Source organism: Geodermatophilus bullaregiensis (genome assembly GCF_016907675.1).
Classification (GTDB): Bacteria; Actinomycetota; Actinomycetes; order Mycobacteriales; family Geodermatophilaceae; genus Geodermatophilus; species Geodermatophilus bullaregiensis.
In genome coordinates this window covers 2,289,657-2,402,088 of sequence record NZ_JAFBCJ010000001.1, presented here as the reverse complement: position 1 = coordinate 2,402,088, position 112,432 = coordinate 2,289,657, and the positions used below count along the sequence as shown (strand labels likewise).

Genomic DNA, 112,432 nt, shown 5'->3' with positions numbered 1-112,432 from the left:
GCGGCTGCTGCGCCTGGCGCCGCGGGCCCGCGACCTGCTCGCCGGCGGCCGGCTGACCGTCACCGACGCGGCGACGGCGGCGCTGGCGGCGCGGCTGCTCGACGCCGCGGCCGCCGTCCCCGAGCCGGCCGGACCCGCCCCCGGGCCGGACGACGTCACCGTCGTCGTCCCCGTGCGCGACCGGACCGCCGGCGTCGCGCGGCTGCTGGCCGCGCTGCGCGCCGACCCGGCCACCGCCGGCGTGCGGGTGCTCGTCGTCGACGACGGCTCGGCCGACCCCGCCGCCCTGGCCGCCGTCGCCGCGGCCGGCGGGGCGGAGGTGCTGCGCCACGGGCGGTCGGAGGGGCCGGCGGCCGCGCGCAACACCGGCCTGCGCGCCGCGACGACGGAGGCGGTGGCCCTTCTCGACTCCGACTGCGTGCCGGTCGCCGGCTGGCTGGCCGCGCTGCTCCCGCACCTGGCCGACCCCCGGCTGGCCGTCGTCGCCCCGCGGGTCACCGCCCTGCCGGCCGGCGACCCGGGCTGGGTGACGCCCTACGAGACGGCGGTCAGCGCGCTGGACATGGGCCCGTCCCCGGCGCCGGTCGCGCCGCTGACCGGCCTCTCCTACGTCCCGAGCGCCGCGCTGCTCGCCCGGCGGACGGCGCTGGGGGAGGGCTTCGACGCCGGCATGCGGGTGGCCGAGGACGTCGACCTGGTGTGGCGGCTGGCCGCGGCCGGCTGGCGGGTGCGCTACGAGCCGGCCGCGCGGGTGGCGCACGACCACCCCTCCTCCACGGCCGCCTGGCTGCGCCGCCGGGCGCTGTACGGCACCGGCGCCGCGCCCCTGGCCACCCGGCACGGCGACGCCGTCGCGCCCGTCGTCGTCTCCCCGTGGTCGGCCGCGGCGGTCGCGCTCGCCCTGGCGGGGGGCCGGCCCGGCCGGCTGGCCGCCGCCGGCACCCTCGGTGTCGCCGCGGCCCGGCTGGCCGGCCGGCTGGCCGCTCCGGACCGCACGGCGCCGTACGGGCTGGCGGCGGCCCTGGTGCTGCGCGGCACCGCCTCCGCCGGGCGCACGCTGGCCCGCTCGGCCACCCGGCACCACTGGCCGGTCGGCGTCGCGGCCGCCCTGGTGTCCGCCCGCGCCCGCCGCGGGCTCGCGGTGGTGGCCGCGGCCGACGCCGTCCTCGCCTGGTGGCCGCACCGGACCGAGGTCGGGCTCCTCCGCTTCGCCGCCGCCCGCCGGCTCGAGGACCTCGCCTACGGTGCCGGGCTGTGGGCCGGCGCCCTGCGCTCCCGCGACGCGCGGGCGCTGCTGCCGGCCCGCCCCCCACCCGGCTGACCAGGGCCGCGGCGTGCTGGCGCGGCCGTGCGATCGGGGTCACCATGGGCTGGTCATGAGCCAGAGCCCCGGGACCGCGCGGTGACCGGCGTCAGCCCCTGGCTCGCGTTGCCCGACGGGCGGCCGACGCCCGGCCTGACCCGCACCCTGCGGGCCGCCCACGAGACGTTCGTGACCCGCGGCGCGCCACCGCCGCAGGCCGGCGTGCGCGCGGTGGTCTGGGACTCCTGGCGGCGCAGCCTCGGCAGCGGGGTCGACCCCGACGGGGCGGGTCCCCCGGTCGACCTCCTCGACGACGACCTGGCCGCCTACCGCGCCGCCCACCCGCTCGCGCCGGTGCTGCCGGTGATCCGGCGGCTGCTGGTGGAGGACGCCGAGGCCGACCGGATGATCGTCGCGGTCACCGACGCCGACGGCCGGATGCTCTGGGTCGAGGGCGACCGCCGGCTGCGGTCGCTGGCCGAGGGCATGCACTTCGTGCCCGGTGCCCGCTGGTCGGAGGACGTCGCCGGGACCAACGCGCCCGGGACCGCGCTGGCGCTGGACCACCCGGTGCAGTTCTACGGCAGCGAGCACTACCGCCGGCCGGTGCAGCCGTGGAGCTGCTCGGCCGCACCGGTGCACCACCCGGTCACCGGCGTGCTGCTCGGCGCCATCGACGTCACCGGCGGCGACCACGTGGCCAGCCCGCACGTGCTCACCCTCGTCCGCGCCACCGTCGCCGCCGTCGAGTCGGAGCTGCGCTGGCTGCACCGCGAGGAGCGGCGCGACGGCGCGCGCCCCGTCCGCACCGCGCCCGTGCGCGAGACCGCGCCGCTGCTGGAGGTGCTCGGCCGGGAGCGGGCCCGCCTCACCCGGGCCGGCGGGCCGGTCGAGCTCTCCCTGCGCCACTCCGAGCTGCTCCTGCTGCTGGCCGAGGCCGCCGCCGCGGGGGAGGGCCGCAGCGCCGAGCGGCTGGCCGCGGAGTGCCACGCCGGCGAGGCCGCCGCGGTCACCGTGCGCGCCGAGCTGTCCCGGCTGCGCCGCCTGGTCGGTCCCGACCTCGTCGGCTCGCGGCCCTACCGGCTGCTCGGCCCGCTGGAGACCGACCTCGACGCCGTGCGCCGGCTGCTCGACCGCGGTGCGGTCACCGCGGCCCTCGACCGCTACCCGGGCCCCGTCCTGCCCCGCTCGAGCGCCCCGGGCGTGGCCGCCGCCCGGCGCCGGACCGCCGCCGGGCTGCGCGCCGCCGTCTTGGCCGCCCGGCGGCCCGAGCTGCTGCTGCGCTGGACCGCCCTGCCGGAGGCCCGCGACGACGCCGCCGCGTGGCAGGCGCTCCTCGAGGTCGTGCCGGCCGGCTCGCCGCACCGCGCCGCGGCCGCCGCCCACCTGCTCGCGCTGCGCCGTGCGGCGCGCGGCTGAGCGGCCCGACCCCCCGGGCGGGAATGCGCCCCGCCCCCGGTGCCTTGGCACGACCACGTGACCGTCCGCGCCGCCGCCCCGCCCGCTCCCCGGCCCACCTCCCTCGGGACGCCCCGGGTGGCGGTCGCCCTGGTCGCGCTGGCGCTGGGCGGCTTCGCGATCGGCACCACCGAGTTCGTGACCATGGGGCTGCTGCCCGACATCGCGGCCGGCGTCGGCGTCGACATCCCCACCGCGGGCCACGTCATCTCCGCCTACGCCCTCGGCGTCGTCGTCGGCGCCCCGGTCATCGCCGCGCTCGGGGCCCGCCTGCCGCGCCGCGGGCTGCTCGTCGGGCTCATGACCGCCTTCCTCGCCGGCAACGTGCTCAGCGCGCTCGCCCCCGGGTCGACGACGCTGCTGCTGGCCCGCTTCGTCAGCGGCCTGCCGCACGGCGCCTACTTCGGCGTCGCCTCGCTGGTCGCCGCCGCGCTGGTGCCCTCGGCGCTGCGCGGGCGGGCGGTCGGCTCGGTCATGCTCGGGCTGGCCGCGGCCACCCTCGCCGGCGTCCCCGCGGCCACCTGGCTGGGCCAGACCCTCGGCTGGCGGTCGGCCTACTGGGCCGTGGTCGTCCTCGCCGCGCTGACCGTCGCCGCGGTGCTCGCCGTCGTCCCGCGCGCGCCCGGGCACCCCGACGCCGGCATCCGCACCGAGCTCGGGGCGCTGCGCCGCCCGCAGGTGCTGCTCACGCTGGTGGTGGCCACCGTCGGGTTCGGCGGCATGTTCGCCGTCTACAGCTACATCGCGCCGATCACCACCGACGTCGCCGGGCTCTCGCGGGGCGCGGTGCCGTGGGTGCTGCTGGCCTTCGGTCTCGGCGGGTTCGCCGGCACCGCGCTGGGCGGCCGGCTGGCCGACCGCGCGCTGTTCCGGTCCCTGGTCGGGGCGATGGTCGCCGTCCTGGTCCTGCTCCTGCTGGTCGGCCCGGCGACGTCGGCCGGCCCCACGCTGTTCGCTGGGGTGTTCCTGCTGGCGATGAGCGCCTCGGTGCTCGTCGTCTGCCTGCAGCTGCGGCTCATGGAGGTGGCCGGGGACGCGCAGATGCTCGGCGCCGCACTCAACCACTCCGCGCTCAACGCGGCCAACGCGCTCGGTGCCTGGCTGGGCGGCGTGGTCATCGCCGCCGGGTACGGCTACACCGCCCCGAGCCTGGTCGGCGCCGTGCTGGCGGTCCTCGGGCTGCTCGCGCTGGCCGCCTCGGCGGCACTGCGGCGGCGGGAGCAGCGGGCGGTCCCGGCCGCCTGACCGCGCCGGGGCGCTGCAACGACGCTGCAACCTCGGGTCTGCGGCCCGGGACCCGAGTGACCGGCCCGCACCTGCGGGAGTCCGTCCCGATCACTGCCCGCACCTGCGGGTCCCGAGGTGGGGTCGTCAGAGGTAAGCGTGGCCTAAGTCACTCCCGCGTTGACAGACTCCGCCCGAGAGCGCCCGCACGCCGGGCGCGTCAGCCCCCTGCAACGGAGCGGAGGATCCATGACACAGGTCAGCATGCGGGTCGACGGCGTGACCTACACCGACGACGTCGAACCCCGGACGCTGCTGGTCCACCACCTGCGCGAGCAGCTGGGCAAGGTCGGCACCGTCGTCGGCTGCGACACCAGCAACTGCGGCGCCTGCACCGTCCACCTCGACGGGCAGGCCGTGAAGTCCTGCACCGTGCTGGCCGTCCAGGCCGACGGCGCGGAGGTCACCACCATCGAGGGCCTCGCCGGGCAGGGAGCTCCCGGCGCCGCGCTGCACCCGGTCCAGAAGGCCTTCCACGAGATGCACGGCCTGCAGTGCGGCTACTGCACGCCGGGGATGATCATGGCCTCGATCGACCTGCTCAACGAGAACCCGAACCCGAGCGAGAGCGAGATCCGCGAGGGCATCGAGGGCAACCTCTGCCGCTGCACCGGCTACCAGAACATCGTCCGGGCGGTCCAGCAGGCCGCCGGTGAGATGTCGGGCGCCGCCACCACGGACACGCTGGGAGCACAGGCATGACGGTCACCGAGGACCCGGCCACCCAGGCCACCGCGCCGGAGAAGGAGATCGGCAAGGCGCGCCGCCGCAAGGAGGACGCCCGCCTCATCACCGGGCGCACCACCTGGACCGACAACATGGTCCTGCCCGGGATGCTGCACCTGTCCGTCGTGCGCAGCCCCGTCGCGCACGCCCGCATCACCGCCATCGACGTCTCCGCGGCCGCCGAGGCCCCCGGCGTCGTCGCCGTCCTCACCGGTCGGGACCTCGCCGACGAGCAGGGCTCCATCCCCTGCGCCTGGCCGGTGACGCCGGACATGGTCAACCCCGGCCACCCGTCGATCGCCGTCGACCAGGTCAACCACGTGGGCGAGGCCGTGGCGGTCATCGTCGGCCGCTCGCGCACCGCCGCCGCCGACGCCGTCGAGCTCGTCGACGTCGACTACGACCTGCTGCCGCCGGTGCTCGACATGGAGGAGGCCGTCCGCGAGGGCGCCGACCTCGTGCACTCCTCGATCGGCACCAACACCAGCTACCACTTCGTCTTCGACGCGGGCGAGGCCGGGACCGGCACCGACACCGAGCAGGCCTTCGCCGACGCCGAGGTCGTGGTCAGCCGGCGGTTCGTCAACCAGCGGCTGATCCCGGCGTTCATGGAGCCGCGCTCGGTCGTCGTCCAGCCGCAGGGCGACAACTATACGATGTGGTCGGCCACCCAGGTGCCGCACATCCTGCGCGTCATGCTCGCCTCGGTCACCGGCGTGCCGGAGCACAAGCTGCGGGTCATCGCGCCCGACGTCGGCGGCGGCTTCGGCGGCAAGCTGCAGGTCAACCCCGAGGAGATCCTCGCCCTCCTGATCGCGCGCCGCCTCGGCAAGCCGGTCAAGTGGACCGAGACCCGCAGCGAGTCGCTCATGACCGCCCACCACGGCCGCGACCAGATCCAGTTCATCGACGTCGCCGCCGACCGCGAGGGCAACGTCAAGGGCCTGCGCGTGCGGCTGCTCGCCGACATGGGCGCCTACCTGCGGCTGATCACCCCCGGCGTCCCGGCCCTGGGTGCCTTCATGTTCCCGGGCATCTACAAGTTCCCGGCCTACCGCTTCGAGTGCGACGGCGTCTTCACCACCAAGGTGCCCACCGACGCCTACCGCGGCGCCGGCCGGCCCGAGGCGACCTTCGCCGTCGAGCGGATCATGGACGAGCTCGCCGTCGAGCTCGGTATGGACCCGCTCGAGCTGCGCCGGAAGAACTGGATCCAGTCCCAGGAGTTCCCCTTCACCACGGTGGCGGGCCTGGAGTACGACAGCGGCGACTACGACACCGCGACGCAGCAGGCCCTCGAGCTGGTGGGCTACGACGAGCTGCGCGAGGAGCAGCGCCGCCGGCGGGAGTCGGGCGATCCCGTGCAGCTGGGCATCGGCTTCTCCACCTTCACCGAGATGTGCGGCCTGGCCCCCTCCCGGGTGCTCGGCTCGCTGTCCTTCGGCGCCGGCGGCTGGGAGCACGCCTCCATCCGCATGCTGCCCACCGGCAAGGTCGAGGTCGTCACCGGCTCGACGCCGCACGGCCAGGGCCACGAGACGGCGTGGAGCCAGCTGGTCGCCGACTCGCTCGGCGTCCCCTTCGAGGACGTCGAGGTGCTGCACGGCGACACCGCGATCGCCACGCGGGGCCTGGACACCTACGGCTCGCGCTCGCTGGTCGTCGGCGGCACCGCGGTGGTCAAGGCCGCCGACAAGGTGATCGCCAAGGCCCGCAAGGTCGCCGCGCACCTGCTCGAGGCCAGCGAGGACGACCTCGACTTCACCGGCGGCCGCTTCAGCGTCCGCGGGACCCCGGGGACGGGCATGAGCATCCAGGAGGTCGCGCTCGCGGTCTTCGCCGCGCACGACTACCCGGAGGACGTCGAGCCCTCGATCGACGCCGACGCGACCTTCGACCCGGTGAACTTTTCCTTCCCCCACGGGACGCACGTCTGCGCCATGGAGGTCGACACCGACACCGGGTTCGTCAAGATCCGCAAGTACGCCTGCGTCGACGACGTCGGCACGATCGTCAACCCGCTCATCGTCGAGGGCCAGGTCCACGGCGGGCTGGCGCAGGGCATCGCGCAGGCGCTGTACGAGGAGGCGGTCTACGACGCCGACGGCAACCTCACCACCGGCACCTTCGTCGACTACCTGGTGCCCTCGGCCGCCGACCTGCCGCACTTCGACACGGGCAACACCGTGCACGTGGCACCGGGCAACCCGATCGGCGCCAAGGGCGTCGGGGAGGCCGGCTGCATCGCCAGCACGCCGGCGGTGGTGAACGCCGCGCTCGACGCCGTCCGGCACCTCGGGGTGCGCGACATCCGCATGCCGCTGACGCCCGAGCGGGTCTGGCGGGCGATCCACCAGGGCGGCGACGGCGGGGACCGGGCCACGGCCGGGTCCAACGCCTACGGCGGCGCCCAGACCGAGACCACCGCCGGTGTCTCGACCCCTGCTTCGTCCCTGGGAGGTGACCGGTGATCCCCGCACCGTTCGACTACGTCCGGCCGACCACGGTCGACGAGGCGCTGGCGGCGGTCGCCGCCGGCGGCGAGGACGTCAAGATCATGGCCGGTGGCCAGTCGCTGATCCCGGTCATGCGGCTGCGGCTGGCGGCGCCCGAGACGGTCGTCGACCTCGGCGGCATCGCCGAGCTCAAGGGCGTGCGGGAGGAGGGCGACCACCTGGTCATCGGCGCGATGACCACGCACGCCGAGGTGATCGCCGACCCGCTGATCGCGCAGTACGCCAGGCTCCTCGCCGAGGCGACCGAGACGGTGGCCGACCGGCAGACCCGCCGGCGCGGCACCTTCGGCGGGGCGCTCGCCCACGCCGACCCCGCCGGCGACCTGGCGGCGGTGGCCCTGGCGCTCGACGCCGAGATGGTCGTCGCGGGCCCGTCCGGGCGGCGCACGGTGCCCGCGTCGGAGTTCTTCGTCGACTACCTCACGACCTCCCTCGACGAGGGGGAGATCCTGGTCGAGATCCGGGTGCCCAAGCTCGCCGGCGACTGGGGGGTGCGCTACGAGAAGTTCAACCGCGTGGCGCAGGCCTGGTCGATCGTCGCCATCGCGGCCGCCGTCCGGCGGGAGGACGGGCACATCGCCGAGGCGCGGATCGGGCTGACCAACATGGGCCCGACGCCGCTGCGCGCATCGGCCACCGAGGCCGCCCTCGCCGGGGCTCCCGCGACGGCCGACGCGATCGCGGCCGCGGCGCGGTCGGCCGCGGAGGGCACCAGCCCGAGCAGCGACCTCAACGCCCAGGCCGACTACCGCGAGCACCTCGCGCAGGTGCTGACCCGCCGGGCGGTCAGCGCCGCCGCCGGGTTGTAGCTTGACGGAGGACCCCCTCGCCCCCCGACACCCGCGAGCCCGTGCTGGGGGGCGAGGGGGCCGTTCCAGTACGTCACCAGGCTCGGGGCGGTGTCCTGGACGGGGCCGCGCCCGGCACCGCCCGTCCCTCCCTCGGCCGGCCCGTCCCCCGGGGCAGACCGGCCGAGGCGCCATCCCACCCCGGAGGTCGCACCGTGCAGCTGGAGAACTCGTTCACCGTCCCCGTGCCCGTCGACGAGGCCTGGCGGGTGCTCCTCGACATCGAGCGGATCGCCCCGTGCATGCCCGGCGCGGCGCTGGACTCGGTCGAGGGTGACTCCTTCACCGGCCGGGTCAAGGTCAAGCTCGGCCCGATCAACCTGACCTACCAGGGCAAGGCGTCCTTCGTGGAGAAGGACGAGGCCGCCCACCGCGCCGTCATCGACGGCCGCGGCAAGGACCAGCGCGGCAACGGCACCGCGGCCGCGCTCATCACCGCGCAGCTCAAGGGCGAGGGGGACACCACGCGGGTCGACGTCCTCACCGACCTCAACATCACCGGCCGCCCGGCCCAGTTCGGCCGCGGCGTCATGACCGACGTGGGCAACAAGCTGCTCGGCCAGTTCGCCGACAAGCTCGCCGCCCAGCTGGGCGAGGGCGACGCGCAGGGCGACGCCGCGCGGGCCGACGCCGCGCGGGCCGACGCCCCCGGCTCGGTCACGGCGACCGCCACCGGCGTCGCCGAGGAGGTCGCCGCCTCCGTCGAGCAGACGCCGGGCGACAACGCCGCCGCCGAGGCCGTGCGCAGGGCCGGGACCGCGGCGAGGGAGGCCGCGGCGTCGGCGACCGACGAGGCCACGGGGAAGACGGCCGCCGCCGCGGCCGGGCCGACCGACACCGTCTCGATCGCTGCGGTGGGCGCCACCGACACCGCTCCGGTCCCGGCCGTGGGCGACGCCGCCCAGGCCGCCGCCGGCACCGCCCCGGCGGCGAGCGACACGACGCCGGTCACGCCCGTCGGTGGCGCGCCGAGCACCCCGCCGTCCGGGCCCTCGGCGCCGCCGACCCGCCCGGCCACGGGCGCGCCGCCGCGCAGCACCCCGCGGCCGGTGCAGCAGCCGGCCGAGGAGCCCGAGCCGATCGACCTGCTCGAGGTGGCCGGTGGTGCGGCGATGGCCCGCTTCGCCGCACCTGCGGCCGGGCTGGCCGCGCTGCTGCTGCTGATCACGCTGGTCGTCCGGCGGCGCCGCCGCTGAGGTCCTCCTGGAGTCGATCATCGGGTCGTGGCCGCTGACACGCGCCGACACGCCGTCAGGACCGGCGACGACCCGATGATCGACCCCGCCACGGCTCGGCCGCCAGCCACGACAGCGCCGCCGCGGCCACCAGCTCGGGGGCCCGCAGCAGCGAGTGGTCGCCCGGCACGGCGGAGACCGACGCCGTCGCCGTCCCGGCGAGCGCGGCGGCGACCTCCCCGGGCCGGCCGTGCCCGTCGGTCTGCCCCTGCACCACGACCAGCGGCACGCCGGCCCCGGTCAGCTCCGCGGCGCGGCTCTTCTCCGGGCGGCCCGGCGGGTGCAGCGGGAAGGCCAGCGCGAGGACGCCGTCGGCACCCTGGGCGGACGCCGTCCGGCAGGCCACCCGGGCCCCCGCGCTGCGGCCGCCGAGCACCAGCGGCCGGGACAGCCCGGGTCGCAGCGCGTCGAGCACCGCCGACCACGCGGTGTCCAGGCGCGGTGGTGCCGGGGCGATGCGCTTCCCGGCCACCCGCCAGGGCTGCTCGACGCGCAGCACCCGCCAGCCGGCCGCGGAGGCCGAGGCGGTGACGGCGGTCAGGTCGGCCGACGCCACGCCGCCACCGGCGCCGTGGCCGAGCACCAGCGTGCCGCGGGCGCCGTCGGCGGGCCCGTCCGCGTGCACGGCCGCCGGGCCGAGCGGGGTGTCGACGAGGGTCGGTCCCCTCACGCCGGGGGCAGCGCGAGCAGCGCCTCGACCGCCCCGGCCAGGTCGTCGGCGACCACGGCCGGCGCCGGGTAGGGCGGCGGGTACACCCGCTCGGCGCGGGGGAACCAGGCGCCGGTGAGGCCGGCCTGCTCCGCGCCGAGGACGTCCCAGCCGTGCGCGGCCACCAGCGCCATCCGCCCGGGCGCGACCCCGCAGGCGCCCGCCGCCCACAGGTAGGCGGCGCGGGAGGGCTTCCACGTCCGCACCGACTCGCTGGTCAGCGTGCGCTCGACCAGCGGCGTGATCCCGCCGCGCTCCAGGCCCGCCTCGGCCACCCCGGGCGAGCCGTGCGAGAGCGTCACCACGCGGACCCCGGCGGAGACCAGCCGGCGCAGGGCGGGCTCGACGTCGGGGTGCGGCGAGAGGTCGAGGAAGGCGTCGGCCACCCGGCCGCGGTCGCCGTCGTCGAGGTCGGTGAGCTGGGCCAGCGAGGACTCGAACGCGGCGCGGAAGGGCAGCCAGGTGCCGGCCACCGTGGCGGCGAACCCGGTCTGCAGCGTGCGGCCGAAGACGGTGGGCAGCAGGTGCGCGGGCCGGCCGAGCTCCACCAGCGCGGCGCGCACCGGCTCGAGGTCGAGCAGCGTCTCGTTGACGTCGAACGCGACGACGTCGGGGCGGGCGGCGCTCACGCCGTCGGCCGGTCGCTGCCGGTCTCCTCGGTCCGTCCGGCCGTGGTCCGGCGGCGGCGGTGGCGCACGTCCTTGGCCCGCTTGTAGACCAGGTAGCCCAGCCCCGCCGCGAACACCGCGACGACCAGGTAGTCGAAGTACTTGAGGTTGTCCTGGATGAAGTCCCCCGCCAGGACGCCGAGGCTGATCAGGACGGTGTTCCAGATCAGGCTGCCCGCGGCGGAGTAGAGGACGAACTGGCCGAAGGGCATCCGGACGACGCCGGCCGGCACCGAGATGAAGCTGCGCACGATCGGCACCATGCGGCCGAAGAAGACCGCCGAGCGGCCGTGGCGCTCGAACCAGGCGAAGGTGCGGTCGACGTCCTCGGTCTCCACCAGGGGCAGCCGGTCGAGGAAGGCGTGGGAGCGCCGCGGCCCCAGCGCCCGGCCGACGTAGTAGAAGAAGACCGCCCCGAGGATCGAGCCCAGGGTGGCGAAGAGGACGACCGGGACGACGTCCATGTCGCCGCTGCGGATCAGCACGCCGGCCAGGCCGAGCACCGCCTCGCTGGGGATGGGCGGGATGACCGTCTCCAGCAGGATGCTGAACCCCACGCCGACGGGTCCCAGCCTCTCGACGAGGTCGAGCAGGAAGCCGGTGATCCCGCCCTGGTCGGAGGCGGCCGCGGCGGCGAGGGAGGACATGGCCTCCACGGTAAGGGCGGCCCCTGGGGGGCGCCTGGACGCCGGCCGGACGCCCGGGGCCGCTGGGGCTAGCGTTCCGCCATGCGTCAGCGACTCACCGCCCGGGCCGTCGTCGTGGGGGACCGGGCGGGCACCGTCGTCCCCGACGCGGTCGTCGACGTCGACGAGGGTCACATCTCCTGGGTGGGGACGGCCGATGACGCCCCGCCGGCCGGGGACGCCGAGGTCGTGGCGCTGCCCGGCCTGCTCGTGCCGGGGCTGGTCAACACCCACTCGCACGCGCCGATGGTGCTGTTCCGCGGCCAGGGCGAGGGGCTGCCGCTGGACCGCTGGCTGCGCGAGGTGATGTGGCCGCGGGAGGCGCGGCTGACGCCGGACGACGTCGAGGTCGCCATGACCGCCGCGTCCGCGGAGCTGCTGCGCGGCGGGGTCACCACGAGCGTGGAGATGTACTTCTCGCCCGAGCGGATCGCCGCGGCGGTCGGCGCGACCGGCGCCCGCGCGGTGGTCGCCGCGCCGATGCTGCCGCTGCCGGGCATGCCGCCGCTGGAGGAGCAGATGGCCGCCGCCGTCGACCTGGCCTCCGGCGTCGCGGACGACGGACTGGTCGAGTACGGCCTGGGCCCGCACGCCGCCTACACCGTCCCGCTGCCCCTGCTGCGCCGGGCCGCCGAGCTCGCGCGGGAGCACGGGATGCTGCTGCACCTGCACGTGGCCGAGACAGCCACCGAGGGCGCCGACCTGCTGGCCACCCACGGGCTGTCGGTGCCGGCGCTGCTGGCCGCCCACGACGTCCTGGGCGGGCGGGTGCTCGCCGCGCACTGCGTGCACATGGACGACGGCGACCTCGAGCTGTTCGCGGAGTACGACGTCGCGGTCGCGCACTGCCCGGCCAGCAACGCCAGGCTGGCCAGCGGCGTCGCGCGGGTGCGGGACATGCTCGACCGCCGCATCCGGGTGGGCCTCGGCACCGACGGGCCGGCGTCCAACGACGGGCTGGACCTGCTCGCCGACGTCCGCCTCGCCGCGCAGCTGGCCCGCCTCACCGGGCGCGACGCCACCGCGCTGACCGCCGCCGAGGCGTTCTGGCTGGCCACCGGCGCGGCCGCCGACGCGGTCGGCCGCCCCGACCTCGGCCGGGTGGAGGCCGGGCGGCGGGCCGACGTGGTGCACGTCGACACACGGGACCTGGGCTTCGAGCCGGTCGGCGACGCCGCCGACTGGCTCACCCATCTGGTCTGGTCCGGTGTGTCCCGGCTGGTCAGCGACGTCTGGGTGGGCGGCCGGCAGGTGGTGGCCGGCGGCGCCTGCACCACCGTGGACGCCGTCGCGCTGCGGGCCGAGGTGGCCGCGCGTGCCGCCCGCCTGGCCGGCTGAGCGGTCGCCGCGATGACCAGGTGACCTGATCGTGGCGCGTCCTCCCCGACCGTGCACCGTGCGGGAGGACGCGCTGCGGTGCGGCAGGACGGGGTGCGGTGTGGGCCGGCGACCGCGTCGGCGTCGTCGCGGATCTCGCGCTCCCCGACCACCGGCCCGGCTCCCTGCGGCGTCCGAACCTCTTCAACCGATCGGTTGACAAGCAGGGACGTGACGTCCTACCGTCTTCATCAACCACTTGGTTGAGCGAGGAGGTCGAGGGTGGCGGCAGATCCGCTCTCGCGGGTGTTCTCGGCGCTGGCCGACCCGACCCGGCGCGACATCGTCGCCCGGCTTGCGGTCGGTGACGCGACCGTCGGGGAGCTGGCCGCCCCCTACGACGTGACCGTGCAGGCGGTCTCCAAGCACCTGCGGGTGCTGGAGGACGCCGGCCTGGTCAGTCGCAGCCGGGAGGCCCAGCGCCGCCCGGTGCACCTGGAGGCGGAGGTGTTCGACCTCATGACGAAGTGGATCGAGCGCTACCGGCGGCAGGCCGAGGAGCGCTACCGCCGCCTCGACGACGTCCTCCGGTCCATGCCCGAGGAGGACCCACCACCACAGGGAGGGAACCCGTCATGACCGCCAGCACCCGCGAGACGCAGATCGTCGCCGACCCCGACGTCCCGCTCGTCCGCATCACCCGCGAGTTCGACGCGCCGCCGAGCAAGGTGTTCCGCGCGCACACCGACCCCGACCTGCTCGTGCAGTGGCTCGGCCCGCGCGGGCTGGAGATGCGCATCGACCACTACGACTGCCGGCCCGGCGGGTCCTACCGCTACGTGCACAGCGACGCGAACGGCGAGTACGGCTTCCGCGGCTGCTTCCACGAGGTCCGGCCCGACGAGTTGATCGTGCAGACCTTCACCTTCGAGGGCGTGCCCGACGGCGTCGCCCTGGAGAAGCTCGTCCTCGAGGACCTCGGCGACGGCCGGACCCGGCTGACCGTCACCTCGCTGGTCGACTCCTTCGCCGACCGCGACGCCTTCCTGGCCAGCGGCATGGAGACCGGCGTCGTCCAGGGCTACGAGCGCCTCGACGAGGTGCTGGCCCGCTGACCGCCGTCCGCCCGCGGGTCACGCCCGCAGGGAGATCGTCTCCCCGCGGACGACGGTCCGCAGCTCCCCCGGAGCCCGCCGCTCGGCGACCTCGCGCACGAACTCGCCGAGCGGCGAGGTGAACCGGTCGTAGTCGTCGTAGTGCACCGGCACGGTGACCGGCGGCTTCAGCAGCTCCACCAGGTCGGCGCCCTGCCGGCCGTCCATGGTCACGGTGATGCCGAGCGCCTTCGTGCCGCCCAGGTGCGCGATCACGGTGTCGAGCGGCCCGCAGCGCTGCAGCACCTCGCCCAGCCACGGGCGGTAGAGCGTGTCCCCCGTGACGTACCCGCGCCAGGTCATCTGCCCGCCGCGGAACAGCTCCAGCACGCTGCCCATGACCGGCGGCAGCACCCTCGCCAGCGGGCCGGGGCCGTGGACGCCGGGCACCGAGGTGATCCGCAGGGTCTCGCCGTCCCCGCCGATCTCGTGCACCTGCCAGGGGCGCAGGTCCGCCGTCGCCCGGAACCCCCGCGACGCCAGCGTCCGGGCGGCCGCCTGCGTGGTGACGATCGGCGTCTCGCGGTCGATGGTCGCGTAGGCGATGCGGTCCCAGTGGTCACCGTGCAGGTGGGAGAGCAGGACGGCGTCGAGGTCGGGCAGGTCCCCGGGCAGCAGCGCCGGGTCGGTCAGCCGCTTGGCCCACAGCCCCTTGCCCAGGTACACCCGCTGCCCCCGGCCGATGAAGTTCGGGTCGGTGAGCAGCGTGAACCCGCCCAGCCGCAGCAGCGTGGTCGCGTTGCCGCCGAAGGTGAGGGTGACGTCATCGGACGCGGTCGAGGCCATGCCCGCGACTACCCGACCCGCCGACCCGTGCAACTCCGCGGGGTCGCGCGGTCAGCCGCGCCGGCGGAGGACGGCGACCAGCGCGCCGCCGACCTGCGGGAGGACCAGCGCCGCCGTCCCGGCGACGGCCGCGGACAGCGCGAGGACGGCGAGCACCCCGGCGAGGTCGCCGCGGCTCGCGCGGGCGCGGGTCGGGAGCACGCGGGGATCGTGGCAGCGAGACGCCCGGAGGGGATGCCCCCGGCCGTGCGCTCCCCCGAGTGGGCGGGGGCGGGGCGGGCGAGGCTGGTAGACAGGGGAGGTGGCGGCACCCCGGGACGTCGACGAGTCCTTCCTCGCCCTGCCCCTGTCCGCGCTCACCGAGGCGGCGCTGACCCGCGCGGTCGACCTCGGTTGCGAGCACGCGGACCTGCGGGTGGAGCGGATCCGCACCCAGGCGATCAGCCTGCGCGACGCCCGCCTCGAGGCGCTCACCGACGGCGAGGACCTCGGTCTCGCCGTCCGCGTGGTGCACGAGGGCACCTGGGGCTTCGCCGCGGGCGTGGTCCTCACCGCGGCCGAGGCGGTGCGGCTGGCCGAGCAGGCGGTCGCCGTCGCGAAGGTGTCCGCGGCCGTGGCCAGCGACCGGGTGGAGCTGGCGCCCGAGCCTCCCCACGAGGGGGCCTGGGTCTCGGCCTACGACGTCGACCCGTTCGGCGTGCCCGACGCCGAGAAGACCGCCCTGCTCACGGAGTGGTCCGAGCGGCTCATGGCCGCCGACGGCGTCGAGCACGTGCAGTCGGGCTGCACGCACGTCAAGGAGCAGAAGTACTACGCCGACACCGCCGGCACCCGCACCCGCCAGCAGCGGGTGCGCATCCACCCCGAGTTCACCGCGCTCACCGTGGACCGCACCACCGGCGCCTTCGAGAGCATGCGCACCCTGGCGCCGCCGGTGGGCCGCGGCTGGGAGTACCTCACCGACGGGCGCTGGGACTGGGGCGCCGAGCTGGCGCAGATCCCGGAGCTGCTGCGGGAGAAGACGAAGGCGCCCTCGGTCGAGCCGGGCCGCTACGACCTCGTCGTCGACCCGTCCAACCTGTGGCTGGTCGTCCACGAGTCGGTCGGGCACGCCACCGAGCTCGACCGGGCCCTCGGCTACGAGGCGGCCTACGCCGGGACGTCGTTCGCCACCGTCGACCAGCTCGGCAGCCTGCGGTACGGCTCGGAGCTCATGCACGTGACCGGCGACCGGGTGGTCGAGCAGGGGTTGTCGACCATCGGCTGGGACGACGAGGGCATCGAGGCCCAGCGGTGGGACATCGTCCGCGACGGCGTGCTGGTGGGCTACCAGGTCGACCGCAACACCGCCCGGCTCGGCGGCATGGCGCGCTCCAACGGCTGCGCCTTCGCCGACTCGCCGCGGCACGTGCCGGTGCAGCGGATGGCCAACGTCTCCCTGCAGCCGGCGCCCGACGGCCCCGACCTCGACGGGCTGATCGGCGGCGTGGAGCGCGGCGTCTACGTCGTCGGAGACAAGAGCTGGTCGATCGACATGCAGCGCTACAACTTCCAGTTCACCGGCCAGCGCTTCTACCGGATCGAGGGCGGCCGGCTGGCCGGGCAGCTGCGCGACGTGGCCTACCAGGCGACGACGACGGACTTCTGGGGCTCGATGCGTGCCGTCGGCGGGCCGTCCACCTACCGCCTCGGCGGGGCGTTCAACTGCGGCAAGGCACAGCCCGGCCAGGTCGCGCCGGTGAGCCACGGCTGCCCGGCGGCGGTCTTCGAGGGCGTCAGCATCCTCAACACGGTGCAGGAGGGCGGGCGATGAGCGCACTGACCGCGCAGCAGCTGGCCGAGAAGGCGCTGGCCGCCTCGACCGCCGACGGGTGCGTCGTCTACGTCGTCGAGAGCACCGAGGCCAACCTGCGGTGGGCGTCGAACAGCCTGACCACGAACGGGGCGATGCGCTCGCGCCAGGTCGTCGTCGTCTCGTTCGTCGACGGCGGGGCGGGGATGGCCGCCGGCACCGTCGCGCGGACCGGGACCCCGGACGTCGCCGAGCTGGTCGCGGCCAGCGAGCAGGCCGCCCGCGACGCCGGGCCGGCCGAGGACGCCGTCCCGCTGATCAGCGAGGAGCCGCCCGGCGCCGGGGAGTGGGACGCCGACCCCGCCGAGACGTCGATCGAGGTGTTCGCCGAGTTCGCGCCCGCGCTGGGGGAGGCGTTCGGCGCCGCCCGCGACCGCGGCGACCTGCTGTTCGGCTACGCCGAGCACGCCATGACGACGACGTACCTGGGCACCTCGACCGGGCTGCGGCTGCGGCACGACCAGCCCAGCGGCCGGGTCGAGCTCAACGGCAAGAGCACCGACTTCTCGCGCTCGGTGTGGGCCGGCGTGGGCACCCGCGACTTCCGCGACGTCTCGGTGCCCGGCCTCGCCGGCGAGGTGGAGCGCAAGCTCGGCTGGTCGAAGCGGCGGGTCGACCTGCCGGCCGGCCGCTACGAGACGCTGCTGCCGCCGTCGGCGGTCAGCGACCTGATGCTCTACGCCTACTGGACGATGGAGGCCCGCGACGCCGACGAGGGCCGCAACGTCTACGCGCGCACGGGCGGCGGCAACCGCATCGGCGACCGGCTGGCCGCCCTGCCGCTGACGCTGCGCAGCGACCCGGCCGCGCCCGGGCTGGAGGCCGCGCCGTTCCAGGTGGTGGGCGCCTCGTCCGGCTCGGCGAGCGTGTTCGACAACGGCATGGCGACGCCGGCGGTGGACTGGATCTCCGGCGGCGTCCTCACCAACCTCGTGCGGACGCGGGCGTGGGCGCTGAAGACCACCGCGCCCGCCGTCGCCGCCGTCGACAACCTGGTCCTCGAGGCGCCGGACGCGACGGCCACCCAGGACGAGATGGTCGCCGCCACCGACCGCGGCCTGCTGCTGACCACGCTCTGGTACATCCGCGAGGTCGACCCGCAGACGCTGCTGCTCACCGGCCTGACCCGCGACGGCGTGTTCCTCGTCGAGGGCGGCGAGGTCACCGGCGCGGTGAACAACTTCCGGTGGAACGAGTCGCCGGTGGACCTGCTGGGCCGGATCACCGAGGCCGGGCGCACCGAGCGGACGCTGCCGCGCGAGTGGAACGACTGGTTCACCCGCGCCGCGATGCCGCCGGTGCGGGTGCCGGACTTCAACATGAGCTCGGTGTCGCCGGCCAGCTAGAGCGGGCGCTCCGGCAGGTCGCGGACGGTGACGCCCTCGTCGTCCGCGTCGGGCACCGCGAGGTGTCGCGGGTTGGCCACCCGGAGCCGGTCGCGCACGCCCTCGCGGACGGCGGCGACCACCTCGTCCCAGCGGCCGTCGCGCGAGCCGTCGGCGACCGCCTCGGACAGCGCGGCGTCGTCGGCCAGGTCCAGGCCGCGCAGACGGGCCCGCCGCCGCGCGCGGGCGCCGTCGCCGAGCAACAGCTCGCGCCGCACGGTGGCGACGACGTTGGCGGCCACCTGCGCGTGGAAGGAGGTGCGCCCGCCGGTGCCCGCGCGCACCTCACCGGCCAGGAAGTCGCCGACCGCGGCGGCGAGCTCGGCGGCGGTGGGCCGGCCGAACAGCAGGTCGTCGTCCGGGGCGGCCTCGTCCGGGGTCGCGTCGTCCGGGGTCGCGTCGTCCGGGGGAGCGGCGTCGGGACGGTCGAGTCCCAGGGCGAGCAGGACGTCGAACTCCTGCTCGGCGGCGCGGCGGCCGATCGCGGCGAGCTCCACCGACGGCTCCGCCCCCGAGAGGTGGCGCTCGGTCATCGCCCGGCACATCAGGCCCCACTGGACGGTGCCGTAGAGCTCCCACCAGTGCAGCTCGGCCACCGTCGGCCGCCAGCCGGCGACCGCGGCGTAGCCGTCGAGCAGCTCCTCGCGGGTGCCGGTGCCGGCGGCGGGCAGCCGGGAGCCGAACCTCCAGACCTTGGCGCAGCACCAGCCGAGGTCCTCCAGCGGGTCTCCGCGGTGGACCAGCTCCCAGTCCAGGACGGCGCGCAGCCCCTCGGGGCCGACCATGAGGTTGCCGAGGCGGAAGTCGCCGTGCACGAGGACCGTCGGCCGCGCCGGCGGGCGGTGCCCGCGCAACCACCGCAGCCCCAGCGCCAGCCCGGGCGGCGGCGGCCCGCCGGTGAGGAAGGACGACGTCAGCCGGTCGAGCGGGTCGCCGGGGGCGGGCACCTGGGCCAGGTCGTCGAGGGGGACGGCGTGCAGCCGGGCGAGGACGGCGCCGAGCTCGTGGGCCAGCCCGGCCCGTGCGGTCGCGTAGGTCTCCTCCCGCAGCAGCCGGCGCGGGATCGTCTCGCCGTCGACCCGACCCATGAGCAGGTACTGGGCCGGCAGCCCCTCCCCGGCGTCGCCCGCACCGACGTCGACCAGGTCGGGCGCCGGCACCCCCGCCCGGGCGGCCGCGGCGACCGCGGCGGCCTCCACCGGCAGCGGTACCCCGCCGGTGCCGGCGCCACCGCGCAGGACCAGGTCGCGACGGGCCCGCGCGGTGTCGTCCACCGCGGTGAACGCCCAGGTCTCGCGGTTGGCCCCGCCGGTCAGGCGGGTCAGCCCCTCGACGGTCACCCGCCCGCCGGTGAGCCGCGACAGCCGCCGGGCGAGCGCTGGGGCCAGCTCCTCGGGAGACGTCCCGGACGCGGCGGGGCTGCCGGTCACCGCAGGAAGCCGAACAGCTGCCCGGCCACCCGCCGCATCTGGATCTCCTCGCTGCCCTCGGTGATCCGGTAGCGGCGGTGGTGCCGGTAGATGTGCTCGAAGGGCAGGTGCCGGGAGTAGCCCATGCCGCCGTGCACCTGCATCGCGCGGTCGGCGGCGTCGCAGACCAGCCGGTTGCCCCGGTAGTTGCACATCGACACCCGGTGGCCGATGGTCACCGCCGGCTCGCCGCGGGCGGTCAGCTCGTCGAGGTCGGCGGCGGTGGCGCGGATGAGCGTGCGCACCAGCTCCGCCTCGGTGTGCAGCTCGACCAGCGGCCACTGGATCGCCTGCCGCTCGGCCAGCGGCCTGCCGAACGTGCGGCGTTGCCGGGCGTGCTCCACCGAGCGGTCGATGCAGAACTGCGCGGCCCCGACGCCGGAGGCCGCCTGGCGGATGCGGTTCTCGTGCACGAAGGTCTGCGCGACCGCCAGCCCCTCGCCCTCGGCGCCGAGCACCGCCGAACCGGGCACCCGGACGCCGTCGAGCACGACCTCGCCGTGGTCGGTGGGCATGTTGAGCGTCCACCAGAACTGGGGCACCGACAGGCCCGGCGCGTCGGCGGGCACGAGCAGGGCGCTGATCCCGCGCGCCTCCCCCGTTCGGCCCGACGTGCGGGCGAAGACCAGCAGGTGGGTCCCGGTGTGGACGCCGGTGATCCAGCGCTTGCGGCCGGTGAGGACCCAGTCGCCGCCGTCCCGCTCCGCGCGGGTGTCCATCCAGGTGGCGTCGCTGCCGTGGTCGGGCTCGGTGAGCGCGAAGGACATCCGTCGCTCGCCGGTGATCAGCGCCTCGACGAACTCCTCGCGCTGCTCCGCGGTGCCGAACAGGTGGAGCAGGTGCGGCACCACCAGGTTGCCGACGACGCTGTGCTCGTTCTGCAGGTCGTTGTGCAGACCCAGCCCGCGGTGCGCCAGGTGCTCGCGGATCACGGCCATGTCCACGTTGCTGCCGTCGCGCCCGCCGAGCTCGGCCGGGAGGCCGTGGCGCAGCCAGCCGGCGGCGTCGGCGCGCCGGCGCACCTCGGCCAGCAGCTCCTCCCACTCCGCGCGGGGCACCCCGCCGGCCTCGACGTCGGTGCGGGCGAACTCGCGGCGGTGGTCGAAGAACCGGACGTTGTCGTCCTGCTGCTCCAGCGGGTCGATCTCCACGGCCACGAACGCGTCGAGCTCGGCGAGCAGGGCGGTCAGCCCGGGAGGCAGTGCCGAGCCGGCGACCTCGCCGCGCGGCGCGGGTGACGCGGGGGGCTGACCGGGCGTGGTCATGTGGCCTCCTGTCCGGCGGCGGTGCCGGTCCCCCGACCATGGCAGCGCCGACACCCGACGTCAAAGTCCCCCTGGTCACGGGCGTCGCCCGGTGCTCCTCGGGCGGCCGGCGCCGGTCGGCGACGCGCCGCGCGGGCGTTGACAGCGGGTCGCCCGCGTGGCTTGACTGCCCCGGGTCGACGTCGGTGTCAGGGCCCCGTCGTGCCGGGCGGCCGGCGCGCGACCGGACGACCTCACCGCCAGACCCACCGCGACGACGCAGAGGGGACGGCCGGCGATGCGCATCGGCATGCGCGTGCGGTACAGCGGGGGCTTCCGCGAGGCCGCCCGGGAGATCGGCGACCTGGAGCAGGCCGGCCTGGACCTGGTCTCGATCGCCGAGGCCTACAGCTTCGACGCGGTCAGCCAGCTCGGTTACCTGGCCGCGGTCACCGAGCGGATGGAACTGACCAGCGGGATCCTGCAGGCGTTCACCCGGACCCCCACCCTGACCGCGATGACGGCGGCCGGCCTCGACCTCGTCTCCGACGGCCGCTTCACCCTCGGCCTCGGCGCCAGCGGCCCGCAGGTGGTCGAGGGCTTCCACGGCGTCCGCTACGACGCACCGCTGGCCCGGCTGCGCGAGATCGTCGAGATCTGCCGGATGGTCTGGCGCCGGGAGCGCGTCGTGTACGAGGGCCGGCACTACCCGATCCCGCTCCCGGCCGACCAGGGCACCGGCCTGGGCAAGCCGCTCAAGCTGATCAACACGCCGGTCCGCGAGCGGATCCCGATCACGCTGGCCTCCATCGGCCCGAAGAACGTCGAGATGACCGCCGAGATCGCCGAGGGCTGGGAGCCGATCTTCTTCGTCCCCGAGCGAGCGGCCGACACCTGGGGGGCCTCCCTCCAGGCGGGCCGGGCCAGGCGGGACCCGGCGCTCGGGCCGCTCGACGTCCGGGTCGGCGTCCCGTGCGCGATCGGGGAGGGCCTGGAGGACCTGCGTGAGCGCTCGCGCGCGGACCTCGCGCTCTACATCGGGGGCATGGGCGCCCGCGGCAAGAACTTCTACAACGAGCTGACCGTCCGCTACGGCCACGCCGAGGCCGCGGCCACCGTCCAGGACCTCTACCTGTCCGGACGCAAGGAGGAGGCCGCCGCGGCGGTCCCGGCCGAGATGGTCGCGGCCACCTCGCTCGTCGGCCCCCGCGGCTGGGTGGCCGAGCGGCTGGCCGCCTTCCGCGACGCCGGCGTCACCACGCTGGTCACCTCCCTGGTCCAGCCGGAGCGTCGCGACCGGCTCCGGACGGTCGAGCAGCTCCGGGAGCTCGTCGGCGACCTCTGACGGCGGGCTAGCGTGCGGTCCCGGGTGCTCCGCCGGGGAGCGCCGGGATGGAGACCAGCCGTGACCGACGCCCAGCCGACGACCGCTCCGCAGCCGACCGTGCCCGAGGGGCTCACCGTGGCGGTGCTCGGCGGCACCGGGCCGCAGGGGCGCGGGCTGGCGCGGCGGTTCGCCGCGGCCGGCGTGCGCGTCGTCCTCGGCAGCCGCGACGCGGAGCGCGCGCAGGCGACCGCGTCCGACCTGGCCGCGGCCACCGGCGGGGACGTCACCGGGGCGGACAACCGCGGCGCCGCCCGCGCCGGGGACGTCGTCGTCGTCGCGGTGCCCTGGGACGGCCACGCCGACCTGCTCGCCGGCCTGCGCGAGGACCTCGCCGGCCGCGTCGTCGTCGACTGCGTCAACCCGCTGGGCTTCGACAAGCGGGGCGCCTTCGCCCTCGCCGTCCCGGAGGGCTCGGCCGCCGAGCAGGCCGCGGCGCTGCTGCCCGACAGCCGGGTCGTGGCCGCGTTCCACCACGTCAGCGCCGTCCTGCTCGAGGACCCCGAGGTGACGACGGTGGACACCGACGTCCTGGTCCTCGGCGAGGACCGTGAGGCCACCGACCTGGTGCAGGCCCTGGCCGGCCTGGTGCCGGGCATGCGCGGGGTCTACGCCGGGCGGCTGCGCAACGCCCACCAGGTGGAGGCGCTGACCGCCAACCTGATCAGCGTCAACCGCCGGTACAAGGCGCACGCCGGGCTGCGCGTGACCGACGTCTGAGCCGCGCCTGGCCGAGGACACGCGGATCGTCCTGTCGCCGGCCGGGCTGCTCTAGCCTGCCTCCGGCGGTCGCGGCCGCCGGGGGAGCAACGGGGGTGCGGTGGAGCTACCGGTCGGTGCGGACGTCGGGGGCTACGTGGTCCGGCGGAGGCTCGGCTCCGGCGCCACGGGCTCGGTCTACCTGGCCCGCCACCGGAGCCTGCCCAAGGACGTCGCCCTCAAGGTGCTCACCCCCGCGGTCGCGCACAGCGCCGAGATCCGCGCTCGCTTCGCGCGGGAGGCGGACCTGCTCAGCCGCCTCCACCACCCCGGGATCGCCGGCGTCGAGGACCGCGGGGAAGCCGACGGACTCCTCTGGATGACCATGCGCTACGTCCCGGGACCCGATCTGGAGACGGTCCTGAGCGAGCGGGGCGCCCTGCCGCCCGACGAGGCGGTCGCCGTCGTGGAGGCCGTGGCGGCGGCACTGGACCACGCGCACGAGAACGGCCTGGTCCACCGGGACGTCAAGCCGGCCAACATCCTCCTGCAGCGTGAGGCCGGCCGGGACCGGGCGGTGCTGGCCGACTTCGGGATCGCCAAGGACCTCGCCGGCCCTGCGACGCTCACGCGCACGGGGCAGCCCGTCGCCACGCTGCCCTATGGCTCACCGGAGCAGGTCGAGGGACGTCCCCTCGACCGGAGGTCGGACGTCTACTCGCTCGGGACGGTCCTCTTCGAGCTCCTGAGCGGGAGGCGGGCGATCCAGGCCGAAGAGCCGAACGCCATCCTGTACGCCGTCGCCCTCGGGCCCGTGCCCGACCTGCGCGCCGTTCGTCCCGATCTGCCGGAGGCCCTGGCCGAGGTCTGCGCGCGCGCCATGGCCAAGGACCCGGCCGACCGCTTCCCCACGTGCGGTGAGTTGGCTGCTGCCGCTCGTGCCGCCGTCTCCCCGCAGCCGCGCGCCCCCGAGACGACCATCGGCACACCGCCGGCGCCTCCGCCGCCTGGCGCGGTCGCCGGACCGCCCCTCCCCGACGGGACGGGCCCGCCCCGCTCCCGGGAGGTACCGACCCGGGACCCGGCCACGCCCACCGGCAGTCGGCCAGGGCGCCGGTCCCGGCGGCGTGCGGCCGCCCTCGTGGCGGCCGTGACGGTGGTGGTCGTGGGGGTGCTGGTCGCCGTGCTGACCGTCCGGGACACCCCTCCCCGGGACGACCCCCCGGCTGCCCAGCCGTCGACGACCGGCACCAGCACCTCCGTGGAGGACTCCGCTCCGACCTCCGGCGGTCCGACCTCGGGCTCCGGCGGTCCGACCTCGGGCACGGCGCCGGCGGTCGGGGCGTGCCTGGACGACGGGGGAGCGGTGACGTCCTGCGCCGTCGCCCATGCGGCGGAGGTCGTCGCCACGGGCGGGGACTGCGACGAGGCTGCTCTGCTGGCCTACCTCGGTGGGGTCCCGGGGCAGGACGTGCTCCGCGAGGTCGACCTCGGAGCCCGGGTCGTCGGTGACACCCCGGTGTGCGTCGTGGGCGTTCCAGCCGGGTCGCCCGCCGGCTCGGCGCAGGACGCGCTGCTCGACCGGGCGGGCGACGTGTGGCGGCTGTGCTACGACCAGGTGGGTCGTGAGGTCTCCTGCGCCGAGCCGCACGAGCAGGAGGTGGTCGCCGAGGGTGCGGCCGGGGAGACCCTCGACTGCCGGGCGAGGGCGAGCGCCTACCTGGACCGGCCGTTCGACCAGTTCGCCACGCAGCTACGGCTCCCGGAGGACGCCACCCGCTGTGTCGTCGAGGTCCGCGGGGACAACGTGCTGACCGCCTCGCTGCGACGGCTCGGTTCCACTGCTCTCCCGGTGGAGGCCGACTGACGCAGGGCGTGTCGCGTCCCGCCTGACGGCCGTGGGTCTCAGCGGACCTGCGCGTCGGTGACGACGGCGGTGACCGTGCCCCCGCACTCGGGGTTGCGGTCGTCCAGCACCAGATGGATCTTGAGCGCGTTGACGCCTGCGACCGTGATGCTGAACGTCTGCAGCTGGTTGAAGGGGACGCTGCGGATCTCGACCTGTTCGTTGTTCGCCAGGACCTGCACGCTGAGGTCCTGGTCGGAGTCGGCGGAGTCGTCGGCCTGCGCCACGGAGAACTCGAGGGTGTCGAAGTTGTTGCCCAGGCGCAGCTCCAGCTCGTTGGAGGCGGGGTCGTCGTACTGGCTGCACCCCGCCGACACGTCCGAGGCGATGCCCTGCACGTCCTGCTGCCCGGCGATGTCGTAGCGCTGCTCTTCCCAGTTCGGCGACGGGTTGAAGAAGTCGCTGAGGGTGAGCTTGCGGCCCGCGTCCCCGGTGTCCAGCGGCCCGCTCGAGGTGCTCGGCGCGCTGGGGTCGGTGGCGGTCGCGGTCGTCGTCGAGCTGGAGGACGTCGCCGAGCCGGAGGACGTCGCCGAGCCGGAGGACGTCGTCGAGCTGGAGGACGTCGTCGGTGATGCTTCGTCGGAGGACGGCGAGGCCGAGGAGGTGCTGGGCGCGGGCGAGGCCGATGAGGTGAAGGAGCCGCCCCCGCACCCCGCCAGTGCCAGCAGCGTGGCCACCACGGTCGTCGCTCCCGCGGCACGCGCCGCACCCGTCCGTCCCGCCATGTCAGCCCCCGTCAGCCGTGCTCCGCGGCTGGACCCTAGGGCAACTCCGGGCCCGCCAGGGCGGGTCGCGTCACGGTCCATCAACAGGAAGTGGTGCGTCGTCTGCTCTCTGTGACCAGAGTGACGGCAGATCCGAGAACAGCTGGTCATACCGCACGGCTGCCGTCCTCAAACACGGTTCCCCGCTTACCTTCACCGGCAACCGCAGCAGGCCCCCAGGACACGGGGGTGTCGAGGGGAGCCGGACATGACCCGCAGCCAGAAGCCCTCCGTCTTCCAGGTGGGCCGGATCTGGGACGACGGCAGCACGGTCGTCGTCTCGGGGTGGGGCATCGGGATGTGTGCCCCCGCCTGCCCCTGCCACCGCCACCCGATCGCGGGGCACCTCGCCATCGACGAGGACCAGGCCGGCGGCACGCTGGGTCTGCGCAGCTTCCGCGAGGACGGCTGCGACTGCTGCGAGCCGTGGACCGCCGACGAGCTCTCCGGTGTCCTCCGTGACCTGCAGCGACTGGCCGGCCTGGACGCCGAGGAGCCCCTCGCCGGCTGAGAGACCTCGTCCTCCCCGCCCGCGCGGGGCCGGGACGGGGTCGCCGTCCCCGCCTTTCGCGCGCGGACGGCGGGGTAGAGCCCAGGCATGCTGGGACGAGCGGCTCTGCGCGGTGCCCTGGCCGGACTGGCCGGCACCGCGGCGATGACCCTGGCCGAGAAGGCCGAGCAGCAGGTGACGGGGCGGCCGGACAGCTACGTGCCGGGGCGCACCCTCATCGCCCTCACCACCCGCCGGCGGCTGCCCGGGTCGGCGCGCCCGCCGGTGGTCAACCACCTCATGCACTGGGGCACCGGCGCCACCGTCGGCGCCCTGCGGGGCGTCTGGGCGGCCAGCGGGCTGCGCGGCTGGCGCGCCTCGGCCTGGCACACCTCGGTCCGGCTGGCCACCGACCAGACCCTGGAGAACGCGACCGGCGTCGGCGACCCGCCGTGGACGTGGTCGCGCCGCGACCAGGTCGTCGACGTCGCCGGCAAGGCCCTCTACTCGTTCGTCACCGGCGCGGTCGCCGACCGGTTGGTGCCCCTCGCCCCCGACCGCCGCCGGAGCACCGACTCCTGACCGGACCGGGCCGTCGCGGGACGGCTGACGCCTCCCGGGGCGGGTGTGACGGGTGTGCCCCGCCGACGTGCGGGGACCGCGCGCCGCGCTCACCCTGCGCTGTCCCACTCCCTACCGTCCGTACGGACCGACAGGGAGCCGCCACCGGCGGCAGGGGGGACGGGGAACGTGCAGCGCAACCGGACGACGGGCCGCCGCTGGTCGGGTGCGGTCGTCGCCGCCACCGCCCTGCTCGCCCTGGTGCTCGCCCCCGCCACCGCGTCGGCCGCCCCCTCGACCGTCGAGGAGGCCGCGCAGCTCGTCGAGGAGACCGGCCGGCAGCTCACCGCGCTCGACGAGCAGGTGCACCAGGCCGAGCTCACCGTGCAGGCGCAGCAGCAGGTCGCTGCCGACGCCGAGCGGGCCGCCGAGGAGGCCGAGTCGACGCTGGCGCAGTACGAGCCGCGGATCCGTGCCATCGCGCAGAGCGGCTACACCGGCGGCACCCGGTCGCGCGTGGCCGCCTTCCTCGGCAGCGAGTCCGCCGACGACCTGGTCGACCAGATGACCACCCTGGACCTCATCGCCGACCACACCGAGGGCGTCCTCACCGAGGTCGCCGCCGCCCAGGCCGCGGCCGAGGAGGCCCGCGCGTCCGCCGACGCCGCCGGCGCCGAGGCCGCCGCGGCCCTGGCCGCCCTCCACGACCAGCAGGCGCAGGTGCAGGAGCAGGTCGACGCCTACGAGGCCGACTTCGCGCGGCTGTCGGCCGCCGAGCAGACGGCGGTCACCACCGCGCTCGCCGGGCCGACGCTGACCGCGCCGTCGGCCGCCGCCGCCGTGGCCGCCGCCCCCGGGCCGGCCGCCGCCGTCGCCGTGCAGACCGCGCTCGCCCAGCTCGGCGACCCGTACGTGTGGGGGTCCTCCGGCCCGGACGGCTTCGACTGCTCGGGGCTGACGCAGTACGCCTACGCCGCGGCCGGCATCTCGCTGCCGCACTCCAGCGGCGCCCAGTCGCAGCTGGGGACCCCGGTGGCCCGCGCCGACCTGGCGCCCGGCGACATCGTCTACCTCTACTCGCCGGTCAGCCACGTCGGCATCTACGTCGGCGACGGCAAGATGGTCCACGCCCGCACCTTCGGCCAGCCGGTCGCGGTGACCAGCGTCGACCAGTCCGGTTACCGGGGCGCGGTCCGCGTCGCCTGAGGAGCAGGTCGTAGCGTGCCCGCGTGACCCGGGCACCGCAGCGACCGCAGCCGGCTCTGCGGCCCGGGGCGATCGGCTTCCTCGACGCGCTCGTCATCGGCCTGGCCGCCACCTCGCCGGCGTACTCGCTGGCGGCGGTCATCGGGCCGGTCGTCGCGCTCGTCGGCGTGCACGCCCCGGGGGTCGTGCTGGCCTCGTTCGTCCCCATGCTGCTCATCGCCGGGGCGTTCGCCGCGCTCAACCGGGCCGACCCCGACTGCGGGACGACGTTCTCCTGGGTGACCCGCGCCTTCGGCCCGACCACCGGGTGGATCGGCGGCTGGGCCATCGCGATGACCGGCGTCCTGGTGATCGGGTCGCTGGCCGAGGTCGGCGTCCGGTTCGGCCTGCTGGCGCTCGGCCTCGACGCATGGGAGTCCTCGACGCCGCTGGTCGTGGCGCTGAGCGTGCTGCTCGTGCTGGTCATGGCCGCGCTGTGCGTGCTGGGCACCGAGCTGTCGTCGCGCGTGCAGAACGCGCTGGTGCTCGCCCAGACGGTCGCGCTGGCCGTGTTCGCCGTCGTCGCCGTCGTCCGCGGGGTGCGCGGCGACGCGCCGTCGGGCGGGCTGACGCCGTCCTGGGCCTGGCTGGACCCGTTCGGGGCCGGCGGCGCGGCGCTGCCCGGCGGGCTGCTGCTCGGCGTCTTCGCGTACTGGGGCTGGGAGTCGGCGGTCAACCTCACCGAGGAGACCCGCGACCCGCGCCGCGCACCGGGCCGGGCCGGGGTGCTCGCGACCGTCGTGCTGCTGGTGACCTACCTCGGCGTCGCGGTCGCCGTCGTCTCCTTCTCCGGGACCGCCTACCTGGCCGGCAACGCCGACGAGGAGGAGGCGGTCTTCGCGCTGCTGTCCGGGCAGGTGCTCGGCGGCTGGGACTGGGTGGTGCTGGTCGCCGTCGCCACCTCGGCGATCGCCTCCACGCAGACGACGATCATCCCGGCGTCGCGCACCGGCCTGTCGATGGCGCGGCGGGCGGCGCTGCCGGCGCGCTTCGGGTCGGTGTCGGAGCGGTTCCGGACGCCGGACGTCTCGACCTGGTGGGTCGCCGGCGTGGCGGTGGCCTGGTACGTGGGCGTGCACCTGGTCAGCGAGAACGCGCTGCTCGACTCGATCACCGCGCTCTCGCTGCTCATCGCGCTGTACTACGCGCTCACCGGGCTGGCCTGCGCGTGGTCCTTCCGCCGGCGGCTCACCCGCGGCGCGCGCGACCTGCTGCTGCTCGGCGCCGGCCCGCTGGCCGGGGCGGCGGTGCTGCTGTGGCTGCTCGTCCTCTCCGTGCGCGACCTGGCCGACCCGGCCACCAGCTACAGCGGGCAGGCCTGGTTCGGCCTCGGGCCGCCGCTGGTGATCGGCGTGGGGATCATGGCCACCGGCGTCGTCCTCATGCTGCTGTGGCGGCGGCGGGACGCGCGCTTCTGGGCCGAGCGGCCCGCCGTGGCCGACGTCAGTGGGGCCGGCGGCCCTCGGCCAGCATCGTGACCAGCGCGGCGACCCGCCTCGCGCGCGTGGCCGGGGTGGCCGCGGTGTGCACGCGGTGGAGGACGGCGTAGCGGTTGCGCCCGTCGAGCCCGTCGAACGCCCGCTGTGCCGTGGGCTCGGCGGCCAGCGCCGCGGCGAGGTCGTCGGGCACGGTGATGGTGGCCGGCCCGGCGTAGGCGCGGTCCCACCGGCCGTCGGCCCGGGCCGCCTCGACCTGGGCCAGCCCCGCCGGGCGCATCCGGCCGGCCGCGGTGAGCGCCTCGACGGCGGTGACGTTCTTCTGCGACCACACGCTGCGCGGCCGCCGCGGGGTGACCCGCATGAGGTACCAGTGGTCGTCGAGGCGGTTGCTGCGGCCGTCGATCCAGCCGTGGCACAGCAGCGACTCGACCATCTCGGCGTGGGTCAGCGACGGCACCCCGGCACCCTTCTTGGCCAGCTTCACGTAGCAGCCGGGGGCGGTGGCGTGCTCGGTCTCGAGCCAGGCCTCGAACGCGGCCTGGTCGGCGAAGGCCAGGACCGGGAGGTCGGTCGGCAGGGTCACCCGGCCATCCTGACCCGGCCGCGGGGTGCCGTCCAGGGGTGTCGTGTGAAGTGTCCTTGACACCGGGGCCCGCCGCCTGCTGCACTCACCCGGTGTCAAGCACACTTGTCAACGGGAGGTCCGTCGTGGTCCTGCGTCACACCGCCGCCGTGGTCACGGCCCTCCTGGTCGCGGCCGGGCTCGGGCTGCTGGCGGGGGTCCTCGGCGACGACGACCAGTTCTGGCTGCGGACCACGGTCTTCGCCGCCTGCACGCTCGGACCGGCCTGGGGGCTGGGCTGGCTGCTGTTCGTCTCCGGCAGCACCGGTCCGGGCGCGGTCGCCCACCCGGAGGAGAACGTCGAGCACGGGTGGTGGCAGCGCAGCGCGTCGGGCTCCTTCCTGGACCTGGTGGTCGTGCTGGGACTGGCCTCGACGGCCCTGGCGGTCACCGACCTGCGGCTGGACGCGGGCACCGTGCTCGCCGCGCTGGCCGTCGTCGCGCTGGCCGACGTCACCGTCCGCATGGTGGTGCTGAGCCGGCGCGAGGCCTGAGCCCCCGGTGCGCAACGACCTGGCCGAGCGGCGGGCCGAACGCGGCTGGTCGCAGGGCCGGCTGGCCGAGGAGCTGGGCGTCTCGCGGCAGACGGTCATCTCGCTGGAGAAGGGCCGCTTCGACCCCAGTCTGCCGCTCGCCTTCCGCATCGCCGCGCTGTTCGGCTGCCGGATCGAGGACGTCTTCGCGCCGGACGGTGACTGAGCGCCGCCCGTACGCCAGGGTGGGGCCGTGGAGCCCGATCAGCCCGGCGTCCCGGCCGCGGACGTCTACACCGCCGAGCTCGAGCCGCGTCCGGGCGGCCCGCTGCTGCGCCGCGCCCGGGTGGCCGCCGCCTTCGTCGCCGAGCTGGCGTGGGGCCTGCTCCCGGGCCCCTCGGTGAGCGACGTCGTCGTCCGGCGGCGGGACGACGGCAGCGAGGTGCTGCGCGTCCCGGCCGGGGACCCCGTCGTCCCCGGGGACCTGCTGCGCTACGTCCGGGAGCAGCTCGAGGTCCTCGGGCCCGAGGAGTTCGTGCAGGACTGGCAGCCCCGGGTGCGCTGAGCCGGGGTCCCCCAGCGGGGGGTGCGCGGCTGTGCTGGGGTGGAGGCGTGGCGGACAACTACATCGCGGAGCTGGAGTTCGGCGCGCCGGTCATCGACGACGAGGCCTTCGTGGCGCCGACGGCGGTGGTGGTCGGCGCGGTGACCATGGGGCCGCGCTCGAGCATCTGGTACGGCGCGGTCGCCCGGGCCGACGCCGAGGTCATCGAGATCGGCGAGGGCTCCAACGTCCAGGACGGCAGCACGCTGCACGCCGACCCCGGCTTCCCGCTGGTCGTCGGCCGCGGGGTGACCGTCGGGCACCGGGTGGTGCTGCACGGCGCGCGCATCGACGACGACGTCCTGGTCGGCATGGGCAGCGTGGTGATGAACGGCGCGCACATCGGCTCGGGGTCCATCGTGGCCGCCGGTGCCGTCGTCACCCAGGGCACGCAGGTGCCGCCCGGGTCGCTGGTGGCCGGCGTCCCGGCGAAGGTGATCCGGCAGGCCACCGACGACGACCTCACCCACATCCGGCTCAACGCGGCGAGCTACACCGAGCGGCTGCCCGCGGCGCGGCGGGTGCGCCCGGTCGTGCGCCGTCCGCTGCCCCCGGCCGGGCACATCCCGGGCGACGCCGCCGACTAGGACGGACCCTGCTGCCGGTTCAGCGGCCGAGGACGACGACCCAGCGGTTGCGACCGCCGTCGCGCTCGTAGCTCAGCGCGTCCACCGCCGCCCGGACCAGCTCCAGACCCCGGCCACGCTCGGCGTCGTCGGGCGGCCAGCCGCCGGGACCCGGGGCGACCGGGCCGCCGTCGTCCTCGAAGACGGCCTCGACCCGGTCGGGCAGGCCGCGCAGCCGCAGCTCCAGCACCCGCGCGCCCGAGGCGGCGGCGTGCTCGGCGATGTTCGCGGCGATCTCGGCCACCGCCGTCTCGAACCGCAGCCGCGCCGGCTCGCCGATGCCGGGCTCACCGGCCCACAGCTCGGCGAGCAGGTCGTGCACGGGGCCGAGCGCCTCCGGCCCGGCGGGGGCGCGCAGCACGTGCGTCGGGCCGGGCACCTCAGTCCCCGGCGGGGGGGAAGGCGCTGGCCACGTCCGGCCGTGGCCGCAGGACCCGGCCCAGGTTGGTCAGCTCCAGCACCGCCTGCACCTGCGGTCCGGCACCGGCCAGCCGCAGGTCGCCCCCGGCCTGGCGGGCGGTCTTCAGCCCGGCGATCAGCGCGCCGAGGCCGGAGGAGTCCATCGAGTCGGTGCTCGACAGGTCGACCACCACCCGGGGCGTCCCGGCCGCCACCAGCTGGGAGACCAGCGCGCGCAGCCGGGGTGCGGCCACCATGTTCAGCCGGCCCACGGGCCGGATGACCCCGACGCCGGCGTCGGTCGTCTCGGTCTCGAACTCGGTCATGCGCTCGCTCCCGCGGGCTGCTCGGGTCCGCGGTAGCGGACGGCGTGGACGACGACGCTGAGGACGGCGAGGTCGAAGGCGACCCACACCAGGTTGGTGACGGTGCCCAGGACCGACGCCTCGCCGACCACCATCCGCACCGTGCCGACGACGGCCGCCACGACCAGCAGCGCCATGACGGCCAGCTGCGGGCGGACCAGGTGCCAGGGCCGGCGGTCCACCGACTGGCGCTCCTTGGGCGTCACCGCGAAGGCCAGGCTGCGCCCGAACACCACGTTGCCGACCGCCGAGGTCACCGACCGGATCCACACCGGGAACAGCGCCAGGGAGTACTGCTGCCCGCGCCACGTGCGCCGGCCGCGGCCGACGACGTAGAACAGGAGCTGGTTGACCAGCAGGAACGGCACCAGCCGGAGGAAGAACTCCGCGGTCAGCCCGGTCACCGGCAGCACGCCGAGGACCAGGTAGACGACCGGCGCGGCGAAGTAGACGACGGCGGCGAAGCCGGACAGGTAGCTCCACATCGTCGCCCAGTACATGAGCCGCTGGGCCAGGGTGAGCCCGCGCTGCACCAGCGGGTTCTCCCGCAGCATCACCTGCACGGTGCCCTGCGCCCAGCGCAGCCGCTGGGTGAGCATGGTGCCGAGGTCCTCGGGCGCCAGGCCGAGGGCGAGGGTCTCGTCGTGGTAGGCCGTGCGCCAGCCGAGGGCGTGCAGGCGCATGCAGGTGGCCATGTCCTCGGTGACCGAGATGGTGGCCATGGGCATGACCGGCTGGGCCTCGTCGTCCTTGTCGACGTCGACCGCGCGCACCAGGGTCCGCACGGTCTCGATCGCGCCCAGCGGCGACCAGTCACGGGCGGCGAGCCGGGTCAGCGCCCCGCGGTCGACCTCGGCCAGGCCGCCGTCCTCCCCGTCCAGCTCGCTGGAGAGCTCGGCGATGGCGGCGAGGTCGGCCTGCAGCTGGTCCACGTCGGCGGCCACGACCTCGCGGGCGGCGGCGTCGACCTGCTGCTGGAAGCGGTAGGTCACGTCGGCCAGGGGCGCGCCGTCGCGCAACTCGGCCCGCGCCCGGGCCACCGCCGCCACCACCCGGTCCAACGCCGCGCGCGGCCCGGCCTGGGCCGGGTCCAGCGAGCGGCGGGCCCGGGCGAGCACCCGGTCGGCGGTGCGCAGCGCGCGGCTGACCGCAAGCTGCACCTCGGTGACGTACCGGGTGATCCCCAGCTGCATCAGCGCCTCGCGGCGCAGCACCGCGTTCGAGCCGCAGAAGAAGGCCGCGTTCCAGCCGTCCTTGCCCTGCTGGATGGGCCCGTAGAACAGCGGCGCCTGGCTGCCGAGGGGGTCGTCACCGGGCACGTTGACGAACACCTGCGGCGTCTGCACCAGGGCCATCCGCGGGTCCCGGAACCAGCCGAGCGTGCGGTCGAGGATCTCCGGGTCGGGCACCTGGTCGGCGTCGAGGATCAGGATGTACTCGCCGTCGGTGGTCATCAGCGCGTTGTTGAGGTTGCCCGCCTTGGCGTGCCGGGAGTGCCCTGCCCAGTCGGCCGACCGGGTGATCCAGCCGATGCCGGCGGCCTCGGCCCGCGCGCGCAGCTCGGGCCGGGCGCCGTCGTCGAGGATCCAGGTGCGGTGCGGGTACCGGATGCGCCGCGCCGCCTCGGCGGTGGCCATCACCAGGTCCAGCGGCTCGTTGTAGGTGGTGACGAACACGTCGACGGTGGCGCCCTCCGGGGGCGGTGGCGCCTCCCCGCGGCGGCGCAGCCGCCACATGGTCAGCCCGAACAGCAGCGAGTCCACGAGGCTGTAGGTCTCGGCGAGGACCAGCGGGACGGCGATCCACCACGCCGACCAGTTGATCGACTCCAGCCACCGCCAGACCACGTAGTTGATCCCCAGCGACGCGGTCACGAGGATCAGCACGCGCAGGGCCAGCAGCCGCCCGGTCAGGGGCACCCTCGGTGTCCTCGCGGTCACCGACCTGCCGGTCAGCGGGTCGCGGCCGCGGGCCGCCCGGTGGGTGGTCACGACGTCGCCAGCCGGCGGAGCGCGACGGCGGTGACGTCGTCGAGCGGCCGGGCGACGGCGGTCAGCCCCCGCACCTGGTCGAGCAGGGCATCCGGGTCGGGGTGCGCGCGCACCAGTCGCGCGACGTGCTCGAGCGCCTCCCGGGTGCCGCCGAGGACGTCGAAGAGGCCGTCGCTGAACACGAACAGCGTGTCGCCGGGGTCGAGCACGAGCTCGTGCGCCGTCCAGGGCAGGTCGGCCTCGACGCCGAGGGGCAGGTCCTCCCCGGCCAGGTGCTGTGTGCTGCCGTCGGCCCGGTGGACCAGCGCCAGGCCGTGCCCGGCGTCGCCGTAGCGCAGCCGACCGGTCGCGGCCTCCAGCCGGCCGGTGAAGCAGGTGACGAAGGAGCCCGCGCGGGCGAGGTCGGGCTGCAGCGTCCGGGCCGCCGCGGCGAGCACCGTGCTCTCCGGGCGGTCGGCCGCGGCGCCGGGGGTGTCCCCGCGGGAGGCGGCCCGCAGCACCGCCCGCACGGTCGCCATGAGGATCGCCGCCCCGGCGCCCTTGCCCATGACGTCGGCCAGGGTGACCACCAGGTCCCCGTCGACGACGTCGAGGTCGAGCAGGTCGCCGCCGACCGCCGAGGCCGGGCGGCAGGTCCCGGCGATCGCGTAGCCGGGGACCTCCGGTGGCCGGTCGGGCAGCAGAGCCGCCTGGACCTCGCGGGCCCGCTCCATGTCGGCGGAGCTGGCGAGCTCCTGCTCGGTCCACCGGGCCAGCTCCTCGAGCACGGCGACCTCGCGGGCGTCGAGCGTGCGCGGGCGGGTGTCGAACAGGCAGAGCGTGCCGACCACCATGCCGCCCGGCCCGGTGAGCGGCTGCCCGGCGTAGAAGCGCACGTGCGGCGGCCCGCACACGGCCGGGATGGCGGAGAAGACCGGGTCCTGGGCGGCGTCGGACACCACGTGCGTCCGGTGCAGGGCCATCGTGCGGTCGCAGAAGGACGCCTGGCGGTCGGCCCGGTCCACCGGCATGCCCTGCGCGGACTTGAACCAGAGGTGGTCCTCGGCGATGAGGGTGACCGTCGCGATCGGCACGTCGAAGACGCGCTGCGCGAGGCGGGTGATCCGGTCGAAGCGCTCCTCGCGGCCGGTGCCGAGCAGCTGGAGCTGGTCGAGGGCGGCCAGTCGCCGGTTCTCGCCGGGGTCGACGGCCGGGACCGGGCAGGCCGCGGCGGACCCGGTGTCCCCGAGCGCCACGGCGGGGCCGGTGTCCGGGAGGGCGCTCACCGTCGGCTCCCGACGAGGCTGCGGTCGGCCAGGGCCCGGCGCACCGCCCGCGCGCTGGCCGGGCTGCTGGCCAGCCGCCAGTCGGTCTCCTTGTCGTGGTCGAACCAGACGAAGGCGCCGACGTCGGCCTGCGCGTCGAGCCACGCGACCAGGTCGGTCACCCACCGGGCCTTGTCCCCGCCGGACTCCGCGCAGCCGACCTCGGCCACCAGCCGGGGCAGGCCGCCGGCCAGCCCGCGCAGCTCGTCGAGGCTCGGGCCGAACAGCTCCGCGGGCTCCTGCCAGCCGCCGTGACCCGGGACGGCGCCCCAGTTGTAGCCGTCGAGCGCCACCCGGTCGACCGACCCGGTGCCCGGCCACGTCTCGGCCATCGGCGTCGACCCGGCGTACCGGACGTTCGGGTTCCACACCAGCTCGACGTTGCCCGCGCCGGCCCGGTCGAACACCTCGGCGAGGTGGCGCCAGGCGGCGACGTGGTCCTCGGCCGTCGTGCCGGCCACACCGACCGCCCACGGGTACCAGTCACCGTTCTGCTCGTGCGCGAAGCGCAGCAGCACCGGCCGGCCCCAGTCGCGCAGCGCACCGGCCCACCACCACAGCTGGCCGTCCCACACGCCCGCGGCGAGGTCGGCCAGCGTGGAGCGGCTGCCGTCGGCCGGGTCCCACGGCTCCCAGGTCACCATCGGCGTCGCCCCGCGCGCGGCGACGGCGTCGAGGTCGGCCAGGGGTGGCGGCGCGGCCAGCGCGACGTAGGAGAGCACCAGCGAGGGTCGCTCGCCGGCCACCGCCGCCACGGCCTCGAGTTCCCCGGTCGCCTGCGGCCCGCCGGGGGTCGACACCCCGAAGGCCAGTGGCTCGGTCCGGCGCGGCCGCTCGGGCCCCGCCGTGCACGCTGCCGCGCCCAGCGCGGCCAGCCCCACGCCGGCGGCCAGCACCGACCGACGCGTCGTTCGTCCCCCGTTCACGGGGCTCTGGTTCCCCACGATCGCGCAAACGAACTCCCTGACTGTGGGTGACGGCTCGGCTGCGGGTTCAGCCGGGGGCGGCCAGCCGGCGGACGGCGTCGCAGACCTCGTCCAGGGACAGCGCCGTCGTCGCGTCACCCACGGGGAGCTCCACGCGCACCACGGTGGGATCGCCGGTGACCCCCGGCTGCGCCCAGGTCCACAGGCCCTCCTCGGCGAGCGCGCGGGCGGCGGCGCGGAAGGCGTCCGCGGTGGTCGACAGCAGCAGGTGCAGCATCGGCGTCTGCGGCGGGTCGGGGACGACGCGCACGCCCGGCAGGGAGCGGACGGCGTCGGCCACCTCCCGCGCGCGCTCGAGGTAGGCGGGGAACAGCGGCAGCCGGCGGCGCAGGCAGGTCAGCGCCGAGGCCGCGCCGGGCCACAGCCCGAAGAGCGTGCCGCCCATCCGCCCGCGCCACTCCCGGACCTCGGCGACGACGTCGGCCGGCCCGGCCACGCAGCACCCGGCCAGCGCGCCGATGCCCTTGTAGAAGCTGACGTAGACGGTGTCGAAGGGCGCCGCGACGTCCGACGGCGGCCGGCCGTACCCGGTGGCGGCCTCCCACAGCCGGGCGCCGTCGAGGTGCGCGACCGTGCCGTGGTCGTGCGCCCACGCGGCCTGCGCGACGACGTCGTCCCAGGGCGGCAGCGGACCGCCGAGGTCGCGCTGCGGCAGCTCGACCACCAGCGCGGCCGGCGGCTCGGCCACGGCGTCGAGGTCGGCGCGCAGCAGCACCCGGTGCCGGTCGCCGACCGGACGCTCGACCAGGCCCTGCAACCGCGCCAGCGCACCGCCCTCGTGCCGGAACAGGTGGCACTCGGGGTGGCCGACCACGGTGTGCCGGCCGCTGCGCCCGGCGTGCACCCGCAGCACCGACTGCTGCGCCATCGTCCCGCTGGGCAGGTACACGGCGGCCGGCTTTCCGAGCAGCCCGGCGACCTCGTCCTCCAGCTCGGCGACGACGCCGCCCGCGCCGTAGCGGTCGACGGCGGTGTCCGCGGGGATCGTGGCCAGCAGGTCGGTGGCGCGCGGAGGACCGTGCCCGGCGAGCGCGCGGTCGCAGGTCGGGCGCAGGGCGTCGAGGTCCTCGGACTCGCTCACGGGGCACAGTCTGTCGAGGTCGCGCGATCCCGCACGTCCAGCCCCCGGGGACGGTGCGAGATTGCGCGAGCTCGACGGGCTCAGGTGCCCAGCAGCTCGCGGACCAGCGCGCCCACGGCGTCGGCCTCGACGAGGAACCCGTCGTGCCCGTACGGCGAGGACACCACCCGCAGCGGCACGCCCAGGGCGTCGGCCACCCGCTGCTGCAGCGCCGGCGGGTAGAGCCGGTCGCTGTCCACCGCGGCGACGACGGCCCGCGCGCCCACCCGGGCCAGCGCCGCCTCCACCCCGCCGCGGCCGCGGCCGACGTCCCAGGTGTTCATCGCCTCGGTGAGCACCACGTAGCTGCCGGCGTCGAAGCGGCGGGCCAGCTTGTCGGCGTGGTGGTCGAGGTAGGAGGCGACGGCGAACCGGCCGTCGTCCTGCACCGCCGTCCCGAACCGCTCCTCCAGCTCGAACGCGCTGCGGTAGGTGAGGTGGGCGATCCGGCGGGCGACGCCGAGGCCGGCCACGGGGCCCGGCCCGGCGTGGTGGTCCCCGCCGGCCCACGCGGGGTCGGCGCGGATGGCGGCCTGCTGGGTGGTCTGGGTGCCGATCTGGTCGGCCGTCGCGGCCGCGCCGGAGGCGAGGAAGAACAGCCCCGCCACCCGGTCGGGCAGCGCGACGGCCCACTCCAGCGCCCGCATGCCGCCCATCGACCCGCCGAGGACGGCGGCCCACCGGCGGACGCCGAGCGCGTCGGCGAGCGCGGCCTCGACCAGCACCTGGTCGGCCACGGTCACCTCGGGGAACCGCGAGCCCCACGGCCGCCCGTCCGGCGCGGTCGACGACGGCCCGGTGGTGCCCTGGCACCCACCGAGCACGTTCGCGCAGACCACGAAGAGCCGGCCGGTGTCCAGTGGCGCGCCCGGCCCGACCAGCGGCGCCCACCACCCCGGCGTCGGGTGCCCGGGGCCGGCCGGGCCGGTGACGTGGCTGTCGCCGGTCAGCGCGTGCTCGACGAGGACCGCGTTGCCGCCGTCCGGGGCGAGCGTGCCCCAGGTCTCGTAGGCGACCCGGACGCCGGGCAGCACCCCGCCGCGCTCGAGCCGGACCGGTCCGTCCAGGTCGAGGAGGAGCCGGTCCCCGACGGGGTCGCCGTCGCGCCACCCGCCGGTGCGCGGCGGGGTGCGGGACGCCGGGACGTCCAGCACCCCGCTCATCACGCGCCCTTGGCGGCGCGGAACCCCGCCTCGAGGTCGGCGAGGACGTCGTCGATGCCCTCGAGCCCGGCGGCCAGGCGCACCAGGCCGGGGGTGACACCGGCGGTCAGCTGCTCCTCGGGCGTCAGCTGCGAGTGCGTGGTCGACGCCGGGTGGATGACCAGGCTGCGCACGTCACCGATGTTGGCCACGTGGCTGTGCAGCTCCAGGCCCTCGACGAACCGCCGGCCCGCCTCGATGCCGCCGCGGATCTCGAAGGCCAGCACCGCGCCGGCGCCGCGGGGGGCGTAGCGCTGCTGGGCGGCGTGCCACGGCGAGGACGGCAGGCCGGCGTAGTGCACCGACTCGACCTCGTCGTGCGCCTCGAGGAACTCGGCGACCCGCTGGGCGTTGGCCACGTGCCGCTCCATGCGCAGCGAGAGCGTCTCGATGCCCTGGACGATCAGCCACGCGTTGAACGGGCTGATGGCCGGGCCGAGGTCGCGCAGCAGCTGTACCCGGGCCTTGAGCGCGAAGGCCGGCGCACCCAGGTCGGCGTAGACGACGCCGTGGTACGTCGGGTCCGGCGTGGTGAAGCCCGGGAACTTCCCGCTGGTCCAGTCGAAGGTGCCGCCGTCGACGATGACGCCGGCGATCGCGGTGCCGTGGCCGCCGAGGTACTTCGTCGCCGAGTGGACGACGACGTCGGCGCCGTGCTCGAGCGGGCGCACCAGGTAGGGCGTGGCGATGGTGTTGTCGACGATCAGCGGCACGCCGTTGCGGTGCGCGACCTCGGCGACGGCGCTGATGTCGAGGACGTCGCCCTTGGGGTTGCCGATCGACTCCCCGTAGAGGGCCTTGGTGTTCTCGCGGACCAGCGACTGCCAGTTCTCCGGGTCGTCGGGGTCCTCGACGAAGGACACCTCGACGCCGAGCTTGGGCAGCGAGTGGTGCAGCAGGTTGTAGGTGCCGCCGTACAGCGACGCCGAGGCGACGACGTGGCTGCCGGCCTCGGCGACGTTGAGCAGCGACAGCGTCTCGGCCGCCTGGCCGCTGGCCACCGCGAGCGCCGCGACGCCGCCCTCGAGGGAGGCCACGCGCTGCTCGAGCGCGTCCTGCGTCGGGTTCATGATCCGCGTGTAGATGTTGCCCATCTCGGCCAGCGCGAACAGGTCCGCGGCGTGCTGGGTGTCGCGGAACTGGTAGCTCGTGGTGGCGTAGATGGGCAGCGCGCGGGCGCCCGTCGTCGGGTCGGGGCTCGCCCCGGCGTGGATCTGCCGGGTCTCGAAGCTCCAGCTCTTCGGGTCGGTCATGCGCCGTCTCCTCTCGCTCCGGAGACCTGTGGCGCACAGGTGCTCCGTCCTTGCCGGGCGGCGGGCGCCGCTCGGCCGGCTCTTCCCCTGGGAGCACCTCAGACGGAGGAGAGGTTGCCGGGCAGCCAGCCAGGTGCTTGTCGCTGCCTCTCGTGAGCCCGCGCCGATCCTAGGAGGTCGCTGCCCCGCTGGTCAGCCGGGGGGTGCGGCGGCAGCCGGGGGTGGCCGGGAGATCAGCCGAGACCGCGGTGGGCGGTCCACAGCTCCCCGGCGCGGGCGGCGGCCTCGGCCACCAGGGCCGCCAGCTCCTCCCGGTCGGGGACGGGGAAGGAGACGTAGGTGCCGCGGCCGCCGGCGGTCGGCCGGCCGTAGGCCTTCGCCGCGAGGTGCCCGTCCCGGAGCAGCCGGACGTTGAGCGTGGTCAGCAGGAACTCCTCGCCGCGGCGGGTGTCCGTCCAGCGCAGCGCCTCCGGGATCGTGACGTTGATCGCCAGGGCGCTCACGTCGACGGCGACGTCGCTGCTCATGGGCGCATCGTGGCACGCGGAGGAGCCCCTGCCCACGCCGTGGCCGGCGCCCGCGCGGGCCCGTCCGCCGTGCTCAGGCGGGAGCGAGCCGGGCGAGCACCTGGTCGAGCGCGACCTGGTCGCCGGCCGCGACGAGCAGCTCGACGACGCCGTCGGCCGGGGCGCGCAGCGTGTGCTCCATCTTCATCGCCTCGACGACGACCACCGGGTCGCCGGCCGCCACGGCCTGCCCGTCGGCGACCGGCACCGCGATCACGGAGCCGGGCATGGGGCTGGTCAGCTCCGGGGCGTGCGCCGCGCCCGCGTCGGGCCGCAGCACCACGCGGCGGGCCCGGCGCAGCTGCGCGGTCGCGCCCTCGGCGTGCACCCACAGCGCGTCCCCGTCGTCGGCGACCAGGCAGCGGGACCGCACGCCGCCGCGGACCAGCGCGAGTCCGCCGTCCTCGGGGGTGCAGGACAGCGGCCCGGCGTCGGCGCCGTCGACCGTGGCGCGGGCCGCGGCCGGGGTGCCGGTCAGCGTCACCGTGCGCGGCTGCCCGCCGGCCTCCAGCCGGACGACGAAGGGTGCGGCGTCGCCGAGCCGGAAGCCGGTCGGCGTGCTCCACGGGTCGGCGGGGTCGGCCGCGGCCCACGCGCCCAGCCAGACCGACGCCGCGGCGGCGAGGACCGCGAGCTCGGGCACCGGCGGGGCCTCGTAGGCGGCCGCGACCCGGTCGAGCAGCGCGGTGTCGAGGTCCCCGGCGCGCACGTCGGGATCGGTGAGCAGGTGCCGCACGAACCCGACGTTCGTGGTCACCCCCAGGACGGCGGTGCCGGCCAGCGCGGTGTCGAGCGCGGTCAGCGCGGCGGCGCGGTCGGGGCCGTGCGCGACCACCTTGGCCAGCATCGGGTCGTAGTCCGAGCCGACGACGGTGCCCGCGGCGAGGCCGGAGTCCACGCGCACGCCGGGGCCGGCCGGCTCGGCCAGCGCGAGCACCCGCCCGCCGGTGGGCAGGAAGCCGCGGCCGGGGTCCTCGGCGTAGACCCGCGCCTCGACGGCGTGCCCGGTCGTCGTCACGTCGTCCTGGCCGAACCCGAGCGGCTCGCCGGCGGCCACCCGCAGCTGCTGCTCGACCAGGTCCAGGCCGGTGACCAGCTCGGTGACCGGGTGCTCGACCTGCAGGCGGGTGTTCATCTCCATGAAGAAGAACTCGTCGGGCCGGTCCGCGGAGACGATGAACTCCACGGTGCCCGCGCCGGTGTAGCCGACGCTGCGGGCCGTGGCGCAGGCGGCCTCGCCGATCCGCGCGCGGGTGGCGGCGTCGAGCAGCGGGGACGGCGCCTCCTCGACCACCTTCTGGTGGCGGCGCTGCAGGCTGCACTCCCGCTCGCCGAGGTGCACGACGCCGCCGTGCGCGTCGGCCAGCACCTGCACCTCGACGTGCCGCGGGCGCTGCACGAACCGCTCGAGGAAGAGGGTGTCGTCGCCGAACGCGGCACCGGCCTCCCGGCGGGCGCTGACCAGCGCGGCGCGCAGGCCGGCAGGGTCCTCGACCACCCGCATGCCCTTGCCGCCACCGCCGGCCGAGGGCTTGACCAGCACGGGGAAGCCGATGCCGGGCGCCGCGGCGACCAGGTCGTCGTCGGTGAGGCCGGGCTCGGCGATCCCGGGGACGACGGGCACGCCGGAGGCGACCACGGTCTTCTTGGCGGTGATCTTGTCGCCCATCACCCGGATCGCCTCGGTGGGCGGGCCCACGAAGACGACGCCGGCCGCGGCCAGCGCGGCGGCCAGGGCCGGGTTCTCCGACAGGAAGCCGTAGCCGGGGTGCACCGCCTGCGCGCCGGTGGCCCGGCAGGCCTCGACCACCCGCTCCACCGACAGGTAGCTCTGCGCGGCCGGCGCGGGGCCCAGGCGGACGGCGACGTCGGCGGCGCGCACGTGGCGCGCCCCGGCGTCGGCGTCGCTGTAGACGGCGACCGAGCGGATCCCCAGACGGCGCAGGGTGCGGACCACCCGGACGGCGATCTCCCCGCGGTTGGCGACGAGGACGGTCTCGAAGATGCTCATTGCTCGACTCCGCACTCGTTCCGTTCCCCAGTGGCCGGCGGTCCTTGCGTGTGCGTCGTCCTCGGCGTGGCGCTCACATCCGGAAGACGCCGTAGGCGACGTCGTCGAGGGGGGCCGAGGCGCAGGCCGACAGCGCCAGGCCGAGGACGGTCCGGGTGTCGGCAGGGTCGAGGACGCCGTCGTCCCACAGCCGCGCCGTCGAGTAGTAGGGGTTGCCCTGCGCCTCGTACTGCGCGCGGATGGGCTCCTTGAAGGCCTCCTCGTCCTCGGCGCTCCACGCGTCGCCGAGCTGGTCGCGGCGCACCGTGGCCAGCACCGAGGCGGCCTGCTCGCCGCCCATGACCGAGATGCGTGCGTTGGGCCAGGTCCACAGGAAGCGGGGGGAGTAGGCCCGGCCGCACATCGAGTAGTTGCCCGCGCCGTAGGAGCCGCCGATCACCACGGTCAGCTTGGGCACCCGCGCACAGGCCACGGCGGTGACCATCTTGGCGCCGTGCTTGGCGATGCCGCCGGCCTCGTAGTCGCGGCCGACCATGAAGCCGCTGATGTTCTGCAGGAACAGCAGCGGGATGCGTCGCCGGTCGCACAGCTGGACGAAGTGCGCGCCCTTGAGCGCCGACTCCCCGAACAGCACGCCGTTGTTGGCGACGACGCCCACCGGGTGCCCGTGCAGCCGGGCGAAGGTGGTCACCAGGGTGGGTCCGTAGAGCGCCTTGAACTCCTGGTGCTCCCCGCCGTCGACCAGCGTGGTGATCACGTCGCGGACGTCGTAGGGCGTGCGCGAGTCGACCGGCACGAGGTCGTAGAGGTCGGTCTGCGGGCGGACGGCGTCCCGCGGCGGCGCGACGTCCCAGGCCGGCGGGGCGGGCGGCGGGAGCGTGCGCACGATGCGGCGGACGATCTCCAGCGCGTGCTCGTCGTCGTCGGCGAGGTGGTCGGTGACGCCGGAGACGCGGCTGTGCAGGTCGCCGCCGCCGAGGTCCTCGGCGCTGACCACCTCACCGGTCGCGGCCCTCACCAGCGGCGGCCCGCCGAGGAAGATCGTGCCCTGCTCGCGGACGATCACCGACTCGTCGGCCATGGCCGGCACGTACGCCCCGCCGGCGGTGCACGAGCCCAGGACGGCGGCCACCTGCGGGATGCCCGCGGCGCTCATCGTGGCCTGGTTGAAGAAGATCCGGCCGAAGTGGTCGCGGTCGGGGAAGACCTCGTCCTGCTTGGGCAGGAAGGCGCCGCCGGAGTCGACGAGGTAGACGCACGGCAGCCGGTTCTGCGCGGCGACCTCCTGCGCGCGCAGGTGCTTCTTCACCGTCATCGGGTAGTAGGTGCCGCCCTTGACGGTGGCGTCGTTGACGACGACCACGACCGGCCGGCCGCCCACGCGGCCGATCCCGGTGATGATCCCGGCGCCGGGGGAGTCGCCGTCGTACATGCCCTCGGCGGCCAGCGGCGACAGCTCGAGGAAGGGACTGCCGGGGTCGAGCAGGTGGGCGACCCGGTCGCGGGGGAGCAGCTTGCCGCGCTCGACGTGGCGGGCCCGCGCCGACGCCGACCCGCCGAGCGCCCGCTGCCGCAGCCGTTCGCGCAGGTCGGCGACCAGGGCCTCGTGCCGCGCGCGGGGCGACGCGGGGGCGGCCGGAGCCGCGATCGCGGCGGCCTCGACGTCGGCTGCCATGTCGTCCTCCAGGGGGGAGTGCGGGGGTCGCCCCGGACGTTAACGGCCGTTCACGTCGGCTGTCCACGCGCGGGGGTGGGGTCAGCCCGTCGGCGTGGTCCCGGGGGTCGGCGCCGGCTCGCCGGTGGTCTGCGGCGCCTCGTCGGCGGGGGTCGGCGCGGTCGTCGCCGGCGCCTCGTCCGTCGTCTCCCCGGGCGTCGGGTCCGTCGTGGTCCCGCCGCTCGTCGTCGGCCCGGTCGTCCTACCGGTCGTCCCACCGGGCGTCTCCCCGGTCGTCGTCGCGGGGGCGTCGGAGGTCGGCGCGGTCGTCGTCGGTACCGGGGTCGTCGCCGGCGCGGGGGCCGGCGTGGTGACCCCGGGCGTCACCGTCCCTCCCGGGACGGCCGGCGTCGGCGGGCGGACGTAGAGGTAGAGCAGGCCCAGGCCCAGGAACAGCACGGTCAGGACCACGGTCGAGGTGCGCGCGCGGCCGATGTGCCCGGGCACCCGGGAGCGGCCGGACAGGCCGAAGCGCCCGCGGGCCGCGGGGTCGCCGCCCGGGCTGTCGGGGCCGCGCTCGTCCGGGCGCGGCGCGCCGGGGACGGTCACGGCTTCGTCCCGGGGCGGCCGCTCGAGCCCGCACCCGCGGGCGCCGGCTCGAGCGGCGGGGCCGGGGTGAGCGTGAGCCCGGCCCGGCGGAAGGCCACCACGATGCGCTCGCGCAGGTCGCGGCCCACCTCGAACTGGCGGCCGGGCAGCGTCCGGGCGACCACCCGCACGTTCACCTGCTCGAGGTCGATGCTCTCCACGCCCATGACGCTGGGCTCGTCGAGCAGCAGGCGGCGCAGTCCGGCGTCGGCGAAGGCCTCGGAGCCGACCTCGCGGAGGATCTCGTTGACCCGGTTGACGTCGGCCGTCGTCGGCACCGGGACGTCGACCACGGCGCGGGCCCAGTCGCGGGAGAGGTTGACGACCTTGACGATCTGCCCGTTCGGCACGGTGACCACCTCGCCGTCGGCCGAGCGCAGCCGCGTGACGCGCAGCGTGACGTCCTCGACCGTGCCGCTGGCCGGGTCCCCGCCGCCGACGACGGCGATCGAGACGACGTCGCCGAACCCGTACTGGCGCTCGGTGATGAGGAAGAAGCCGGCCAGCACGTCGCCCACGATCCGCTGTGCGCCGAAGCCCAGGCCCACGCCGAGCACGGTGGCCGGCGCCACCAGCCCGGTGACCGGGACGCCGAGGCGGTCGAGGACGTAGAAGGCCGCCACCGTGTAGACGAGCACGATCAGCGACCAGGTGATCACCTGGGTCAGTGAGTGGCGGTGCTTGGCCGCCTCCGAGCGCACCAGCACGTCGCCGCCGGTCGAGCGGGCGTCGATGCGGTCGGTGATCCGCGTGCCCACCCACGTGATGAAGCGGGCGAGCAGCACCGAGCCCAGGACGATCAGCACGATCTCCAGGCCCCGGCTGGCGAGCCAGTCGAGCAGGGCGGTCAGTGGTCCCACGGCAGGTCACCTCCTCCGTCCTCGTCGGGCGTCCTCGGCGGGTCGGCCCCATCCAACCGGTTCTCCCTGGCAGGACGCTCAGCGCGGCTCCACGAACAGCGACGCGATCGAGCGGCCGATGCGCCCCTCGGCGTCGTAGAGGTCGGCGCTGCACTGTCCGACGCCGGCCGGTCCGAGCGTCGTCGTGGCGTCCATGGCCAGCCACTCCCCGGCGGGTGGGCGGAACAGGGCGACGACGAGGTCGACGTTGGCGAAGGTCGCCCGCTGCCAGTCCAGCTCGGCGGAGATGCCGCTGGCCGCGTCGGTCATCGCCACCAGGTGCTGCAGCGGCGTCATCGGCTCGCCCTCGACCAGGGTGCACCGCGGGCGGGTCCAGGTGGCCGCCGGACCGGGCTCGGCCAGCGAGCCCGACGCCAGTCGCCACTCCAGCGCCCGGTGGTAGGCGACCGGCTCGGAGAACACGCCGAACTCGGTGGGCCCGGCGTCCTCCGGCGCGACAGGGTGCCGCTGCGCCGGGGAGACCGAGGACGCCCCGCCGCAGCGCATCCGCCAGGCGGTGAGCCGCACGGCCGCCCGCCCGCCCGCGGTGAGCGTGGCCTCGACCAGCTCGATCCGCCGGCCCGGCCGCAGCACCCGGGCGGCGACCTGCACCGGCCCCACCGGGACCGGCCCGAGGACGTCGAAGGCCAGCCGCACGGTCTGCCCGCCGGGGATGCCGCTCGCGCGCTCGGCCTCCCGCACCAGCAGCGCGGCGGGCGGCCCGGCGTGCTGGAGACCGGGGTCCCACGGCCCGATGGTCAGCGCGGTGGCGACGAGACCGTCGCCGTCCGGGACGTAGAAGGCGGAGGGCAGGTCCACCCGGGCAGTCTGCCGCCGGTCAGGTCCGGCACGGCCGGCCGGGTCGGGTCAGTCGCGGCGGGCCAGCCACAGCGCCGTCCCCAGCCAGGCGGCGCCGCCGGCCGCGGCCAGCAGCCACAGCCAGCGCAGCGGCTCACCCGCCGTCGACAGGTACAGCAGGACGGCGACGACGAGGACCGCCCCGCCCAGCGGGGTCGACCGCAGCAGCGTGCCGAGGGTGTCCGGTCCCGGGACGGCGAGGAACACGACCAGCGCGACGACGAAGAGGAAGGCGCACAGGGCGGCGACGAACGCCGAGGTCACGCCGTACTGGGCGGGCAGCACCAGCGCGCCGAGGCCGCCGGCGACCGCGCCCAGCGCCAGCCCGACCAGCGTCCGGCGGCGGCGCCGCGACCACGGCGGGCGGGGCTCGGTCACCCTCCCGAGGGTGCCCGCTCGGGGCGCCCGCCGCCCCGATCCGCGCTGTGGTGTCCCCGACGCCTCCCCTCCCCTCCCCCCGACGATCATGGAGCCCTGACCACCGTCCGGGCCGCGGACGTGGTCACGACTCCATGATCGTCGGGAGGGGGTGCCGATGAGTTCGCGCCGGCCGGAGTGTCTGTGCTCCCGACGGGCCTCGAGGCGGGTCCACCGACGAAGGGAGTCCCCCGTGCGCATGATCTTCGTGAACCTGCCGGTGACCGACCTGGCGGCCAGCCGCGCGTTCTACACGGCCCTCGGCTTCTCGATCGACGAGCAGTTCTCCGACGACGCGTCGGCCTCGGTGGTCGTCAGCGACGCGATCCACCTGCAGCTGCTGTCCCACGCCAGGTTCGCCGACTTCCTGCCCGGGGGCACCGCCACGGCCGACCCGCGGACGGCGACGGCGGCCCTGTACGCCCTGTCCTGCGACAGCCGTGAGGAGGTCGACGCGATGGTCGGGAAGGCGATGGGCGCCGGCGGCGGCACGTGGAAGCCGGCGCAGGACCACGGGTTCATGTACGGCGCGAGCTTCACCGACCCCGACGGGCACGTCTGGGAGGTCCTGTGGATGGACCCGGCGAGCGCGCAGTGACGGCCGCACACCCGCGGTGGTGCCGGCAGCGCGACGGGGGCGCCCGCACCGGGTAGGTGGCGTAACCCGTGACGACCGCTACAGTCACGGATGTGCCGCACACCCGCCGCCCCGCCGTCGGCTACCTGCTCACCGTGGCCGCGGCGGGGCTGTTCGCCGTCAACGGCACCGTGTCGACGCTGGCGCTGCAGGCCGGGATCCCGGCCACCTGGCTGACCGCCCTGCGCTGCGGCGGCGCGGCGGTCGGGCTGCTGGTCGCGCTGGCGGTCGTGGCACCGGGGCGGCTGCGGATCACCTGGCGCGAGGTGCCCTTCCTCGCGGTGTTCGGCGTCGTCGGCGTGGCGCTGACCCAGTTCCTGTACTTCGTGGCCATCGGCCGGCTGCCGGTCGGCATCGCGCTGGTGTTCGAGATGACCGCGCCGGTCGGCATCGCGCTGTGGGTGCGCCTCGTGCGCCGGGAGCCGGTGCGCCCGCGGATCTGGCTGGCGCTCGGGCTGTCGCTGTCGGGACTGGTCCTCGTCGCGCAGGTCTGGCAGGGCGGCGGCTCGCTCGACCCGCTCGGCGTCGCCGCCGGCCTCGCCGCGGCGGTGTGCCTGGCCACGTACTACCTGATGGGTGAGCGGGGGACCGTGACCCGCGACCCGGTCACGCTCACCACCTGGACCTTCGTGGCCGCCGGCCTGTTCTGGGCCGTCGTCGCGCCGTTCACGCCGTTCGCGCCCGGGGTGCTCGGCGAGCGGGTGCCCGTCTCGCTGGCGCAGCTCACCCTGCCGCTGTGGCTGCTGGTGCTGTGGATCGTCGTCCTGGGGGCCATCGCGCCGTTCTGGCTCTCGATCGCGGCGCTGCGCCACCTGCCGCCCACGACCGCCGGGCTGGTGGCCACCGTCGAGCCCGTGCTCGCCTCCGTCGTCGCCTGGCTGTGGCTCGAGCAGGTGCTCACCGGCTGGCAGGTGGCCGGCGCGCTCGTGGTCCTCACGGGCATCGCGCTGGCCCAGACCGCGCGCGCCGGTGCGGCCGCGCAGCCGGCTCCGGCGCCCGTTCCCGAGACGCCGGCGCCGCTCGCGCGCTAGCCGACCCGCTCGCCTCGCGCAGCCAGCCGGCCAGCCGCTCCACGTAGCGGGCCTGCGCGGCGTGGTCCATGCCGACGTGCTCCCACGGGTGCACCTGCCCGGCCTGCGCGGCCGGCAGCAGCTCGTAGGTCGGCTGGGTGGCCCTCTCCTCCGGCGTCATCGCGCCGCGCAGCGAGGGGAGGATGACGTCGCTGCGGTACCGGGGGACCTGCTCCCAGCTCGCCGTCTGCCGGAAGTGGCCCTCGCCGCCCGGGTCGACGAACTGCACGCCGAGGTCGGAGCAGAGCCGCAGCGACGGGTCGGCGGCGGCCAGTGCCTCGAGGTCGATGGAGCCGTAGCTCTCGCCGACGTTCTCGACGCCGGCGAGGTCGCGGCCCGCGAACCGGACGTCGTCGGCGGCCGAGGTCTGGCCGAGGGTGGCCACCGGCTCGACGCCGAGGTTCCACGGCGAGGAGGCGACGTCGTCGAGGCCGGCGATCCGCTCGGGCCGTGCGTCGAGCTCGACGGTGGTGCCGACGTCGTCGGTGGACGACCAGCTCCCCTCACCCGTCGCGGACTCCGCCCCGGAGCCGGTGCCGGGGTCGGCGCAGGCGCCGGCGGCGAGCAGCGCCGCCAGGCCGAGGGAGGCGCCGATCAGGCGCGATGGTCGGGACACCGGGGTCTCCTCGCCGTCGGGCGGGGGTGTTCTCCGCGGGCGCCGCAGAGGTTAGCCTCGCCTTACCTGCGGTCCGCACGGGCCGTTCCCCCGCAGAGCGGAGACCGGAGTGACGACGACCGTGGCGCCGCCGGCGGTGGCCGAGTTGCCGCAGTGGCTGTTCTTCGACACCGTCGTCGCCCGCGTGCGGCGCCTCGGCCCGAGCGCGGTGCGCATCACCCTCACCGGCCCGCGGCTGGGCGACTTCGGCGTCGCCGGTGACGACCAGCGGGTCAAGCTCGTGCTCGCCCCCGACCCCACGGTGCTGGCCGAGCTGCAGGCCGCCGGCGGCGAGTGGTACCCGGCCTACCGCGCGCTGGCCGAGGAGCGGCGTCCGGTACTGCGCACCTACACCGTCCGCGCCGCCCGGCCCGGGCAGGCCGAGGTCGACCTCGACGTCGTCCTGCACGGGGCCGGCGAGGGGCACGCCGGCCCGGCGGCGACCTGGGCCGCGTCGGCGCGTCCCGGCGACCCGATGGTGCTGATGGGGCCCGACCGGCCCGGCCGAGGCCGCGCCTGGGGCGTCGAGTGGGCGCCGCCGGCCACGGCGACCTGTCTGCTCCTGGCCGGCGACGAGACGGCGGTGCCCGCGGTGAGCGCCGTCCTGGAGGGCCTGCCGCCGGTGCCCGGACGTCGCGTCGTCGCCGTCCTCGAGGTGCCCGAGCCGGATGACGCGCAGGACCTGGTGGTGCCCGAGGGCGTCACCGTGCACTGGTTGTCCCGCCGGGGCCGCGCCCGCGGCGAGCTGGTGGTGCCCGCGGTGCGCGCCGCGCTCGTCGACCTCGGGCTCGCCGCGGCCCCCGCCCCGGCGCCGGAGGACGTCGACCTCGACACCGGGCTGCTGTGGGAGGTGCCCGAGGACCCCGGCGCGGCCACCGGCTGCTACGCCTGGCTGGCCGGGGAGGCGGGCGTGGTCAAGCGGCTGCGCCGCCACCTGGTCGGCGACCTCGGCGTCGACCGGCGCGCGGTGGCCTTCATGGGCTACTGGCGCGAGGGCGTCGCCGAGAGCTGACCTCCTATGCCTGGCGGGGCAGGCGGCGGACCGGCACCACCATCGGCGTCCCGGCCACCGGGTCGGGGACCACGCGGGCCTCGAGGTCGAAGACGTCGGCCAGCAGCTGCTCGGTGAGCACCTCGTGCGGCGTCCCCGACGCCACCAGGACCCCGTCGCGCACGGCCACCAGCCGCTGCGCGTAGCGGGCGGCGAGGTTGAGGTCGTGCAGCACGACGACGACGGTGCGGCCGCGCTCGGCGTGCAGCCGGGACACCAGCTCCAGGACGTCGATCTGGTGGGCGAGGTCCAGGTAGGTCGTCGGCTCGTCGAGCAGGAGCAGGTCGGTGCCCTGCGCCAGCGCCATGGAGATCCACGCCCGCTGCCGCTGCCCGCCGGAGAGCTCGTCGACCGGGCGGTCGGCCAGGTCGGACACGTCGGTCCAGGACAGCGCCTCGGCCACCACCGCCTCGTCCTCGGTCGACCACTGGCGCAGCCAGCTCTGGTGCGGGTGCCGTCCGCGGGCCACCAGGTCGGCGACGGTGAGCCCCGCGGGGGCCACCGGGGTCTGCGGCAGCAGGCCGAGGACGCGGGCGACCTCGCGGGTCGGCGTCCGGGCGATGGAGCGGCCGTCGAGCAGCACCTGCCCGGCCTGCGGGCGCAGCAGCCGGCCCAGCGCCCGCAGCAGCGTGGACTTGCCGCAGCCGTTGGGCCCGACGATCGCGGTGAACGAGCCGTCGGTGAGCCGCAGGTCCAGGTCGCGGACGACGACGCGCTCGTCGTAGGCGAGGGTCACCGACTCCGCGGCGAGACGGACCGGTCCGTCCGGCGTCGGCGCGGACACGTGCGGCGCCGCGGGAGCGGGGGTGGTCATGCGAGGGTCCGCCTCCCGCGGACGAGCAGCCAGAGCAGGTAGGGCGCGCCGATGGCAGCGGTGAGGATGCCGACGGGCAGCGCCTGGGGCAGGACGGTGCGGGTGAGCAGGTCGGCGCCCACGACCAGCGCCGCGCCGAGCAGCCCGGAGGCCAGCAGCGGCGGCCGCGAGCCCCCGGTCAGCCGGACGGCGACCTGCGGGACGACCAGCGCGACGAAGGCGATCGGCCCGGCCGCGGCCACCGCCGTCGCCACCAGCAGGACGGCGACCACCACGACCCCGCCCTGTGCGCGGGCCAGCCGCACGCCGAGCCCGCGCGCGGTGTCGTCGCCGAACTGGAGCACGCCCAGGACGCGGCCGGCGGCCAGCGCGAGCGGGACGAGGACCAGCAGCGACAGCGCCAGCGGCGCGGCCTGGTCCCAGGTGCGGGCGTTGAGTGACCCGGTGATCCACACGTAGGCGGCCGCGGCGTCGTGGACCTCGGCGCGGGTGAGCAGCCAGTCGGTGAGCGCCTGGGCGATCGACCACAGCGCGATGCCCACCAGCACCAGCCGGTACCCGTCGATGCCCGCGCGCCAGGCGAGGGTGAACAGCAGCGCCCCGACGGCCAGTGCGCCGAGCAGCGCGGCCAGCGGGACGCCGAGGCCGCCGAGCAGGGCGCCGGTCGAGGTGCTCCCGTTCAGCACGATCGCCGCCACCGCCCCGACCGAGGCGCCTTGAGTGATGCCGAGGACGTCGGGGGAGGCCAGCGGGTTGCGCGCGGAGGTCTGGAAGAGCGCCCCGGCCAGGCCCAGCGCCAGCCCGACCAGCGCGCCGACCACCGTCCGCGGCGCGCGCAGCTCCAGCACGATGAACGCCTGTGCCTGGTCACCGGCGCCCACCAGGGTCCGCAGCACCTCGCCGAGGCCGATCGGGTAGTCGCCGCGCCCGAGACCGAGCGCGCCGAGCAGCACCACGACGGCGGACGCGACGACCGGGACGAGGACCGACCGCCAGCGGAACCGCGCCGAGACCGGGCCGATCCGCAGGGGAACGGCACGGCCGGCCGGGCGCCCGCCGGGGTCGGGTGGCGTCGTCCGGTGGACGGTGTCGACGGTCGCGGTCACAGCGTCGCCGTCCGCCGCCGACGCACCAGCGCCACGAAGACCGGCCCGCCGACCAGCGCGAGCACGATGCCGACCTGCAGCTCGCCGGGCCGGGCGACCACGCGGCCGACGACGTCGGCGGCGAGCAGCACCACCGCACCGAGCAGGGCGGAGCAGGGGACCAGCCAGCGGTGCACCGGGCCGGTGAACGCCCGGACGGCGTGCGGCACGACCAGGCCGACGAAGGCGATCGGCCCGCAGGCGGCGGTGGCGGCGCCGGCCAGCAGGGTGCACGCGCCGAGCCCGACCAGCCGGGCCGGCCAGATGCGCTGGCCCAGACCGCGGGCGACGTCCTCGCCCATGCCGAGCAGGTCCAGCGCCGGGGCGTTGAGCAGGGCGAGGAGCAGCCCGGCGACGACGAACGGGGCCACCTGCCAGGCGACGTCGGCGCTCCGGCCGGCCAGCGCGCCGACCACCCAGAACCGGAAGGCGTCCAGGGAGTTCGAGTCGCTGACCAGCACCGCCCGGACCAGCGCGAACAGCAGCGCGCTCAGCGCCGAGCCGGCCAGCGCGAGGGTGACCGGGGTGGGCCCGCCGCGGCCGGCCGAGCCGAGCACGGAGACGGCGACGGTGCCGCCCAGCGCCCCGGCGAAGGCGAACCAGACGTACCCGGCCGGGGTGCCCACGCCGAGCAGCACGATCGCCAGGACGACGGCGAAGGCGGCCCCGGCGGTGATGCCGAGCAGCCCGGGGTCGCCGAGCGGGTTGCGGGTGTGGCCCTGGACGAGGGCGCCGGAGACGCCGAGGGCCGCCCCCACCATGAGGCCGAGCACCGTGCGCGGGACCCGCAGGTCCCAGACGATGACCGCCTCCTCCGTGCGCAGCGAGCGGTCGGTGAGGGCCTGCCACACGGTGCCGAGGTCGAGCGGGCGGCTGCCCAGGGCGATGCTGGCGGCGCACGTGGCGGCCAGCAGGACGACGAGGGCGAGCAGGCCGAGCACCCGCCGCCGGGTCCGCGCGGCACGCGCCGTCCGGGCCGGACCCGGTGTGCCGTCCGCCGGGGTCGGCGCGGGGGCGCGGGTGGCACTGGGCACGGGCACCGGGCAGCTCCGGACGGTCGGCTTCGGTGAGGCTCACCTTACCCGGCGTCCCGGTGGCCGTCCGGTCAGCGCTTCAGGCGGCGGCTGCCCCCGTGCCAGTCCTCCTGCACACCGACGTCCCCGGTGGTCACGCCGAAGGAGGGCAGCTGCGGCCGCTCGCGCAGGCTGCGCTTGAGCTCGGCGAAGCCGGGGAAGCGGGCCAGCCCGACGACGTGGTCCCACAGCTGCGCGGCCTCGTCCTCGGCGGGCAGCCGGCTGATGACCGGGCCGAAGAAGGCGACACCCTCCGGTGGCTCGAAGTGCAGGATCGGCGTCCCGACGTCGCGGCCGGTCAGGTCCAGGGCCTCGTCCGTCTCGGCCCGGATCCCGGCGTCCCACGAGTCGTCGTCCACCGCGGTCGCCAGCGCGGTGGGCAGGCCGGCCTCGGTGAGCACCGTGTCGAGGAAGGCGCGGCTCGTGGCCCGCTCCGGCGGCGGCTGGCCGGCGGGGTCCTCGAACACGTGCCGGCCGAGGGCCTCGTAGAGCGGTCCGACCGCCTCGCGCCCGTGCTCGTCCCTGGTCCGCGCCGCGACCCGCAGCAGGTGCAGCCCGGCGGTGTGGCCGGCCTCGTACTCCGGGGGGAAGTGGCTGTCGTAGTCGACGTGCGCGTTGAGCAGCCGCAGCGAGACGAACCGCCAGTCGACGTCGTACTCCCGCTGGGCGGCGACCGTGCGCACCCACGTGCTGGTCATCCACGCGAACGGGCAGACGGGGTCGAAGTAGAAGTGCAGGTCGGCCATGCCCTCCATGCTGGCCCGGCGGTCGCCGTCCGGCCGCCCGAGCGCCGGCCGCGTGCCGCCGCGACCGCTGTCGGCGTTCCTCGCGCACTGCCGGTGCTGCAGCGCCCGCACCGGGCGAGGAACCCCGGCACGGCAAGCCGACCAGGCCGCTCCTGGAGGAGTCTCCGGTGTCCTGGGGGGCTGCAGGACCCCCGGAGATCGCACGACGCCCCAGGAGGAGCGCCGGACGGGCCGCCGCCGGCGCTCATCGCCCGCGGCGGGTCCTGCAGCGCAGGCGACCCGCGGGAGACGCCCGCGAGCGCGCCGTCCGGCCGGGCGGTCAGCGGGGGAGGAGCGCCTCGATCGCCGTCCGGACCTCGGGCGCGGCCGGGTCGGTCGCCGGGCGGAACCGGGCGACGACCTCGCCGTCGCCGGTGAGCAGGAACTTCTCGAAGTTCCACTGCACCGGGCCGGCCTCGCCCGAGCCGTCGGGGGCCGCGGCCAGCTGCCGGTAGACCGGGTGCGCGTCCTCGCCGTTGACCTCGACCTTCTCGGTCATCGGGAAGCTGACGCCGTACGTGGCCGAGCAGAACCCGGCGATCTCCTCGGCGGTGCCCGGCTCCTGCCCCGCGAACTGGTTGCACGGCACGCCGACGACGGTGAAACCGCGCGGGCCGTACTCCCGCTGCAGCTGCTCGAGCTGGGTGTACTGCGCGGTGAGCCCGCACCGGCTGGCCACGTTGACCACCAGGGCGGGCCGGCCGCCGGTGAGCGCGCCGAGGGTGGTCGCCTCGCCCTGCAGCGTCGAGACGGGCAGGTCCAACAGGTCGGCAGCCACCGGGCGGGGTCCTTCCGTGGTGGGGGACACGGGGGTCCTCCCTCAGTCCAGGTCGCTGATGTCGTCGGGGACGTCGACGGCGTGCTGGCGCAGGGCGCTCAGCGGGACGATCTCGAGCGCCCGGGCGTTGGTCGCCGCCAGGACGACGCCGGCCGCCACGCCCGCGCGGTAGGCCTGCAGCCACCGCGCGGCCACCACGCACCACCGGTCGCCGGGCCGCAGCCCCGGGAAGCCGTACTCCGGTCGCGGGGTGACGAGGTCGTTGCCCAGCTCGCGCTGCAGCGTCAGGAACTCCTGCGAGACGACGGCGCACACGGTGTGGCTGCCCAGGTCCTGCGCACCCGTGCGGCACGAGCCGTCGCGGTAGAACCCGGTGAGCGGTTCGGTGCCGCACGGCTCCAGCTCGCCGCCCAGCACGTTGCGCTCCGGCTCGGTCACGCGCAGATCGTCGCAGAGGAACGGGGAACGCCGCCCGTCCGCGGGTCCGGCCCCGGTGGCCCGCCCGGCTCCCCGGCACGGGCAGGCCGGTGGCAGGGTGCTGCTGTGACCGCTGACACCTCCGCCGCCCCGGTGCTCTGGCAGCCCACCCAGGAGACGAAGGAGGCGACCCGGCTCGCGGGGTTCGCCCGCGAGGCGGCCGGACGCCGTGGACTCGACCTCGACGCGTGCGACTACGACGCGATCTGGCGCTGGTCGGTCGAGCACCTCGACCAGTTCTGGGCCGACGTCGCCGAGTGGTCCGGCGTGCTGCCCGGCGTCCCCGACGACCGGGTGCTGACCCGCCCCGGGATGCCCGGCGCCGAGTGGTTCCCCGGGACGACGGTCAACTACGCCGAGCAGGCGCTGCGGCACGCCACCGACGAGCACCCCGCGCTGGTCGCCGTCGCCGAGGACGCCGACCCCGTCGAGGTCCCCTGGGCGCAGCTGCGCGAGCAGGTCGGCGCGTTCGCCGCCACGCTCCGCCGGCTGGGTGTGCAGCGCGGTGACCGGGTCGCCGGCTACCTGCCCAACGTCCCCGAGGCGGTGGTCGCCTTCCTCGGCGCGGCGTCCATCGGTGCGGTGTGGTCCTCGTGCGCGCCCGACTTCGGCACCCGCGCCGTCCTCGACCGGTTCGCCCAGATCGAGCCCACCGTGCTGGTCGCCGTCGACGGGTACCGCTTCAACGGCAGGCCCCACGACCGGCGCGACGTCGTCTCCGAGTTGCGCGCGGCCCTGCCCAGCGTGCGGACGACGGTCGCCGTCCCGCGGCTCTTCCCCGACGAGGTGCCCGACGGCGCGCTGCCCTGGGCGGAGGCGGTGGGCGAGCCGCAGGAGCCGCGGTTCGAGCCGCTGCCCTTCGACGCCCCGCTGTGGATCGTCTACTCGTCCGGGACGACCGGGCTGCCCAAGGGCATCGTGCACGGCCACGGCGGCGTCGTCCTCGAGCAGCACAAGCAGCTGGGCCTGCACGGCGACGTCGGCCCCGGCGACCGCTTCTACTGGTATGCCTCCACCGCCTGGATCATGTGGAACATCGCCACGTCGGCGCTGCTGCGGGGCGCGACCGTGGTCGTGCACGACGGGGCGCCGGCCTACCCGTCGGTCGACGCCCAGTTCGCCCTCGCCGCCCGCACCGGCATCACCTACCTGGGCACCAGCGCCGGGTACCTCACCGCCTGCGAGAAGGCGGGCATCCGGCCGGGGGAGACCCACGACCTGTCGGCGCTGCGGACCATCGGCTCCACCGGCTCGCCGCTGCCGGCCTCGGCGTTCCACTGGGTCTACGACGCCGTGAAGAGCGACGTCTTCCTCGCCTCGGTCTCCGGCGGCACGGACGTCGCCACCGGCTTCATCGGGAGCACGCTGCTGCTGCCGGTGACCGCCGGTGAGCTGCAGCGGCCGATGCTCGCCGTCGCCGCCGCCGCGTGGGACGAGGAGGGCCGGCCGGTCACCGGGGAGCTCGGGGAGCTGGTCGTCACCGAGCCGATGCCGTCCATGCCGCTGTACTTCTGGAACGACCCGGACGGCGTGCGCTACCGCGAGTCCTACTTCGAGCCCTGGCCCGGCGTCTGGCGGCACGGCGACTGGATGGAGGTCACCGAGCGCGGCACCTGCCTGATCACCGGCCGGTCGGACTCCACGCTCAACCGCGGCGGCGTGCGCATGGGGACGGCGGACATCTACGCCGCCGTCGAGTCGGTCCCGGAGGTGCTCGACTGCGTCGTCCTCGGCGTCGAGCAGCGCGACGGCGGCTACTGGATGCCGCTGTTCGTGGAGCTCGCGGAGGGGGAGGAGCTCACCGACGAGCTGCGGGACCGGATCCGCGCCGCCATCCGCGAGCAGGCCAGCCCGCGGCACGTGCCCGACGAGGTGCTCGTCGTCCCCGGGGTCCCGCACACCCGGACCGGCAAGCGGCTGGAGGTGCCGCTCAAGCGGCTGTTCCAGGGCGTGCCGCCGGAGAGGGCGGTCAACACCGGGGCGGTCGACGACGCCTCGCTGGTCGAGCACTACGTCGCCCTCGCCCGGGAGCGCGGCGCCCGCTGACGAAGGCCCCCGCTGCCCCCCCGCCACTCGCTCGCTCGCGGCGGGGCCCTGCAGCGCGGCCGGTGACCGGCGTCCTACCGTGGGCGGGTCCCGTCCCGAGGCGGAGGAGTCCCCGTGCGGCGTGCTCTGCTGCGACTGCTGCTCGTCCCGGCGCTCGTGGCCACCGGCCTGCTCACCGCGGGACCGGCGTCGGCGGCCGGGCCGGTGCGGGTGACCGACTTCGGCGCGAACCCGGGCGAGCTGGAGGTGTACGCGTACCGGCCCGCGGGGCTGCCCGCGGGCGCCCCGGTCGTCGTGGCGCTGCACGGCTGCACCCAGGACGCCGCCGGCTACGCCCTCGGCTCGGGGTGGCCGGAGCTGGCCGACCGGTGGGGGTTCACCGTCGTCCTGCCGCAGCAGACCACCGCCAACAACGCCAACCGGTGCTTCACCTGGTTCGAGCCCGGCGACGTCACCCGCGGTCACGGCGAGGCGGCCTCGGTCCGCAGCATGGTGGCCCACGCGGTCACCGCGTACGGTGCCGACCCGGGGCGGGTCTTCGTCAGCGGGCTGTCGGCCGGCGGGGCGATGAGCGCGGCGCTGCTCGCCGCCCACCCCGACGTCTTCGCGGCCGGGTCGGTCATCGCCGGCGTCCCCGTCGGCTGCGCCGTCGACCTGTTCACCGCGGTCGCCTGCACGACCGTGTCCGGGCAGCGGACGCCGGAGCAGTGGGCGGCCGCGGTCCGCGCGGCGGCGCCGGCGGGGACGACGGAGTGGCCGGAGGTCTCCGTCTGGCACGGGACCGACGACCGGACCGTGAACCCGGCCAACGCGCTGGACCTGCGCGACCAGTGGACGGCGGTGCACGGACTGTCGCAGCTGCCGGCCTCGACCACCGCGCTGCCCGCCGGCACCACCCGCCACCGCTACGCCGACGCCGACGGCACCGTGCGCGTCACCACCTACACCGTCGCCGGCATGGGCCACGCCGCGCCCAACGACCCCGGCGAGGGTCCCCGGCAGTGCGGCCGGCCGGACCGGTACTTCGCCGGCACCGTCTGCTCGAGCTGGTACGACGGCGTGAGCTGGGGCCTCGACCGGCCCGGCCGCGCGCCCTACCGCCCGGCGCGGCTCTGACGGTCGCGGAACGGGCCGCGCAGCACCGCCCACTGCAGCAGCAGGATCGTCTTGGCGTCGGCGATCCGGCCGTCGTCCACCCAGGCCAGCGCCTCGTCGATCCCGAGCTCGAGCACCTCGATGTCCTCGCCCTCCTCGACCAGCCCGCCGCCGGCCGACACCCGGTCGGCCGGCGTGTAGGGCGCGGCGAAGCAGACGACCCGCTCGGTCACCGACCCCGGGCTGGTGAAGACGTCGAAGACGCGGGTGACCTCCCCGAGGACGACGCCGAGCTCCTCCTCGGCCTCGCGGCGCACCGCGGACTCGGCGTCCTGCTCCTCGAGCAGCCCGGCGGCGGTCTCGACGAGCAGCCCGTCGGGGGAGCCGTTGACGTAGGCCGGGTAGCGGAACTGCCGCGTCAGCAGCACCGTGCCGCGCGCGACGTCGTGGGGCAGCAGCGTCGCCCCGTTGCCGCGGTCGTAGGTCTCGCGCTGCTCGGTGGTCCAGCGGCCGTCGCGGCGGCGCTGGTCGAACGTCGTGCGGCGCAGCACGTGCCACCCGCCGGCGAGCAGCTCGACGTCGCGGACGACGACGCCGGGGTTGCCGGTGAGGTCGCGGCCCGCGCGGTCGAGCCCGGTCCGGCCCCGGTGGTCGGGGACGTCGACGCCGGGGACCCCCACCGCGGTCACCGTGCCACCCCCGGCACCTGGTCGAGGCCGGTGTAGACCGCCGCGCCGCGGGCGCGGGCCAGGGCGACCATCTCGTCGGACCCGGCCGAGGCGCCGGGTAGCCGCAGGACGGCGTCGACGCGGGCGACCAGCCGCCGGCCCATCGGGTGGAACACCTCGTCGAAGGCGGCGTCACCCACCCGCGTCGACCCGGCCAGCTCCGCGAGCGGCAGCGCCAGGTCCTCCCCGTTGACGGCGAGGTGGCCGGCGCGGAACAGCGCCAGGCAGGCCTCCCGGATGGCGCGGTGGTTGGCCGCGATCAGCGTCGGGTCGTCGCCGGTGCCCCCGCGGTAGGGCCCGGCGACCAGGATCATCAGGGGCTGGTTCATGCGAGCACGACCTCCACGTCGGCGTTCTCGAGCGCGGCGAGGGTGTCCTGCGCCGCGGGGGTGAGCTGGGGGTCGCGGGCGCTGGCGTCGGTGACCAGGCGTCCGACGGCGTCGAGCGGCGCGACGGAGGCGAAGGCACGGACGCCGAGCTTGGAGGCGTCGGCGACGACCAGGCTGGTGCGCGCCTGCTGCAGCGCCACCTGCTTGACCGCGGCGTCCTCCAGGGTGAACTCCGACCAGCCCGCCGCGGCGCTGACCGCCCCGATCGACATGACGAAGACGTCGAAGGTCAGCTGCCGCAGCACCGCGGCGGTCAGCGGGCCGGCCAGGCTGCGCTCGCCCGGCCGCGACTCCCCGCCGACGACGAGCAGGCGCACGCCGGGCCGGTCGGCGAGCACCTCGGCCACCGGCAGGCTCAGCACCGCCGCGGTGACGGGGCCCTCCCCGGCGGCGGCCCGGTCGGCCAGCGCCCGGGCGACGGCGACGGTCGTCGTCCCGGCGTCGAGGAGCACCGTGGCACCGGGGGCGACCAGCGCGGCGGCCGCCCGGCCGATGCGGTCCTTGAGGCCGGCCTGCCAGCCCGCCCGCGCGGCGAAGCCGGCGGCGCTCTCGGGCTCGGCGACGGCGACCGCGCCACCGCGCACCCGCTCGACCAGCCCGCGGGCCTGCAGCGCGTCGAGGTCGCGGCGGACGGTCATCTCCGAGACGCCCAGCCGGGCGGCGAGGTCGGCCAGCGACGCACGGCCGCCGTTGCGCACCAGCCGCAGCGTCACGTCGAGTCGGTCGGGGACGGCCACGGGTGCAGTCCTACCAGATTCCTGTGAGATGTGTGAAGTAACTGTGAAGTGCTGGGCAGGCGTGGCGCCGGTCACGCCGCCGGGGCTGCGTCGTGCGGGACCCGGGGACTCCCCGCAGGGTGGAGCCGACCGCTGCCGCCGAGGAGAGGCCCGCGACGATGACGTCGACCCAGGACCGCCCCACCGGGCTGCTCGAGCCCCGGCCCCCGGCGCTGCTGCCGCCGTGGCACACCCCCGAGCGGGAGGCGCTGCAGCAGCAGGCCCGCCGCCTCGCCCACGACGAGGTGCTCCCGGTGGCCGACGAGCTCGACCCGAGGAAGGGGCTGCTCCCGGAGTCGCTGCTGGCCCGCCTGGCCGAGCTGGGGTACTTCGGCATCACCGTGCCGGCCGAGCACGGGGGCCTGGGCCTGGGCGTCTTCGAGTACTGCATGGTCTCCGAGGAGCTGGCCCGCGCCTGGATGAGCAGCGCGAGCATCCTGGCCCGCTCCCAGGGCCTGGGCACCACGGTGCCCGACCCGGTCCGGCGCGCCGACCTGCTGGGCCGCAGCGCCCGGGGCGAGTGGATCGGCGCCATCGCGCTGTCCGAGCCCGGCGCCGGCTCCGACCTCGCCGGCGTCACCACCCGCGCCGTCCGCGAGGGGGACGAGTGGGTGGTCACCGGTCACAAGCGCTGGTGCGGCAACGCCGAGGCCGCCGACTTCATCCAGGTGCTGGTGCGCGTGCGCGACCCCGAGCCGGGGGAGTCGCGATCCCGCGGCCTGACCAACCTGCTGCTGGAGAAGGAGCGCGGCTCGTTCCCCGCGGGCCTGACCGGGACGCCGATCGACAAGGTCGGCTACCACGGCTTCCTCACCTGGGACCTCGTCTTCGACGGCGTCCGGATCCCGGCCGGCAACGAGCTGGCCGACCCCGGCGGCTCCGGCGGCGGCGACGGGCCGGAGACCGCCCGTGCCGGGTTCGCCGAGGCGCAGCGCTTCCTCAACACCGCCCGCGTGCACACCGCCGCCCGCGCCGTCGGCCTGGCCCGCGCCGCGCTCGAGGACTCGATCGTCTACCTGCAGGAGCGCGAGCAGTTCGGCCACCCGATCGGCGACTTCCAGGCGCTGCGCTTCGCCCTCGCCGAGATGGCCGCGCAGGTGGAGCAGTCACGCGCCTTCTACCGGCAGGTGGCCCACCTGCTCGACCTCGGCGTCCCGTGCGAGCGCGAGGCGGCGATGGTCAAGCTCGAGGCCACCGAGATGGCGGTGCGGGTGACCAACCAGGCCATGCAGCTGCACGGCGGCAACGGCTACACCACCGAGCGCCAGGTCGAGCGGCACTGGCGCGACGCCCGGCTGACGACGATCTTCGAGGGCACCAGCGAGATCCAGAAGCGGATCATCAGCGACCGTCTCCTGCCCCGCTCGCCGCTGACGTGACGGCCCGGCTCGACCATCACGTCACGGCGAGCGTGGCATCGTCGGCGTGCGCGACGTGGCCGAGCTGGCGCCACAGGAGCACGAGCAGCACCGCCGACCCGGCGAAGGCGAACCAGAACGGGCCGGTCACACCCGCGACCCGCGCGATGACCCCGCCCAGCGCCTGGCCGGCGACGATGCCGCCGAACAGGCCCATCGCGTACAGGCTCCCGACCCGCCCCTGCAGCCCGGCCGGCACCGCGCGCATCCGCACCGTGCGCGACGTCGTCCCCCACACGAAGGCGTGCGCCCCAAAGACGGCCAGCACCGCCATCGCCACCCACGGGGTGGTGGTCAGCGCCAGGCCGAGGTGGGTGAGCGTCTCGACGACCAGGCCGACGCGCATCAGGTGCGCCAGGCCGACGTGCCGCTCCAGCCAGTCGTAGGACGCCGTCCCCGCGATCCCGCCGACGGCGACCATCGTCGTCAGCAGCCCGAAGCCGGCGGCGCCCAGGCCCAGCCGCTGGTCGGCGTAGAGCACCAGCACCGACCAGGCCGCGCCGTAGGTGACGTTGAACAGGACGATCGTGAGCGTCAGCGTGCGGACGGCGGGGTTGCCCCACGTCCAGCGCAGTCCCTCGGCGACGTCGCGCCGCACCGTGGCGCGCTCCGACGGCCGGGTCGCCGCCGGCAGCCGCATCCGCGAGACCAGCACCGCGCCGAGCGCCACGAGCACCGCCTGCGCGGCGAACGGCCAGGCGGCACCGGCGACGAAGAGCAGGCCCCCGACGGCCGGGCCGGCCAGCTGGTTCATCGTCAGCGTGCCGGCGGTCAGGCGGGCGTTGCCGATGCCCAGGTCCGCGCGCGGCACGACCATCGGCAGGAGCGTGCCCGACGCGGTGTCGGCGAAGACCTCGGCGGCGCCCAGCACGAACAGCGCCCCCAGGACGGCGGCGATCCCGACGTCGCCCGTGGCCAGCGCGAGGACCAGGACGGCGAGCACGCCCGCGCGGGCGAGGTCGACGGCGACCACGAGGGCCCGGCGGTCCACCCGGTCGGCGAGGACGCCGGCGTGCAGGCCGAACAGCAGCCACGGCAGCTGCTGCAGCAGGGCGGCCAGCGCGACGAGCAGCGGGTCGCTGGTGAGGCCGGCCACCAGCAGCGGCCCGGCCGCGATCGCGACGCCGTCCCCGAGGTTGCTCACCCAGGACGACGCGACCAGCCAGCGGAACGGGGTCCCCATCCGGGCCGGCAGCACCGCCTCGACCAGTCCCCCCACGAGGTCCGGACCCTAGACGCCGGTGTGCCGGGTGTCGTCCGGGAAACCGGGTGCGTCCTGTCGGTGGCCCCCGGCAGCATGACCGCACCGCCCGGCACGCTGCCGGGACCGACGAGGAGGGGGAGATGGCCGGCCTGCCGCGCGCGCTCGCGCCCCTGCGCTCCCGCTCCTACCGCCTGCTGGCCTCGTCGATGGGCCTGTCGCTGTTCGCCCAGGGGCTGTGGACGGTCGCGCTGGTCTGGCAGGTCGTCGACCTCGGCGGCGGCCCGGCCGCGCTGTCCCTGGTCACCGCGCTGCAGGCCGCCGGGATGCTGGCCAGCACGCTGCTCGGCGGCGCCCTGGCCGACCGGGTGCCGCAGCGGCGGATCCTGCTCGGCGTGGCGCTGCTGCAGACGGCCGCCGTCGGCGCGATCGCCCTGCTCTCGCTGGCCGGCGCGCTGGCGCTCGGCCCGCTGGCCGCGGCGTCCCTGGCCGGCGGCCTGGCGATGGGGCTCTACTACCCGGCCTACTCGGCACTGGTGCCCGCCGTCGTCCCGCCCGCCGAGCTGCTGGCGGCCAACGGCCTGGAGGGCGTGGTCCGCCCGGCGCTGGCCATGGCCGCGGGCCCGGCGGCCGGCGGCCTGCTCGTGGCCGCCGTCTCGCCGGGTGCCGCGCTGGCGGCGACGGCGCTGACCCAGGCCGCCGCGGCGGCCTGCGTGGCGGCCCTGCCGACGACGCCGGTCCGCCGGGACGACGCCGACCGCCCGGGGCTGCTGGCCGACGTCCGCGAGGGCGTGTCCTACATGGTCCGCACGCCGTGGCTGCTGGCCACGCTGCTGTTCGCCTCGCTGATGGTCCTGGTGATCATCGGCCCGTTCGAGGTGCTCGTCCCGTTCGCGGTCCGTGACCGGGCGGGCGGCGGGCCGGCCGAGCACGCCTGGGTGCTGGCCGCCTTCGGGATCGGCGGAGCCGTCGGGTCGGCCGTCGTCGCCTCGCTGCGGCTGCCGCGCCGCTACCTCACGGTGATGAACCTGATGTGGGGCGCCGGCTGCATCCCGCTGGTCGTGTTCGGCTGGACGTCGCAGCTGTGGGTCATGATCGCGGCGGCCGGGGTGCTCGGGGCGGCGTTCGAGGCCGGCACGGTCATCTGGGGCACGCTGCTGCAGCGGCGGGTGCCCGCCGCGCTGCTCGGCCGGGTCTCCAGCCTCGACTTCTTCGTCTCGATGGCGTTCATGCCGCTGTCGATGGCGCTGGCCGGCCCGGTCAGCGGGGCGATCGGCCTGACCGGCACCTTCCTGCTCGCCGGGCTCGTGCCGCCGGTGCTCGCGCTGGTCGCCGTCCTGGGCTGGCGGCTGCCGGCCGACGAGCTGGCCCACCCGCTGCACGTGCCCGCCGAGGAGGAGCCGGCCGCAGTCACCGCACCGGTCTGACAGAGGTGTGCGCCTACCGCGCGTTTCGGTCTCCAGGACGAGCCCTCAGCGCACGTCACCGCCGGCGTCGGAGGCCACGGCCACCAACCGATCGGCACACCGCTGTGAGGGAGGCCGGCGTCACGACGGCCGCAGCACCCGGGCCTCCCACGGGCGCAGCACCGCCGGGTCGTCCTCGGGCAGGTTCCCGAGGACGACCTCGGCGTCCACGGCCTCCGGGAGCAGCGCGGCCAGGTCCTGGACCGACCCGCTGACGTTGCAGACGACGAGCAGCGTGTCGCCCTCCAGGGAGCGGGTGAACGCGTAGACCTCGTCGTGCTCGGGCAGCAGCATCGTGAAGTCGCCGAGCGCCACCACCGGCAGGTCGTGCCGGAGCGCGATGAGCCGCCGGTGGTGGGCGAACACCGAGGCCGGGTCGGTGCGCTGGGTCTGCGCGTTCCACTCCGTGTGGTCGGGGTTGACCGCGATCCACGGCGTCCCGGTGGTGAAGCCGGCGTGCGGGGAGGCGTCCCACTGCACCGGCGTGCGCGCGTTGTCGCGGCTCATCCGGCGCAGCGCGGCGAGCACCCCGGCCGGGTCGGCGCCGTGCGCGACGGCCTGCACGTGGTGGTTGAGCGACTCGACGTCCCGGAACTGCTCGAGCGCGGTGAACGGGAAGTTGGCCATCCCGACCTCCTCGCCCTGGTAGACGTAGGGCGTCCCGCGGTGCAGGTGCAGCAGGGTGGCCAGGCAGGTCGCCGAGTCGCGCCGGAACCGCGGGGAGTCGTCGCCGAAGCGGGAGACCGCCCGCGGCTGGTCGTGGTTGTCCCAGTAGAGGGAGTTCCAGCCGACGTCGGCCAGGCCGGCCTGCCAGCGGCCGAGGGAGGCCTTGAGGTCGCGCATCCGCAGCGGCCGCGGGTGCCACTTGGACTCGTCGAAGTCCAGGCCGACGTGCTCGAACTGGAAGACCATGTCCACCTCGGCGCGCGCCGGGTCGGTGAACAGCCGCGCCTGCTCGACCGTCACGCCGGGCATCTCGCCCACGGTGAGCAGCCGGTCGGGCCGCCCGGTGAACACCTCGCGGTGCATCTCCTGCAGGAACTCGTGGATCCGCGGCCCGCACAGGAACGAGCCCGACCCGTCGCCGTCGGGGATCCCGGGCAGCTGGGGGCCGTCGTGCAGCGCGCCGTCCGGGCCGACGTCCTTGCTGATCATGTTGATGACGTCCATGCGGAAGCCGTCGACGCCGCGATCGAGCCAGCGGCGCATCATCGCGTACACCGCCTGGCGGACCTCGGGGTTCTCCCAGTTCAGGTCGGGCTGCTTGCGGGCGAACAGGTGCAGGTAGTACTCGCCGCTGGCCTCGTCGAGGGTCCAGGTGGGCCCGGAGAAGAAGGAGTGCCAGTTCGTCGGCTCGGCGCCCGGAGCGCCCGCGGCCATCCCGGGACGCGGCGGCCGCCACCAGTACCAGTCGCGCCTCGGGGAGTCCGGGGACGAGCGGCTCTCGACGAACCACGGGTGCTCGTCGCTGGTGTGGTTGACCACCAGGTCCATCACCAGCCGGATCCCGCGTGCGTGCAGGCCGGCGACGAGCTCGTCGAACTGCCCGAGCGTGCCGAACAGCGGGTCGATGCCCTCGTAGTCGCTGATGTCGTAGCCGTTGTCGGCCTGCGGCGAGGGGTAGACCGGCGAGAGCCAGACGACGTCGACGCCGAGGTCGGCCAGGTGGTCCAGGCGCTGCAGGATGCCGCCGAGGTCGCCGATCCCGTCGCCGTCGGAGTCCTGGAACGAGCGCGGGTAGACCTGGTACACGACGGCGCGGGTCCACCAGGGGGAGTCGTCGGCGGGCATGCCGCCAGCCCAGCACGGCGCACGCCGCCCCGCACCCGCGCGCTACCGTCGCCGACCGTGCCCCCTGGAGTGCTGCTCGTGACCGGCGGGAGCCGCGGCATCGGTGCGGCGACCGTCCGTGCCGCCACGGCGGCGGGCTGGTCGGTCGCCCTGACCTACCGGGGCGACGAGGCCGCGGCGGCCGCCGTCGTCGCCGACGTCGAGGCCGCCGGGGGGACCGCCACCGCCGTGCGCGCCGACGTCGCGGTCGAGGACGACGTCCTGGCCGCGTTCGCCGCCGCCGACGCCCTGGGCCCGGTCACCGGGCTGGTCGCCAACGCCGGCATCGTCGGTGCCCGGGCGCGGGTCGACGAGTACACCGCCGAGCGGGTGCGGCGGATGCTCGAGGTCAACGTGCTCGGCGCCGTGCTGTGCTGCCGCGAGGCGGTGCGGCGGATGTCCACGCGCCACGGCGGGTCCGGGGGCTCGGTCGTGCTGGTCTCCTCGGTCGCCAGCCGGCTCGGGTCACCCGGCGAGTACGTCGACTACGCCGCCAGCAAGGGCGCCGTCGACACCCTCGGCGTCGGGCTGGCCCGCGAGGTGGCCGGCGAGCGCGTCCGGGTCAACGTCGTCCGCCCGGGGATCATCGAGACCGGGATCCACGCCAGCGGCGGCCAGCCGGACCGGGTGGCGAGGATCGGACCGACCGTGCCGATGGGCCGGGCCGGGTCGCCCGAGGAGGTGGCCGCCGCCGTGCTGTGGCTGCTCGGCGAGGACTCCGGCTACTGCACGGGGACCCTGCTGGACGTCACCGGCGGCCGATGAACCGACGGGGTCACCCCTCGGGCGGGGTGTGGTGCACCGCCTCGACGTTGTTGCCGTCCGGGTCGCGGAAGAAGGCGCCGTAGTAGCCCGGGTGGTACTCGGGCCACACCCGCGGCTCGTGCAGCACCTCCGCGTCCCGCTCCCGGGCCAGGGCGAACACCTCGTCCACCGCCTCCCGCGACGGCGCCCGCAGCGCCAGGTGCACGGGGCGCTCGGTGCCCTCGGCCAGCGGGCTCAACCACAGCTGCGGGTGCCCGTCGGGCCCGCACATCCCGACGACCGGCCCGTCCGGCGTCTCGTACCGCATCGCCTCGCGCAACCCGGCCGGTGCGAACACCGCGGTGTAGAAGGCCACGGCGGCCGGGACGTCGGCGGACTGCAGCCCCAGGTGGTCGATCACGCCGCCGGACCGTAGCCCGCCCGGCGACCCGGGGGAACGGCTGTTTGGATGGGGCGAGTCCGTCGGAGACCACCCGGCGCCGACCCGAGGAGAACCGATGTCCCAGCCCACCCGCCCCGACGTCGAGCCGCCCACCGGACCGGCCCCCGCCGACCTGGTGGTCGAGGACCTCGTCGTGGGCGACGGCCCGGAGGCCAAGGCCGGCGACCTGGTCAGCGCCCACTACGTCGGCGTCACGCACGACGGCGGCGAGCAGTTCGACGCCTCCTGGGACCGGGGCGACCCGCTGGAGTTCCGGCTGGGCGTCGGCATGGTCATCCAGGGCTGGGACGAGGGCATGGCCGGCATGCGCGTGGGCGGCCGCCGTCGCCTCACCATCCCGCCGCACAAGGCCTACGGCGACCGCGGTGCCGGCGGCGTGATCAAGCCCGGCGCGACGCTGGTCTTCGTCGTCGACCTCGTCGGCGTCCGCTAGCGACGATCAGGTGGCCTGATCGTGCGGTGTCCTCCCTGACCGTGGGACGTCGGGGAGGACGCGCTGCGATCAGGTCACCTGATCATCGCGCGGGCCACCCGGTGGTTGCGCCGGGCAACGGATGGGCACGGGTGCGGCCATGACCGAGCCGGTGCCCACCCGCGACCACACCCTGGTGCAGGAGGCCTCCGGGGGGACGTCGGGCGCCGAGTCCACCGGCACCGTCGTCGTCGCGGGCCTGGCCAACCTCGGCATCGCGATCGCCAAGCTCGTCGGCGGGCTGGTCAGCCACTCCTCGGCGATGCTGTCCGAGGCCGCACACTCGGTGGCCGACACGATCACCGAGGTGCTGCTGTTCGTCGCGCTCAAGCGCGGCACGAAGGCGCCCGACGCCCGCCACCCGGTCGGCTACGGGCGCGAGACCTACTTCTGGGCGCTGCTCGCCTGCCTGGCCACCTTCACCCTGGGTGCCGGCTTCTCCTTTTACCAGGGCGTCGAGACGATCCTCGAGGGCGAGGAGCAGGGCGACCCGCTGATCGCCTACGTCGTCCTGGGCGTCTCGTTCCTGCTCGAGGGCGCGTCCTGGCTCAAGGCCGTCCGCCAGGTGCGCGGCTCGGCCCGCCGGTGGGGGACGACGTGGCGGCGCTACCTGGCCGAGACCAGCGACACCACGGTCAAGGCGGTCACCTTCGAGGACAGCGCCGCGCTGGTCGGCCTGGTGCTCGCCGCGCTCGGGCTCGTCCTCGAGCAGGTGACCGGCGACCCGGTGTGGGACGGCGTCGCGGCGATCCTCATCGGCGTCCTGCTGCTCGTCGTCGCCGGGTCGCTGGCGCGGGCCAACGTCTCGCTGCTCATCGGCCAGTCGGTCCCGCGCGGCATCGAGGACCGGCTGCGGGCCGAGATCGCCGGCCTCGACCAGGTCGTCGACGTCCCGGTGCTGATGACCTCGGTCATCGGGCCAGGCCAGCTCGTCGTCTCGGCCAAGGTCGACTTCGCCGACGAGGCCACGGTGGCCGACGTCGAGCGCGCCTCCGACGAGGCCGAGCGCCGGCTGGTGGCCCGTCACCCCGGCGTGCGGTTCGTCTTCCTCGACCCCACCCCGGGCGACGGCCGGGCCCGGGCGGAGGCCCACCGGCCGGAAGAACGGCCGCCGGACCGCGGTTGAGCGACCCGTGCGCATCGAGGTCTGGTCCGACGTCGTCTGTCCGTGGTGCTACATCGGCAAGCGCCGGCTGGAGACCGCGCTGGAGCGCTTCGCGCACCGCGACGAGGTCGAGGTGCTCTGGCGGTCCTTCCAGCTCGACCCCTCGATCCCCGAGGGCGAGACGCACCCGACCCTGCCGGCCCTGGCCGGGAAGTACGGGCGCCCGGTGGAGGAGGTGCGGGCGATGATGCGGCACGTCGAGGAGACCGCCGCCGGGGAGGGGCTGTCCTACCACCTGGCGGACGGCGTCAGCGGCAACACCCTGCTGGCCCACGAGCTCGTCCACCTCGCCGCCGGGCGCGGGCTGCAGGGAGCGATGGAGGAGCGGCTGTTCCACGCCCACTTCGAGGAGGGGCGCCCGGTCTTCGACGTCGGGTCGCTGGTGCCGCTCGCGGTCGAGGTCGGCCTGGACGAGGCCGAGGTGCGCGCCGCGCTGGCCGACCGCCGGCACCGCTCCGCCGTCCTGGCCGACGTCGCCACCGCGCAGGCGCTGGGAGCCACCGGCGTCCCGTTCTTCGTGGTCGACCGCCGCTACGGCGCCTCCGGCGCCCAGCCCGCCGAGCTGCTGCTCCAGCTGCTCGAGCGCGCCTGGGCCGACCGCGCGCCGCTGACCGCCTCCTGAGACACGATGGAGGCCCCCCACCCGCAGGTGGGGGGCCCCGTGACCTGCTGCAACAGGAAGGGTGGTCCGCCTCCTACTGGGTGGCGGGGCCGCCCTGCTCGGTCCCGGAGATGTTCCGGAGCAGCTCGTGGCAGCGCCGGGCGCGCGCGGAGTCCTGCTCCATGACCTCGCGGAAGAACGCGGCGATGTCGTCCAGGCCGGCGTTCTCGGCGTCCCGCACGTACTGGCCGTAGTCGTGCCCGGCCTTCAGCGAGTGGTACTGCACGGAGATCAGGTCGAAGGCGACGTCCTCGAAACCGGTCTCACCGGTGGCCATGGGGGACCTCCTCGTCGATGGGGTTGGGCGCCCGAGCAGGTGCCCCGCCATCGCGCGACGAAACGGAACGGGCCGTCACCCGCTCAGGACCGCCCGGCCTCCGGCGGCGCCTCGGAGAACGCCCCGCCGGTGACGTCGCCGCCGCCGGCGTCGTCGGCGGGCGTCTGCCCGGCCGTGGGCTCCGGGGCGTCGGCGGCCAGCTCCTCGGCGCCGGTGGACACCGGGTCGTCCGCGGTCGAGGCGAGGTCGGCGCCCTGGCCGTAGGCGCCCGGGTCGGCCTGCGTCGTGCGGGGGTCGTTGAGCGGGTCCGGGACGTCGGGGTCGGTGACGGTCATGCGCTCCCGGGTGCCCGCCTGCACCGGCGCCGAACCGCTGGTGCATGCGTAACCGATGTGTTACGCATGCACCGTGGAGGCGCTCGCGGCCATCGCCGACCCGACCCGCCGGCAGCTGCTCGACCTGCTGGCGCAGGGGGAGCTCGCCGCCGGGGAGCTCGCCGGCCGGTTCCTGGTGAGCCGCCCGGCGGTCAGCCGGCACCTGCGCGTGCTGCGCGAGGCCGGGCTGGTCCGCAGCCGGGTCGAGGGACGCCGGCGGCTCTACGCGCTCGACCCGCGGCCGCTGCGGGAGCTCGACGAGTGGCTGGAGCCCTACCGCGACCTGTGGGCGCAGCGGCTCGACGCGCTGGACACCGAGATCGCCCGCGGCCGCCGGGCCCGGGCGCACCCCCCGACGGACGGAGACGCCCCGTGACCGACCAGCAGACCCCCGCCGCGGCTCCGACCGACCGCCGCGGGTCCGTGACCACGCTCCCCGACGGCCGGCAGCGCCTGGAGTTCCGCCGGTCCTGGCCCGACGGCCCCGACGAGGTCTGGGCCGCGCTCACCGAGCCCGACCGGCTGCCCCGCTGGATCGGCACCTACGAGGGCGAGCGGGCCCCCGGCGGCCGCGGCTCGTTCACCATGACCCACGAGTCCGAGCCGGCGAGCGAGGAGGTGACGATCGTCGAGTGCGACCCGCCGCGCCGGCTGGTCGTCGAGTGGGTGCAGGCCGGGGCGGAGGACTGGCGGGTCGAGCTCGACCTCACCGTGGAGAGCGGCCGCACCACGCTGCACTTCGTCCAGGTGTTCCCGGCTGGCACCGACGTCCCCGACTTCGCCCTCGGCTGGCACTGGTACCTCGACAAGCTCGACGCCGAGGTGGGCGGGCGACCGGCCCCCGCCGACTGGGACGCCTTCCTGGCCGCGACCGGTCCCGCCTACGGCCGCGCGCCCGACGCCTGACCGGCGCGCCGCGGGCCCGTTCCGCGCTCCGCGGGCCGGATCGGACCCGCGGAGCGCGGGAGCAGCCGGCGAGGGGTCCTCAGGCCCGGGCGGCCCGCCGGCCGAGCACGGCCATCGCGACCGCGGCGGCCAGCCCGCCGGCGACGACGGCCGTCTCGAGCCGGTCCGTCCCGGGAGACCGCAGCCGCTGCCGGACCAGTCGCTCCTGCAGGTAGCCGGGCACCAGGGCCGCACCCACCCAGCCGAGCACCGCGGTCGCCCGCGGATCCGGGCCGGCGACCAGCCGGGCCAGCGCCCAGCCGTGCGCGGCGACCGTCCACGCGGGCGGGCTCAGCGCCGTCCCGGCCCACCACGAGTCGCGCCCCACCGTGGCGGGGTCCCCGGCGAGCACCGGGGTGTCGAAGGCCCGCTGCCGGCGCAGCGCCAGCACCTGCCCGGCGAGGTCGGCCGCGAGCTGCAGCCCGGAGACGGCGACCAGCGCCGAGCGCGACGACGTCACGAGGTCCGCTGCGGCGCCCGGACCTGCACCGGCTCCGGTCCGGTCCAGGGGCCCAGCGAGTCCCCGTGGCTGACCCGGCCCTCGGGCGTCACCGCCGTGGCCTCCACCAGGACCAGGCCGGAGCCGCCGAGGCCGAAGCGCCCGAGGTGCACGAGGTGGTGGTCGCCGACGAGGCCGTCGGTCGCCGAGTACTGGCACATCGGGGCGACCACCAGCCGGTTGGGCCGGGTCACCCCCCGCACGGCCAGCGGGGTCAGCAGGGCGGGCGTCGCAGGTGTGGGACCGGTCACGACAGGACCCCAACACCACGGCGGACGGCGCTCTTCCGGGGGACTGGGACGCGCCTGACAAGACGTCCTATACGTAACATCTCTCACCGTTACAGGCAGGTGTCCCCGCTTGTACGCTTTGCCGACCGGACGGCCGGAGACACCCCGCCGTCCCGCACACAGCAGGTACCGGCGCCGGTGTCCCTCGCACCCGGCGTGCCCAGAGGATGGAGACGCCGTGACTCAGTTGGCCACACCCGGTCTCGAGAACGCCCCGACCACGCACGCCCGCCTGCTCGCCTGGGTGCGGGAGATGGCGGAGCTGACGCAGCCGGACCAGGTGGTGTGGGTCGACGGCACCGACGAGGAGTGGGAGCGGCTGACCCAGAGGCTCGTCGACGCCGGCACCTTCACCCGCCTGGAGAAGAAGCCCAACTCGTTCTGGTGCGCCTCCGACCCCAGCGACGTCGCGCGCGTCGAGGACCGCACCTTCATCTGCTCGGTCGACGAGGCCGACGCGGGGCCCACCAACAACTGGATGGCCCCCGACGAGATGAAGTCGATCATGACCGAGCTGTACCGCGGCTCGATGCGCGGCCGGACGATGTACGTCATCCCGTTCTGCATGGGCCCGGTCGAGGCCGAGAACCCGATGTTCGGCGTCGAGCTCACCGACTCGGAGTACGTCGTCGTCTCGATGCGGGTGATGGCGCGCATCGGCAGCCGCATCCTCGAGGCGATGGGCACCGACCGGCCGTTCGTGCCGGCCATGCACTCCCTGGGCGCCCCGCTGGAGGAGGGCCAGGAGGACGTGCCGTGGCCCTGCAGCCAGACCAAGTACATCGTGCACTTCCCCGAGGAGCGGGCCATCTGGTCCTACGGCTCGGGCTACGGCGGCAACGCCCTGCTGGGCAAGAAGTGCTACTCGCTGCGGATCGCCTCGGCGATGGCCCGCGACGAGGGCTGGCTCGCCGAGCACATGCTGATCCTCAAGCTGACCAGCCCGCAGCAGAAGACGTACTACGTGGCCGGGGCCTTCCCCAGCGCCTGCGGCAAGACGAACCTGGCGATGCTCGAGCCGACCATCCCCGGGTGGAAGGTCGAGACCATCGGCGACGACATCGCCTGGATGCGGTTCGGTGAGGACGGCCGGCTCTACGCCATCAACCCGGAGTACGGGCTGTTCGGCGTCGCCCCGGGCACCGGCTGGGACACCAACCCCAACGCGATGCGCACCATCGACAACGGCAACTCGGTCTTCACCAACGTGGCCCTCACCGACGACGGCGACGTCTGGTGGGAGGGCATGACCGACGAGCCGCCGGCGCACCTCACCAGCTGGAAGAAGCAGGACTGGACGCCGGACTCCGACGAGCCCTCGTCGCACCCGAACTCGCGGTTCTGCACCCCGATCACCCAGTGCCCGATCCTCGCGCCGGAGTACACCGACCCGAAGGGCGTGCCGATCTCGGCGATCCTCTTCGGTGGCCGCCGCAAGACCACGATCCCGCTGGTCACCGAGGCGCGGGACTGGAACCACGGCGTCTTCATGGGCGCCACGCTGTCCTCGGAGACGACGGCGGCGGCGACCGGCGCGGTCGGCGTCGTCCGCCGCGACCCGTTCGCGATGCTGCCCTTCATCGGCTACAACGCCGGGGACTACTTCCGGCACTGGGTCGAGACCGGCAAGGCGCACGACGCCACCAAGCTGCCGCGGATCTTCTACGTGAACTGGTTCCGCCGCGACGAGGACGGCGGGTTCCTGTGGCCGGGCTTCGGTGAGAACAGCCGGGTCCTCAAGTGGGTCGTCGAGCGCCTCGAGGGCACCGCGGCCGCGGAGGAGACCCCGGTCGGCCACGTCCCGGCGGCGGACTCCCTCGACGTCTCCGGCCTGGACATGACCGAGGACCGGGTGCGCAAGGCCCTCGCCGTCGACAAGGACGAGTGGCGCGCCGAGATCCCGCAGATCACCGAGTGGTTCGAGAAGTTCGGGGACAAGCTGCCCAGCACCATGTGGGACGAGCTGGAGATCCTCAAGAGCCGGCTCGCCTAGAGGAGGACCCTCCTGCAGGGGCACCTCGCGGGCCCCGCACCGGACAGCGTCGTCCGGGGCGGGGCCCGCGTCCTGTCCCGACACGGCCCGGTGCCGTCTCCCGGCCCCGCGCCCCGCCGTCGGTTAGCGTGGCAGGAGAACCGCGTCCCCTGACGACAGGTCCCACCCCGGTGCCCAATCCGTACCTGCACGTGCTGCGCACGCCGCACGCGCTGCCCATGGTGCTCGCCGCCTTCATCGGCCGGCTCCCGCTGTCGATGGTGGGTCTGGGCTGCGTCCTGCTCGTCGCCTCCGAGACCGGGTCCTACGGCCTGGGCGGCGCCGTCGCGGCCGCCGGCGCGGTCACCACCGCGATCGCCGGGCCCGTGCTCGGCCGGTGGGCCGACACCCACGGCCAGCGCCGGACGCTGCTCCCGGTGGTCGTCGTCTTCGCCATCGCCGGCGCGCTCTTCCTGACCGCGGTCAAGGAGGACTGGCCGCGCTGGACCTTCTTCGTCACCGCCGGTCTCGCCGGGGCGTGCATCCCGCCGGTCGCCTCGATGATCCGGGTCCGCTGGACGCACCTGTTGCGCGGCACCACGCGGTTGCCGGCGGCGCTGGCGATGGAGTCCGTCGTCGACGAGTTCGTCTTCATCGTCGGCCCGGTGCTGGTCACGTTCCTCTCCACCACCGGGCACGCGACCTCCGGGGTGGTCACCGCCTTCGCGCTGGCCGTCGTCGGCGCGCTGCTGTTCGCCGCGCAGGGCCGCACCGAGCCGCCGCCGCACGGGCACGAGGCCCGCCGGGGCCCCGCGGCGATCCGCACGCCGGGGCTGAAGGTGCTCTTCGTCGTGGGTGCCGCGGTCGGCTCGATCCTCGGCACGCTGGAGATCGCCCTGGTCGCCTTCGCCGACGAGGTCGACGCCATGGCGCTGTCCGGCGTGCTCATCGCCGGCCTGGCGCTCGGCTCCATGGCCAGCGGCATCGGCTGGGGCGCGGTGCACTGGCGGCACCCGCTGCGGCACCGGCTGCTGGTGGTCCTCGTGGCGCTGACCGTGCTCACGGTGCCGCTCTCGCTCGTCGGCAACGTCTGGGCGATGATCCCGCTGGTCGTCGTCGCCGGCGTCGCCGTGTCCCCGTCGCTGATCAGCTCCTTCACCCTCGCCGAGCTGATCGTGCCGCGGTCGGCGGTCACCGAGGCCTTCACCTGGATCGGCACCGCGCTGGGACTCGGCGTCGCCGTCGGCACCTCGGTCGCGGGCAAGATCGTCGACACCTACGGCGCCAACGCGTCGTTCCTGGTCGCCACGGTCTCCGCGGGGCTCGCCGCCGTCGTCGTGCTGGCGTTCCAGCGGCTGCTGCACGTGCCGGCCGAGCACGCCGCCGAGCCCGCGATGGCCGGCTGAGCCCGAGCGCGTGACCCGTCCTCGGCCGGCGGCCGGTGGCGGCCGGGTCCTCGGCGTCGCCCCGGAGCGGCTGGGCCGGTGGCTGGACGGCGTCGTCGCCCGGCACGGGTCCCTCGAGACGACCGCCGGCGACGACGGGGCGCTGCACCTCACCTGCGCCGACGGCAGCACCGTGACGCTGCGCGCGCCCTTCGGCTGGACGCCCACGTCGCCGCTGCTGACCTCGTTCACCGCTGCGGCCCGGCAGCCCCGGCGCGCGGCGGTCCTGCTGGTGCGCCGCGGGCGCTGGGCGGCCGGGGTCTTCGCCGGCGCCGACCTGGTCGTCTCCAAGGTCGACACCCGCCTGGTGCAGGGTCGCAGCGCCGCCGGCGGCTGGAGCCAGCAGCGCTTCGCCCGCCGTCGCGCGAACCAGGCCGACGCCGTGGTGACCGCGGCCGCCGACACCGCCGCGCGGGTCCTGCTGCCGTCCGCCGGCGACGTGGCGGCGCTGTTCACCGGCGGCGACCGCGGGATGGTCGACGACGTGCTCGCCGACCCCCGGCTGCGGCCCCTGGCGGCGCTGCGCCGGGAGCCCGCGCTGGAGGTCGGCGAGCCCACGAAGGCGGTGCTGCTCGCGACGCCCGGGCAGTTCCGCGCGGTGCAGGTCCACGTCGTGGAGCCCGCCGACCGCCCCTGACGTCAGCCGTGGGGGAGCAGCACCAGGCGGATCGGGTTGCCCTCCTTGCGCTCGAGCGCCTCGATGCCGCGCGCGGCCTCCTCGAGCGGGAGGGTGCCCGAGATCGAGCGGGACAGGTCCAGCCGGCCGTGGCGGATCAGCCCGACCAGCTGCTGCACGTGCTCGGGCTCGGAGCCGTAGTGGCCGAGCAGCCGCTGGCCGAAGTAGCTGAACTGGGTGCCGTTGCGGATGGTCAGCGGCTGGTCGGTGAGGCCGACGAGCACCAGGCCGCCGTCGCGCTCCAGGCAGCGCACCGCCTGCTCGCGCACCGGCGGCACCCCGGCGAAGTCGAAGGCGTGGGCCAGGCCCGCGCCGCCGGTGAGCTCGCGGACCCGCGCGGCGACGTCCTCGGACGGGTCGAGCGCGAGGTCGGCGCCGAGTTCCAGTGCCCGCTGCCGGGCGGACTCCACCGGGTCGACGGCCACGATCGGCGCGGCGCCGGCCAGGCGCAGCAGCTGCACCGCGTGCGCGCCCAGGCCGCCGATGCCCCACACGCCGACCGGCTGACCGGCGCGCACGCCGGCGGTCCGCACGATGGAGGCCCACGGCGTCGACACCGCGTCGGGGATGATGCAGGCCTGCTCGAAGGGCAGGTCGTCGGGGATGGGGACCAGCGTCTCCACCGTGGACAGCGCGTACTGCGCCCAGCCGCCGTCGTAGTCGACGCCGCGGGTGTGGATCCAGCCGTCGACCTCCTCGCCGGCCTGGAGCGTGACCCGCGCGCCCTCCGCCCAGCCGGTCACGCCCTCGCCGAGCCCGGCGACGACGCCGGCCACCTCGTGCCCGAGCGTCACCTCCTCGCCCTGGAGGAACAGCGGGTTCAGCGTGCCGTCGACGAGGTGGACGTCGGACAGGCAGATGCCCGCGGCGCGCACCTCGACCAGGACCTGGCCCGGTCCGGGGGTGGGCCGCGGCACCTCCTTGACCTCGAACTGCTTGGTGCGCACGTTGAGCCGGCCGGCGAGCATCGAGTCGGGCATGTCCCGGGTCCTCCCCACTGCCCCGCCGTCCCACACCGCCGCGCGCCTCCGCGGGAGTCCGCGGGCGGGCGGCCTCCTCCTGCTGCGAGGGAGGAGACGGGGACGGCGGGAGGGCGTAACGTCCACCGACCGTGTCAGTGACACCGATCGACACGACCGGGACCGCCACCGCGACCGACCCCGTCCTCGCCGCCGAGCGCGCCCACCTCGCCCGCGCCGGGGACTGCCTGACCGAGATGCGCACCGCCGCCTCCGCCGTCGTCGACGCCGGGGTGGACGCCTGGGCCTCCGAGCGGCTGGGTGCCGCCCGGACCGAGCGGCTGCGCTCGCTGGCCGCCGACCCCGGCGTCCCCGCCTTCTTCGGGCGCACCGACACCGGCGAGGAGACCTTCCACATCGGCCGCCGGCACGTCCGCGACGCCGCGGGCTCGCCGGTCGTCATCGACTGGCGGGCGCCGATGAGCCGGCCGTTCTACCGGGCCAGCGCCGCCGATCCGCAGGGCCTGGTGCGCCGGCGCCGCTTCGGTTTCTCCGGCGGCGAGCTCACCAGCTACGAGGACGAGCTGCTCGGGGCGGGGGAGGAGGGCGACGGCACGCTGCTCCGCGAGGAGATCGAGCGCCCCCGCAGCGGCCCGATGCGCGACATCGTCGCCACCATCCAGCCCGAGCAGGACGAGATCGTGCGCGCCCCGCTGGCCGAGTCGGTCTGCGTGCAGGGTGCACCCGGTACCGGCAAGACCGCGGTCGGCCTGCACCGCGCCGCCTACCTGCTCTACACGCACGGCGGTCAGCTGGCCCGCACCGGCGTCCTCGTCGTCGGGCCCAACCGGGCCTTCCTCCGCTACATCGAGCAGGTGCTGCCCACCCTCGGCGAGGTCGACGTCGAGCAGACCACGGTCGCCGGGCTGACCGGCCGGGTGCCGGTGCGGGCGCAGGACCGTCCCGAGGTCGCCGTCCTCAAGGGCGACGCCCGGATGGCCGAGGTGCTCGCCCGCGCGCTGTGGGGGTCGATCGCCAAGCCCGCCGACGACGTCCTCGTCCCGCTGGCCGGCCGCCGCTACCGGGTGCCGGTGGAGCGGCTCAAGCGCCACGTCGACGACCTGCGCCGGCGCGGGCGGGTGCCCGACGACCAGCAGCGGCTGCACCACGCCGCGGGACGTGAGCGGCTGGCGCTGCTGCTGGCCGAGGACGCCCGGCGGCAGAAGGAGGAGGCCGGCGGCAGCCCCACCGACGCCGAGACCCGCCGCGCCGCCCGCAGCCCCGAGGTCCGCGCGTTCTGCGACGCCGTGTGGCCCGCCTGGGACGCCGCCGGTCTGGTCGCCGCGCTGCTGACCGACCCCGGCGTCCTGGCCCGCGCCGCCCGCGGCCTGCTCACCGACGACGAGCAGGCGCTGCTGCAGCGGCCGGCGGCACGGTCGCTGCGCACCGCCCCGTGGACCGAGGCCGACGCCGTCCTGGTCGACGAGGCCGCCGGGCTGATCGAGCGCACCTCCGGCTACGGGCACGTCGTCGTCGACGAGGCGCAGGACCTCTCGCCCATGCAGTGCCGCGCGGTGGCGCGCCGGCTGGCCGCGGGGTCGCTCACCGTGCTCGGCGACCTCGCCCAGGCCACCAGCCCGTGGTCGCCGTCGGAGTGGGCGCCCACGCTGACCGGTCTCGGCCGCCCCGGCACCGCCGTCCGCCCGCTGACCCGTGGCTACCGGGTGCCGGGCGAGGTCCTCGACTACGCCAACCGGCTGCTGCCGGCCATCGCCCCCGGGCTGGCGGCGGCCACGGCCGTGCGCCGCGGCTCCGGCTCGCTGGCGGTGCGGCCGGTGACCGACCTCGCCGGGCCGCTGGCCGCCGTGGTCGCCGAGCTCGCGGCGGGGGAGGGGTCGACCGGGGTCGTCTGCGCCGACGCCGCGGTGCCGGACGTCGCCCGGCTGCTGCGGGACGCCGGCCTGCCGGCCGTGGTGCTCGACGACGACGCCGCGGCCGCGCGCGTCGCCGTCGTCCCGGCGACCTTGGCCAAGGGGCTGGAGTTCGACGCCGTCGTCGTCGCCGACCCGGCGGCCATCGCCGCCGCCGAGCCGCGCGGGCTCAACCGGCTCTACGTGGTGCTCACCCGCGCGGTGAGCACGCTCGTCGTCCTGCACCGCGACGACCTGCCCGCCCCACTCGTCGGTTGAGCCCCACCCGTCCCGTGCGCCCCTGGCGCGTGGTGTCCGGCGCGGGTGGTTGTGGCGCGTGCCGATACCTGTTGCAGTGTTCGCGGCCCGAGGAGGGAGGCCCATGGACGAGCTACCGAGCCGGCTGAGCACCCTGCTGCGGCTGGCCGCCACGATCGTGGTCGCCGGCGCCCTGGTCGCCGGGCTGCTCCTCCCGTGGGTCGGCGCGCCCTCGCTGGCCGCCCAGCAGTCGGCCGGCCTGCTCGGCGACCTCCCCACCGAGCTCACCAGCGACCCGCCCGCGGGCAACACCGTGCTGCTCGCCGCCGACGGCGAGCCGATCACGTACTTCTACGACGAGAACCGCGACCCGGTGGAGTCCGGCGAGATCGCCGAGGTCGTGAAGCAGGCGATGGTGGCCATCGAGGACGCCCGCTTCTTCGAGCACCACGGTCTCGACGTGCAGGGGACGGCGCGCGCGCTGGCCCGCAACATCGCCGCGGGCGCCGTGGCCGAGGGCGGGTCGACGCTCACGCAGCAGCTGGTCAAGCAGACCCTGCTGCAGACCGCCGACACCGCCGAGGAGCGCTCGGCCGCCACCGAGCAGACACTCGGCCGCAAGCTGCGCGAGGCCCGCCTGGCGCTGGCCGTCGAGGACGTCTACAGCAAGGACGAGATCCTCACCCGCTACCTCAACATCGTCTACTTCGGCCAGAACGCCTACGGCATCCAGCCCGCCGCGCGCGCCTTCTTCGGCGTCGACGCCGCGGCGCTCACCCTGCCCCAGGCCGCGCTGCTGGCCGGGCTGGTGCAGAGCCCCACCTCCGACGACCCGTTCACCGCGCCCGAGGTCGCCACGGCGCGGCGTGACGAGGTGCTGTCGCGGATGGCCGAGCAGGGTCTGGTGACCCCGGAGCAGGCCGCCGCCGCGCAGGCCGAGCCGCTCGGGCTCGCGCCCGCGCCGGCTCCGCGCCGCGGCTGCGTGCAGGCCAGCGTGGGTCCGTTCGTCTGCGACTTCGTGCAGCGGTACCTGGTCCAGGAGCTGGGGCTGACCCAGGAGCAGCTCGACAACGGCGGCTACGTCGTCCGGACGACGCTGGACCCGGAGCTGCAGCGCTCCGGCGACGCCGCGGTCCTCGAGACCCTGGCGCCGGACGACTCGCTGGCCGGCATGTTCACCGCGGTCGAGCCGGGCACCGGCCACCTGCTGGCGATGAGCGTCAACCGGACCTTCGGCTACGACCGGGTCGACCCGACGCAGGAGTCGTTCAACCTGCACACGTGGCCCAGCCAGGGCTCGGGCTCGACGTACAAGGTGTTCGTGGCCGCCGCCGCGCTGGCCCGCGGGTACTCCTCCTACTACACGCTCACCGCGCCCGAGCCCTACGTCTCGCGGGTGTACAGCGGCCCCTGCCAGGGCCGCGACACCGACGGCCGGTACTGCGTGCGCAACGCCGGGTCGGGCTACCGCTCCACCCTGGACCTGACGACGGCGCTCTACCAGTCGTCCAACACCTACTTCCTCGCCCTCGAGGACGCCCTCGGCAGCGTCGAGGAGCCGGTGCGGATGGCCGAGGCGATGGGGCTGTTCCAGTTCAGCCCGCCCGAGCTGCCGCAGCAGATCATCGACGAGAACCGCGGCTCGTTCACCTTCGGCGCCGAGGCCACCAGCCCGCTGGCGCTGGCCAGCGCCTACTCGACCTTCGCCGCGAGCGGCACCCAGTGCGACGTCGTCCCGGTGACCGCCGTCCTCGACCGGCACGGCGAGCCCGCGGTCGGCGCCGACGGCGAGCCGCTGCCGGTGGGCGACCGGTGCACGCCGGAGGCGATCCCGCCGGGCGTGGCCGACACGATGAACCAGATGCTGCGCAAGGACGTCGAGCCGGGCAACCCCGGCCAGACCGGGTCGCGCGCCCACGTCCCCGGGCACCAGATCGCCGGCAAGACCGGCACCTCGCAGGACAACTTCTCGGTGGCCTTCGTCGGCTACACGCCCGAGATCACCGCCAGCGTCATGGTGCTCAACCCCAAGCAGAACGAGGACGTCGGCGGGTTCGGTGGCGGCAAGGGCGCCACGATCTGGCGGGACGCCATGGCGCCGATCCTGCAGGCGCGCGGGAGCAGCGAGTTCCCGCCGGCCGACCCCACCGTGCAGGACGGCAACACCCGCCCGGTGCCCGGCTGCTCCGGCGTGCGGTCCTGCGAGCGCGCGCTGGCCGAGGCCGGGTTCACCTCCCGCACCGTGCGCGTCGACAGCGACGAGCCCGAGGGCGCGTTCCTGGGCACCAGCCCCTCGCGGGGCGGTCGCGCCGTGCCGGGCCAGCAGGTGTCGATCCTGGTCAGCAACGGCAGCGACTACGTGGAGCCCGCGCCCGCGCCTGCGCCCCCGCCGAGGCCGGTGCCGGCTCCCGGGCCCGCGCCGGCCGAACCGCCGGCCGAGTCGCCGTCGCCGGCCCCCGAGGTCCCCGCCCCCGAGGTCCCCGCCCCCGAGGTCCCCGCCCCCGAGGCCCCGGCGCCCGAGCCGGCGCCCGAGCCGGCGCCCGCGCCGGAGCCCCCGCCCGCGCCCGGACCCCCACCGGCGCCCGAGCCGGGGTCCCCGCCGGCGCCCGAGCCGGGGGCCCCGCCGGTCCCGGCCTTCGAGGCCCCGCGCTTCCCGATCCCGGTCCCGATCCCGGGGTGATCCCGGTGCTGGCGCCGGCCCAGCCGCTCGTCGAGCGACTGGGTGAGCAGCCACCCGGCCAGCAGCACCAGGTGCAGCAGGAACATCCAGAGACCGACGGCGACCACGCCGCCCACGGCGACGAGGCCGCCGAACGGTGCCCCGAGGTCCAGCGGCAGCGAGAGGAACAGCACGAAGCCCTGCAGGAACCCCGACAGGCAGGCCGCGGTGAACAGCGCTCCCGAGGCCACCGCGCGACGGCGGTGCCGGCCGGCGGCCACCACCCCGAAGCCCCAGGCCAGCGGGACGGTGAGGACGAACAGCACCGAGTAGTACCCGACGAAGAAGCGGCCGACGGCCGGGCCCAGGCCCTCCTCGAGGGCCAGGTCGGCCATGAACCGGGCGGCCAGCAGCAGCGGGTACAGCAGCACGGGCGTGACGACGACCAGCGGCAGGGTGAGCGCCCGTCCGCGCCAGCCGGTCAGGGTGTCGGTGTCCCGCTGCCGGGTGAAGCGCAGCAGGGCGCGCCGCAGCCCCTCGCCGTAGAAGGACAGCGGCACCAGCGCCAGGAGGAAGCCGAGCAGGTCCAGCCGGACGCCGGCGCCGGCCAGCCGCTCCACCGCCCCCGGCGCGCCCAGCTCGGCCGGCAGCAGCTCGGCCAGCCGGTCGACGAGGGCGCGCACCTCGGTGGGTGAGGTGACCAGCGCGGTGAGCCGGACGGCCACCAGCAGCAGCGGCACGACGGCGATGCCGGCGTAGAAGGTCAGCCCCGCGGCGATGAGGGCGAGGTCGCGGCCGCGCAGCAGACGGCGGGCGCCGCCCAGCAGCGCCCGCGTCTCGGCACCCAGCCGGGCCGCCGTCCACCTCCGCGCCGGGCTCACCGGCTCATGCCACCAGTCCGGGCGGTCACGCGCCCGCCGAGCGGCCGGGGCGGGAGGGGCTCAGCCGCCCGGGTTCGCGTCGTCGGTGGTGGGCGCGTCGTTGCCCGGGTTCTCGCCCGTCTCCTGGCAGCTCGCGTCCTGCTCGTTGCTCGCGTTCTCCCCGCTGGCGTCGCAGTTGGTCGGGCCCCGGGAGAAGTCGGTGTTGTCACCGCAGGCGACCACCGAGCCGAGCAGGGCGAGCGCGAGGAGCGGCCGGGCGAGGCGCATCCGCGTGGAGGAGCACATGCCCGGTCTCGTGCTCGTCCCGGGGCACTCCCAAACCGGGTGGCGGCAACCGGGCGGCGGCCGGAGGGCGGTGTGGGTGAGGTCATTGTGACTCACTCATTGTCACGGGGTGGTCACGCCCTTTACGCTGCGTACGTCCAACGGGGCGCTCCGTCACCGACCTGGGTGGCACCCCGTGGACGCCGTCGAGCCGGTCCGCCCGTGAGGGGGACCGGGCCGGGGACCCATCGCAGTCCCGGGGTGAAGTGCGCGCGGACACCCGTGCGCGCCGGGCGACTCCACGCCCGAACCCGTCAGCTAACCCGGTAGGCGGCCTGGGAGAAGGAGAGACGCCGAACCGTGGCGCCCCTGAGCACGTCCGTCCCCGGCACGCCCGCTCCCGCGCGGTCACGTCGCCGCGCCGTCCTCGCCCTCGTCGGCGCCCTGGGCATGGGTCTCGGCCTCGGGGCCGTCCCGGCACCGGCCGCGGCGGAGGAGCCGACGACGGCCGCCGAGGCCGCCCGGCTCGTCGCCGCCCGCGGGCACGAGCTCGAGGTCGTCACCGAGCAGTTCAACGAGGCCCGCGAGGCGCTGACCGCCCAGCAGGCCGCCGCCGAGGCCGCCGCCGCGACGCTCGCCGAGGCGCAGGTCGCCGTCGACGCCGCCCGTGACCAGGTGGTCGGGATCGCCCGCTCCGCCTACACCGGCGACAGCATGGGCCCGCTGCAGGCGCTCATGACCAGCCAGGACGCCGACGAGTTCGTCAACCGGGTCACGCTGCTCCAGGGCGTCGCCGGCTACCAGGGCGAGCTGCTCGGCCAGGCCGCCGCGGCCACCGACACCGCCACCGCCGCTCAGGCCGTCGCCGCGGAGGCCGCCGCCGAGGCGCAGCGCCAGTACGACGACGTCGCCGCCCGGCAGGCCGGCCTCGAGGCGCAGATCGCCGACTACCAGGCCGACTTCTCCCGGCTCACCGCCGCGGAGCAGCGCGCCGCCCTCGAGGCCGCCGCGGCCGCGCACGCCGCCGAGGACACCCGGGCCAGCCGCGACGACGAGCGCGCCGAGGGCGCGACGTCCGGGAGCGCCACCTCGTCGTCCTCCGGCTCCTCGTCCTCCGGCTCCTCGTCCTCCGGCTCCTCGTCCGGCTCCTCGTCCACCGGGACGGCCGGCGCCCCGGTGGCTGCCCCCTCCGGCGGGGGCAGCGGTGCCGCCGCGACGGCGGTGGCCACGGCCATGGCCCAGCGCGGCAAGCCCTACGTGTGGGCGGCGGCCGGCCCGGGCTCGTTCGACTGCTCCGGTCTCACCCAGTACGCCTTCCGCGCCGCCGGCGTCACCCTCCCGCACTCCAGCGCCATGCAGTCGCGCACGGGCCAGGCGGTCTCCCGCGCCGACCTGCAGCCCGGTGACCTGGTCTTCTTCTACAGCCCGGTCAGCCACGTGGGCATCTACATCGGCAACGGGCAGATGGTGCACGCGCCGACGTCGGGCGACGTCGTCAAGGTGGCCGGCGTCGACTCGATGGGCGGCTACGCCGGCGCCCGCCGCGTCGCCTGAGGAAGGGGCTCCACCGCCCGCTCCGCGGAGCCCCGGCACCCCTCGGGTGCCGGGGCCCGGTCACGTCCGGACCTGCTGGAGCAGCCCCCAGACGAACGCCGCGGTGGTGCCCGACGGCAGCCGGACCTCCCAGCGCGTCACCACCTGCGGGTCCACCTCCACCGCGCCCGGCAGGCCGCTGACGTCGGCGACCACGTGCTCCCACACCCGCAGCCGCCCCTCGGCCGCCGGCGGCACCGGCGAGCCGGGCGCCCGGACGAGGTGCTCGTGCAGCACCGTGCCCCCCGGGCCAGAGACGACCTCCCACCGCAGGTGCGGCCACAGCGGCAGCGGCCAGTGCCGGACCTCGAGGTCGAGGTCGCCGAGGCGGCGCGCCTCGACCCGCTCGGCCGGCCCGAGGACGGCGGCGCGCAGCGCCAGGCCGCGCGGTGCCCGCGGCGCGTGGTGCAGCGCCTGCCACCGCGTGTGCGCGGCGTGCGCCGCGGCGCGGTCGGCGCCCAGCCGGGGGAGCGCCTCGGCGACCAGGTCCGGTCGCAGGTCGGCCATCCGGCGGAGGAGCACCAGGCAGAACTCCCGCCGCGCCAGCCCCCGCACGGGCCCGACCCTGCCACGCAGGTCACACGACCGGCCGGGATTCACGGCGCGGGCCGGCCGTTGGGCAGGGGAGACCCGCCCGTCCCCCCGGAGGACCCGCTCGCCATGAACCCCCGCTCCGTCGCCCTCGCCTTCCGCGTCGTCGCCGTCGCCGAGGCGCTGTCCTGGCTGGGCCTGCTCGCCGGCATGTACGTCAAGTACGTCCCGGAGACCTCCGAGGTGGGCGTCCAGGTGTTCGGGCCGGTCCACGGCGCGGTGTTCATCGCCTACCTCGTCGTCGCGCTGGTCGCCGCCCGGGTGCTCGGCTGGTCGCGGTGGACGGCGCTGCTCGCGCTCGCCGCCTCGATCCCGCCGCTGGCCACCGTCGTGTTCGAGCGCTGGGCCGCGCGCACCGGCCGCCTGCAGGCGCCCGCGCGAGCCTGACCTACCGTGCGGGGCATGGCCGAGCCCGTGCTCCCCGCGACCGCCCGCACCCTGCTGGCCCGCACCGCCCGCGTGCAGCGCGACGGCCGGGCGCCCAGCCTGGTCGCCGGCGTCGTCCGCGGCGGCGGGCTGGCCTGGTCGGCCGGCCGCGGCGACGTCGCGGAGCCGCACCTCGACGTGCAGTACCGGCTCGGCTCGATCAGCAAGACCGTGACCGCCGTCGCCGTGCTGCGGCTGCGCGACGAGGGCCGGCTGGACCTCGACGACCCGCTCGACCGCCACGTGCCCGGCACGCCGTTCGGCGACCGCAGCGTCGGGCAGCTGCTGGCGCACCTCGCCGGCGCCGCCGCCGAGAGCCCGGGCGGCTGGTGGGAGCGGGTGCCCGGCGGGTCGCTGGCCGACCTCGGGCTGGCCGGCGGGCACGTCGTCCTGGGCGAGGCCCGCCGCTTCCACTACTCCAACCTCGGCTTCGGCCTGCTCGGCGAGCTCGTCGCCCGGGCGCGCGGGCGGTCGTGGGTCGACGTCGTGACCGCAGAGGTGCTGGCGCCGCTGGGCATGACCCGGACGACGCCGCGGCCCTCCGGCCGGGCCGCGCACGGGTGTGCGGTGCACCCGTGGGCCGACGTCGTCCTGCCCGAGCCCGAGCACGACGCCGGCGTGATGGCCGCCGCCGGTCAGCTGTGGGCGACGCTGGACGACCTCGCCCGCTTCGCCGCCTTCCTGCTCGGCGACACCGGCGACGTGCTGTCCCCGGCGACGCTCGAGGAGATGGCGGTGCCCGCCGGCGTCGACCCCTCCTCCCCGGCGTGGTCGGCCTACGGCCTGGGGCTGCAGGTGCTGCGGGTCGACGGGCGCACGCTGACCGGTCACGGCGGCTCGATGCCCGGGTTCCTCGCCGGGGTCTTCGTCGACCGCGAGGAGGGCACCGGCGCGGTCTCGCTGGCCAACACCACCAGCGGCCTGGACGCACTCGTCCCGGGCCTGCTCGCCGACCTGCGCGCCGCCGAGCCCCGGGTGGTCGAGGCGTGGTCGCCCTCGCCGTCGTCCGTCCCGCTCGAGCGGCTGGGCGTCTGGTACTGGGGGCCGGCCCCGGTCGCGCTGCGCGCGCTGTCCGGCGGGCTGCTGCACCTGGGGCCGCTGCCCGGCCGGCCGGGGCGGGCCAGCCGCTTCCGCCGCCGCGAGGACGGCGCGTGGGTGGGCCTGGACGGCTACTACGCCGGCGAGCCGCTGCGCATCGCCGAGGACCACCTCGACGTGGGCACCTTCGTCTTCACCCGCACGCCCTACGACCCCGCGGCCCCCGTGCCCGGCGGCGTCGACCCCCGCGGCTGGTCCGCCGACGCCTGACCCCACGCCCGGGAGGTGGGGGTGTCACAGGCGGTCGAAGGCGTCCATCGTGGTCTTGACGACGGCGCCGTAGGCCAGGTGCGGCACGACGTCGCTGGCCCAGTCGGTGGCCGACCACGTGCGCGGGTCGGTGATGCCGAGCGCGGTCATCGGGCCGTTGGACGCCACGAGGACGCCGAGCGTGGTGAGCAGCGTGCCGGCCAGCGGCCGCGACCGGAAGCCCGAGGCGCGGGCCAGCCCGGTGAGGACGCCGACCCCGATGCCGGCGACCAGGCCGGTGATCGGCCCGAGCCCCTGCACCCGGTTCTGCCGGGTCTCCTCGTCGCCTGGGATCGGGACGTGCGCCCTCTCCGCCAGCGCCTCCACCGTCCGCTCCGGGGTGGAGCTGGTGCCGCGGCCGCGGACGACCATGTCGAGGTAGGTGACGGCGTTGAGGGCCGTGGTGCCCGCCGCGCCGGCGGCGGCACCGCGCAGGGCCCAGCCGAGGGTGCTGATGCCGCGCCGGCCCTTGCCGAACGTCCCGACCGGGGTGCGCTTCGCCATGCGCCCGCGGTACCCCCGCCCGCGACCTGCGCAAACGACCCGGGCAGGTCACCCTGGACGGCGTGGACGACGCCGGCCCGGCCCTCGAGCGGGCCATCGAGGGACTGCTCGACGCCCGCGCGCCCGGTGCCACCATCTGCCCGTCGGAGGCGGCGCGCGCGGTCGACCCGGAGGGCTGGCGGGCGCTGATGCCGCAGGCCCGCGCGGCGGCCGGCCGGCTGGCCGCGCGCGGCGCGGTGGAGGTCACCCAGGGCGGCACGGTGGTCGACGTCGCCACCGCCCGGGGCCCGGTGCGGGTGCGCCGGGCCGGCCGCTGACCGGCACCGGCCGGGCCGGCCGCTGACCGGCACCGGCCGGGCGAGGGAGGCGGCCGGCTACCGCTGGTCGGCGGGCCGGTCGCCGCCGGCGGCGCGCTCGAGCAGCGGGCCGACCCGGTGGTCGACGTAGCGACGCAGGGCCAGCGCGGTGTCGGTGCGCTCCACCCCCGGCAGTGCCAGCACCTGCTCGGTGAGCCGCCACAGGTCGTCGGCGTCGACGGCGACCACCCGCACCAGCAGGTCGGCGGCGCCGGACAGGGCGGTCACCTCCAGCACCTCGGGGAGGGCGGCCAGTGCGGCGGCCACCTCCTCCAGGCCGCGCTGCACGACCTGCACGGTCACGTAGGCGCCGAGCCGGTAGCCCAGCGCCTCCGGCCGGACCCGGGACTCGAACGGGGTGAGCAGCCCGCCGGCCTCCAGGCGCGTCAACCGGGCCTGCACGGTGTTGCGGGCCAGCCCCAGCCGCTGGGAGAGCGCCATCACGGTGGCCCGCGGGTCGTCGGTCAGCGCCTGCACGAGGCGCGCGTCGGTGGCGTCGAGGCGGTCCTGCGGCGCGGGCACGCGAGCAGTCTGACACGTCGGGAGGGCGTCGTCCGGCCATCCTGCGCAGTTCCCGTCCTGGCTCTTGCGCACCCCGACCGGGTGGTGGTGTGCTCCGGGACACGACCGGGCGTGCCACGATGTGTGAGTGGCGCCACACCCCGGCGCCACGCACGGACGTCCAGCACCACGGCGGGACCGGTGACCCCGGCAGCCGCGGCCGACGGCGAGGAGGAGCACGTGAGCGTGTCCAGCGCGACCACCGAGGTGGTCGATCCCGTACCGGGGGCGGGGGCGCCGCACCTGCCCCAGCAGCCCGACCTCGTCCAACTGCTGACCCCCGAGGGCGAGCGGGTCGAGCACCCCGACTACGCGGTCGACGTCAGCGCCGAGGAGCTGCGCGGCCTCTACCGCGACCTCGCGCTGGTCCGCCGCTGGGACGTCGAGGCCACCGCCCTGCAGCGGCAGGGCGAGCTCGGCATCTGGGCCTCGCTGCTGGGCCAGGAGGCGGCCCAGATCGGCGCCGGCCGGGCCATGGCCGACACCGACACGGCCTTCCCCACCTACCGCGAGCACGGCGTGGCCTGGACCCGCGGGGTCGACCCGCTGCACGTGATCAGCCTGTTCCGCGGCGTCGACAACGGCGGCTGGGACCCGGTGGCCACCCGGTTCAACCTCTACACCGTCGTCATCGGCGCGCAGACCCTGCACGCCACCGGCTACGCCATGGGCCTGCAGCGCGACGGCGCCGAGAGCGCGACGCTGGCCTTCCTGGGCGACGGCGCGACCAGCCAGGGCGAGGTCAACGAGGCGATGATCTGGGCGGCGAGCTTCTCCGCGCCGGTCGTCTTCTTCTGCCAGAACAACCAGTACGCGATCAGCGTGCCGCTGGAGCGCCAGTCGCGGGTGCCGCTGTACCGGCGCGCGGCCGGCTTCGGCTTCCCCGGCGTGCGGGTCGACGGCAACGACGTCCTGGCCGTCCTCGCCGTCACGCGGGCGGCGCTGGCCGCCGCCCGCGACGGGCAGGGCCCCACCTTCATCGAGGCGTTCACCTACCGGATGGGCGCGCACACCACGTCCGACGACCCCACCCGCTACCGGCTGGCCAGCGAGCTGGAGGAGTGGAAGCTGCGCGACCCGATCGCCCGGGTCAAGGCGTACCTGTCCCGGTCCGGCGCCGCCGACGCCGGGTTCTTCGCCGGGGTGGAGGCCGAGGCCGACGAGCTGGCCGCGCGCATCCGCCGCGGCACCGTCGAGATGCCCGACCCGCCGGGGACGGCGATGTTCGACCAGGTCTACGCCGAGCAGACGCCGCCGCTGGCCGCGCAGCAGGCGGAGTTCGAGGCGTACCAGGCGTCGTTCGCGGGAGGCGGGCACTGATGGCCACCGAGACGCTCACCATCGGCAAGGCGCTCAACCTCGGCCTGCGCCGGGCGATGGAGGACGACGCCAAGGTCGTGCTCATGGGCGAGGACATCGGCCGTCTCGGCGGCGTCTTCCGGATCACCGACGGCCTGCAGAAGGACTTCGGCGAGGACCGCGTCGTCGACACCCCGCTGGCCGAGGCCGGCATCCTCGGCACCGCCGTGGGCCTGGCCATGCGCGGGTACCGGCCGGTCTGCGAGATCCAGTTCGACGGGTTCGTCTTCCCCGCCTACAACCAGATCGTCACCCAGGTGGCCAAGATCCACGCCCGCTCGCGCGGCAGGCTGCCGATGCCCATCGTCATCCGCATCCCGTTCGGCGGCGGCATCGGCGCCGTCGAGCACCACAGCGAGAGCCCCGAGGCCTACTTCGCGCACACCCCCGGGCTCAAGGTGGTCGCCGTCAGCAACCCGGTCGACGCCTACTGGGGCATCCAGCAGGCCATCGCCCACCCCGACCCGATCGTGTTCCTCGAGCCCAAGCGGCGGTACTGGGAGAAGGCGCCGGTCGACCGCGAGGCCACCCCCGACCCGCTGTTCGCCTCCCGGGTGGTCCGCGGGGGCGACGACGTCACCGTGCTGGCCTACGGCCCGATGGTGAAGACGGCGCTGCAGGCCGCCGAGGCCGCCGCGGAGGAGGGGCGCTCCCTGGAGGTGGTCGACCTGCGCACGGTCAGCCCGCTCGACCTCGACCCGGTGTTCGACTCGGTCCGGCGCACCGGGCGCTGCGTCGTCGTCCACGAGGCGCCGGTGACGCTCGGCCTGGGCGCGGAGATCGCCGCGCGGGTGACCGAGTCCTGCTTCCACTCGCTGGAGGCGCCGGTGCTGCGGGTGGGCGGCTACGACACTCCCTACCCGCCGTCGAAGCTCGAGGAGGAGTACCTCCCCGACCTCGACCGGGTGCTCGACGCCGTCGACCGCGCTCTGCAGTTCTGAAGACGGGGGTCCTGAGGACATGGCACAGCGTCAGTTCAAGCTCCCCGACGTCGGCGAGGGCCTCACCGAGGGCGAGATCCTGCAGTGGCTGGTCGCCGTCGGCGACACCGTCACGGTCAACCAGCCGCTCTGCGAGGTGGAGACCGCCAAGGCCGCCGTCGAGCTGCCCTCGCCCTACGCCGGCACGGTGGTCGAGCTGCTGCACGAGGCCGGCACGACCGTCGACGTCGGGACGCCGATCATCACCATCGACGACGGCGCGGTCGCCCCCGCCCCCGCACCCGACGGGGACGCGGACCCCGGGAGCGACGGCGGCGAGCCGGCCGCGGGGCTGATCGGCGGTGCGGCGCCCGGCGGGCGGACGGCGGTGCTGGTCGGCTACGGGCCGCGCACCACCGAGGCCCGCCGCCGTCCCCGCCGGTCGGCCGCTCCCGCGCCGGCCGCCGCCCCGGTGGCGAGCGCGCCCGTGCCCGAGCCGGTCGGCGCCGACTACGGCTCCGGTGGCCAGCAGCGGCCGCCGCTGCTGGCCACCGCTCCCGACATGACGGTCAAGCCGGTGCGCCACGGCGGCCTGGAGGTCGGCCGGCAGGCGGAGGCGCACGCGGCGGCGGAGGAGGCGGCGACCTCGCTCGGGGCCGCCCCGGGCCGCGGCCGGGCACGCCCGCTGGCCAAGCCGCCGGTGCGCAAGCTGGCCCGCGACCTCGGTGTCGACCTCACCGTGGTGACCGGCACCGGCGAGGGCGGGGTCATCACCCGCGAGGACGTCACCGCGGCCGCCGCCGCCCCGGCGGACCGGCCCGGGCTCACCGCCGTCCCGGCGGTGACGTCCACCGCGGGGGAGCAGCGCATCCCGATCCGGGGCGTCCGCAAGCACACCGCCGCGGCGATGGTGGCCAGCGCGTTCACCGCACCGCACGTCACCGAGTTCCTCACCGTCGACGTCACGCGGATGATGAAGCTGCGGTCCCGGCTGGCCGCCCGCCCCGAGTTCGCGGGGGTCAAGGTCAGCCCCCTGCTGTTCGTCGCCAAGGCGCTGCTGCTGGCGGTGCGCCGCCACCCGATGGTCAACAGCTCCTGGGACGAGGCGGCGCAGGAGATCGTCGTCCACGGGCAGGTCAACCTCGGCATCGCCGCGGCCACCCCGCGCGGGCTCGTCGTCCCCAACGTCGAGGACGCCGGCGCGCTGTCGCTGACCGAGCTGGCCGGCGCGCTGGCCGAGCTCGCCGAGACGGCGCGGGCCGGGCGGACGGCACCCGGGGACATGACCGGCGGGACGATCACGATCACCAACGTCGGGGTGTTCGGCGTCGACACCGGGACGCCGATCCTCAACCCCGGCGAGTCGGCGATCCTGGCCTTCGGGGCGGTCCGCGAGATGCCGTGGGTGCACAAGGGCAGGGTCCGGCCGCGGCAGGTGACGCAGCTGGCGCTGTCCTTCGACCACCGGGTCATCGACGGCGAGCTGGGCTCCCGCTTCCTCGCCGACGTCGGTGCGCTGCTGTCCGACCCGGGGACCGCGCTGGCCTTCTGAGCCGGTCCCCGGCCGGACCGGCCCGGGCGGCGTCCGGCGCAGGACCCCGGTGCCGGCCTCGGCGGCGGGTCCGGCAGGCGCACCAGCCGGTCGGGGGGAGTGGCGGCCACCACCGCCCTCCCCTCCCCACGGGGAGCGGTCCCGCCTCCCAGGGCCCGGCCGCGGCGGTCGCGGGTCCGCCGGCCCCGGCCGGTCGCGGCCCCGTCGCGGACGCGGGTGTGTCAGCGGGGACCGGGCGGGTAGGTCGCCGACGACCGCAACGACACCCGACCAGAGGAGCGTGCACCGTGGCCAGCGTGCAGGAGTCCGTCGACGTCGACGTCCCGATCCGGGTCGCCTACGACCAGTGGACGCAGTTCGAGTCGTTCCCCCAGTTCATGGGCGGGGTCGAGCGGATCACCCAGCTCGACGACACGCGTACCCACTGGGTCACCAACATCGACGGCATCAAGCGCGAGTTCGACGCCGAGATCACCGAGCAGCACCCCGAGGAGCGCGTCGCCTGGACCAGCACCGGGGGCGACGCCAAGCACGCCGGGGTGGTCACCTTCCACCGCCTCGACGACAGCAGGACCCGCGTGATGATCCAGATCGACTGGGAGCCGCACGGCATCGTCGAGAAGGCCGGTGCGGCGCTGGGCTTCGACGACCGGCAGGTCAAGGCCGACGCCAAGCGGTTCAAGGAGTTCATCGAGAGCCGCGGCACCGAGACCGGCGCCTGGCGCGGCGACGTCCCGCGCCCCGACCAGCAGTGAGCGCAGCGCCCGTGACGACCAGGTGACCTGATCCCGGCGCGTCCTCCCGCACCGCGCACGGTGGGGGAGGACGCGTCACGATCAGGGACCCTGATCCCGGCGCGGCGCGCGCGGCACCCGGACGGACGACGGCGCCCGTCCCCTCGGCCGAGGGGACGGGCGCCGTCGTCGTGCCGGCCCCGGTCAGGGGCTCACCCCGAGCGTGCGAGGGGTGAGGGAACGGGGTCCTCCTGCTTCACTCGGCGTCGAGGTCCTGGGCGACCAGGCCCGCGATCTGCTCGACCACGCCGGCGTCGTCGCTGCTCACGGTGACCTCCGCGCCCTTCTGGGCGCCGAGGGTCATGATCATCAGCGGCGAGCCGGCGTCGACGGGCGCGCCGCCCGGCGTGGCCAGGGTGACCGGGACACCGGCCTTGCCCACGGCCTCGGCGATGAGCGCGGCCGGGCGGGCGTGCAGGCCGACCCGGGAGCCGACGGTGACGGTCTGGCTGGGCATGTCGTCGTCCTCGCTGTTCGGGGATGGGACTGGAGAGATCGGTGCAGGGTCCGAGCCTGCCCTGTCAGGCGCGTGCGGGCGCGCTGACGGTCGAGGCCGGGGTCACGTTGTGGGCGTGGGCCATGTCGACGGCGTCCTCCGGGACGGCGTCGGCCTTGGTGCGGCCGATGCTCTTGGCGATGGTGACCGCCACGGCGCCGACGATCGTGCCGATGACCAGCGCCACCACGAACATCAGCACCCCGCTCATCGCGAAGAACACGAAGATCCCGCCGTGGGGGGCCCGCAGCTCCACGCCGCTGGCCGCGACGATGGCGCCGGTCGTGGCCCCGCCGAGCATCATCGAGGGGATGACCCGCAGCGGGTCGGCGGCGGCGAACGGGATGGCGCCCTCGGAGATGAAGGACAGGCCCAGCAGCCAGGCCGCCTTGCCGTTGTCGCGCTCGGCCGGGGTGTAGAGCTTCGGTCGCACGGCCGTGCTCAGCGCCATCGCCAGCGGCGGGACCATGCCCGCGGCCATGACCGTGGCCATGATGATCAGCGGAGCGCCGCTTCCGGCGGCCAGGCCGGTGGTCGCGAAGACGTAGGCCGCCTTGTTGACCGGGCCGCCCAGGTCGAAGCACATCATCAGGCCGAGGATGATGCCGAGCAGGACCGCCGAGGTGCCGGTCAGGCCGTTGAGCCAGTTGCCCAGGCCGGTGAGCGCGGCGGCCAGCGGGCGGCCGAGCAGGACGGCCATCAGGCCGCTGGAGATCAGCGTGGCCAGCAGCGGGATGATGACGACCGGCTGCAGCCCGCGGACGCCGGTGGGCAGCTTCCAGCGGCTGATCCACAGCGCCGCGAAGCCGGCGATGATGCCGCCCACGAGGCCGCCGATGAAGCCGGCGCCCACGGTCACGGACACCGCGCCCACGACGAAGCCGGGCACGATGCCGGGGCGGTCGGCGATCGCGTAGCCGATGTAGCCGGCCAGCGCCGGGACGAGGAAGCCGAAGGCCGCCTGGCCCAGGACGGTGCAGACCGCGCCGAGGTAGCCCAGGAACCCGTCGTTGAGGCCCGAGACGGGATCGGCCGTCGGCAGGTCGAAGAAGCTGTTGTTGAGCACCCAGCTCAGGGCGTAGCTCTGTCCCTCGACGGCCGGGTTGTCGCTGACGATCTGGTAGCCGCCGAACAGGAAGCCGAGCGCGATGAGCAGACCGCCCGCGGCGACGAACGGGATCATGTAGCTGACGCCGGTGAGCAGCCAGCGGCGGATCTCCGCGCCGGTGCTCGGGCGCCCGGCCGAGCTCGCCGCGGCGGTCTCGCCGGCCGCGCCGGAGCCGGGCACCTTGCGGGAGTTCGGGTCGTCGGCGGCCGCGAGCGCCTCGCGGATCATGACCTCGGGCTCGTTGATCGCCCGCTTGGTGCCCGACTGGATGACGGGCTTGCCGGCGAACCGGTCGCGGTCCTTGACGCCCACGTCGACGGCGAAGATGACGGCGTCGGCGTTGCGGATGACCGAGGGGTCCAGCGGCGTGGAGCCCGAGGAGCCCTGCGTCTCCACGACCAGGTCGACGCCCTCGGCCTGCGCGGCGGCGGTGAGCTTGTCGGCGGCCATGTAGGTGTGCGCGATGCCGGTCGGGCAGGCGCTGACCGCGACGATGCTGCGGCGGGCCGGGGCCTTGTCCGTCGAGACCGGCGCCGCGGCGGCCGGGGAGGTGGCCGGGGCGGGGACCGAGGTGGCGGCGCTCGCGCCGGTCGCCGGCGTCGGGGAGACGACCTCCTCGACCAGGCGGACGACGTCGGCGGCGGAGCCGGCGGCGCGCAGCGAGGCCACGAAGTCCGGCCGCACCAGGGCGCGGGCCAGCGCGCTGAGCAGCGTGAGGTGGTCGGCGTCCCCGGCTGCCGGGGCGGCGATGAGGAACACCAGGTCGGCGGGGCCGTCGGGGGCGCCGAAGTCGACGCCGGGGTCGAGTCGTCCGAAGGCCAGCGACGCCTGGGTCACCGCGGCCGAGCGGCAGTGCGGGATCGCGATGCCGCCGGGCAGCCCGGTGGCCGCCTGGGCCTCGCGGGCCAGGGCGTCACCGGCGAGCGCGTCGGCGCCCGTCGCCCGGCCGGCGTCGGCCACCAGGCCGGCCAGGCGGCGGACCACCGCGGCCTTGTCGGAGCCGAGGTCGCTGTCGAGGGCGACCAGCTCGGGGGTGATGAGTGCTGACATGACGGACCTTCCGGGGCGTCAGGGGACGTCCCGGCCGGCGGCCGGGACGGGTCGGGCAGCAGACGGTTCGGGGAGGACGGACCCGGGCAGGCCGGGCTGTGCGGAGACGCCGGCCAGGTCGACCTGGCCGGGCGTGGGGAGGGCCGAGCCGGGCAGCGCGGCGGCGGCCGCGCCGGTGGCGACCGCGCGGCGCAGGCGGTCGGCCGCGGGGGCCCCGGCCAGGGCGGCCAGCACGTGGCCGGCCAGGCTCGAGTCGCCGGCGCCGACCGTGCTGCGCACGGTGATCCGTGGGGGCCGGGCGGACCACACCTCGCCGTCGGCGGTCGAGAGCACCGCGCCGTCGCCCCCGAGGGTCAGCAGCACCTCGGCGATGCCGCCGGCGTGCAGCCCGTCGACGGCGGCGCGCAGGGCCGCGGGGTCGGCGAGCAGCTCGGCCTCGGTGGTGCCGGCCACCTGGGCCAGCTCCTCGCTGTTGGGCTTGACCAGGTCGGGCGCGGCCTCGGGGCCCGCGGCCAGCAGCGCCAGCAGCGGCGCCTCGGAGGTGTCGACGGCGACCCGGGCGCCGGTGCCGCGGACGGCCCGGACCAGCTCGGCGTACCAGTCCGCCGGTGTGCCGGGCGGCAGCGAGCCGGACAGCACCACCCAGCGCGCGCCCTCGGCGGCGCCGGCCAGCGCCCGGGTCAGGGCCGCCCGGGTGCCGGCGTCCAGCGCCGTGCCGGGCTCGTTGAGCTTCGTCGTGGTGCCGTCGGGCTCGGTGAGCGTGTAGTTGGTGCGCACCGCCGCGCCGGTCGGGACGGTGACCAGCGGCAGCGAGAGCGCCGCCAGGGCCGTGACCAGCGGGTCGGTGTCGTCGGCCGGGACGACGGCGACGACGTCGGTGCCGGCCGCGGCGAGCACGCGGGCGACGTTGACGCCCTTGCCGCCGGGCTCGGTGGAGCTGGTGCCGAGGCGGGCCACCCCGCCGCGGGTCAGCGGGCCGGGGAGGACGAGGGTGCGGTCGAGGCTCGGGTTGGCCGTCAGCGTGACGACGCGGCCGCCGCTCACGCGACCACGACCTCGACGCCGGCGGCCTCGAGCCGGTCGACGGCCGTGCGGTCGGCGCCGCTGTCGGTCACCACGACGTCGACGTCGTCGAGCGCCGCGAAGCGGACCAGCTGCTCGCGGCCCAGCTTGCTGCCGTCGGCGAGGACGACGACCCGCTGGCCGGCCCGCACCATCGCCCGCTTGACCGAGGCCTCCGCCTCGTCGGGGGTGGTGAACCCGTGCCCGGGGGTGATGCCGTTGGTGCCGAGGAAGGCGACGTCGACGCGCAGCTCGGCCAGGGCGCGCACCGGCGTCTCCCCGACGGCGCACTGGGTCAGCCCGCGGACGCGGCCGCCGAGCACGTGCAGGGTGAGCCCCGGGACGGTGGCCAGGCGGCCGGCGATCGGCACCGAGTTGGTGGCGACGAAGAGGTTGCGGTCGGTCGGCAGCACCTCGGCGAGGGCGGCGGTGGAGCTGCCGCCGTCGAGCAGCAGGCTGCCGCCGGGGCCGGGCAGCAGGTCGAGTGCCGCGGCCGCGATCTTGCGCTTGGCCTCGGCGTGCGTGGCGTTCCGCTCCACCAGCGCCGTCTCCATCAGCGTCAGCGCCCCGACCGGCACCGCGCCGCCGTGCACCCGGCGCAGCACGCCGGCCCGTTCCAGGACGGCGAGGTCGCGGCGCACCGTCTCGGTGGTCACCCCGAACTGCTCGGCGACCGCGGTCACCGCGATCCGGCCGCGCTCGACGACCAGCGTGGCGATCGCCTGCTGGCGTTCTTCGGCGTACACCGTCCACCTCCTCGCCGTGTGGCTCCTGCCGGTCCGGGAGCCCACCGGCGGAGGCCCCGTGCACTGCCCGATCATGTGGGATCGAGTTTGTGTCTCTGTGGTTGTACGTGGATTACGTTGACAAGTCAACACCGTTTGGTGAGTCTGGTCACCGACGGACGACGCAGTCCCCACGCCGAACACCTCCGAACCCCCCGGGAAGGTCCGATGTCCTCCACCGCTCCCAGTGCCCCGACCGCGGACCGGCCGGCTCCCGCCGTGCTCACCGGTACGCCCGTCGTCCCCGGCGTCGTCCTCGGCCCGGTCGTGCGCCCCTCCGGCGCCGTGCAACTGCCCGGCACCGCCTTCGAGACGCTGCCCGAGGCGGCCCGGGAGGAGGAGAAGGCCCGGTTCGTCACGGCCGCCGACGCGGTGGCCGACCGGCTGGCCCAGCGCGCCGCGGCCGCGACCGGGATGACCGCCGAGGTGCTCTCGGCCACCGCCGGCCTGGCACGCGACCGGGGTCTGCTCGGCGCGGCGGAGCAGCGGATCGCCGCCGGCGTCCCCGCCTCCGTGGCCGCGGTGCAGGCCGCCCAGCAGTTCGTCGACGTCTTCAGCTCCCTCGGCGGCGTCATGGCCGAGCGGGTGACCGACGTCCGTGACATCCGCGACCGCGTGGTCGCCGAGCTGACCGGCCAGGGTGAGCCCGGCGTCCCCGCGCCCGAGGTGCCCTCCATCCTGCTGGCCGACGACCTGGCCCCCGCCGACACCGCCGGCCTCGACGCCGGGCGCATCATCGGGCTGGCCACCCGGCTGGGCGGCACCACCAGCCACACCGCGATCATCGCCCGCCAGCTGAACCTGCCCCTGGTCGTCGCGGTCGAGGGGCTCGACGCCGTCCCGGCCGGCGCGACCGTGCTGCTCGACGCCGAGGAGGGCACGCTCACCGTCGACCCCGACCCCGAGGCGGCCACCGGTCAGCTCGAGGCCGCCCGGCGCGCAGCCGCGGCCCTGGCCGGCTACCAGGGCCCGGCGACCACCCGCGACGGGGTGCCCGTGCCGGTCCTGGCCAACATCCAGGACGGCGACGGCGCCCGGGTCGCGTTCGCCTCGCACGCCGAGGGGGTCGGGCTCTACCGCACGGAGTTGGCCTTCCTCGGCCGGGCCGCCGAGCCCACGGTCGAGGAGCAGGCGCGCGGCTACGCCGACGTCCTCGAGGCCGCCGCTGGCCGGCGCGTCGTCCTGCGCACCCTCGACGCCGGCTCGGACAAGCCGCTGGAGTTCGCCACCCCGCCCGAGGAGGCCAACCCGGCGCTCGGCGTCCGCGGCCTGCGGGTGGCCCGGCGCGACCCCGGGCTGCTCGACCGCCAGCTCGACGCCGTCGCCGAGGCCGCCCGCCGCACCGGCACCTCGCCGTGGGTGATGGCGCCGATGGTGGCCACCACGGCCGAGGCCGCGGACTTCGCCGCCCGCGTGCGCGCCCGCGGGCTGGTCCCCGGCGTGATGGTCGAGGTGCCCTCGGCGGCCCTGCTGGCCGACCGGATGCTGGCGCACGTCGACTTCCTGTCGATCGGCACCAACGACCTCTCGCAGTACGCCCTGGCCGCCGACCGGCTCTCCGCCGACCTGGCCGACCTGACCGACCCCTGGCAGCCGGCCCTCCTCGCGCTCGTGGCGACCACCGCGGCCGCGGGCCGGCGGCTGGGCAAGCCGGTGGGCGTCTGCGGCGAGGCCGCGGCCGACCCCCTGCTGGCCTGCGTCCTCGTGGGACTCGGGGTGACCTCGCTGTCCTGCGCCGCCCCCGCCGTCGCCGGCGTCGGCGCCCGGCTGGCGACCGTCGACCTCGCCGCCTGCCAGGAGGCCGCGGCGGCCGCCGTGGCCGCCGACGACCCGCGGGCCGGCCGGGCCGCCGCGCGCGCGGTCCTCGTGCGCGGCTGACGGGTGGGGCCGGCCGTCGTCCGGGCGGCCGGCCCGACCCTCCTGACCGAACGATCGTCGGGTGAAACGGGACACTCCCTACGCATCGTCGGAACACCGTCGTCTCTGCCTGCCTTACTACTGGTGTACCGGCCAGCAGTACCGACGAGGAGACGACGACATGAACAGCGGGACCACCTGGCGGCAGCGTCGACAGGCGGCTCGGACGCGGCGGGCCCTCGACCGGGCCCTCGCCCGTAGCAGCAGCCCGGCGATGCGCGACGAGCTGCTCACCATGGCCAACAGCAGTGCCCTCTGGACCCGCGGGGTCTGAGGGCCCGCCGCGCCCCCTGCCGCCGGGGCGACGGCCTCTCGCACGGCCCCGGTCCGCACCTGCCGACCGGGGCTGACTGCTGTCCGGGACCGGTGTCCCGGTGTCCCGGCGGGATCCTCCCTGGCCGCAGAGCGACCTCCCTCACGGTGGACGGTCGGGGAGGACACGTCACGATCAGGTCACCTGATCATCGCCGCCCGGTCCCCCGTTCGGGTCAGGCGGCTCAATCCGGCACGCGCGCGTGCCGATGACCTGGTCGTGAGTGGAGTACGCCCGGGGGCCACCCCCCGATCCGACGCCGGTGGGGACGCCCGGTGACCGCGGCAGCCGCCGAGCCGCGCGAGACGTCCGGGGCGACCACCGCACTGGTCCTCGCCTTCGTCCGCGAGCAGGCCGGCGATGCGGCAGTGGGGGAGGTCCTGCGCCGGGCCGGCGTGCCCTTCTCGGCGGCCCAGCTGGCCGAGCCGTCGACCTGGACCAGCTACGACACCCGGATCCGTCTCTTCACCGCCGCCGCGGAGGTCCTCGAGGACCCGCACGTCATGTTCCGCATGGGTGCCGAGTCGCTGAGGACCGGCATGGCGCCGGCGCTGGTGGTGCTCGTGCGCGCCATGGGCTCCCCGCGCCAGGTCTTCCAGCGGCTGCCGAAGGCCGTCGCCAACTTCAGCACCACCTCGACGATGACGGTGCTCGAGGCCGGTCCCACGTCGGCGACGCTGCGGTACGTGCTGCACGACGGCTACGTGCACTCGCGGCTGGACTGCGACTACGCCCGCGGCCTGATCACCATGATCCCCACCATCTTCGGTCTGGCCCCGGCGCACGTCGTGCACGAGGAGTGCGAGTCCTCCGGGTACGAGGCGTGCATCTACCACCTCTCCTGGGACCGGCGGTCGCGCTGGCCCTGGGGGCGTCGGCGCTCCGCGTCGGCCGACCCGGAGCTCACCGCCCTGCGCGGGCAGGTCCGCAGCCTGCAGTCCGCGGCCACCGACCTCGTCGAGGGCGGGGACCTCGAGACGGTCCTGGCCCGCATCGTCGAGCGGGCCGCTGCCGCCGTCCTCGCACCCGCCTACCTGCTCGCCGTCTCCTCGCCCGGCGGTGGCGCGCCGATGGTGCACAGTGCCGGCCTGCCGGCCGAGGAGATCCCGGGTCTGACCGCGCGGCTGCTGGCCGGTGAGGACCTCGGACCCGGCGCGGTGACCGTCGACGTCGCCTCCGCCCGGCGCACGCACGGCCGGCTGGCCGCGCTGCACCGCCCCGGTGACGGCGGCCTCGGGGACGAGCGCGCGATGCTCGCCGCCTACGCCGGACACGCGGCGGCGGCGCTGGACCTCGTCATGGCCCTCGAGGACAGCCGGATGGAGGCCCGCCGGGCAGGGGCGCTCCTCGAGCTCGCCCACGGGCTGGCGCAGACGGTCGACGTGCACGACATCTGCCAGACCGTGGTCGCCACGCTGCCGAGCATCGTCGGCTGCGGCAGCTCCGGCGTCCTGCTCTGGGACCCGGCCGGTGCGGTCCTCCGGACGGCGGCCTCGGCGGGCCTGCCGCCCGAGCAGGAGGCGCTGATGCGGGCGGCCACGCTGCGGGCCGACGACGTGCCCGAGCTGTTCGCCATGCTCACCGACCGCGAGCCCCGCGCGCTCAGCGCCACCGGCAGCAGCGGGCCGCTGCGCGACCTGCTGTCGACCCTCGGGCTCACCGACGCCATCGCCGTGCCGCTGCTGGCCGGCAGCACGTTCCTCGGCGTGGTCACGGCCAGCTGGTCACGGGGCGAGGCCAGCGGCGCGGCGGACGCCGACGTCCTGGCGCGGCTGCGCGGTGTGGGCGACCAGGCCTCCACCGCGCTGCAGAAGGCCCGGCTGCTGGAGACCGTCCGGCACCAGGCCACCCACGACGCGCTCACCGGGCTGCCCAACCGGGCGCTGTTCCGGGAACGGCTGGCCGCCGCGCTGGCCGCGTCCCCGGCGACCGGCTCGGTCGGCGTGCTGTTCTGCGACCTCGACCGGTTCAAGGCGGTCAACGACACCTACGGCCACGCGGCCGGCGACGAGCTGCTGCGCCAGGTGTCGGCCCGGCTGCGGGCCGCGATCCGGCCCGGCGACACGGTCGGGCGGCTCAGCGGCGACGAGTTCGCCGTGCTGCTCCCCCGGCTGTCCGGACCGGGTGACGCCGAGAGCGTGGTGGCCCGGGTGGCCGAGGGGTTCGCCGAGCCGTTCCGGCTCGACGGCATCCCCGTCGACGTCGGCACGAGCACGGGCGTCGCGGTCCACACCGGCGAGGCCGCCGAGGCCTCCGCGGTAGCCGAGCAGCTGCTGCGCGACGCCGACGCGGCCATGTACCGGCACAAGCACCGCGACCGCCCGGCCTCCTCCGTCCCCCGCCCGCGGGACTGAAGAAGGACCCCTCTGCCCCCCACCACTCGCAGGCTCGCGGCGGGACCCTGCAGAGGGGCCGTCAGTCGCGCAGGCGGGCGCGCAGCGCGGCCTGCTCGGCCGCGCCGAAGCCGTGCTCCCCGAGCCAGCCGAGCGGGCCGCCGTGCCGCTCGTGCAGCAGCTCGAGCAGGCGGCGCATCGTCTCCGCCCGCGGGGTGTGGCTGGCCACGTCGCGGCGGCTCATGTCCTCGGCGTAGGTGGGGGAGTCGCGGAGCTTGGCCACCAGGTCCTCGATCACGTCGGCGGTCATCGCGTAGTCGGCCACGATCTCCTCGTCGGGCACGCCCGCGACCGTGAGCGCGAACATGACCACCACGCCCGTGCGGTCCTTGCCCGCCGCGCAGTGCACGACCGCGGCCCCCTCGTCGCCGCCGGCCAGCGCGCGCAGCGCCGCCACGACGTTCTCCGGCCGGTGGTGCAGGTAGCCGAGGTAGGCGCGCACCGCCGGCGGCTCGCCCTCGTCGTCCTCCGTCGTCTGCCGCGGCAGGATCGTCTCCACCCAGTCGGCCGGCAGGTCCGGGGCGTCGTCCTCCTCGACGGCGAAGACGTCGGTGTGGTGCCCGCGCTCGGGGAGCAGGGTGAAGTGCCGGTGGGCCACGCCGTCGACCGCGCGCAGCGGCCCGCGTCCCTCCAGGAGCACCTCGGCGGTGGTGCGCAGGTCGACGACCTCGCGCAGCCCCACCTCCTCCACCAGCCGGCGGACGTCGTCGCCGGTGAGGGTCTGCAGGTTGTCGCTGCGCAGCACCCGGCCGAACGCCGTCGTGCCGCCGTCGGTGGTCGGCAGCCCGCCCAGGTCGCGGGTGTTGGTCGTCCCGTCGAGTCGCAGCCAGCGGTCGGAGCGCACGGAGGTCACCCCCCGACGTTACGGCGCGGGGCGCTGCGGTGTGGCCACCACCCACCCTCACCCCGGCGGCTGTGGGGGCCGTCGACATGGGCAGTACGGAGCGGTATCCCTACCGTGTGGTCCAGCCCACTCCGGACGACGTCGTCCGGAGTGTCCCGTGCACCGACGCACACTCGAGGAGCCCGCCATGTCGCGTCCCCGTTCCCGGTCCCGGACCGCCGTCCTCGCCACGGGGGCCGCGCTGGCCCTGTCGGTCACCGCCTGCGGCAGCCCCACCGCGGCGAGCTCGGGCGGGGGCGAGGGCGGCGGCGGTGACGAGTCCCCGATCCAGGTGGGTCTCGTCTACTCCGCGTCCGGGCCGCTGGCCACCTACGGCGAGCAGTACCTGCAGGGCTTCCAGGCCGGCCTGGACTACGCGACCGACGGCACCGGCGAGGTCGACGGCCGCCCGGTCGAGGTCGTCGAGCGCGACGACGCCGGAGACCCGGCCAAGGCCGTCTCGGAGGCCACCGACCTCATCGGCCAGGGCGTGCAGGTGCTCGCCGGCTCGACCGCCTCCGGCGTGGCCACCCAGGTGGCGCCGCTGGCCGAGCAGAACGACATCCTGTTCATCTCCGGCTCCGCGGCCACCGACGCGATCACCGGCGTCAACGACAACACCTTCCGGTCGGGCCGCCAGACCTACCAGGACATCCTCACCGCGCAGTCGTTCATCGGCGACGCGCAGGGGAAGAACGTGCTGGTCTTCGCCCAGGACAGCGCCTTCGGGCAGGCCAACGTCGCGGCCGTCACCGCCGTCCTCGGCGGCGCCGGTGCGACCGTCACCCCGCTCCTGGTGCCGGCCAGCGCCACCGACCTCACCCCGTTCGCCTCGCAGGCCCGCGACGCCGGCGCCGACCTGGTCTTCGTCGCCTGGGCCGGCGAGACCGCCCCGGCCATGTGGCAGGCCATGGGCCAGCAGGGCGTCCTCGACTCGACGACGGTGGTCACCGGGCTCGACATCCGGGCCAGCTACGCGACCTACGGCGCGCAGGCCACCCAGATCGACTACCTGTCGCACTACTTCGCCGGGGCCGTCGACAACGAGGTCAGCCAGGCGATGACCGAGCGGGTCGAGGCCGACGGCGGCGAGGTCGACCTGTTCACCCCCGACGGCTTCACGGCCGCGCAGATGGTCGTGCACGCCCTGCAGGAGGGCGGGGACGACGTCGGCGCGATGGTCGACGCCCTCGAGGGCTGGACCTTCGACGGCGTCAAGGGCGAGCTGACCATCCGCGAGGAGGACCACGCGCTGCTCCAGCCGATGTTCCAGGCCCGCCTGGAGGACCAGGGCGGCGAGCTGGCCCCGGTCGTCGTCGACACGCTCGACCCGGAGGCCGTCGCACCGCCGGTGGCCACCTCCTGACGGCGACGACCGAGGACCCGGGAGGACCAGCGGTGGGCAGCACCCGCGCCGCCGGCGCCGCACCGGCCGCCCGCCCCGCGGGCGCGCCGGTGCTCTCGGTGGCCGGCCTGACCTGCGCGATCGGCGGCGCGGTGATCGTCTCCGACGTCGGCTTCGACGTGGCGCGCGGCGAGTTCGTCGCCGTCATCGGCCCCAACGGGGCGGGCAAGACCTCGCTGTTCAACCTGCTGTCGGGCCTGCTCCCGGCCACGGGCGGGACGGTGACCCTCGACGGCACCGACATCACCGGTGCCAGCCCGGCCGCCCGGGCCCGCCGCGGCCTGGGGCGCACCTTCCAGTCCTCGTCGGTGTTCGCCGGCCTCGGCGTCCGGGAGAACGTGCGGCTGGCCGCGCAGGCCCGCCTCGGCGGCAGCCTGCGGCCCTGGCAGCGGGTGCGCGGCAGCGACGAGGCGTACGGGGTGGCCGAGCGGGCGCTGACCCGGGTGGGTCTCGCCCGGCGCGGCGACGCGCTGGCCGGCGCCCTCTCGCACGGCGACAAGCGCAAGCTCGAGCTGGCGATCCTGCTGGCCACCGACCCCGCGGTCGTCCTCCTCGACGAGCCGATGGCCGGGGTGAGCACCGAGGAGGTGGCCGGCCTGACGCAGGTGATCGCCGACGTGCACCGCGAGGAGGGCCGGACCGTCCTCATGGTCGAGCACCACATGGACGTCCTGCTGGGTCTCGCCGACCGGGTCGCGGTCATGCACCACGGGGCGCTGCTGGCGCTGGGCACCCCGGCGCAGGTGACCGGCGACCCCGCCGTCCAGGAGGCCTACCTGGGGGACCAGCTGTGAGCGCCGAGCGCCCCGTGCTGCTGCGGATGTCGGACGTGCACGTCCGCCTCTCGGGCAGCCACGTCCTGCAGGGGGTGGACCTCACCGTCCGCCGCGGCGGGGTCACCGCCCTGCTGGGCCGCAACGGCGCCGGCAAGACGACGACGGTCAAGTCGGTGCTCGGCCTGGTGCCCTCCACCGGCACGGTCGAGCTGACCGACGCCGGCGGCCGCGTGCACCGGCTGTCGGGCCGGCGCACCCACGAGGTCGTGCGGCTGGGCATCGGCTACGCGCCCGAGGACCGCGAGGTCTTCGGCGGGCTGACCGTGGCGGAGAACCTGACGCTGGCCGAGCGGCGCGACTCCGCCCACCACCACGACCGCGTCTACGAGCTCTTCCCCGAGCTGAAGACCCGCAGCCGGCAGCTGGCCGGGACCCTCTCGGGTGGCCAGCAGCAGATGGTCGCCATCGCCCGGCTGCTGCTCAACGACAACCAGCTGCTGCTGGTCGACGAGCCGACCAAGGGCCTGGCGCCGCTGCTGGTGGCCGAGGTCGCCGAGGTGCTGGCCCGCGCGGCCGAGGAGGTGACGGTGCTGCTCGTCGAGCAGAACCTGTCCGTGGTGCGGCGGATGGCCGCCGACGCCGTCGTGGTCGACCAGGGGCGGGTGGCCTGGTCCGGCCCGGCGCCCGACCTGCTGGCCGACGCCGACCGCGCCCGCGAGCTGCTCGGCGTGGCCTCCAGCGGAGGGAGACGCGCATGAGCACCCTCGTGCTGCTGACGGTGACCGGCCTCGGACTGGCGGCGCTGTACTTCCTCGTCGCCTCCGGCCTCTCGCTGATCTTCGGACTGATGGGCGTGCTGAACTTCGCCCACGGCGCCTTCCTCACCATCGGCGCCTACGGCACCTGGTGGGCCGCGGAGAACCTGCCCGGCGCCGGCGCGAGCGGCTGGGGCTTCGTGCTCGCCGTCGCCTTCGGCGTCGCGGTGGGCACCCTGGTCGCCGCGCTGGTCGAGCTGGCGCTCATCCGCCCGCTCTACGAGCGGCACATCGAGCAGGTCCTGGTCACCGTCGGGCTGAGCCTGGCGATGGTCGCGCTCGTGCGGGCGATCTGGGGCGCCGACCCCCGGCCGTTCCCCGCGCCGGACTGGGCCAAGGACACGACGTCGCTGCTGGGCGCGAACGTGCCCAACGACCGGTTCCTGCTGGTCGGCAGCGCCGTGGTGGTGCTCCTGGCGGTGCTGGCGTTCCTGCGGTTCACCCGCTTCGGCCTGGTCATCCGGGCCGGGGTGGAGAACCGGTCGATGGTCACCGCGCTCGGCATCGACGTCCGGCGGGCGTTCACGCTGGTGTTCGCGATCGGCGGGGCCTTCGCCGCGCTGGCCGGCGCGCTGGGCGGGGTCTACCTCGGGTCGATCTCGCCGGGGCAGGGCACGTCCCTGCTGATCTTCGCCTTCATCGTCGTCGTCATCGGCGGGATGAGCTCGATCACCGGCGCGGCCGTCGCCGCCGTGCTGGTCGGGCTGGTGCAGCAGTTCGCCAACTACTACGCGGCCAGCGGGGTGGGTGACCTGTCGGTCGTCCTGCTGCTCGCCGTCGTCCTGTTGACGCGCCCCGGTGGGCTGACGGCGAGGGTGGCATGAGCCGGAACCTGACGCGGCTGGCGCCGCTGGCCGTCCTCGTCGTCCTGGCGGTGCTGCCGTACTCCACGCTGCAGATCCCCGGCCTGTTCGACGGCGTCCTCAACAGCCCCGGCACCCTGCAGCTGCTGGCGCTGTGCCTGGTGTTCGGCGGGGTCGCGCTCTCCTACGACCTGCTGTTCGGCTTCACCGGGCTGCTGTCCTTCGGGCACGCGCTCTACTTCGCGGCCGGCACCTACGTGGCGAACCTGGCGCTCACCGAGCTCGGCTGGGGCCTGGGCGCGGCGCTGGCCCTGACCACCGCCGTCGGCATCGCGCTGCCGCTGCTGGTCGGCGGGGTGGCGCTGCGGGTCTCCGGGATCGCCTTCTCGATGGTCACGCTGGCCACCGCGCAGGTCGGGTCGATCGTCGTCCTGCGCGACCCCGGCGGCCTGACCGGCGGCGAGGAGGGGCTGGCGCTGGACCGCGGCAACGTCCCCGACGTCTTCGTCGGCGTGCTCAACACGGTGAACGTGTACTGGCTGGCGCTGGCCTACCTCGCCGTCGTCTACGCCGTCGTCGCCTGGGTGACCGGGTCGCGGGCCGGGCGGGTGTGGCAGGCGATCCGGGAGAACGAGCGCCGCGTCGAGGTGCTGGGCCTGCGGCCCTACGACTTCAAGCTGGTCGTCTTCGTGCTCGCCGGGCTGCTGGCCGCGCTCGGCGGCGTGGTGCACCTGCTGCTGCTCGGCGGCTCCACGCCCCGCACCACCACCGCCGACTTCACCCTGGGCCTGCTGGTCATGGTCGTGCTCGGTGGGGCCGGCAGCCGGTGGGGCGCCGTGCTGGGCGGGGTGCTCTACACCTACCTCGACAGCCGGCTCACCGACCTGGCCTCCTCGCCGGCCGTGCAGGACCTGCCCGCGTGGCTGCGGGTGCCGCTGTCGGAGCCGCTGTTCCTGCTGGGCAGCCTCTTCGTGCTGGTCGTCTTCTTCGTCCCGGGCGGCATCGCCGGGGTGGTGGCGCGGCTGCGCGAGCGGCGGTCCGGCCGCCGGCCGGGGGACGGCGGCCTCCCGCCGGGACGCGTCGTCGAGCAGCTGCGGGAGCAGGTCGGCGCGGGCTACGGCGGCGCACCTCGCGACGGCGTCTGACGACGGCCGGGGACGCCGGCCGCTGCCACCTACGCGGGGTCGCCGTCCGCCTACGCACCGTCCGCCACCCCCGGGAGGTCGGAGCACCGGCGCGCCGCCGGCGCCGCGCACCTGTCGGCGGCACCGGGTCTGCGCCACCGTCTGGGAGATGCGCGGGACACCCGGGAGGCACGCGGCACCCGACGGGCCGGGGCAGGTCAGCCGGCGCGGTGTGCTGGTCGGTTCGGGACTGCTCGCCGGTGGGGCCGCGGCAGGCGTGCTCACGCCGGGGCCGGCCCGTGCCGAGCCGGCCCCGGGCGCGGCCGGCGGGGCGGAGGTGCCCGCGGTGCAGGTCCGGGCCGGGGACCCGCGCTACCCCGCCCTGACGACGGGCTTCAACCAGCGCTTCTCCGGCACACCGGCGTACGTGGCCGTCGTCACCACGCCCGAGCAGTGCCTCGCCGCCGTCCGCGAGGCGGTGACCGCGGGCCGGCGGGTCACCGTGCGCGGCGGAGGCCACTGCTACGAGGGCTTCGTCTCCGACAACCCCGGCGGGGTGGTCGTCGACGTCTCCGGGATGCGGGCGGTCACCCAGGACCCCGACGGCGGTGTCGCGCTGCAGGGCGGCTGCACCAACTGGGACGTCTACGAGCTGCTCTACAAGAGCTACGGGGTCACCCTGCCGGGGGGCTCCTGCTACTCCGTGGGGCTCGGCGGCCACGTGGTCGGCGGTGGCTACGGACTGCTGTCGCGGGAGTTCGGCCTGACCGTCGACCACCTCGGCGCGGTGGACGTCGTCGTCGTGGACGCCGACCGCGGCGTCCGCAGCGTGACGGCCCGCAGGGGGGATCCCGACACGGGGGACCTGTTCTGGGCGCACACCGGCGGGGGCGGGGGCACGTTCGGCGTGGTCACCGCCTACCACTTCACCGACCTGCCCGTGCCTCCGCCCGTGGTGCAGCTGGCCACCACCACCTGGCAGTGGAGCGCGCTGGACCCGACGGCCTTCGCGACCCTGCTCGGCAACCACGGCCGCTACCTGGCCGCCAACAGCGCGCCGGACAGCCCGGCGCGCACCCTCTTCGCGCTGCTCAAGCTGACGCACGTGTCGGCCGGCGCGGTCACGATGACCACCCAGGTCTCGGGGGACGACCCGGCGGTCCTCGACGGCTTCCTCGCCGCACTGGACGACGGGATGCCGGCGGCGGCCCGGCCCACGACCACCGTGCGCGTCCTGCCGTGGGTGGCGGCGACGCAGACCCTCAACGGCAGCGGCCCCAACCAGCGGGGCAAGTACAAGTCGGCCTACCTGAAGGTGCCGTTCCCGGACGGGCAGGTCGCCGCGATCCGGGCGGCCCTGACCGACCCCGGGTACGACAACCCCCAGGCGCTGCTGCAGGTGGACACCTACGGATGCCGCGTCAACGCCGTCGCCCCGGACGCGACGGCCGTCGCCCAGCGCTCGTCGATCATGAAGCTGCAGTACCAGACGTACTGGACCGACCCGGCCGAGGACGACGTCCACCTGTCGTGGATCCGGCGGTTCTACCGGTCCGTGTACGCCGACACCGGCGGTGAACCGGTCCCCGGCGACGTCACCGACGGCTGCTACGTCAACTACCCCGACGTCGACCTGCGGGACTGGCCCACCCTGTACTTCAAGGACAACTACCCGCGCCTGCAGGCGGTCAAGGCCCGCTGGGACCCCACGGACCAGTTCCGCCACGCCCAGTCGGTCCGCCTCCCCGGCCGCTGAGACGGCGCCCGTCAGCCGGGCCGGGTCCGGCCGAGCAGGTCGTCGCAGACGTCGACCAGGCGGGCGCGCAGCCCGGCGCCCCGTCGCGCGAACCCCCGCTGGGCGGCCACGTACTCCGCCCTGCCCTCCGCCGTCTCGATCGGCACCGGCGCGTAGCCGCGGTCGCGCAGGTCGTAGGGCGAGGCGCGCATGTCCAGCTCGCGCACCTCGACGGCGAGCGAGAAGCAGTCGGCGACCAGCTCGCCGGGGACGGCCGGGGAGAGCTTGTAGGCCCACTTGTAGAGGTCCATCGTCGCGTGCAGGCAGCCCGGCTGCTCCAGGGCGAGCTGCGTCTCCCGCGTCGGCCGCAGCCGGTTGAGCCCCACCGCGTCCGGGGTGAAGAACCGGAACGCGTCGTGGTGGGTGCACCGGATCTGCGCGGCCTCGACGACGGCGTCGGTGCCCTCCTGCCCCAGCCGCAGCGGGACGGCGTGCCGGCGCTCCCGGGCGCGGTAGACCATCGCCCACTCGTGCAGGCCGAAGCAGCCGGTGGCCGCCGGCCGCGACGCGGTGGCCGCCAGCAGGTCGCGGACGAAGCGCACGGTGTCCCCGCGCTCGGCCAGGTACGCGGCGACGTCGAGGCCCACCGTCCCGTCGTCGCCCGTGGCGTACCAGCGCCACCCGGTGTGCGGCGCCGGACCGGTGGGGGACGGCGCCAGGCCGACGCCCGGCCCCGGGTGCCAGCGGCGCAGCCGGCTCGGCGTCTCGGAGTAGTAGGTGAACAGGAAGTCGAGCACCGGGTGGCTCTCGCCGCGACGCCGGCGCTCGCGGTGCGGTGCCGTCCACCGCTCGACCCGGGCGTCGTGGGCCGCCGCGCGCGCCGTCCACACCTCCGCGGGCAGCAGCGTCAGGACGGCGGGCACCGGACCAGGGTAGGAGCCGGCCGGCCCGGGCGACGTGCGGTCACGGCGCACCACAGGGCCGGACTGCACCGCAGGCGCACAGCACCGGGCAGCCGGGGACCCGGACGAGGCGTCAGCCGCCGTGGACGGCGGTCAGCCGGTGCAGCCGCAGCGCCAGCTGCACCTCCAGAGCACGCTCGGGGGCCGACCAGTCGCGGCCGAGCAGCCGGCCCACCCGGTCCAGCCGCTGGGTCACCGTGTTGACGTGCACGTTGAGCACCTCGGCGGCCCGGGCGGGGGAGCCGCCGGTGTCGAACCAGGCCCGCAGCGTCGCGACCAGGTCGGTCCCGCGGCGGGCGTCGTACTCGAGCACCGGCCCCAGCGTCGCGGCCACGAACCCCGGCACGTCGCGCCCCTCGCCCACCAGCAGGCCGACGAACCCCAGCTCGCCGGCGCCGGCCGACTGCCCGGCCCGGCCCAGCGCCTCCAGCGTCGAGGCGCACCGCCCGGCCTCCGCGCACGCGCCGGCCACCGCGGCCGGTCCGTGCACCGGACCCGCGCCGCCGGCGGTCACCGGCCGACCCACCGCGGCCGTCAGCTCGCGGCACACCAGCGCGGCGGCGGCGCCGGCGTCCAGGTCGGGCAGGCACAGGACGACGCGGCCGTCGCGCTGACCGGCCAGGCCCGCGCGGGTGGCGGCCAGGTGGGTGGCGGCGGCCAGCGCCCGGCCGCGGGAGCGCTCCTCGACCCGGACGACCACCACCGACAGCGGCCGGTCGAGGTCGGCGCCGAGCCGGCGGGCCCGCTCGCGCAGCCCGTCGGCGTCGCGCAGCGGCGCGGTGAGCAGCTCGTCGAGCAGCTCACCGCGCACGCGGCCCTCCGCCTCGCTGGCGGTGCGCCGGATGAGCAGCAGCAGCGCGGTCACCAGGGCCGCGCGCTCGAGGATCCGCTGGTCGGAGTCGGCCAGGTCGTCGGCGCGCTGCAGCACCAGGCCACCGAGCAGGTCGCTGCCGACGGTCACCGCGGCGGTCCACCACTCGCCGTCGCGCACGGTGCGGCCGGTCGCGCGGGCCATCGCCAGCGCCCCGGCCGGGTCGGGCGGGAGCGCCGTCGCGGCGTCCCCGCCGCCGGTCGGGCGGCCCTCCTCGTCGAGCACGGTGATCCGCCCGCCGAGCGCCTCGGTCACCGCCGCGGCGACGTCCTCGACGCCCCCGCCGCGCAGGACGACGTCGATGAAGCGGTCGTGCGCGCCCGCGGCCCGCTCCACCGACTCGGTGTGCGCCCGCAGCTCCCGGGTGGCGGCCGAGAGCTCCTCCAGCGCGGTGCGGGTCTCCTCCAGCAGCCGGGCGTTGTCGATGGCGATCGCCGCGTGCGCGGCCAGCGAGCCG

111 protein-coding genes, 1 pseudogene and 2 riboswitches (2 of these 114 only partly in view) are annotated in these 112,432 nt (G+C 76.0%); of the genes and pseudogenes, 58 read left to right on the top strand and 54 right to left on the bottom strand.

The window, feature by feature from the left end; genetic code table 11:
• The 7 genes from mftF to JOD57_RS11310 all read left to right on the top strand — a co-directional run.
• Positions 1 to 1,321: the 3' portion of a mycofactocin biosynthesis glycosyltransferase MftF gene (gene mftF, locus JOD57_RS11340; protein WP_204692127.1), read on the top strand. 137 nt of this gene lie to the left of the window's left edge; only the last 1,321 of its 1,458 coding nucleotides appear in the window; its start codon lies off the left edge, out of view; the stop codon is at positions 1,319 to 1,321.
• An 81-nt stretch (positions 1,322 to 1,402) separates the two neighbouring features.
• Entirely contained in the window at positions 1,403 to 2,722 is a 1,320-nt protein-coding gene (locus tag JOD57_RS11335) for a sigma-54-dependent transcriptional regulator family protein (protein ID WP_204692126.1), read from the top strand.
• 57 nt (positions 2,723 to 2,779) lie between these two features.
• On the top strand, positions 2,780 to 4,006 hold the full coding sequence (locus JOD57_RS11330) for an MFS transporter (RefSeq protein ID WP_204692125.1): 1,227 nt from the start codon (positions 2,780 to 2,782) through the stop codon (positions 4,004 to 4,006).
• Between the two features lie 228 nt (positions 4,007 to 4,234).
• Entirely contained in the window at positions 4,235 to 4,747 is a 513-nt protein-coding gene (locus JOD57_RS11325; protein ID WP_204692124.1) for a (2Fe-2S)-binding protein, read from the top strand.
• Entirely contained in the window at positions 4,744 to 7,242 is a 2,499-nt protein-coding gene (locus JOD57_RS11320) for a xanthine dehydrogenase family protein molybdopterin-binding subunit (RefSeq protein ID WP_204692123.1), read from the top strand. Before JOD57_RS11325 ends, JOD57_RS11320 begins: the two co-directional genes overlap by 4 nt.
• The gene (locus JOD57_RS26845; RefSeq protein ID WP_204692122.1) at positions 7,239 to 8,096 is read left to right on the top strand and encodes an FAD binding domain-containing protein; all 858 of its coding nucleotides are present in this window, start codon (positions 7,239 to 7,241) and stop codon (positions 8,094 to 8,096) included. Before JOD57_RS11320 ends, JOD57_RS26845 begins: the two co-directional genes overlap by 4 nt.
• Before the next feature lie 194 nt (positions 8,097 to 8,290).
• Positions 8,291 to 9,331, top strand: a complete 1,041-nt coding sequence (locus JOD57_RS11310) for an SRPBCC family protein (protein ID WP_204692121.1) — start codon at positions 8,291 to 8,293, stop codon at positions 9,329 to 9,331.
• A gap of 55 nt (positions 9,332 to 9,386) precedes the next feature.
• On the opposite strand, the gene JOD57_RS11305 is transcribed toward JOD57_RS11310, so the two are convergent.
• Genes JOD57_RS11305 through JOD57_RS11295 form a run of 3 tightly spaced genes read right to left on the bottom strand, consistent with a single transcriptional unit; the run spans position 9,387 to position 11,394 of the window.
• Positions 9,387 to 10,040 (bottom strand): alpha/beta hydrolase family protein, encoded by a 654-nt coding sequence (locus JOD57_RS11305; protein WP_204692120.1) that lies wholly within the window; start codon positions 10,038 to 10,040, stop codon positions 9,387 to 9,389.
• Entirely contained in the window at positions 10,037 to 10,708 is a 672-nt protein-coding gene (locus JOD57_RS11300) for an HAD family hydrolase (protein WP_204692119.1), read from the bottom strand. Before JOD57_RS11300 ends, JOD57_RS11305 begins: the two co-directional genes overlap by 4 nt.
• Positions 10,705 to 11,394, bottom strand: coding sequence for a DedA family protein (locus JOD57_RS11295; RefSeq protein WP_204692118.1), 690 nt, complete (start codon positions 11,392 to 11,394; stop codon positions 10,705 to 10,707). The genes JOD57_RS11300 and JOD57_RS11295 overlap by 4 nt, the downstream gene beginning before the upstream one ends.
• 81 nt (positions 11,395 to 11,475) lie before the next feature.
• Here JOD57_RS11295 and JOD57_RS11290 point away from each other — a divergent pair, with 81 nt between their 5' ends.
• The 3 genes from JOD57_RS11290 to JOD57_RS11280 all read left to right on the top strand — a co-directional run bounded on the left by JOD57_RS11290 (position 11,476) and on the right by JOD57_RS11280 (position 13,865).
• The gene (locus tag JOD57_RS11290) at positions 11,476 to 12,771 is read left to right on the top strand and encodes an amidohydrolase family protein (RefSeq protein ID WP_204692117.1); all 1,296 of its coding nucleotides are present in this window, start codon (positions 11,476 to 11,478) and stop codon (positions 12,769 to 12,771) included.
• Positions 12,772 to 13,032: 261 nt separating this feature from the next.
• Entirely contained in the window at positions 13,033 to 13,389 is a 357-nt protein-coding gene (locus JOD57_RS11285; RefSeq protein ID WP_204692116.1) for an ArsR/SmtB family transcription factor, read from the top strand.
• Positions 13,386 to 13,865 carry an SRPBCC family protein gene (locus tag JOD57_RS11280; protein ID WP_204692115.1) on the top strand — a complete coding sequence of 160 codons (480 nt, stop codon included), beginning with the start codon at positions 13,386 to 13,388 and terminating at the stop codon, positions 13,863 to 13,865. The genes JOD57_RS11285 and JOD57_RS11280 overlap by 4 nt, the downstream gene beginning before the upstream one ends.
• Positions 13,866 to 13,883: 18 nt before the next feature.
• Here JOD57_RS11280 and JOD57_RS11275 read toward each other — a convergent pair whose 3' ends face one another.
• The gene (locus JOD57_RS11275; RefSeq protein ID WP_204692114.1) at positions 13,884 to 14,690 is read right to left on the bottom strand and encodes an MBL fold metallo-hydrolase; all 807 of its coding nucleotides are present in this window, start codon (positions 14,688 to 14,690) and stop codon (positions 13,884 to 13,886) included.
• Positions 14,691 to 14,741: 51 nt separating this feature from the next.
• The gene (locus JOD57_RS11270; RefSeq protein ID WP_204692113.1) at positions 14,742 to 14,891 is read right to left on the bottom strand and encodes a hypothetical protein; all 150 of its coding nucleotides are present in this window, start codon (positions 14,889 to 14,891) and stop codon (positions 14,742 to 14,744) included.
• Between the two features lie 100 nt (positions 14,892 to 14,991).
• Here JOD57_RS11270 and JOD57_RS11265 point away from each other — a divergent pair, with 100 nt between their 5' ends.
• Together JOD57_RS11265 and JOD57_RS11260 are read left to right on the top strand one after the other, a co-directional pair.
• Entirely contained in the window at positions 14,992 to 16,503 is a 1,512-nt protein-coding gene (locus tag JOD57_RS11265) for a TldD/PmbA family protein (protein WP_204692112.1), read from the top strand.
• A complete protein-coding gene (locus tag JOD57_RS11260) occupies positions 16,500 to 17,888 on the top strand; it encodes a metallopeptidase TldD-related protein (RefSeq protein ID WP_204692111.1) in 1,389 nt (462 codons plus the stop codon). Before JOD57_RS11265 ends, JOD57_RS11260 begins: the two co-directional genes overlap by 4 nt.
• Here the strand turns inward: JOD57_RS11260 and JOD57_RS11255 are convergent.
• A complete protein-coding gene (locus JOD57_RS11255; RefSeq protein ID WP_204692110.1) occupies positions 17,885 to 19,357 on the bottom strand; it encodes a phosphotransferase family protein in 1,473 nt (490 codons plus the stop codon). The two genes, JOD57_RS11260 and JOD57_RS11255, sit on opposite strands and share 4 nt — an antisense overlap.
• Positions 19,354 to 20,661 carry an acyl-CoA dehydrogenase family protein gene (locus JOD57_RS11250; RefSeq protein ID WP_204692109.1) on the bottom strand — a complete coding sequence of 436 codons (1,308 nt, stop codon included), beginning with the start codon at positions 20,659 to 20,661 and terminating at the stop codon, positions 19,354 to 19,356. The genes JOD57_RS11255 and JOD57_RS11250 overlap by 4 nt, the downstream gene beginning before the upstream one ends.
• 277 nt (positions 20,662 to 20,938) lie before the next feature.
• Between JOD57_RS11250 and JOD57_RS11245 the strand changes: the two genes are divergently transcribed.
• The 3 genes from JOD57_RS11245 (at position 20,939) to JOD57_RS11235 (ending at position 24,590) form a co-directional block, all read left to right on the top strand.
• Positions 20,939 to 21,985, top strand: a complete 1,047-nt coding sequence (locus tag JOD57_RS11245; RefSeq protein WP_204692108.1) for an LLM class F420-dependent oxidoreductase — start codon at positions 20,939 to 20,941, stop codon at positions 21,983 to 21,985.
• A 60-nt stretch (positions 21,986 to 22,045) separates the two neighbouring features.
• Complete coding sequence (gene npdG, locus JOD57_RS11240) at positions 22,046 to 22,744, top strand: NADPH-dependent F420 reductase (protein WP_204692107.1); 699 nt, start codon at positions 22,046 to 22,048, stop codon at positions 22,742 to 22,744.
• Positions 22,745 to 22,844: 100 nt separating this feature from the next.
• Entirely contained in the window at positions 22,845 to 24,590 is a 1,746-nt protein-coding gene (locus tag JOD57_RS11235) for a serine/threonine-protein kinase (RefSeq protein WP_204692106.1), read from the top strand.
• A gap of 38 nt (positions 24,591 to 24,628) precedes the next feature.
• Here JOD57_RS11235 and JOD57_RS11230 read toward each other — a convergent pair whose 3' ends face one another.
• Positions 24,629 to 25,309, bottom strand: coding sequence for a hypothetical protein (locus tag JOD57_RS11230; RefSeq protein WP_204692105.1), 681 nt, complete (start codon positions 25,307 to 25,309; stop codon positions 24,629 to 24,631).
• 292 nt (positions 25,310 to 25,601) lie between these two features.
• Between JOD57_RS11230 and JOD57_RS11225 the strand changes: the two genes are divergently transcribed.
• The 4 genes from JOD57_RS11225 to JOD57_RS11210 all read left to right on the top strand — a co-directional run bounded on the left by JOD57_RS11225 (position 25,602) and on the right by JOD57_RS11210 (position 29,167).
• Positions 25,602 to 25,904, top strand: coding sequence for a hypothetical protein (locus JOD57_RS11225; RefSeq protein ID WP_204692104.1), 303 nt, complete (start codon positions 25,602 to 25,604; stop codon positions 25,902 to 25,904).
• Positions 25,905 to 25,991: 87 nt separating this feature from the next.
• Positions 25,992 to 26,465 carry a hypothetical protein gene (locus JOD57_RS11220; RefSeq protein ID WP_204692103.1) on the top strand — a complete coding sequence of 158 codons (474 nt, stop codon included), beginning with the start codon at positions 25,992 to 25,994 and terminating at the stop codon, positions 26,463 to 26,465.
• A gap of 168 nt (positions 26,466 to 26,633) precedes the next feature.
• Positions 26,634 to 27,650 (top strand): C40 family peptidase, encoded by a 1,017-nt coding sequence (locus JOD57_RS11215; protein ID WP_204692102.1) that lies wholly within the window; start codon positions 26,634 to 26,636, stop codon positions 27,648 to 27,650.
• A 23-nt stretch (positions 27,651 to 27,673) separates the two neighbouring features.
• Entirely contained in the window at positions 27,674 to 29,167 is a 1,494-nt protein-coding gene (locus tag JOD57_RS11210) for an APC family permease (RefSeq protein ID WP_204692101.1), read from the top strand.
• On the opposite strand, the gene JOD57_RS11205 is transcribed toward JOD57_RS11210, so the two are convergent.
• A complete protein-coding gene (locus tag JOD57_RS11205) occupies positions 29,133 to 29,711 on the bottom strand; it encodes a YdeI/OmpD-associated family protein (RefSeq protein ID WP_204692100.1) in 579 nt (192 codons plus the stop codon). The genes JOD57_RS11210 and JOD57_RS11205 overlap by 35 nt on opposite strands.
• Positions 29,712 to 29,836: 125 nt before the next feature.
• Between JOD57_RS11205 and JOD57_RS11200 the strand changes: the two genes are divergently transcribed.
• Genes JOD57_RS11200 through JOD57_RS11185 form a run of 4 tightly spaced genes read left to right on the top strand, consistent with a single transcriptional unit; the run spans position 29,837 to position 31,414 of the window.
• Positions 29,837 to 30,244, top strand: a complete 408-nt coding sequence (locus JOD57_RS11200; protein ID WP_204692099.1) for a hypothetical protein — start codon at positions 29,837 to 29,839, stop codon at positions 30,242 to 30,244.
• A gap of 7 nt (positions 30,245 to 30,251) precedes the next feature.
• Positions 30,252 to 30,449, top strand: coding sequence for a helix-turn-helix transcriptional regulator (locus JOD57_RS11195; protein ID WP_204692098.1), 198 nt, complete (start codon positions 30,252 to 30,254; stop codon positions 30,447 to 30,449).
• Positions 30,450 to 30,476: 27 nt separating this feature from the next.
• Positions 30,477 to 30,788: a hypothetical protein gene (locus tag JOD57_RS11190; RefSeq protein ID WP_204692097.1), complete on the top strand. Its 312-nt coding sequence runs from the start codon at positions 30,477 to 30,479 to the stop codon at positions 30,786 to 30,788.
• 47 nt (positions 30,789 to 30,835) lie between these two features.
• On the top strand, positions 30,836 to 31,414 hold the full coding sequence (locus JOD57_RS11185) for a gamma carbonic anhydrase family protein (RefSeq protein WP_204692096.1): 579 nt from the start codon (positions 30,836 to 30,838) through the stop codon (positions 31,412 to 31,414).
• A 19-nt stretch (positions 31,415 to 31,433) separates the two neighbouring features.
• On the opposite strand, the gene JOD57_RS11180 is transcribed toward JOD57_RS11185, so the two are convergent.
• The 15 genes from JOD57_RS11180 to JOD57_RS11110 form a co-directional block, all read right to left on the bottom strand.
• Positions 31,434 to 31,832, bottom strand: coding sequence for an ATP-binding protein (locus JOD57_RS11180; protein ID WP_204692095.1), 399 nt, complete (start codon positions 31,830 to 31,832; stop codon positions 31,434 to 31,436).
• Position 31,833: 1 nt separating this feature from the next.
• Positions 31,834 to 32,178 carry an STAS domain-containing protein gene (locus tag JOD57_RS11175; RefSeq protein WP_204692094.1) on the bottom strand — a complete coding sequence of 115 codons (345 nt, stop codon included), beginning with the start codon at positions 32,176 to 32,178 and terminating at the stop codon, positions 31,834 to 31,836.
• Positions 32,175 to 34,136 carry a glycosyltransferase family 2 protein gene (locus tag JOD57_RS11170; protein ID WP_307824616.1) on the bottom strand — a complete coding sequence of 654 codons (1,962 nt, stop codon included), beginning with the start codon at positions 34,134 to 34,136 and terminating at the stop codon, positions 32,175 to 32,177. Before JOD57_RS11170 ends, JOD57_RS11175 begins: the two co-directional genes overlap by 4 nt.
• Before the next feature lie 68 nt (positions 34,137 to 34,204).
• A complete protein-coding gene (locus tag JOD57_RS11165) occupies positions 34,205 to 35,473 on the bottom strand; it encodes a PP2C family protein-serine/threonine phosphatase (protein ID WP_204692093.1) in 1,269 nt (422 codons plus the stop codon).
• Positions 35,470 to 36,438: a glycoside hydrolase family 26 protein gene (locus JOD57_RS11160; RefSeq protein WP_204692092.1), complete on the bottom strand. Its 969-nt coding sequence runs from the start codon at positions 36,436 to 36,438 to the stop codon at positions 35,470 to 35,472. Before JOD57_RS11160 ends, JOD57_RS11165 begins: the two co-directional genes overlap by 4 nt.
• 67 nt (positions 36,439 to 36,505) lie before the next feature.
• Positions 36,506 to 37,579 carry a threonine aldolase family protein gene (locus tag JOD57_RS11155; RefSeq protein ID WP_204692091.1) on the bottom strand — a complete coding sequence of 358 codons (1,074 nt, stop codon included), beginning with the start codon at positions 37,577 to 37,579 and terminating at the stop codon, positions 36,506 to 36,508.
• Between the two features lie 80 nt (positions 37,580 to 37,659).
• Positions 37,660 to 38,781, bottom strand: a complete 1,122-nt coding sequence (metX, locus tag JOD57_RS11150) for a homoserine O-acetyltransferase MetX (RefSeq protein ID WP_204692090.1) — start codon at positions 38,779 to 38,781, stop codon at positions 37,660 to 37,662.
• Positions 38,781 to 40,073 carry a bifunctional o-acetylhomoserine/o-acetylserine sulfhydrylase gene (locus JOD57_RS11145; RefSeq protein ID WP_204692089.1) on the bottom strand — a complete coding sequence of 431 codons (1,293 nt, stop codon included), beginning with the start codon at positions 40,071 to 40,073 and terminating at the stop codon, positions 38,781 to 38,783. Before JOD57_RS11145 ends, metX begins: the two co-directional genes overlap by 1 nt.
• Before the next feature lie 41 nt (positions 40,074 to 40,114).
• Positions 40,115 to 40,231: riboswitch (SAM riboswitch) on the bottom strand.
• Between the two features lie 75 nt (positions 40,232 to 40,306).
• Positions 40,307 to 40,600: a hypothetical protein gene (locus tag JOD57_RS11140; protein ID WP_204692088.1), complete on the bottom strand. Its 294-nt coding sequence runs from the start codon at positions 40,598 to 40,600 to the stop codon at positions 40,307 to 40,309.
• A gap of 73 nt (positions 40,601 to 40,673) precedes the next feature.
• Entirely contained in the window at positions 40,674 to 42,650 is a 1,977-nt protein-coding gene (locus JOD57_RS11135) for an acetyl/propionyl/methylcrotonyl-CoA carboxylase subunit alpha (protein WP_204692087.1), read from the bottom strand.
• Positions 42,651 to 42,723: 73 nt separating this feature from the next.
• Positions 42,724 to 44,325: a carboxyl transferase domain-containing protein gene (locus JOD57_RS11130; RefSeq protein WP_204692086.1), complete on the bottom strand. Its 1,602-nt coding sequence runs from the start codon at positions 44,323 to 44,325 to the stop codon at positions 42,724 to 42,726.
• Positions 44,326 to 44,406: 81 nt separating this feature from the next.
• Positions 44,407 to 44,913 carry an Rv3103c transmembrane domain-containing protein gene (locus JOD57_RS11125; RefSeq protein WP_204692085.1) on the bottom strand — a complete coding sequence of 169 codons (507 nt, stop codon included), beginning with the start codon at positions 44,911 to 44,913 and terminating at the stop codon, positions 44,407 to 44,409.
• Entirely contained in the window at positions 44,910 to 45,812 is a 903-nt protein-coding gene (locus JOD57_RS11120; protein ID WP_204692084.1) for a mechanosensitive ion channel family protein, read from the bottom strand. Before JOD57_RS11120 ends, JOD57_RS11125 begins: the two co-directional genes overlap by 4 nt.
• A gap of 78 nt (positions 45,813 to 45,890) precedes the next feature.
• Positions 45,891 to 46,670 (bottom strand): thioesterase family protein, encoded by a 780-nt coding sequence (locus JOD57_RS11115; protein WP_204692083.1) that lies wholly within the window; start codon positions 46,668 to 46,670, stop codon positions 45,891 to 45,893.
• Between the two features lie 48 nt (positions 46,671 to 46,718).
• Complete coding sequence (locus JOD57_RS11110; RefSeq protein ID WP_204692082.1) at positions 46,719 to 47,087, bottom strand: hypothetical protein; 369 nt, start codon at positions 47,085 to 47,087, stop codon at positions 46,719 to 46,721.
• A gap of 238 nt (positions 47,088 to 47,325) precedes the next feature.
• Between JOD57_RS11110 and JOD57_RS11105 the strand changes: the two genes are divergently transcribed.
• Positions 47,326 to 47,724, top strand: coding sequence for a VOC family protein (locus JOD57_RS11105; protein ID WP_239571269.1), 399 nt, complete (start codon positions 47,326 to 47,328; stop codon positions 47,722 to 47,724).
• A gap of 92 nt (positions 47,725 to 47,816) precedes the next feature.
• Positions 47,817 to 48,794, top strand: coding sequence for an EamA family transporter (locus JOD57_RS11100; RefSeq protein WP_204692080.1), 978 nt, complete (start codon positions 47,817 to 47,819; stop codon positions 48,792 to 48,794).
• On the opposite strand, the gene JOD57_RS11095 is transcribed toward JOD57_RS11100, so the two are convergent.
• Entirely contained in the window at positions 48,697 to 49,449 is a 753-nt protein-coding gene (locus JOD57_RS11095; RefSeq protein ID WP_204692079.1) for a TroA family protein, read from the bottom strand. The genes JOD57_RS11100 and JOD57_RS11095 overlap by 98 nt on opposite strands.
• 109 nt (positions 49,450 to 49,558) lie before the next feature.
• On the opposite strand from JOD57_RS11095, the gene JOD57_RS11090 reads away from it, so the two are divergent.
• Positions 49,559 to 50,500, top strand: coding sequence for a siderophore-interacting protein (locus JOD57_RS11090; RefSeq protein WP_307824615.1), 942 nt, complete (start codon positions 49,559 to 49,561; stop codon positions 50,498 to 50,500).
• Positions 50,501 to 50,504: 4 nt separating this feature from the next.
• On the opposite strand, the gene JOD57_RS11085 is transcribed toward JOD57_RS11090, so the two are convergent.
• From JOD57_RS11085 to JOD57_RS11060, 6 genes are all read right to left on the bottom strand, one after another.
• A complete protein-coding gene (locus tag JOD57_RS11085; RefSeq protein ID WP_204692078.1) occupies positions 50,505 to 51,353 on the bottom strand; it encodes an ABC transporter ATP-binding protein in 849 nt (282 codons plus the stop codon).
• Positions 51,350 to 52,459, bottom strand: coding sequence for a FecCD family ABC transporter permease (locus tag JOD57_RS11080; RefSeq protein ID WP_307824614.1), 1,110 nt, complete (start codon positions 52,457 to 52,459; stop codon positions 51,350 to 51,352). The genes JOD57_RS11085 and JOD57_RS11080 overlap by 4 nt, the downstream gene beginning before the upstream one ends.
• The gene (locus JOD57_RS11075; protein ID WP_307824613.1) at positions 52,456 to 53,538 is read right to left on the bottom strand and encodes a FecCD family ABC transporter permease; all 1,083 of its coding nucleotides are present in this window, start codon (positions 53,536 to 53,538) and stop codon (positions 52,456 to 52,458) included. The genes JOD57_RS11080 and JOD57_RS11075 overlap by 4 nt, the downstream gene beginning before the upstream one ends.
• A gap of 65 nt (positions 53,539 to 53,603) precedes the next feature.
• On the bottom strand, positions 53,604 to 54,428 hold the full coding sequence (locus tag JOD57_RS11070; protein WP_307824612.1) for a mycothiol-dependent nitroreductase Rv2466c family protein: 825 nt from the start codon (positions 54,426 to 54,428) through the stop codon (positions 53,604 to 53,606).
• 208 nt (positions 54,429 to 54,636) lie between these two features.
• The gene (locus tag JOD57_RS11065) at positions 54,637 to 55,134 is read right to left on the bottom strand and encodes a glutathione peroxidase (protein ID WP_204692077.1); all 498 of its coding nucleotides are present in this window, start codon (positions 55,132 to 55,134) and stop codon (positions 54,637 to 54,639) included.
• A 42-nt stretch (positions 55,135 to 55,176) separates the two neighbouring features.
• On the bottom strand, positions 55,177 to 55,572 hold the full coding sequence (locus tag JOD57_RS11060) for a DUF2237 family protein (RefSeq protein ID WP_204692076.1): 396 nt from the start codon (positions 55,570 to 55,572) through the stop codon (positions 55,177 to 55,179).
• Between the two features lie 105 nt (positions 55,573 to 55,677).
• On the opposite strand from JOD57_RS11060, the gene JOD57_RS11055 reads away from it, so the two are divergent.
• Both JOD57_RS11055 and JOD57_RS11050 read left to right on the top strand, forming a co-directional pair.
• Positions 55,678 to 57,657 (top strand): acetoacetate--CoA ligase, encoded by a 1,980-nt coding sequence (locus tag JOD57_RS11055; RefSeq protein ID WP_204692075.1) that lies wholly within the window; start codon positions 55,678 to 55,680, stop codon positions 57,655 to 57,657.
• Positions 57,658 to 57,771: 114 nt separating this feature from the next.
• On the top strand, positions 57,772 to 58,773 hold the full coding sequence (locus JOD57_RS11050; protein WP_204692074.1) for an extracellular catalytic domain type 1 short-chain-length polyhydroxyalkanoate depolymerase: 1,002 nt from the start codon (positions 57,772 to 57,774) through the stop codon (positions 58,771 to 58,773).
• Here JOD57_RS11050 and JOD57_RS11045 read toward each other — a convergent pair.
• Genes JOD57_RS11045 through JOD57_RS11035 form a run of 3 tightly spaced genes read right to left on the bottom strand, consistent with a single transcriptional unit; the run spans position 58,752 to position 60,606 of the window.
• Entirely contained in the window at positions 58,752 to 59,441 is a 690-nt protein-coding gene (locus JOD57_RS11045) for an NUDIX domain-containing protein (protein ID WP_204692073.1), read from the bottom strand. The genes JOD57_RS11050 and JOD57_RS11045 overlap by 22 nt on opposite strands.
• Positions 59,438 to 59,809, bottom strand: a complete 372-nt coding sequence (locus tag JOD57_RS11040; protein WP_204692072.1) for a DUF4406 domain-containing protein — start codon at positions 59,807 to 59,809, stop codon at positions 59,438 to 59,440. Before JOD57_RS11040 ends, JOD57_RS11045 begins: the two co-directional genes overlap by 4 nt.
• On the bottom strand, positions 59,806 to 60,606 hold the full coding sequence (locus JOD57_RS11035; protein WP_204692071.1) for a DeoR/GlpR family DNA-binding transcription regulator: 801 nt from the start codon (positions 60,604 to 60,606) through the stop codon (positions 59,806 to 59,808). Before JOD57_RS11035 ends, JOD57_RS11040 begins: the two co-directional genes overlap by 4 nt.
• Before the next feature lie 158 nt (positions 60,607 to 60,764).
• Here JOD57_RS11035 and JOD57_RS11030 point away from each other — a divergent pair, with 158 nt between their 5' ends.
• Complete coding sequence (locus tag JOD57_RS11030) at positions 60,765 to 62,024, top strand: acyl-CoA dehydrogenase family protein (protein WP_204692070.1); 1,260 nt, start codon at positions 60,765 to 60,767, stop codon at positions 62,022 to 62,024.
• Positions 62,025 to 62,040: 16 nt separating this feature from the next.
• Here the strand turns inward: JOD57_RS11030 and JOD57_RS11025 are convergent, their stop codons facing one another.
• Positions 62,041 to 63,282, bottom strand: a complete 1,242-nt coding sequence (locus JOD57_RS11025; protein ID WP_204692069.1) for an MFS transporter — start codon at positions 63,280 to 63,282, stop codon at positions 62,041 to 62,043.
• A gap of 125 nt (positions 63,283 to 63,407) precedes the next feature.
• Here JOD57_RS11025 and JOD57_RS11020 point away from each other — a divergent pair, with 125 nt between their 5' ends.
• Positions 63,408 to 64,691 carry an MFS transporter gene (locus JOD57_RS11020; protein WP_204692068.1) on the top strand — a complete coding sequence of 428 codons (1,284 nt, stop codon included), beginning with the start codon at positions 63,408 to 63,410 and terminating at the stop codon, positions 64,689 to 64,691.
• A 120-nt stretch (positions 64,692 to 64,811) separates the two neighbouring features.
• Here the strand turns inward: JOD57_RS11020 and JOD57_RS11015 are convergent, their stop codons facing one another.
• Positions 64,812 to 66,521: a glycoside hydrolase family 13 protein gene (locus JOD57_RS11015; protein ID WP_204692067.1), complete on the bottom strand. Its 1,710-nt coding sequence runs from the start codon at positions 66,519 to 66,521 to the stop codon at positions 64,812 to 64,814.
• Between the two features lie 57 nt (positions 66,522 to 66,578).
• Between JOD57_RS11015 and JOD57_RS11010 the strand changes: the two genes are divergently transcribed.
• Positions 66,579 to 67,325 carry an SDR family oxidoreductase gene (locus JOD57_RS11010; RefSeq protein WP_307824611.1) on the top strand — a complete coding sequence of 249 codons (747 nt, stop codon included), beginning with the start codon at positions 66,579 to 66,581 and terminating at the stop codon, positions 67,323 to 67,325.
• A 10-nt stretch (positions 67,326 to 67,335) separates the two neighbouring features.
• Here JOD57_RS11010 and JOD57_RS11005 read toward each other — a convergent pair whose 3' ends face one another.
• On the bottom strand, positions 67,336 to 67,725 hold the full coding sequence (locus tag JOD57_RS11005; protein ID WP_204692066.1) for a VOC family protein: 390 nt from the start codon (positions 67,723 to 67,725) through the stop codon (positions 67,336 to 67,338).
• Between the two features lie 97 nt (positions 67,726 to 67,822).
• Here JOD57_RS11005 and JOD57_RS11000 point away from each other — a divergent pair, with 97 nt between their 5' ends.
• From JOD57_RS11000 to JOD57_RS10990, 3 genes are all read left to right on the top strand, one after another.
• Entirely contained in the window at positions 67,823 to 68,200 is a 378-nt protein-coding gene (locus tag JOD57_RS11000) for an FKBP-type peptidyl-prolyl cis-trans isomerase (RefSeq protein WP_204692065.1), read from the top strand.
• A gap of 139 nt (positions 68,201 to 68,339) precedes the next feature.
• Positions 68,340 to 69,365, top strand: coding sequence for a cation diffusion facilitator family transporter (locus JOD57_RS10995; RefSeq protein ID WP_204692064.1), 1,026 nt, complete (start codon positions 68,340 to 68,342; stop codon positions 69,363 to 69,365).
• 7 nt (positions 69,366 to 69,372) lie between these two features.
• Positions 69,373 to 70,026 (top strand): DsbA family oxidoreductase, encoded by a 654-nt coding sequence (locus JOD57_RS10990; protein ID WP_204692063.1) that lies wholly within the window; start codon positions 69,373 to 69,375, stop codon positions 70,024 to 70,026.
• A 73-nt stretch (positions 70,027 to 70,099) separates the two neighbouring features.
• On the opposite strand, the gene JOD57_RS10985 is transcribed toward JOD57_RS10990, so the two are convergent.
• Together JOD57_RS10985 and JOD57_RS10980 are read right to left on the bottom strand one after the other, a co-directional pair.
• Complete coding sequence (locus JOD57_RS10985; RefSeq protein ID WP_204692062.1) at positions 70,100 to 70,342, bottom strand: acyl carrier protein; 243 nt, start codon at positions 70,340 to 70,342, stop codon at positions 70,100 to 70,102.
• Between the two features lie 83 nt (positions 70,343 to 70,425).
• The gene (locus tag JOD57_RS10980; RefSeq protein WP_204692061.1) at positions 70,426 to 70,677 is read right to left on the bottom strand and encodes a hypothetical protein; all 252 of its coding nucleotides are present in this window, start codon (positions 70,675 to 70,677) and stop codon (positions 70,426 to 70,428) included.
• 73 nt (positions 70,678 to 70,750) lie between these two features.
• Here JOD57_RS10980 and JOD57_RS10975 point away from each other — a divergent pair, with 73 nt between their 5' ends.
• Positions 70,751 to 71,092, top strand: coding sequence for an ArsR/SmtB family transcription factor (locus JOD57_RS10975; protein ID WP_204692060.1), 342 nt, complete (start codon positions 70,751 to 70,753; stop codon positions 71,090 to 71,092).
• Positions 71,089 to 71,622, top strand: a complete 534-nt coding sequence (locus JOD57_RS10970; protein WP_204692059.1) for an SRPBCC family protein — start codon at positions 71,089 to 71,091, stop codon at positions 71,620 to 71,622. Before JOD57_RS10975 ends, JOD57_RS10970 begins: the two co-directional genes overlap by 4 nt.
• Positions 71,623 to 71,701: 79 nt before the next feature.
• Here the strand turns inward: JOD57_RS10970 and JOD57_RS10965 are convergent, their stop codons facing one another.
• Together JOD57_RS10965 and JOD57_RS10960 are read right to left on the bottom strand one after the other, a co-directional pair.
• Positions 71,702 to 72,121, bottom strand: a complete 420-nt coding sequence (locus JOD57_RS10965) for a hypothetical protein (protein WP_204692058.1) — start codon at positions 72,119 to 72,121, stop codon at positions 71,702 to 71,704.
• Complete coding sequence (locus tag JOD57_RS10960; protein WP_204692057.1) at positions 72,118 to 72,411, bottom strand: beta/alpha barrel domain-containing protein; 294 nt, start codon at positions 72,409 to 72,411, stop codon at positions 72,118 to 72,120. The genes JOD57_RS10965 and JOD57_RS10960 overlap by 4 nt, the downstream gene beginning before the upstream one ends.
• Positions 72,412 to 72,628: 217 nt before the next feature.
• Between JOD57_RS10960 and JOD57_RS10955 the strand changes: the two genes are divergently transcribed.
• From JOD57_RS10955 to JOD57_RS10945, 3 genes are all read left to right on the top strand, one after another.
• A complete protein-coding gene (locus JOD57_RS10955) occupies positions 72,629 to 74,443 on the top strand; it encodes a phosphoenolpyruvate carboxykinase (GTP) (RefSeq protein WP_204692056.1) in 1,815 nt (604 codons plus the stop codon).
• 170 nt (positions 74,444 to 74,613) lie between these two features.
• Positions 74,614 to 75,828, top strand: a complete 1,215-nt coding sequence (locus tag JOD57_RS10950; RefSeq protein WP_204692055.1) for an MFS transporter — start codon at positions 74,614 to 74,616, stop codon at positions 75,826 to 75,828.
• Positions 75,829 to 75,838: 10 nt separating this feature from the next.
• Complete coding sequence (locus JOD57_RS10945; protein ID WP_204692054.1) at positions 75,839 to 76,504, top strand: acVLRF1 family peptidyl-tRNA hydrolase; 666 nt, start codon at positions 75,839 to 75,841, stop codon at positions 76,502 to 76,504.
• A gap of 2 nt (positions 76,505 to 76,506) precedes the next feature.
• Here JOD57_RS10945 and JOD57_RS10940 read toward each other — a convergent pair whose 3' ends face one another.
• Positions 76,507 to 77,523 carry a zinc-binding dehydrogenase gene (locus JOD57_RS10940; RefSeq protein WP_204692053.1) on the bottom strand — a complete coding sequence of 339 codons (1,017 nt, stop codon included), beginning with the start codon at positions 77,521 to 77,523 and terminating at the stop codon, positions 76,507 to 76,509.
• Between the two features lie 131 nt (positions 77,524 to 77,654).
• Between JOD57_RS10940 and JOD57_RS10935 the strand changes: the two genes are divergently transcribed.
• Both JOD57_RS10935 and JOD57_RS10930 read left to right on the top strand, forming a co-directional pair.
• Positions 77,655 to 79,691: a HelD family protein gene (locus JOD57_RS10935; RefSeq protein ID WP_307824610.1), complete on the top strand. Its 2,037-nt coding sequence runs from the start codon at positions 77,655 to 77,657 to the stop codon at positions 79,689 to 79,691.
• Positions 79,692 to 79,794: 103 nt separating this feature from the next.
• Entirely contained in the window at positions 79,795 to 82,350 is a 2,556-nt protein-coding gene (locus tag JOD57_RS10930; RefSeq protein ID WP_204692052.1) for a transglycosylase domain-containing protein, read from the top strand.
• 20 nt (positions 82,351 to 82,370) lie between these two features.
• On the opposite strand, the pseudogene JOD57_RS25360 reads toward JOD57_RS10930, so the two are convergent.
• Both JOD57_RS25360 and JOD57_RS10925 read right to left on the bottom strand, forming a co-directional pair.
• A pseudogene (locus JOD57_RS25360) lies at positions 82,371 to 83,210 on the bottom strand (YhjD/YihY/BrkB family envelope integrity protein); the annotation flags it as partial.
• Between the two features lie 60 nt (positions 83,211 to 83,270).
• Entirely contained in the window at positions 83,271 to 83,495 is a 225-nt protein-coding gene (locus tag JOD57_RS10925; RefSeq protein ID WP_204692051.1) for a hypothetical protein, read from the bottom strand.
• Between the two features lie 179 nt (positions 83,496 to 83,674).
• Positions 83,675 to 83,821: riboswitch (cyclic di-AMP (ydaO/yuaA leader) on the top strand.
• A gap of 13 nt (positions 83,822 to 83,834) precedes the next feature.
• Here JOD57_RS10925 and JOD57_RS10920 point away from each other — a divergent pair.
• Positions 83,835 to 85,028 carry a C40 family peptidase gene (locus tag JOD57_RS10920; protein WP_307824609.1) on the top strand — a complete coding sequence of 398 codons (1,194 nt, stop codon included), beginning with the start codon at positions 83,835 to 83,837 and terminating at the stop codon, positions 85,026 to 85,028.
• A gap of 60 nt (positions 85,029 to 85,088) precedes the next feature.
• On the opposite strand, the gene JOD57_RS10915 is transcribed toward JOD57_RS10920, so the two are convergent.
• Positions 85,089 to 85,622 (bottom strand): hypothetical protein, encoded by a 534-nt coding sequence (locus JOD57_RS10915; protein WP_204692050.1) that lies wholly within the window; start codon positions 85,620 to 85,622, stop codon positions 85,089 to 85,091.
• A 105-nt stretch (positions 85,623 to 85,727) separates the two neighbouring features.
• Here JOD57_RS10915 and JOD57_RS10910 point away from each other — a divergent pair, with 105 nt between their 5' ends.
• Positions 85,728 to 86,045 carry a DUF3817 domain-containing protein gene (locus JOD57_RS10910; protein ID WP_204692049.1) on the top strand — a complete coding sequence of 106 codons (318 nt, stop codon included), beginning with the start codon at positions 85,728 to 85,730 and terminating at the stop codon, positions 86,043 to 86,045.
• A 15-nt stretch (positions 86,046 to 86,060) separates the two neighbouring features.
• Positions 86,061 to 87,392 carry a serine hydrolase domain-containing protein gene (locus JOD57_RS10905; protein WP_204692048.1) on the top strand — a complete coding sequence of 444 codons (1,332 nt, stop codon included), beginning with the start codon at positions 86,061 to 86,063 and terminating at the stop codon, positions 87,390 to 87,392.
• 24 nt (positions 87,393 to 87,416) lie between these two features.
• On the opposite strand, the gene JOD57_RS10900 is transcribed toward JOD57_RS10905, so the two are convergent.
• A complete protein-coding gene (locus JOD57_RS10900; RefSeq protein WP_204692047.1) occupies positions 87,417 to 87,935 on the bottom strand; it encodes a hypothetical protein in 519 nt (172 codons plus the stop codon).
• 62 nt (positions 87,936 to 87,997) lie between these two features.
• Between JOD57_RS10900 and JOD57_RS10895 the strand changes: the two genes are divergently transcribed.
• Complete coding sequence (locus JOD57_RS10895; protein ID WP_204692046.1) at positions 87,998 to 88,252, top strand: DUF3253 domain-containing protein; 255 nt, start codon at positions 87,998 to 88,000, stop codon at positions 88,250 to 88,252.
• Between the two features lie 57 nt (positions 88,253 to 88,309).
• Here the strand turns inward: JOD57_RS10895 and JOD57_RS26840 are convergent, their stop codons facing one another.
• Positions 88,310 to 88,813: an Lrp/AsnC family transcriptional regulator gene (locus tag JOD57_RS26840; RefSeq protein WP_204692045.1), complete on the bottom strand. Its 504-nt coding sequence runs from the start codon at positions 88,811 to 88,813 to the stop codon at positions 88,310 to 88,312.
• Between the two features lie 219 nt (positions 88,814 to 89,032).
• Here JOD57_RS26840 and pdhA point away from each other — a divergent pair, with 219 nt between their 5' ends.
• The 4 genes from pdhA (at position 89,033) to JOD57_RS26835 (ending at position 93,438) form a co-directional block, all read left to right on the top strand.
• Positions 89,033 to 90,172, top strand: coding sequence for a pyruvate dehydrogenase (acetyl-transferring) E1 component subunit alpha (pdhA, locus tag JOD57_RS10885; protein ID WP_204692044.1), 1,140 nt, complete (start codon positions 89,033 to 89,035; stop codon positions 90,170 to 90,172).
• Complete coding sequence (locus JOD57_RS10880) at positions 90,172 to 91,152, top strand: alpha-ketoacid dehydrogenase subunit beta (protein ID WP_204692043.1); 981 nt, start codon at positions 90,172 to 90,174, stop codon at positions 91,150 to 91,152. Before pdhA ends, JOD57_RS10880 begins: the two co-directional genes overlap by 1 nt.
• Positions 91,153 to 91,171: 19 nt before the next feature.
• Positions 91,172 to 92,683 carry a dihydrolipoamide acetyltransferase family protein gene (locus JOD57_RS10875; protein WP_204692042.1) on the top strand — a complete coding sequence of 504 codons (1,512 nt, stop codon included), beginning with the start codon at positions 91,172 to 91,174 and terminating at the stop codon, positions 92,681 to 92,683.
• Positions 92,684 to 92,970: 287 nt separating this feature from the next.
• Positions 92,971 to 93,438 (top strand): SRPBCC family protein, encoded by a 468-nt coding sequence (locus JOD57_RS26835; protein WP_204692041.1) that lies wholly within the window; start codon positions 92,971 to 92,973, stop codon positions 93,436 to 93,438.
• 235 nt (positions 93,439 to 93,673) lie between these two features.
• On the opposite strand, the gene JOD57_RS10865 is transcribed toward JOD57_RS26835, so the two are convergent.
• The 4 genes from JOD57_RS10865 to JOD57_RS10850 form a co-directional block, all read right to left on the bottom strand.
• Positions 93,674 to 93,934, bottom strand: a complete 261-nt coding sequence (locus JOD57_RS10865; RefSeq protein ID WP_204692040.1) for an HPr family phosphocarrier protein — start codon at positions 93,932 to 93,934, stop codon at positions 93,674 to 93,676.
• A gap of 64 nt (positions 93,935 to 93,998) precedes the next feature.
• Positions 93,999 to 96,131, bottom strand: coding sequence for a PTS fructose transporter subunit IIABC (locus tag JOD57_RS10860; RefSeq protein ID WP_204692039.1), 2,133 nt, complete (start codon positions 96,129 to 96,131; stop codon positions 93,999 to 94,001).
• A gap of 18 nt (positions 96,132 to 96,149) precedes the next feature.
• Entirely contained in the window at positions 96,150 to 97,175 is a 1,026-nt protein-coding gene (locus tag JOD57_RS10855; RefSeq protein WP_204692038.1) for a 1-phosphofructokinase family hexose kinase, read from the bottom strand.
• Positions 97,172 to 97,939: a DeoR/GlpR family DNA-binding transcription regulator gene (locus JOD57_RS10850; RefSeq protein ID WP_204692037.1), complete on the bottom strand. Its 768-nt coding sequence runs from the start codon at positions 97,937 to 97,939 to the stop codon at positions 97,172 to 97,174. The genes JOD57_RS10855 and JOD57_RS10850 overlap by 4 nt, the downstream gene beginning before the upstream one ends.
• 207 nt (positions 97,940 to 98,146) lie before the next feature.
• Between JOD57_RS10850 and JOD57_RS10845 the strand changes: the two genes are divergently transcribed.
• From JOD57_RS10845 to JOD57_RS10835, 3 genes are all read left to right on the top strand, one after another.
• Positions 98,147 to 99,856, top strand: a complete 1,710-nt coding sequence (locus JOD57_RS10845; protein WP_204692036.1) for a putative PEP-binding protein — start codon at positions 98,147 to 98,149, stop codon at positions 99,854 to 99,856.
• A gap of 160 nt (positions 99,857 to 100,016) precedes the next feature.
• Positions 100,017 to 100,169, top strand: coding sequence for a hypothetical protein (locus JOD57_RS10840; RefSeq protein ID WP_204692035.1), 153 nt, complete (start codon positions 100,017 to 100,019; stop codon positions 100,167 to 100,169).
• A 314-nt stretch (positions 100,170 to 100,483) separates the two neighbouring features.
• Positions 100,484 to 102,562 (top strand): diguanylate cyclase domain-containing protein, encoded by a 2,079-nt coding sequence (locus tag JOD57_RS10835; RefSeq protein ID WP_204692034.1) that lies wholly within the window; start codon positions 100,484 to 100,486, stop codon positions 102,560 to 102,562.
• A gap of 61 nt (positions 102,563 to 102,623) precedes the next feature.
• On the opposite strand, the gene JOD57_RS10830 is transcribed toward JOD57_RS10835, so the two are convergent.
• Positions 102,624 to 103,454, bottom strand: coding sequence for a tyrosine-protein phosphatase (locus tag JOD57_RS10830; protein ID WP_204692033.1), 831 nt, complete (start codon positions 103,452 to 103,454; stop codon positions 102,624 to 102,626).
• A gap of 178 nt (positions 103,455 to 103,632) precedes the next feature.
• Between JOD57_RS10830 and JOD57_RS10825 the strand changes: the two genes are divergently transcribed.
• The 6 genes from JOD57_RS10825 to JOD57_RS10800 all read left to right on the top strand — a co-directional run bounded on the left by JOD57_RS10825 (position 103,633) and on the right by JOD57_RS10800 (position 110,163).
• On the top strand, positions 103,633 to 104,850 hold the full coding sequence (locus JOD57_RS10825; RefSeq protein WP_204692032.1) for a substrate-binding domain-containing protein: 1,218 nt from the start codon (positions 103,633 to 103,635) through the stop codon (positions 104,848 to 104,850).
• 32 nt (positions 104,851 to 104,882) lie between these two features.
• A complete protein-coding gene (locus JOD57_RS10820; protein ID WP_204692031.1) occupies positions 104,883 to 105,683 on the top strand; it encodes an ABC transporter ATP-binding protein in 801 nt (266 codons plus the stop codon).
• Positions 105,680 to 106,423, top strand: coding sequence for an ABC transporter ATP-binding protein (locus JOD57_RS10815; RefSeq protein WP_204692030.1), 744 nt, complete (start codon positions 105,680 to 105,682; stop codon positions 106,421 to 106,423). Before JOD57_RS10820 ends, JOD57_RS10815 begins: the two co-directional genes overlap by 4 nt.
• Positions 106,420 to 107,304 carry a branched-chain amino acid ABC transporter permease gene (locus JOD57_RS10810; RefSeq protein WP_204692029.1) on the top strand — a complete coding sequence of 295 codons (885 nt, stop codon included), beginning with the start codon at positions 106,420 to 106,422 and terminating at the stop codon, positions 107,302 to 107,304. The genes JOD57_RS10815 and JOD57_RS10810 overlap by 4 nt, the downstream gene beginning before the upstream one ends.
• Positions 107,301 to 108,428, top strand: coding sequence for a branched-chain amino acid ABC transporter permease (locus JOD57_RS10805; RefSeq protein ID WP_204692028.1), 1,128 nt, complete (start codon positions 107,301 to 107,303; stop codon positions 108,426 to 108,428). The genes JOD57_RS10810 and JOD57_RS10805 overlap by 4 nt, the downstream gene beginning before the upstream one ends.
• Before the next feature lie 148 nt (positions 108,429 to 108,576).
• Positions 108,577 to 110,163, top strand: a complete 1,587-nt coding sequence (locus tag JOD57_RS10800) for an FAD-binding oxidoreductase (RefSeq protein WP_204692027.1) — start codon at positions 108,577 to 108,579, stop codon at positions 110,161 to 110,163.
• Between the two features lie 11 nt (positions 110,164 to 110,174).
• Here the strand turns inward: JOD57_RS10800 and JOD57_RS10795 are convergent, their stop codons facing one another.
• Both JOD57_RS10795 and JOD57_RS10790 read right to left on the bottom strand, forming a co-directional pair.
• Complete coding sequence (locus JOD57_RS10795; protein WP_307824608.1) at positions 110,175 to 111,065, bottom strand: 3-methyladenine DNA glycosylase; 891 nt, start codon at positions 111,063 to 111,065, stop codon at positions 110,175 to 110,177.
• A 112-nt stretch (positions 111,066 to 111,177) separates the two neighbouring features.
• A protein-coding gene (locus tag JOD57_RS10790) for a helix-turn-helix domain-containing protein (RefSeq protein ID WP_307824607.1) crosses the window boundary here: on the bottom strand, positions 111,178 to 112,432 show its 3' portion. It continues 767 nt past the right edge of the window; only the last 1,255 of its 2,022 coding nucleotides appear in the window; the start codon falls outside the window, past its right edge; the stop codon is at positions 111,178 to 111,180.

Excerpts from the sequence above, each read along its gene's own strand:
- JOD57_RS11325 (WP_204692124.1), top strand. The coding sequence starts at position 4,235 with ATGACACAGGTCAGCATGCGGGTCGACGGCGTGACCTACACCGACGAC.
- JOD57_RS11320 (WP_204692123.1), top strand. The coding sequence starts at position 4,744 with ATGACGGTCACCGAGGACCCGGCCACCCAGGCCACCGCGCCGGAGAAG.
- JOD57_RS11295 (WP_204692118.1), bottom strand. The coding sequence starts at position 11,394 with ATGTCCTCCCTCGCCGCCGCGGCCGCCTCCGACCAGGGCGGGATCACC.
- JOD57_RS11290 (WP_204692117.1), top strand. The coding sequence starts at position 11,476 with ATGCGTCAGCGACTCACCGCCCGGGCCGTCGTCGTGGGGGACCGGGCG.
- JOD57_RS11280 (WP_204692115.1), top strand. The coding sequence starts at position 13,386 with ATGACCGCCAGCACCCGCGAGACGCAGATCGTCGCCGACCCCGACGTC.
- JOD57_RS11275 (WP_204692114.1), bottom strand. The coding sequence starts at position 14,690 with ATGGCCTCGACCGCGTCCGATGACGTCACCCTCACCTTCGGCGGCAAC.
- JOD57_RS11260 (WP_204692111.1), top strand. The coding sequence starts at position 16,500 with ATGAGCGCACTGACCGCGCAGCAGCTGGCCGAGAAGGCGCTGGCCGCC.
- JOD57_RS11250 (WP_204692109.1), bottom strand. The coding sequence starts at position 20,661 with ATGACCACGCCCGGTCAGCCCCCCGCGTCACCCGCGCCGCGCGGCGAG.
- JOD57_RS11245 (WP_204692108.1), top strand. The coding sequence starts at position 20,939 with ATGCGCATCGGCATGCGCGTGCGGTACAGCGGGGGCTTCCGCGAGGCC.
- JOD57_RS11225 (WP_204692104.1), top strand. The coding sequence starts at position 25,602 with ATGACCCGCAGCCAGAAGCCCTCCGTCTTCCAGGTGGGCCGGATCTGG.
- JOD57_RS11220 (WP_204692103.1), top strand. The coding sequence starts at position 25,992 with ATGCTGGGACGAGCGGCTCTGCGCGGTGCCCTGGCCGGACTGGCCGGC.
- JOD57_RS11175 (WP_204692094.1), bottom strand. The coding sequence starts at position 32,178 with ATGACCGAGTTCGAGACCGAGACGACCGACGCCGGCGTCGGGGTCATC.
- metX (WP_204692090.1), bottom strand. The coding sequence starts at position 38,781 with ATGAGCGGGGTGCTGGACGTCCCGGCGTCCCGCACCCCGCCGCGCACC.
- JOD57_RS11145 (WP_204692089.1), bottom strand. The coding sequence starts at position 40,073 with ATGACCGACCCGAAGAGCTGGAGCTTCGAGACCCGGCAGATCCACGCC.
- JOD57_RS11140 (WP_204692088.1), bottom strand. The coding sequence starts at position 40,600 with ATGAGCAGCGACGTCGCCGTCGACGTGAGCGCCCTGGCGATCAACGTC.
- JOD57_RS11135 (WP_204692087.1), bottom strand. The coding sequence starts at position 42,650 with ATGAGCATCTTCGAGACCGTCCTCGTCGCCAACCGCGGGGAGATCGCC.
- JOD57_RS11130 (WP_204692086.1), bottom strand. The coding sequence starts at position 44,325 with ATGGCAGCCGACGTCGAGGCCGCCGCGATCGCGGCTCCGGCCGCCCCC.
- JOD57_RS11105 (WP_239571269.1), top strand. The coding sequence starts at position 47,326 with ATGATCTTCGTGAACCTGCCGGTGACCGACCTGGCGGCCAGCCGCGCG.
- JOD57_RS11085 (WP_204692078.1), bottom strand. The coding sequence starts at position 51,353 with ATGACCACCCCCGCTCCCGCGGCGCCGCACGTGTCCGCGCCGACGCCG.
- JOD57_RS11040 (WP_204692072.1), bottom strand. The coding sequence starts at position 59,809 with ATGAACCAGCCCCTGATGATCCTGGTCGCCGGGCCCTACCGCGGGGGC.
- JOD57_RS11030 (WP_204692070.1), top strand. The coding sequence starts at position 60,765 with ATGACGTCGACCCAGGACCGCCCCACCGGGCTGCTCGAGCCCCGGCCC.
- JOD57_RS11020 (WP_204692068.1), top strand. The coding sequence starts at position 63,408 with ATGGCCGGCCTGCCGCGCGCGCTCGCGCCCCTGCGCTCCCGCTCCTAC.
- JOD57_RS11015 (WP_204692067.1), bottom strand. The coding sequence starts at position 66,521 with ATGCCCGCCGACGACTCCCCCTGGTGGACCCGCGCCGTCGTGTACCAG.
- JOD57_RS11000 (WP_204692065.1), top strand. The coding sequence starts at position 67,823 with ATGTCCCAGCCCACCCGCCCCGACGTCGAGCCGCCCACCGGACCGGCC.
- JOD57_RS10995 (WP_204692064.1), top strand. The coding sequence starts at position 68,340 with ATGACCGAGCCGGTGCCCACCCGCGACCACACCCTGGTGCAGGAGGCC.
- JOD57_RS10985 (WP_204692062.1), bottom strand. The coding sequence starts at position 70,342 with ATGGCCACCGGTGAGACCGGTTTCGAGGACGTCGCCTTCGACCTGATC.
- JOD57_RS10980 (WP_204692061.1), bottom strand. The coding sequence starts at position 70,677 with ATGACCGTCACCGACCCCGACGTCCCGGACCCGCTCAACGACCCCCGC.
- JOD57_RS10940 (WP_204692053.1), bottom strand. The coding sequence starts at position 77,523 with ATGCCCGACTCGATGCTCGCCGGCCGGCTCAACGTGCGCACCAAGCAG.
- JOD57_RS10930 (WP_204692052.1), top strand. The coding sequence starts at position 79,795 with ATGGACGAGCTACCGAGCCGGCTGAGCACCCTGCTGCGGCTGGCCGCC.
- JOD57_RS10925 (WP_204692051.1), bottom strand. The coding sequence starts at position 83,495 with ATGTGCTCCTCCACGCGGATGCGCCTCGCCCGGCCGCTCCTCGCGCTC.
- JOD57_RS10910 (WP_204692049.1), top strand. The coding sequence starts at position 85,728 with ATGAACCCCCGCTCCGTCGCCCTCGCCTTCCGCGTCGTCGCCGTCGCC.
- JOD57_RS10905 (WP_204692048.1), top strand. The coding sequence starts at position 86,061 with ATGGCCGAGCCCGTGCTCCCCGCGACCGCCCGCACCCTGCTGGCCCGC.
- JOD57_RS10900 (WP_204692047.1), bottom strand. The coding sequence starts at position 87,935 with ATGGCGAAGCGCACCCCGGTCGGGACGTTCGGCAAGGGCCGGCGCGGC.
- JOD57_RS10880 (WP_204692043.1), top strand. The coding sequence starts at position 90,172 with ATGGCCACCGAGACGCTCACCATCGGCAAGGCGCTCAACCTCGGCCTG.
- JOD57_RS10875 (WP_204692042.1), top strand. The coding sequence starts at position 91,172 with ATGGCACAGCGTCAGTTCAAGCTCCCCGACGTCGGCGAGGGCCTCACC.
- JOD57_RS10865 (WP_204692040.1), bottom strand. The coding sequence starts at position 93,934 with ATGCCCAGCCAGACCGTCACCGTCGGCTCCCGGGTCGGCCTGCACGCC.
- JOD57_RS10860 (WP_204692039.1), bottom strand. The coding sequence starts at position 96,131 with ATGTCAGCACTCATCACCCCCGAGCTGGTCGCCCTCGACAGCGACCTC.
- JOD57_RS10845 (WP_204692036.1), top strand. The coding sequence starts at position 98,147 with ATGTCCTCCACCGCTCCCAGTGCCCCGACCGCGGACCGGCCGGCTCCC.
- JOD57_RS10840 (WP_204692035.1), top strand. The coding sequence starts at position 100,017 with ATGAACAGCGGGACCACCTGGCGGCAGCGTCGACAGGCGGCTCGGACG.
- JOD57_RS10825 (WP_204692032.1), top strand. The coding sequence starts at position 103,633 with ATGTCGCGTCCCCGTTCCCGGTCCCGGACCGCCGTCCTCGCCACGGGG.
- JOD57_RS10810 (WP_204692029.1), top strand. The coding sequence starts at position 106,420 with ATGAGCACCCTCGTGCTGCTGACGGTGACCGGCCTCGGACTGGCGGCG.
- JOD57_RS10805 (WP_204692028.1), top strand. The coding sequence starts at position 107,301 with ATGAGCCGGAACCTGACGCGGCTGGCGCCGCTGGCCGTCCTCGTCGTC.
- JOD57_RS10800 (WP_204692027.1), top strand. The coding sequence starts at position 108,577 with ATGCGCGGGACACCCGGGAGGCACGCGGCACCCGACGGGCCGGGGCAG.